Origin of the sequence: Novosphingobium pokkalii (genome assembly GCF_014652855.1) — a bacterium.
GTDB lineage: Bacteria > Pseudomonadota > Alphaproteobacteria > Sphingomonadales > Sphingomonadaceae > Novosphingobium > Novosphingobium pokkalii.
Genome location: NZ_BMZP01000015.1, coordinates 1 through 112252 on the forward strand (window position 1 = coordinate 1; position 112252 = coordinate 112252).

The window sequence follows — 112252 nt, forward strand, 5'->3', positions numbered from 1 at the left end:
AAAGCCAGAGTTATGGCGCCAGCGTGACCTGGATTGCACGGAATTTGAGTCAGACCCCCTTTTGCGCGCCGATAGGGGGTCCCGATTGGACGCCGATTGACAAAATTCTGGCGGCGCAGGTAAATGGCGCGCCGCTCGATCACCACGATGTCATCGGAATACGCTCGCTGCTCTATGCCGCCGGTCTCGACACGGTACTCGGCAGCATGGGCTGGCAAATGTACCGCTTAGCCCGCGAACCGGAACTGCAGGACCAGATCCGCTGCGATCCCAACAACATCCTGCACGCCGTCGACGAACTGTGCCGCGCCTATGGCGAGGTGCGCAACCGGCGTACCGTGATCAAGGACTTCGAGTTCCGGGGCGTTAAGATGACGGCGGGCGACTGGGTAAACCTTCCGACGATGCTGGCCAGCCGCGACGCACGGAAATACCCAAATCCGCACGCGCTGGATTTTGCGCGCAAGGACCGCGGCATGACCTTTGGCGGCGGCATCCATTACTGCCTGGGCATCCATCTCGCCCGAATGGAGATGAAGGTAGTGCTGGAGGAAGTGCTCGCCGCTTTCCCGAACATTCGCATCGCTCCCGGCAGCAGATGACCTACCATACCGTCGGCGTATGGGGTGTGAACTCGCTCCCGATCGTCTGGGGCCCAGAATGATTGCGGGGGCCGCTCCTGCGCCGCGCCGCGTCCCGCACGTTATCGGCGCGCGAGCGGCATGAGCATGCGGCGCAGTTCCGCGACCAGAATGTCCGGGCTGTCCATTCCCGGGAAATGGCCGAGCCCGGCCAAGCTGTAATCGGCGACGTCATAAAGGCGCTCTAGGCAACTGCGCGGGATGGGCGGAAACAGGTCGCGCGGCGGTACCATGAAGGCCGCCGGCACCTTCGCCTTGCCGCGGCGCGGCACCCGCGCGGCATCGAGGAACATGTAGAGCCAGCTCGGCGCGAGCGAGCCGTTGATCCAGTACAGCATCACATTGGCGAGCAACACGTCCATCGCAAAGGGCGGATCCTCGCCGCTGCCGTGCCTCGTCCAGCCCTGGAACTTCTCCACGATCCACGCGGCGAGCCCGATCGGGGAATCGGTCTGCGCATAGGCCAAGGTCTGCGGCTTGGTGCCCTGGATCGCCTGATACCCGGATTCGGAAACCATCGCCGCCTGGAACGCCTGTAGCCATTGCTGCTCCTCGGCGGTCATCGGCGGCCCCGCCGCGAAATCGGGCGTGCCGCCGGAGCCCGTCATCATGATTCCGCTGAGCGCCTCGGGGAATTCATGCGCCAAAGTCGCGGTGACGAGACAGCCCCAGTCACTGCCATAGGCGAGATACCGGTTCACCTTGAAGCCATCGACCATCAACGCCGACCAAAGCGCCGCGATGTCGCGCGGCGTGAGCGGTTTCGCGGGTGCGGGCGAAAGCCCATAGCCGGGCAGGCTGGGCAGGATCACGGTGAACGCATCCTCGATCCTGCCACCATGTCGTTCAGGATGCGCCAGCCGGTCAATGATGTCGATGAACTCCAGGAAGCTCCCCGGCCATCCGGCGGTAAGCACCAGCGGCACGGGATCAGACCCCGACCCTGGCTCGACGAGGACGTGGATGCGCTCGCCCCTTACGGGCACGATGCGTTGCTCGAACGCGTTGATCCGCGCCACCCATTGCGGCCAGTCGAACTGCTCCACCCAATAGTCGCGCAGCCGACGCATATAGTCGAGCGGCGTGCCGGTTTCCCAATCGGCGCCCGCCTGCTGCGCGGGAAATCGCGCCGCCCGCAGCCGCGCCTCGAGATCGGCCAGCATCTCGGGATCTGCGGCAAGACGGTATGGTGTTCCGGGAAGATCGATCATTCCACTGTCCTTAATGGTATCTGCGAATGAACGGCGGCGCACGCCGCGCGCCGCCGGTTCAGCCGCCACTTCAGGGCGCGATGATCCAGCCGCCGTCCACCTTCAGGGTCTGCCCGGTCATCCAGTCGCCGGCAGACGAACACAACAGCAGCAGCGGTCCGACGAGTTCGTCGGGTTCGCCCTGCACGCGCATGGCCACCGTGTTTTCGAGCATCGTGCGGAACGGCGAACCCGGCGGCGTGAGCGACGCGCCCGCATCCGAATTGGTGTTGCCGGGCGCGATCGCGTTGACATTGATCCCCTGCGGGCCGAGCTCGTACGCCAGAGCCGTGGTCAGACCGACCAGCGCAATCTTGCTGATGCCATACAGTGTCTTCGGCGGATAGGCGCCCCCCGAAACCTGATTGACGATCTTGCCGCCGCCCCGTTCAAGCATCATCGGTACGATCGCGTGGACGCAGTTGAGCGCGCCGGTGAGATTCACGTCGAGCGTGCGGTTCCAGTCAGCGATCGCCGTCTTGACCAGCGGCGCGTAGGAAAGCTCGGTCATCAGCGCCGCGTTGTTCACGAGGATATCGACGCCGCCGAATGCCGCCTTCGCCGCGGCCGCCATCGCCGCCACCGAAGCCGTGTCGGTGATGTCGACCTGCACGGCAAGCGCCTTCCCGCCCCGCGCCGTGATCTCGTCCGCGACTCGAGCCGCGCCTTCGCCGTTCAGGTCTGCGACCACCACAGCGGCACCGGCGCCCGCCAGACCCAGGGCATAGGCCCGCCCGATGCTGTTGCCGCGACCGCCGGCACCGGTGACGATCGCCACCTTTCCATCGACGCGATAGGATTGGATGTCGAACGCCATGTTGCTCTCCTGTAAATCGCTTGTCTTACAGACTGTCTCTTTTGCCTCGCGGGACCCGGATTGATCGCTTCCGCGTCAACCAGGGCCCGCGCCGCCACGGCTGTGTAACGCCAGGCCAAAGGCGTCGACAAGCGTTATTTGACACAGTCGTCAATCAAAGCGTATGGCGATGGTCGCTGTCTCCGTTCGTGCGCCCGAGGCTATGGGCGCGGCACTTCGCTTGCGTGCAAGCGCGGCTGCGAACGGCAGAGGCCGCAGTCCAGGCGCGAGGCTGCGCGTTCGAACTTTTGACACAAGAGTCACTTCGGCGACCGAGTTAAATTCGCTAGTCGAGTCACAGCGTGCGAGTCGCCGATCGAGAGGATGACAACATGAAGATCAACGAGGGGATGTCCGCCATCGTCACCGGAGGGGCTTCCGGACTCGGCCGTGCCACCGCCGAGGCGCTGGCTGCCACGGGTATCCGGGTGGCCATTTTCGACATCAGCGAGGAGGCGGGCGAAGCCATCGCCAAGAACATCGGCGGCGTATTCTGCAACGTGAACATCCTCGATGAAGCCAGTGTCGAGGCCGGCTTCGCCAAGGCGCGCGCGGCGCACGGCCAGGAACGCATTCTCGTCCACTGCGCGGTCGTCACGGGCGGCGGCAAGACGCTGAGCTGGGATAAAGCCAACAACTGCTACAAGCGCACACCCACCGAACAGATCGCCCGCTCCGCGGACGGCATCTTCACGGCAACCTATCGCATCGCTTCGCTAGCGGCGCTCGGCATGGCTAATGCGGACCCCATCAGCGAGGATGGCGAGCGCGGCTGCCTGATCTTCACCTCGTCGGCCGCGTCGCAGGACGGGCAGGTCGGTCAGGTTGCCTATGGCGGCGGCAAGGGCGCGGTCAACGCCATGGTTCTCCCGATGGCCCGCGACCTGATGGATGCTGGCATTCGCGTCAACGCGATCCTACCGGGGATCTTCGCCACCCCGCCGATGCTCAAGGTGAAAGAATATAACGAGGCGGTGTTCGACAATCTCGGGAAGTCGGTGCCGTTCCCCCGCCGTCTCGGCCATCCGGAAGAATTTGCCAGTATCGTGCTCGAACTGGTGCGCAACAGCTATTTCAACGGCCAGCTGATCCGCATCGACGGCGGGATCCGGATGCCACCGAAATAGACACGCGACCACCGATATCGGAGGCGGTGCCGGGTTCCGGCGCCAGTGGACTTGGGGAGTCAGTCGTTTCATGCAGATCAACGCCGTTACCTCCTGGGAGGTCGAACGACGCATCGCCGTCGTGACGATCGACAGCCCTCCCGTGAACGCGCTGTCGGCGCCGGTGCGGCAGGGGCTCGCCAAAGCCATCCGGCAGATCCAGGACGATGGCGCCGTCGATGCCGTCGTCGTGCTCTGCAAGGGCCGGACGTTCTTTGCCGGTGCCGACATTACCGAACTAGGCAAGCCGCCGGTGGAACCCAGCCTGCGCGATCTCCAGCTGCTCGTCGAAAGCTCCGCCAAGCCGGTCGTTGCGGCAATCCATGGCACGGCTCTAGGCGGGGGACTTGAACTGGCGATGGTCGCGCATTGGCGCGTCGCCGTGCCCTCGGCCCGGCTCGGCCTGCCCGAGGTCAAGCTCGGCATCCTGCCCGGTGCAGGCGGCACCCAGCGCCTTCCCCGACTGGTCGGGGTTCGCAAGGCGCTGGAAATGATCACCAGCGGCAGCCAGATCGGCGCGGACGAAGCCCATGCCTCCGGGCTGGTCGACACCCTGACTGGCGAAGAAACGCTGCGCGCCGATGCGATCGCCTTCGCCCGCAAGGTGATCGACGAGCGCCTGCCGCTGATCAAGGTTCGCGACCGGCGCGAAAAGCTCGACGCGGCGCGCGGCGACGCCGCGCTCTTCGTGGATTTCCGCAAGGCCAACACCAAAGCCTTTCGCGGCTTCAAGGCGCCCGAGGCCTGCATCCAATGCATCGAGATGGCGGTTTCGACGCTGACGTTCGACGAGGCGCTGCTACGGGAGCGCGCGTTGTTCGACGAACTGGTATCGGATAGCCAGTCGGCGGCCTTGCGCCATGTCTTCTTCGCCGAGCGCGAGGCGGCGAAGCTGCGCGATCTGCCCGCAGGCCTGCCGGCCATGCCGATCGAAAAAGTGGCGATCATCGGCGCCGGAACGATGGGCGGCGGCATCGCGATGAACTTTCTCGACGCCGACCTGCCGGTCACCTTGGTGGACACCAAGGAGGAGGCTCTCGCGCGCGGAGTAGCTGCGATCCGCCGCAACTATGAAGGGGCTGTCAGCAAGGGGAAGCTGGATCAAGCGGCGATGAGCCGGCGGATGGGCCTGCTCATCGCCACGACCGATATCGCCGATATCGGTACCGCCGATCTGGTGATCGAAGCAGTATTCGAACTGATGGAGGTGAAGCAGGAGGTGTTTCGGAAGCTGGACGCCGCGGCCAGGCCCGGCGCCATTCTCGCCTCGAACACCAGCTATCTGGACATCGAGGCGATCGCCAGCGCCACCAGCCGTCCCGATCATGTGCTCGGCCTGCACTTCTTCTCGCCGGCGCACATCATGAAACTGGTGGAGGTGGTGCGCACGCGCCAGACAGCACCAGCGGTGCTCGCCGCCGCAATGGCGGTCGTCAAGCGGATCGGCAAGCTGGGCGTCACCGTCGGCAACGGCTTCGGCTTCGTCGGTAATCGCATGCTCTTCGCGCGCAGCGCCCAGGCGGACCAACTCTTGCTGGAAGGTGCGACGCCCTGGGCGGTGGACGAGGCCCTCTACGCATTCGGCTTCCCGATGGGGCAATATCAGATGCGCGATCTCGCCGGGCTGGACGTGGGCTGGAACCGCGCCACCTCGCAGTCGGCAACCGTTCGTGACATCCTCAACGAAATGGGTCGCCACGGCCAAAAGAGCGGCGGCGGCTATTATGATTATGACGCAAGCCGAAGGCCGACGCCGGCGCCCCTGGTCATGCAGGTGATCGAGGATTTCGCCAAGGCGCAAGGGATCGCCCGCCGGGCCATCGCGGAAGATGAAATCGTCGATCGCATCCTCCTCGCCATGGTCAACGAGGGCGCGCGCATTCTCGACGAGGGCATCGCGCGCACCGCGTCGGACATCGACGTGGTCTGGCTGGCGGGATATGGCTGGCCCCGCTATCGGGGCGGCCCGATGTTCTGGGCGGACCTGCTGGGCGCGGCAGCGGTGCGGGACAAGCTGACGGCGCTGCAGGCCCGCCATGGCGACGCCTTTGCACCTTCGCCGCTGATCGAGCGCATGGTGGCGGAAGGCAGTTCGTTCAAGGATGTCGTGGCCGGGCACGCCCGCATGGCTGCATTCGCGTGACCGATCAAGGGGCGGCCCGACGTGTCCTGGCGACGCCGAGCGGCGGGATCGAGAGCCTGCGGATCGAGCCGTTCGACCTGTCGCCGCCCGGACCCGGCGAAGCCCTTGTGCGCATGCGCGCCGCCAGCCTCAACTATCGCGATCTGCTCGCCCTGCGCGGCAAGCTCCCCGGCATGGCGGATCGGGGGCCCTATGTTCCGCTGTCCTGCGGCTGCGGCGAGGTCGCTGCGGTGGGCCCAGAGGTCACGCGGGTAGCGCCGGGCATGCGCGTCGCGCCGATTTTCGCGCTCGGCTGGATCCGCGGGGGCTTCGAGACGCTGACCAGCGCGCATCTCGGCGGCCCGGTCGACGGCACGGCGGCATCGATGGCGATCTTCCCGGCGGAAAGCTTGGTCGCCATCCCCGCCATGCTCGGCGATCTCGAGGCCGCAACTCTGCCCTGCGCTGGCGCGACCGCATGGAGTGCGTTGACCCTGGCACGCCCGATCCACCCCGGAGACCTCGTAATCCTGCAAGGAACCGGCGGCGTTTCGGTCGCGGCCCTTCAATTCGCCAAGGCGGCCGGAGCGCAAGTGGCAATCACCTCGTCGTCGGATGCCAAGCTGGCGCGCGCGTGGGCGCTCGGCGCGGACATCTGCGTCAACTATCGGCGCGATCCGGATTGGGCGGCAGCGATCCGGCAGCAAGCCGGGCGCGGCGGCGATCTGCTGATCGACGTCGTCGGCACCAGCGAACTAGACCAGGCGGTTGCGGCGCTCAATGCGGACGGCGCTATCGCATCGGTCGGCCTGCTCGGGGGCGAGCCCACGCGGCAGCGCGTCGCAGGCCGCCAGATCGTGCCGATCCTCACCGGCAATCGCGACACCGTCGAAGCGATGCTGCGCGCGATCGAGGTGAACCGCATTCGCCCGGTGGTGGATCGGGTGTTTCCGCTGGAGGATCTGGCGAGGGGCCTTCAGATACTGGAAGGCCATGGCTTCTTCGGCAAGATCGCAATCGCGATCCACTGATGCATTCGCCCGCGCCGCCTAAAGTTGACATAATCGTCAGAAAAGGCTGCAATCGACGCAGACAATCGCCCGGGTGCGGGATCGCTGAAGGCCGCACCGCTGGGGCGATCCGGGAATTTCGAAGGACACTGCAATGGGTTGGGTAAACCAGGACAAGACCGCGATCGTCGGCATTGGCGCGACGGACTATTATGTACGCGGCCAGAGCCAACCCCGTACGGTCTATGAAATGGCCGCCGAAGCCATCCTGAAAGCCTGCGCGGACGCCGGGATATCGATCAAGCAGGTCGATGGCATCGCCTACTATTCCGGCGCGGGCATGGGCTACACGGGCAAGTTCGATTCGGCCACGCTGATGGAAATGCTGGGCATGCCCCACATCTCGTTCACCGCGTCGATCACTTCGGGCGGGGGCGGTTCGGTGGGGGCGGTGGGGCTTGCCACGGCGGCGCTGATGAACGAGGATTGCACCTATTGCGTCACGGTAATGGCGCTCCAGCAACTGCCCCAGGCCAGGCTGGGCACCGTCTTCGGCAAAATGGCGCCGGATCCGGAGAACAGCTTCCTCCAGCCCAGCGGCCTCGTCGGCCCGGGGCACCTGATCGGTGTCCTCGCGCGGCGGCACATGCACCTCTACGGCACCACCCGGGATGCGTTCGGCGAGGTTGCGATCGCCACGCGCGGGCACGCCCTCAATCGCCCTAAGGCGATCCGCCGGAAAGCACTGACCAAGGAAGACTATCTCGCCTCGCCGATGCTGGCGGACCCACTGCGCCGGCTGGATTTCTGCCTCGAAACCGATGGCGCGGTGGCGATCGTCACCACAACTGCCGAGCGCGCGCGCGACTGCCGGCAGAAGCCCGCCTATGTCCACGCCGTCGCCCATGGCGGCCAACGCGAATGGGGGCGCGCCTTCACCTGGTACGGCATGCCCGATCCCTATTTCGCCAGTTCCGGGCACAGCTTCACCGCGAGCCGCATCTGGAGGCAGTCGGGCCTGTCGGCGAAGGATATGGACGTGGCCCTGCTCTACGATCACTTCACGCCGATGGTACTGATGCAGCTGGAAGACTACGGCTTCTGCGAACGCGGCGAGGCGAACGATTATGTACTTTCCGGCAAGCTGCGTTTCGATTCTGCTACCGGCAGGGGCGTGAACGGGGGAACGCCGGTCAACACCCATGGGGGCAACCTGAGCGAAGCCTATATCATCGGCATGACGCACATCACCGAGGCCGTCGAGCAAGTGCGGGGAACGACGGTCAACCAAGTACGCGATTGCGAATTTGCCCTGGTCAGCGGCGGCCCCGCTCCGCTGCCCGTTTCCAGTCTCGTGCTGAGGAGTGCCTGAGATGAGCGATGCACTGCGCTATGGCCCTGCACATCTGCTCCCCGGCGAGCAGATCGCCATCACCACCAACACTGCCACGGAACCCTTTTGGTTGGCTGCCAAGGAGCATCGGCTGACCGCGTGCCAATGCGCGCAGTGCGGGCATTTCCGCATGCCACCGACGCCGGTTTGCCCGGAATGTTCGAGCTTCGAGGTCCAATGGCCGAGCTTGCCGGGAACCGGCGAGATCTTCAGCTTCGCGATCTGCAACCGGAATCCCGCCAATGGCGAGGAATTCACCTATGTGCCGGTGGTGGTCGACCTGGACGGGGCACCGGGCGCGCGGCTGATCGCGAACGTAACCGGCTGCGATGCCGAGGACGTGCACATCGGCATGAAGGTCACGGTCGAGTGGACCCCGATCAACGACGGGTGGGTGCTGCCAAACTTTCGCAAGGCGTGACCCGGATGCTCAGACGATCCGGCCTTCCACCGGGAAAGCCGGATCGGTGTAGCCGGGCGTCGATGCGTGGCCGCGCGGCACCAGCGCATCGATGAACGCTTCGTCCTCGGCGTCGAGTTCGACCGCGAGCGCGGCGACATAGGCCTCCCACTGCGCCAGCGTGCGCGGCCCCGCGACGGCTGCACTCACCAATCGGTTGCGCAGCACCCAGGCGACCGCGAATGCGATCGGCGAGACTCCGCGGGCCGCAGCGCGCTCGGCGATCGCCTGCGCGATCGACAGCGACTCCGTCCGCCATTCCGTCTGGGCCAGCCGCACATCGCCGCGGCCGGCACGCGATTCCGGGTCGGGATCGGCACCCGCGCCGTATTTCCCGGTCAGGACGCCGCGTGCGAGGGGGCTATACGTCACACTGCCGATGCCGAAATGGACGGCTGCCGGGAGTTGCTCGGTTTCGGCGCCACGCGCGACAATATTGTAGAGCGGCTGGCTCGCGATCGGCGGGTCGACGCCCAGATCCGCCGCCATCTTCGCCGCCGCGGCAATGCGCCAGCCCTGGAAGTTCGACACGCCCCAATAGCGTACCTTGCCCTGGCCGATCAGGTCGCCCAGCGCCCGCACGCCCTCTTCCAGCGGCACGCCCGCAAGCGCCCGGTGGAAGTAGACAATGTCGATATAGTCGCTCGCCAGCCGGCGCAGACTATCGTCCACGGCCTGGAAGATGTGCTTGCGCGATTGTCCGAAATCGTTCGGCCCGGGTGCGGCGGTACCGGGGAAGCCGAACTTGGTCGCGACCACGAACGCCGAACGCCGCCCCCCGATGGCGCGCCCTACGACCTCCTCCGAGCGCCCCCCGTTATAGACATTGGCCGTGTCGATGAAGTTGATGCCATGCGCAAACGCGTGATCGATGATGATGCGGGAGCAAGCCTCGTCGGCCTCTCCGCCGAACATCATGGCGCCCAGGCAGAGCGGAGAAACCCGCAACGCGCTGCGACCCAGATAGCGATAGTCCATCTTCGATCTCCTGTTCCCCGCTGCGCCCCCGGCGCCACCTCGCCTCAGCGGATGATCTGCCTGGCCTTGAGCGCCGCGACGTCCTCCGTGGAAAAGCCGAGTTCGCTCAGGATCGCCTCGCCATCCGCACCATAGGCGGGCGCAGCCTTGAGTATACCGATCGGCTGTTCGTCGAATTGCGCGGGCGATGCACCGCCCAGGTAACCGCGCCCGTCGCCGGCGACGATCTCGGTCACGAAGCCGTTGGCGAGCGCCTGATCGTCCGTGATCACCTCGGCCGGCGACTGGACCGGCGCCCATACCCCCTGCAGCGTCGCCAGCTTGTCCTTCCAATAGTCGAAATCATGCTGCGCGAAGAGCATATCGAACGTGGCGATCAATGCCCGCCGGTTCGCGAACCGCGCGGCCGCGTCCTTGAAGCGCTCGTCTCCGAGGAGATCGGGCCGATCGAGATGCCGCACCAGATCTGGCCACCATTGCTCCATCAGCAGGCAGAGCGAAATCCAGCGATCATCCTTGGTCTTGTAGACGTTCATGATCGCGTTGAAGCTGTCCGCCCGCAGCGGGTTAGGCCCGCGCTCGAGGCCCATGCCCGCCGCGACGATCGACTGGGACATCAGATAGATGCCCACCAGATAGAGCGCGTTGTCGACGATTGCGCCCCTGCCGGTGCGTTCCCGCCGGAACAGCGCCGCCGAGATCGCACCTGCCAGCATCGCACCGCCGCCGAGATCGCCGATCGAGCCCGGCTGCATCGGCGGTTCGCCGCCAGGAGCGGTCTGCATATAGGCGGAGCCGGACCTGCACCAGGAGGACGGATAGTCGAACCCGCCATCATTTGCCATGCGCCCCTGCAAGCCATAGCCGGTACCCCGAGCATAGATGATGCGCGGGTTCACCGACATCACCTCGCTTGCCTCGATGCCCAGCTTGGCACGCGCATCCGCCCGCAAATTGGTGATGAAGATGTCGGCACTGGCGATGAGCTTATGCAGGATGGCGCGCCCGTCGGGCTGCGTCAGGTCCAGCGCGAGCGAGCGTTTCCCGCGATTTCCCGCTTCAAAGTACATGTTGAAGCCGTCACGCCCGGAATTGGGAATCGCCAGGGCGCGGCCGGGGTCGCCGCCGCCGGTGCTGCGCTCGACCTTGATCACGTCGGCGCCCCAATCGGCCAGAATCATCGCGGCGGCCGGGACGAAGGTGTGCTCCGCGACTTCCACGACCTTGATGCCTTGCATGACGTCGTACATGTGCCTCTCCTATCTCTCGGGCCGCCCGCGCATCGCGGCGCTGTCAGGCCGTCTCCCGGTATCGCTCCAGCAGGGCCTGCTTGCGCACCTTGCCGCTCGGCAGGCGGGGAATCTCAGCAACGAAATCAACCGATCGGGGGCATTTGTAGTGAGCCAGCCGCGCGCGGCAGTAGGCGATCAGTTCTTCGGCCAGCGCTTGCGACGGCGCCTGCCCCCTCGCAAGCGCCACGACGGCCTTCACCTCCTCGCCGAATTCCGCATTCGGGATCCCGATTACCGCCAGGTCTTCGACAAGCGGATGCAGGGCCAGCAGGCTCTCGACTTCCTGTGGGTAGATATTGACCCCGCCCGAAATGATCATGTTGCTCTTGCGATCGACCAGGAACAGGAAATCGTCCTCGTCGAGATAGCCGATATCGCCAGCGGTGCACCATTGTCCGTCCCGAATGGCTTCGCCGGTCTTGTCGGGCTCCTTGTAATATTCGAAGGGCATCGACATCTGAAAGTAGACCACACCTTTGGTTCCGCGCGGCAGATCTCGGCCATCGTCGTCGAGGATCCGGATCGGCCCTGCCATCGACCGGCCGACCGTCCCGGGACGTTCCAGCCACTCCGAGCTCGAGACGGTCACGAAGCCGCCCTCGCTCGCCCCGTAGAATTCCTCGATCACCGGTCCGAGCCACTCGATCATCCGGCGCTTGACCTCTGGCGGGCAAGGCGCAGCGGCATGGATCGCGGCCTTGAGGCTGGACAGGTCATAGCGCCGGCGCACCGCCTCGGGCAGCTTGAGCATGCGCACGAAATGGGTCGGCACGAACAGGGCATGGGTGACGCGGAACCGCTCGATCGCCGCGAGCACCGCTTCGGCGTCGAAGGAAGATAGAACCACGCTGGTCCCGCCGAGCACCTGCGTTCCCATCGTCCAGGCCAGCGGGGCGGCGTGGTAGAGCGGGCCGGGCGCGAGAAACACCGAGTCCGCACCGACCCCATAAGCGTGCCGCATCAGGAGTTCGCCAGGGCCGGGCGCGCCGACAGGCTGGGTGCCAAGCGGCCGCAATATGCCCTTGGGCGTGCCGGTGGTGCCTGACGAATACATCATCGCCGAGCCCTCGCGGCCTTCGAAACTCGGCAGCCCGGGTACATCGGCGATGGAACGAAACGCACCGAACGGTGCGTCCATCGACAGCATCAACGCCGACCGTGCAGTGGTCTCGGTCGCCGCCCTCGCCAATGCTCCGAGGCCGATGCTGGAAACCACCGCGCGGGCTTCGCTGTTCTCGATGATATAAGCGGTTTCGGCAGGCTGGAGGTGCCAGTTGATCGGCACGTAGCGCAGGCCCGAGCGGCGCGCCGCCCAGGCGGCGACAAAATAATCGAGATCGTTCTTGAGCAGGATCGCGACGCGGTCGCCCTCGGCAAGGTCGTAACGAAGCCTGCCCGCGAGATCGGCCGAGCGCGCGGCGAGATCGACGAAGCTGATCCCTTCCCCACTATCGCCAAGGATGGCGGCGGGCCTGTCCGCCGTCCGCGCCGCGGCAGCGAAAAAGCCTTCGGCGCTCACCTCCTGTCTCCGCACGCAACGACCAGATGGTGCGTCGAGCGACGACCGTCGCCGCCTGCCGCTGCCGACGGCACGGCCGCGGCTTCAGACCAGTGGCGGCTGGTCACACGCGCTCCACCGCCAGCGCGACGCCCATTCCTACCCCGACGCACAACGTGGCGAGCCCGCGTCGACCGCCCATAGCCTCGAGTTGATGGACGAGGGTCATCGCAAGTCGAGCGCCGGACATGCCGAGCGGGTGGCCGAGCGCGATCGCTCCGCCATTCGGGTTCACCTGCGGCGCATCGTCGGGCAGGCCCAGGCCGCGCAGCACCGCCAGCGACTGACTGGCAAAGGCCTCGTTCAGCTCGATGGAATCGAAATCGGCGATGCCGAGCCCGAGGCGCCCCATCAGCTTCTCGCAGGCGGGGATCGGCCCGATGCCCATCACCCGCGGCTCCACCCCGGCCGAGGCCATGCCAAGAATTCGCGCGCGCGGCGTGAGCCCGTAGCGCTTGGCTGCGGCCTCGCTCGCCACGATCAGCGCCACCGCACCGTCGTTGATGCCGGACGAATTCCCCGCCGTGACGGTGCCGTCCGCAAACAGCGGCTTCAGCATGGCCAGGCCTTCGAGGCTCGTATCGGAGCGCGGATGCTCATCCATCGTCACCTCGATCGTCCCGCTGCGCTTGCCGCCGGGGACGGTGACCGGCGTGATCTCTGCCGCCAGGAAGCCGTTTTGCTGGGCCTCTGCGCACCGTTGCTGGCTGCGCAGGGCGAATGCATCCTGGGACGCCCGATCGATGCCGTGCTCCGTCGCCACATTCTCGCCCGTGCGCGGCATTGTCTCCGTGCCGTAGAGCTCATCGAGCGCCGGGTTGATGAACCGCCAGCCCATCGTCGTGTCCTCGAGCTTCTGCTCGCGGCCGAAGGGGCTGGCGCTCTTGCCCATCACAAACGGCGCGCGCGTCATGCTTTCCACCCCACCAGCGATCGAGAGGGCGATCTCGCCGGTGCGAATGGCCCGGGCGGCGGCGCCGACCGCTTCGAGACCCGACGCGCACAGCCGGTTCAGCGTGACGCCCGGCACCTGGCACGGCACGCCGGCAAGCAACAAGCTCATCCGCGCCACGTTGCGATTGTCTTCGCCTGACTGGTTGGCGCAGCCATAGAAGACCTCCTCGATCGCACCGGGATCGATCGCGGGATTGCGCGCCAGGAGCGCCCGGATCGGAACCGCGCCGAGGTCATCCGCCCGAATGCGGCTCAGGATGCCGCCATAGCGCCCGATCGGCGTGCGGATGGCGTCACAGATAAAGGCATCGGTCATTGTGGATTGGCCTGCTGCTGAGGAAGAGGGGTGTGCTGCCATGGCCGCGGCGCGGCTGCGCCGGCCCCCGAGCACACCTATTTCGGGATCTGGTTGAAGGGCACGCCCTTGTCCGGCCGGTGATCCTGCGGCAAGCCGAGGATCCGTTCGGCGATCGTGTTAAGCAGCATCTCGTCTGATCCGCCCGCCTGCCGTCCGGTTGGCGCCGAGATCCAGCTACGGACCCAGTCGTCCAGCCGTCCGCTCGGTTCCCAGGTCACCCCGGCCGCTCCGCGCAAATCCAGCACGAACTCCGACAGGCGCTGGCGCGCGCGGGCGGAGACCAGCTTGTTGACCGCGCCTTCGGGACCGGGCTCCATGCCGAGGCCCAGCATCAACTGATTGCGTGCCTGGATCGCACGCAGGCCGTTCTGGAGCGCGTAATTTCGGGCGATGCGCTCGCGCACGCGCCCGTCCTCCAGCAGCGGCACGCCATCCACATCGGCCGCGGCCGCCTCCCGGACGAACAGGTTGAGCGCCGGCCCGAATCCGGCAGGATCCGAGGCATGGTGGCGCTCGATCACCAACGTTTCCAGTGCGACCTTGAAGCCGCCGCCCACCGGACCGAGCCGCTGCGAATCCGGCACGAGCACGTTGTCGAAGAAGACCTCGTTCACATGGTCGGAGCCGTCGGCCAGCTTGATCGGCCGTACGGTGGTTCCGGGCGCGCGCATGTCCACCCAGAAATAGGTGAGGCCCTGATGCTTGAGGAGCGTGGGATCGTGCCGCGCGACGAGGATGCCGTAATCGCAATATTGGGCGTAGGAGGTCCACAGCTTCTGCCCATCCAGCCGCCAGTCGCCCGTCGCTTGGTCCTGCGTGGCGCGCAACCGCAGGCCCGCGAGGTCCGAACCGCCCGAAGGTTCAGAGAAGAGCTGGCACCAGATTTCCTCGCCGCGTAGCGCCGCCCTCGCGCGTTCGAGCACCCAATCACCGGTGAGGTAGCGCAGGATGATCGGTACCGGCATGCCCAGACTGACGGCGAAATAGTCGGTCGGAAAACCGAACTTCATTTCCTCTTCTTCGAAGGCGAGTTTTTCCAGCGCCCCCAGCCCCTGGCCACCATGCTCGCGGGGCCAGTTGATCCCGGAATAGCCCGCGTCATATTTCAGCGCCATCCAGGCCCGGCCCAGCGCCAGATCCTGTTCCGGGGTCAGCCCGCGCCGGGCCGGGGCGCCATGGGTTGCCGCATGCGCCTCCAACCAGCGACGGGCGGTTTCGCGATATTGCTGGATTGCCGTTTCAGCACGCACGACGCAGCTCCTCGACGAGTTCGTCTTCCCAGAACAGGTTGTTGCCAATCTCGACCGCCAGCGTCCGCGCGCGGCGCTGGTGGAGATGGAGGTCCGCCTCCCAGGTTCCGCCAAGCCCGCCGAACACCTGCATCGCGTCGCGCGAGGCGGTGTCATAGGCTTCCGTCGCGGCAATCCGGGCAGCCGCGGCATAGCGGGCGAAATGCGGGTCATCGACGTTGTGCGCCGCATATTGGGCGTTGCTGCGGGCCAATTCGATCAGCGTGTAGTTTTCCGCAAGACGGTGCTTGATCGACTGGAAGGCCGCAAGTGGCTGGCCGAACGCATAGCGTTCCAGCGCATAGGCGCGCGCCGACGCGAACACCGCTTCCGCCCCGCCGACCTGCTCATGGGCGGTCGCCACCGCAAGGAGGCATAGGATAGTCCGCGCAGCCTGAATACCATCGGCGGCCAGCAGTTGCGCCGGGGTACCGGCAAAGGCCATATCGGCGGCCAGCCGGCTGTTGTCGAAGGTCGGCAGCAGGTGCCGGCGCGTTTCCGCGCCGGAGAGATCGGCAAGCACGAGCGCCGGGCCGTCGCAGGTCGCGGCAAGCACGATCGCGAGGTCTCCGGCGCCGCCGCCGGGCACCGCCGTCTTGGTACCGGTGAGCCTGCCGTCTTCGAACCGCACCGCAGGCGCTTTGGGTAGCGGGGCCCGGCCTTCGGCCAGCGCCACGATGCCCTTCACCTCGCCTGCCGCCAGCGCGGGAAGCCATTTTTCCCGGGCCGCCGCGTCGCCGAAGCGGCCGATCGCCTCGCTGACCGCATAGCCGGTGTTCAGAAACGGGGCGCCGCAGACCACCTTGCCACACGCCTGCGCGACGATTCCCTGTTCGGAAAGGCCGAGGCCCAGGCCCCCGGCAGCCTCGGGAACGGCAATCGCCGGCCAGCCCTGGCTTACGCAAATGTCCCAGAAGCCCGTGTCATAGGCGCCGCTCTGCTCGAGAAGTTGCTTCAGCGCGGGCGCCGAAAACGCATTCTTCAGGATGCGGTCGCATTCCTCGGCGATTTGCCGCTGTGATTCATCATAGATCAGAGCCACTGCCCATCCACTCCTTGCCTGGCTGCACTTGCGGTTTCGCAGCACGCCCGCGGCACTTCGGCATCGCCAAAATTTGACGATGTTGTCAATCTTTTATTCCCGGTCATCTCACGTTCCCCGGAATTGCGGCGCACGACGCTCGCCGAACGCGCTTACCCCTTCCTGATAATCCTCCGACCGCATCAGCAGGGGCTGCATCGCAGCCTCGTTTTCGAGAAAGCTGCAAAAGTCCGTATTCCCGGCCAGTTCATATTGCCGCTTGGCCATCTCCATCGCGAGGCCCGGTCCCTTGGCGAACCCGCGCGCGATGTCGATCGCCCGGTCGAGAACCGGCGTCTCGCGCGCGATCTCGAGGATCAAGTTGAGCGACAACGCTTCCTCGGCGTCGATGAAGCGCCCCGAGTAGGTGATTTCCTTCGCCCGCATCAGGCCGACGTTGCGCGCCAGCAACCACGCCGCCCCGCCGTCCGGTGCGAGCGCGGTCTTGTTGAAAATCTGCGAAAAGCGCGCGGTGTGGCTGGCAAGAACCAGGTCGCACGACAATGCATAGCTCCAGCCGACCCCCATGCACACGCCCGACACCGCCGCGATTGTCGGCTTTTTCAGGGTGTAGATGGCGCGGCTGATGCGGTGCAGGCGCTGCATGCGCTCCAGCGTCGCACGCACGCTGCGGCTGCCGAACTCGCCCACGTCCATGCCCGAGCAAAAGTCCCCCCCGGCGCCGGTGAGCACCACCGCACGAACCGCCTCGTCCTCGCGAAACCCCTCGAACACCTCCCAAAGCTGCTGGCGCATCGCCATGGTGATGGCGTTCTTCTTTTCCGGACGCGCCAGGGTCACCACCGCGACACCCTCGCTGACCTCGACCTCGACGGACATCATCTCTCCTTGGAACGTCGCGGCGGCCTTTCCTCTGCCGTCCTGCGTGTGGGTATCTCGGGTACGGGACCGATCAGGTCGCTACGTCGCTTCCGCTGATCGGCCGTCGGTCGACATCCGCGTCGCGCAACGTGGCAGCGGTTACGCGGCGCCACAGGATGACGTCATGATGCGCAACTCCCTCGACCGGATACGGCCGGATGCGAAGGATCAGCGTGTCGTCGTCGACGAAACGGTACACGCGCTCCTGTACGGCCGCAACCAGGCGGGGATCGATCCCCGTCCACAGATGATGCCGGATCACCTGGCTGGCCTCGTCGACCTCGAAGCGGCCGGCATAGCCGGCAAAGCTCTGATACGCGCGCGTCAGTTCCAGCGCCTGCGCCGGAGGCGGCTGTTGGTCGCGCAACGACGCATGGGCCGCGTCGCGCGGATTGCGGAACGTCGGCAGGCTGCGCGCGCGCGCGACCATTTGCACCTGCATGAAACCGGCTGGATCATAGGTCAGCAGTCCGACAGGGGCGCTACCCAGCGGATATTCGAGGAACGCCCCGTCGCGGAATCGCTCCCAACTGACGAGCGCCCAGCTGCCGCAAAACCGCTCGGTGTCGGTTAAATCTGCCAAGATCGGCTCCCCGATGAAACGTTCCGCCATTACTTGACAAGTATGTCGATTCTTCCGACAGAGGCAAGGGCATTTCGAGGCTGGCCGGCCGGCCCGGACGTTCGGGGGATGCCACCCCCGGTGTCGCGGGCGCGTTACGGCGCGCCGATGCCGGGGAACGGACGTCGCGCCAGTGGCGAACGAGGGTGCTTTCCGGCTCAACGACGGCGAATGAGGTTCGACAGGTGGTGCGAAACGAAATCCAGGTCCCTTCCTTCACCATGCCGAAGGTCAGTGCGCTCCTGCGAAAGCACGAGCAGGCAGGTGCCGCAGCAGCCGCGCCTGCCGCCGAGCGACCCGCGCAGCCAGCTGCCGCCCCGGCCGTTCCCCCGCCTCCACCCTATATCGACTCGAATGCCGAATCGGTGCTCGCCTATCGTGACTGGATCGATACGCATTTCTATCCGCGCATCCTCGCCAAGCAGCGCAAGACGTTCGACGTAACGATCGAACCCCATGATCTCGCCGGCGTGCATGTTGAAGTCATCAAGCCGGCCGGCGGCGTCGCTCCGACGTGGAACGGTCGCGTTCTGGTGAACTTGCACGCCGGCGGCCTCACCTTCGGCGCGCGGATGTGCGGCCAACTCGAATCCGTCCCGGTCGCCGGCATCGCCGGGTGCAAGGTCGTCAGCGTCGACTATCGGCTTGCGCCCGAACACCGGCATCCCGCCGCTGCGGAGGATGTTGCCGCAGTGCTCGGCGCGCTGGCTGACATCTACGGCGCAGAATCGATCGGCCTGTTCGGCTATTCTGCGGGCGCCTTGCTGGCCACCCAAGCACTTTATCGGCTACGACAGGAGGGACGGCCGCTGCCCGGCGCGCTCGCGCTTCTGTTCGGCGCAGCAAGCTATTGGGGTGAAGGCGATTCCGCCCAGTGGGCGCCGGCCATTTCGGGCCGTTCGATGCCTGCTTGGGAAGAGCACCTCTATTTCCTCGGCCTCGATGGCCAGGATCCGTCGGTATTTCCGCTACGCTCCGATGCGGCGCTCGCGGCGTTCCCGCCCTCGCTGCTGATCTCCGGAAGCCGCGACTTCGCGCTCAGTTCGGTGGCGCATACCCATTCGCGGTTGGTGAAGCTCGGCGTGCCCACGCAGTTGCATGTGTGGGAAGGGGTCGGCCACGCCTTCTCGCACGATTTCCGTCTTCCCCAGTCGGTAGAGTTGTTCGCCACCCTGATCGACTTCTTCGACAAGCATCTGGCCGGGCCGAAGCCGGCCTGAGACGCATGGCATATCGGCCGCACCTCCAGAATGGCGGCCGCCCCGAACAGGTGACGCAAGGGAGCGCGCGTACATGGGCAAGTGGCTGAAGGCGGCGGAATGCATCGATTTCAAGGTCGATGGCTCCGTGGCGTATCTCACCCTCAACCGGCCGGACAAGCGAAATGCACTGAACCGGCAGATGCTGATCGAACTCGAAGCCGCGTTGATGGAGGCCGACGACAGAACCGACGTCAACGTCGTGGTGCTGCAGGGCGCTGGCAAGGACTTCTGCGCCGGTTTCGACCTTGTCACCACCTACAACGACGTCAAGACGGACCAGGCGGCGGAGCCGGCCGAGGCACTGCACTACCGCACCCGCTTCGGCACGGTCGACGACGATAGCTGGCATCTGGAAGCGACCCAGCGCCACATGATGACCATCTTCGATCTGCACAAGCCTGTAATCGCCAAGGTACAGGGCAACTGCCTCGCCGGCGGCACCGATCTCGTGTTCTTCTGCGACATGGTAATCGCGGCGGACGATGCGAAGATCGGCTTCCCCGCCGCCCGCGCGAACGGCACCCCGCCCTCGCACATGTGGGTCTATCACCTCGGACCGCAATGGACCAAGCGCATCCTGATGACCGGCGACACGCTGCTCGGCCGCGATGCCGCGCGCGTCGGCCTGGTCCTCGATGCCGTGCCTGCCGCCGATCTCGACACCGAAGTCGAGGCATTGGCGCGCCGCGTGGCGCTGGTCGACCCGGAGATCCTCGCCACGCACAAGCGCGTCGTGAACATGGCGCTGGAACTGCAGGGTGCGCGCAGCTTGCAGCGCTTTGCTGCCGGGCAGGATGCGGTCGCGCATCTCGGAAGGGGCCCGCGCCGCAGCCAGTTCCGGCACGACATGGCCACCGCAGGGCTGAAGCAGGCGCTGCGCAATCGGGACGACCCCTTTGGCGACAGCTTCGCCAAGGCCAAGTGGTGGGATGCCTGAGGATACGCCATGGCTGACATTTTGATCGACGAGGTCCTGCCCGGTGTGCGGCGGCTGACGCTGAACCGGCCCGAGCAACTCAACGCCTTCACCATCGACACCTATGCCGAGCTGATCGAAATCCTGCGTGCGCTGAAGCACGATTCGAAGACGCGCGTGGTGATCCTTACGGGCAGCGGTCGCGCCTTCTGTGCCGGACACGACCTGCGGAGTTCGGGGCTCGCGCAATGGGTCGATGATCCGGACCTAGGGCCGACCTACCGCTCGCGCCACCACATGACCGGCATGGCCTCGATCCCTGTACTGATGCGCCAATTGCCCCAGCCGGTGATCGCCGCGGTCAACGGTGCCGCCGCCGGCATCGGCTTCTCGTTGGCGCTGGCTGCCGACATGTGCATCGCCGGGAGTTCGGCCAAGTTCGTCAACTCGATTCACAATGTCGGCACCGGGCACGAGCTGGGCATGAGCTATCTCCTGCCGCGGGCCGTCGGCACGCAGCGCGCCGCCGAGATCCTGCTTACGGCGCGCCCTATCCTGGCCGAGGAGGCAGAACGGATCGGGCTGGTGCTCCGCTCGGTGCCCGAGGATCAGTTGATGGAAGCGGCGCTGGAGATTGCGAGCAACATTCTCATCAACGTGCCGCTCGGCGTCTGGCTGACGAAGCAGTCGCTGTGGCTGAATCAGGCGGCCGGCAGCCTCGAAGCCGCGATCGAGCTCGAATCGCGCGCCGTTTTCATGGCGCGATCGACCGAGGATGCCGCGGAGAAGCGGCAATCGTTCCTCGAAAAGCGGCCGCCGGTCTTTCGCAACAAGTAACCGACGCCGGCACCCGGCCGGCGCCATGGTCCCCCACATCTCGGATCGGAAACAAACGCTATGTCGACCGAAACCAACCGGATCGCGATCAAGGACGGGCTCTTCGCGGGCCCCCTCGACGATCTTGCCGACGTCCATCTGTGCGGAAGCAAGTGCGCGGCCTGCGGCGAAACGGGACTGGGCAGTCTCGACGCCTGCCCGAACTGCGGATCGGCGGACCTGTCGCCGGTGGCACTCGGCAACCGGGGGACGCTCTACACCTACACGATCGTTCGGCATCGGCCGCCGGGCAATTACCGCGGTCCGGCGGAATTCAAGCCCTTCGGCCTGGGTCTGGTGGAAGTCGACGGAGTCCTCCGGATCATGGCGCCGCTTCTTCCGACGATCGATGATCTCCGCATCGGCATGCCGCTACGCCTGCACCCCTATGTTCTGCGCACCGACGAGAACGGCGCGGAAGTGATCGCCTTCGCCTATGGCGCGATGGGAGAATGAATGTGAGCAACGTCTATATCATCGGCAGCGGCTATCACTCGTTCGGGCGCTTCGACAAATCCTACCAGCAGATCGGATCGGAAGCCGCGGCGGCCGCGCTATCGGATGCCGGAGTCGAGTGGCGCGACATCCAGGCCGCCTATATGGCGCGCATGTACCTGCCGGCGACGTCGGGCGCGCGGATCCTGCGGTGCCTGGGCGCCACCGACATTTCCGTCATCGACATCGAGGCCGCCTGTGCAAGCGGCGGCGCCGCCTTGCTCCAGGGCATGATGGCCATCCGCGCTGGCGACGCCGATCTGGTGCTGGTGGCCGGCACCGAAAAGATGCCGCGCGGCTTCATGGATCCGTCGATGATCTACAGCCCGTGGCAGATCGAGCTCGGCATGTCGATGAACCCTGCCTATTGGTCGATGCGCGCGATGCGCCACATGCACGAATATGGCACCACGCATGAACAGATCGCCATGGTGGCCCACAAGAACCATCTGAACAGCGTCCATAACCCTATGGCGATGTATCAGAAGGAATTCTCGATGGAGCAAATCCTGAATTCCCCGCTGGTATGCGATCCTATCCGGCTACTTGAAATCTGCGCGCCAAACGATGGCGCGGCCGCCGTCATTCTCGCGTCCGAGCGCAAGGTGCGCGAACTGGGCGCCAAGGGCATTCGGGTCGCCGCCGTGGCGCACACCATTTCCCGCTACTCGTCCGATTTTCGGTGCCCGGCCGAGACGATGAGCGCGACGATGGACAATCTGGGACCGTCCGAAGTGACGGCCGCCCGTGCCTATGAAGCCGCGGGCATCGGCGTGGACGAGATCGATTGCTTCGAGGTTCAGGACACCGACGCCTTCTGCGAAATAGAGATCTATGAGGAACTCGGGTTGTGCGGTGTCGGTGAAGGCGGCAGGCTGGTGCAGGACGGGCAGACGCGGATCGGCGGGGCGACGCCGGTCAACATGAGTGGCGGCCTGATCAGCAAGGGCGAGCCGGTCGGCGCATCGCACCTTGGTCAGATCGTCGAACTGGTGGCACAGCTCCGGGGAACCTGCGGACCGCGACAGGTGGAAGGCGCCAAGACCGCGCTTGGCCATGTGCTGGGCGCCGGCGGCAACTGCGCCATCACCATCCTTCAGAAGTAAGCAGAAAACCCGCTCCGGCATATGCCGGAGCGGGCCTTGTGCCCCTCACCAGCGCGCCGATTCAGGCCGTGGACGGCTCGAACTTGGCGAGATAGGCGCGGTAGTTGTCAGGCTCGGGCAGCCTGCGCGGATTGTAGGTCGGCAGCAGCACCTTGAACAACCGCGGCAGCATCGCCTTGTGGACGGCCTTGGCCGCGGCCTTCTCTCGCACGATCGATTCCGCCCGCTCCGCCGCGGTCATCTTCTGTCGATCGCACTCCAGCAGATACTCCGTCACGCGGGTGATCATCCGCTTGAAGTGCGCGATCTGGGCGAAAAAGCCCTTCATGCGCATGAAATAGCCGCCATGAACGGCGTGGAACACGTCGTAGCAGACCGAGCGATGCTCAAATTCTTCGACCAGGTGCCACATCCACATCGAAATGATTTCAGGGTCGCCGGAAGCGGTCAGTTCGCCCAGTTCGTTGTCCAGCCAGATCTTTGCGGTAATCGGTCCCAGGGTTTCGAACCCGTCGCAATAGGCGCAGAGAAAGGCGAGCGACTTGGTCTCGAACAGTCGCGCATATTCCGCCTCCACCCAGGCATCCAGTTCGGCGATGTCATAGCCGTCGCGCGTCAGTATCTGCGCCTGGCGCTGGTGCGTTGCGAAATGGTTCGATTCCTGCCGGATGAAGGTGCGAACGTCGGCCCGCAACGCCGAATGGCGCTCGTCCTTCAAAGTGGTGAGCGCGTGCGCCATCACGCGATTCAGGAATCGCTCGAGATGGGGAATGATGATCGACGACGCGTTCATCCGCTGCGCGAACTCGGGATTGACCGACCAGTGCACCGGCGTGTTGGAAAAATCGAACTTGGGAAGCCTTGCCTTCATCTGACACTCTCCTGTTCTTTCGCCTGCCGCCTCGTCCGCGCTCTTTCCCGGCGTCCAGGCCTCGCCAGCCTCCGGCGCGGGCCCGCGTCAGCCAGCTTCACCGCGATCCTGTCCAGCCAGTGCTGCGGAACGTCGATCCTGAACGGCTCGAGCGTCAACGTCAGGGCCAAGCGGCACGCGCGCGACTGAACGCAGCGCAGCTCGGCTGCCACCGGCGGCCGGAGCCGTGGTAGCAATCAAATTCCTGACAAAAATGTCAAGTGATCGCATCCTCGGTCGATACGGTATCCGTTCGGACGAGGTCATACGGATCTTCCGACGCCTGCCGGATCGGCGGCAGGATGCCCGGCCTCCCCGGAAATCCTGCCTGCCCATCCGGCGCCCCTTGCGGGAACGCGCCTAGGCGGCCTGGTAGACGATCGGAGTTGCCTTCAGGTCGTCGTGGCGGGTAGCGAAATAGCTTTCCGGAACCATGGTAAATTCATCGATGCCATAGTTCAGCAGCATGCTGATCCGCGGCCTGTCGCCACTGTTCATGCCGCTGCCGTGCAGCAGATGCGTGTGGTGAACGGAGCCCCAGCCGGCCGGAAGCACCGAGTCAAGTTCGGTCCATTCCTGGCCTTCAGGCACCTTGATTTCCTCGCGCTGGCGATCGGTGTCGTGTTCGAAAAAGCCGCTCTGGTAAAGCGCGTCCCAGCGATGCGAGCCCGGCACGAACCGCAGCGGCCCGAGTTCGACAGGCACATCGTCGAGCGCGACCCACAGGTTGATACTGCGGCCGTTGATGATCTTTTCGAAATACCGACGATCCTGGTGCCACCCCACGACGGTTTTGGTCGACGACCGCGGATATTTGGCCATGACCATGAAGTTGAAGACCTTGAGGCGCTTGGCGCCGGTCACTTCCGCGGCCCATTCCGCCATGCGCGAGGTCGCCATGATCTCGCGCAGCACGTTGTCCGCGTCCTGCGGCATCTGCGACTCGATATAGGGCGGGTGATTGGCGATGTCGGTGCCGCCGGTGTTGGTCCGCGGTGCGACGCCGGTTTCGTACACCCCTTGCAGGACTTTCCACGCATGCTCACGGGCCGCCGTCACTTCCGACTCGGTAAGCAGCGCACCCGGGGAAACCTGGAAGCCGTCCCGGCCATAGGTGTAACGCTGAGAATTTTGCGTCGCCAGCCGGACGACCTCCTCATGGGATTGCACGACATCAGTGGTCATTGTTGCACCTTTCCTGTGTTCAGGGTCCGCTCAAATCTGCTGGCTAGCTATGGACATTTCTGACAGAAGTGTCAAATATCGTTCCAGCGCCATCAAGTGCGGTTTCGTCGGTGGCCGGCGAAAAATGTAGGAATTCACGAGGGCGCCTCAAGCGGTTGGGTATGCGCCCGATCTCGAGGCGCGAAGCGAGAGGATGGAAGGGAAGTCGTGCAACGAGAAGCCGCAATTCGGCAGCTTTGCCTTGAGCCCCTGGCAGTGCTCGACATACCTGTACGCGAAGCGATCGATATTGCGGCGGCAGCGGGGTTCGGAGCCATGAGCCTCTGGGTAAATTCCCCCACGCCAGCCTTTGTCGCCCCCTGTCTGGTCGAGCGGGAAGCCGCGCTTGCGGTCGCGCGGCGGCTGCGCGATGCCGGCATGCGGGTGTGCAATTTGGAGGTGTTCCGGGTCGGTCCCGACACCGATGTGTCGCGCTACGAAGGCGCGATTGCGCTGGGCGCGGAACTGGGTGCGGCGACAGCGACCGTGATCGCGAAAGACGGCAGCGACGGCACCGCCGAGACGCTGAGCCGGTTTGCGCACCTGGCCGCAGCATATGACATTCGTGTCAATGTCGAGTTCCTGTCCTATCGCGGCCCCCGCACCCTGGAGGAAGCGCTCGATCTCGTCACCCGCACCGGGGATGCCGGGGTCGGGATCCTGATCGACATCCTTCATCTCGTCCGATCGGGCGGCTCGATCGAAGCGGTGGGCGCTCTGGATCCGGCGGTAATCGGCCATGTGCAGCTTTGCGATGGGCCATTGGGCGTTCCCGAAACCTGGCTCGAACACGAAAGCGCATCGGACAGGATGTTGCCGGGCACGGGACAATTCCCGCTCGGTGCATTCGTCGAGGCCTTGCCGAGCGTGGCGTTGGGCCTCGAAATCCCACGCATGTCAGCAACGTTCCGCGGGCTTGCCCCGGCGGCGCGCGTTTCGTCGCTGCTGGGCGCGACGCTTTCGTGTTTTCACCAGAATTATCTCAATTATCCAGTCTGAGGACAGGCGAGTGGCGAAGTTGCTTGGAAATACCGGACTCGCGATCGGCCCCCTTGTCGTCGGCGGCAATGTCTTCGGCTGGACGATCGACGAGAAGCGTAGCTTCGAGGTGCTCGACGCCTTCGTGGCGGGCGGCGCGACGATGATCGATACTGCCGACGTCTATTACGCCTACGCCCCCGGCAATGTCGGCGGCGAGTCGGAAACCATCATCGGACGCTGGATGAAGGCACGCGGGAATCGCCACAAGGTGCAGGTCGCGACGAAGGTGGGCCTGCTCAAGATCAACGGCGAAACGGGGCTGAAGCCCGCGCTGATCGAAACGGCGGTGGAAGCCTCGCTGCGTCGCCTCGATACAGACTATATCGACGTCTATTTCGCCCATTCGGACGACGAGGACGTGCCGCAGGAAGCGGTGGCGCGCACGTTCGATCGGCTGGTGCGATCGGGCAAGGTGCGGCTGCTCGGAGCGTCAAACTTCCGCCAAGACCGGCTTCAGGCTGCACTCGATATCGCCGAGGCGAGCGGGCTGGCAGGCTATTCGGTCTATCAGCCGCAACTGAACCTGATGGCGGCAGGCGCCTTCCCCCCGGGATTGCGGGACGTCTGCGTAGGACGTGGCATGGGCGTGATCACCTTCTTCGCGCTCGCGAGCGGCTTTCTGACGGGCAAATATCGCCAGCTCGAAGACGTGCAGGGCAGCCACCGCCACGCCGCGCTCGGCCGCTATTTCAACCCGCGGGGCGAAGCCGTCCTCGCCGCACTCGACAGCGTCGCAGCACAGACCGGCACAACCCCGGCGCAGATCGCGCTCGCCTGGATTATGGCCACGCCGGGTGTCACCGCGCCGATCGTGAGCGCGACCAGCGTTGCGCAGGTCGAAAGCCTGTTACCGGCCGTCACGTTGCGGTTGGACCCCGCGCAGATGCGCATACTGGATGCAGCGGCGAAGACGCCCGTCTGATTCTCACACCGCCTCGGGCACGGCGCACACCGAATCGAAAGAGTTCACATGGAGGAAGCTATGGACACCTATGACCTGGTCATCCGCGGCGGCACAATCGTCGACGGGACGGGTGCTGCCGCCTATGTAGGGGACATCGCGGTGCGCGGGGGCATGATTGCCGCAATGGGTGCCATCGACGGCACCGCCGAACGCGAGATCGATGCAACCGGCCTCACCGTGACCCCGGGATTCATCGATCTGCACACCCATTATGACGGGCAGGCGATCTGGTCGTCGCGCCTCAATCCCTCGTCCTCGCACGGGGTGACCACCGTGGTGATGGGCAATTGCGGCGTCGGCTTCGCCCCGTGCCGCCCGGAGGACCGCCCGCTGCTGTGCATCACCATGGAAGGCGTGGAAGACATTCCCGGCGTGGTGATGAAGGAAGGGCTGACCTGGGAATGGGAGACCTTCCCGGAATATCTCGACGCCGTGGAAGCGCGCGCGCGCGACATCGACGTCGGTGTGCTCGTACCGCACTCGGCGGTACGCGTCTATGCGATGGGCAAGCGCGGCGCGGACCGCGCGCCCGCCGACGAGAATGACCTCAAGGCGATGCACGACCTGATCAGCGAAGCCGTGCGCGCCGGTGCGCTGGGCTTCGGCTCGACGCGCACGGCGTTCGATCGCCGCGCCGATGGCGAGCATGTGCCGAGCTTCGACGTCGGTTCGGAAGAGCTGGCCAACGCCGCGCGCGCGGTGCGCGACGGCGGCGGCGGCGTTCTCCAGATACTTCCCGATCTCGGAACGTTCGGCTCCTCCGCCGAGAAGTGCTTCTCGCTGATGAAGATCATGAGCGAGGCGTCGGGTCTGCCGGTGACCTACACGATGTCGCAGATCAACGAGCATCCGGACCATTGGCGCAAGCTGCTGCACCTGACGCAGGCGCACAACAAGGCCGGCGGCGGCCTCGTCCATCCACAGTTTTTCCCGCGCCCGGTGGGCATGCTGGCCGGGCTCGAACTGACCAGCAACCCCTTCGTCTATTGCGCATCCTATCAGGCGATCGCCCATTTGCCGCTCGCCGAGCGGGTCGCCGAAATGAGGCGCCCCGAGGTCCGGGCGCGGATCGTCTCCGAACAGCCGGGCAATGCGCTGCTGCCGATGACGGCGATGACGCGCCAGTGGAAGAACATGTACCGGCTGGGCGACCCGCCCTGCTACGAGCCGGATCCCGCCGACAGCGTCGCCGCGATGGCCGAACGCGAGGGCCGCATCCCCGAAGAGATCGCCTACGACCTGCTGCTGGAACAGGATGGCCGTGCGCTGCTGCTGGTCGCGATCGCCAACTACGCGCAGGGCAGCCTCAGCTACCAACTGGAGATGATGCGCGATCCGCATTGCGTGATCGGGCTGGGCGACGGCGGCGCCCATTACGGCCTGATTTGCGACTCCAGCTATCCCACCTACGTCCTCACGCACTGGGCCCGCGACCGGCAGGGCGATCGGCTGACGCTGGAGGAGGCAGTCAAGGCGATGACGTCGACTCCGGCGGGCGTGATGGGGCTCGGCGACCGGGGCATCCTAGCTCCCGGCTACAAGGCGGACATCAACGTCTTCGATCACGCCGGAATGGCCCTCTATGCCCCGCGCATCGTCGACGATCTACCCGCCGGCGGCCGACGCTTGGACCAGGCCGCGAGCGGCTATCGGTGGACGATCGTTTCCGGCGAGATCATCCTGAAGGACGATCAGCCGACCGGCGAATTTCCGGGCCGGCTGGTGCGAGGTCGCCAGCCCGCCCCCGTGGTTCGCGAGATCGCCTGATCGGTCGCGCCCGGCTGGCGACGCTTCTCCGGCCGGGCCCGCGCCTTCCCGGGCGCGCATCCGCCCCGCCGCCAAACATCTGCAACGCGCAAACAAAGGGGGAGCCTTCGTGGTTCGAAGGCGCCCCCTTTCGATGCGTTGCGTGCGACGCGTGGTTATGCCGAGGCGAACATCTGCATGATTTCGCCCGAGGTCACGCGCCGCCGCGCCGTGCCCACCAGGTCCATGCTGTCGGTCTTGAGCCCGCCCAGATTGGCCCGAGGCGACACGTCCACGTCCTTGCCCAGTTCACGCAGGTGGCGAACCGTGCATTGGTCACGCCCGCCCAGCACGGCAAAGGGATCGTAATTATATTCGCGCATCACGTTGAGGTGCGTGACCTTGTCGATCACCTCGGGCGCGAGATGGTTTACCGACGCCCAGAGATATTCCGGGCAGTTCGGCCACAGCGTATCCGAGTGGGGATAATCGACCTCGTAGCAGACCAGATCAGGGTTCATGTAATCGAGATTCTTCAACCCGAACTGATCATCGACGAAGCAGGTGATGATCTGCCGCTTGAAGATGTCGGACGGGCGAAGACCATCGAAGTTGCAGAACGTCCATTCGCGATGATGCTCATAGGTATAATCGGCACGCTCGAGCAGATACGGGATCCAGCCGATGCCACCTTCCGAAAGCGCCATGCGCAGATCTGGGTAGCGGCGCATGAAGTCGGCGAACAGCCAGTCGGCCGCCGCGTTCGAGATCGAGATCGGCATGGTGGTGATCCACGCATCGATCGGCGACTCGCTCGAGGCATGCTCGGCCGCTCCGCCGGTGCCGATATGGCAGTTGATGACCATCTTGTGATCGACACAGGCCTTCCAGAACGGCTCCCAATATTCGTTGTGGATGCTGGGCAGGCCGACGCGCGCCGGATTGTCGGGGAACGTCACGGCATGCACGCCATGCGCCGCCCAGCGCTTCATTTCCGCGAGGATAGCGTCCATGTCCCACAGCGGCAGCATGATCATCGGAATGAAACGGCCGGGGCCTTCGGCGCACCAGTCCAGAACATGCCAGTCGTTCCAGGCGCGTACCGCGCGCAGCGCCTTTTCGCCGTCTCCCTTCTGCGCGGCCTTGATGAACTGGTTGCCAGCAAAGGAGGGAAAGGTCGGGAAGTTGAGCGAACCGCAAATGCCATTGGCATTCATGTCGGCAATGCGCGCCTTGGCGTCGTAGCAGCCCGGCCGCATCTGATTGAATCGGTCCGGCTCCATGCCGTATTCGGAACGCGGACGCCCCACCACGGCGTTCAGGCCGATCGTAGGGAAGATCGTGTCGTTCCAGAACCACACGTCCTTGCCGTTGCGCTCCACCACGCGGGGCGCCTCGTCCTTGTAGATGCCGGTGAAGTGCTTGAAAAACGCATCGGTCGGTTCGACCGCATGATCGTCCACGCTGACGATCACCATATCTTCCATTTTCATGGCCCGCCTCTCCTTGCCGCCAGTCGCCACTGCCGATCTTCAAATTTCTTGACACACCGTCAATAACGCATGCTACGGCGCGATACAAGCTGCGGCAGGCCAATTTTGACGATATTGTCAAATAAGAACAGCCTCGCTAGAATGCGGTCTGCGACAGGCGGAACAGCCGGGCGCAAAGGAAGGAGGATCTCGAAAAACATGGCGACGCTCCTCCTGCTCCCGCGCTGCGCGCCGAGGGTCATGCAGCGCACGACCAGCAATACGCCGTCGCATGTGACCGCCCTTCCCAATGCGTGCTCCGCAGCGGTCACCGGCAGCGCGTGATGTCGGCGCACCCGCCTGCCACGATGCGCCGCGTGATGGCCACGCAACTGGGTCCGCCCGATCATTATGTGCTGGTGGAACAGCCGATCGCTCCCCTCGCCCCTGACGAAGTGCTGCTTCGGATCCGTGCGGTCAGCCTCGGCCATGCCGACATTTTGGTCTCAGCCGGACGCTACCAGGTAACGCCTGCGCTCCCGTTCGTACCCGGCTCGGAAGGCAGTGGCACGGTGGTTGCTGTCGGCACCGCAGTGATGGGCTTCGCGCCGGGTACCTCGGTCACCGTCACGCGCCCCAGCGGGGTGCTCGCCGATCATGTCGTGGCAAAGCCGGACGAGCTCGCCCCCATGCCGGAAGGAATGAGCTTCGCCGAAGCGGCGGCGTACCGGTCGAACTATGCCACCGCCTTGCATGCACTGCAGGACAGGGGCGCGTTGCGGCCCGGCGAGACGCTGCTGGTGCTGGGGTCCGCGGGCGGCGTGGGCATCGCCGCAGTGCAGATCGGCAAGCGGCTCGGCGCCCGCGTCATCGCGGGCGCGTCGACCGAACAAAAGCGCCGCTTCGCCTGCGAACAGGGTGCCGATCTCGCCCTCGACTACAGCATCCCCGATTGGCGCGGCGCCCTGAAGGCGATGACCGGCGGGCGCGGCATCGACTTGGTTTTCGATCCGGTGGGAGGCCCGTTGTTCGAACCGGCCTTCCGCAGCCTCGCCTGGGGAGGGCGACATCTGGTCGTCGGTTTCGTCGGCGGGCCGATCGCGCGCCTGCCGGCCAACCTCGCGCTGCTCAAGGGCGCGGCGCTGGTCGGCGTCGACATCCGCCAATTCGCCCTGAACGAGCCCGAGCGGCATCGTGCCAACCTTGCCTGCATCGACGCCTGGTGCACTGCGGGACTACGCCCGCCCCTGGGCCGGAGCTTCGACTTCACGGAATTCCGCGCAGCGATGGTTGCCGCATCGCACGGCACCTCACTGGGTAAAGTCGTCGTCGAGATCGACGCGATCGAACCGGGAGCGTGACGCCGATGGAAGCCTATCTGCGCGCAGCCTTGCGCTCGGGAGGCGTCCTGTCGCCCGAACCGGGCGAATGCGCGCTCCAGGTCGTCGCCTTTCGGGGTTTCCCCAAGGGCGCCGAGGTGGACACCCCGCTCGTCCGCATTGAGAAAGAGGGAACTGAAGACTGATGGCCATACCTGCCGTCCTCGCCGCCAACCTCCGGGTTCCTGTGGTCGCCGCCCCGATGCTGATCGCGTCCACGACAAAGCTGGCAATCGAAACCTGCCGTGCGGGGGCGATCGGCACCTTCCCGGCACTGAACGCCCGGACGATCGAAGAGTATGACCAATGGCTTTCGACGATGGCGGCGGCACTCGGCCCCGATGACGCAGCCTATGGCGTCAACCTGATCGTCGGCAAGATCAATACCCGGCTGGCCGACGACCTTGCCGTCACCATCCGCCACCGCGTGCCGCTCGTCATCACTTCGTTCGGCGCGGACAGCGAGGTGGTGAAGGCAGTGCACGGCTATGGCGGTCTGGTCTTTCACGATGCTGCGAGCGCGCGGCATGTCGAAATCGCCGCGGAGGCCGGCGTTGACGGCATCATTCTGCTCACCAGCGGCGCGGGCGGGCATACCGGCCTTCTCAACCCGTTCGCCTTCCTGGCCGATGCCCGCAGACGCTTCGATGGCACGCTGCTGCTGGCGGGCGCGCTGTCGACCGGCCGCGACGTGGCGGCGGCGATCGTGGCGGGCGCCGACATGGCCTATATGGGCACCCGCTTTCTCGCCACGCCCGAGGCCAATGTCGATGCCGAGCATCGCACGATGCTGGTCGCAGGCGGAGCGGGAGACGTTACGACCACCGCGGCGATGAGCGGCACGCCCGCCTCGTTCCTCAACGCATCGCTGCGGCAGCACGGCTTCGACCCGAAGACGCTTGATCTGCGCCATCCCAAGGTAACGGTTGCTCCAGACGGATCGCCGATCAAGCCTTGGAAGGAAATCTGGTCCGCCGGCCAGGGCATTGCCGGGATCGACGAAGTTCTGCCGGCCGATCGCCTGGTGGCGCGTCTGGCTGCGGAATACCGGGCGGCGCTGGACGGTGCGTCCGCCAAATGATCGCCGCGGCCGATGACCGCGGCTCTGCCGCTCGGCCCGCGCGGGCCGGAGTGGATTCGTGAAAGGCTTTTGACATGACGACGACGACCGAACTCACCCGGCACGGATCGGTGGCGATCCTGCGCCTCGACCGGCCCAAGGTGCTCAACGCGATCAACGAAGCGATGGTGGGCGAGATCGAAGCAGCGCTCGATCAGGTCGATGGCGATGTGGAAGCGCGCGCGCTGGTGATCGTCGGCACCGGGCGTTCCTTTTGCGTGGGGTCCGATCTCAAGGAAGGCGGCAACGATCCCGCCGGCAGGATCGCGCGGATGCACCAGCTGATGCTGCGGCTGGACGGCTTTCCGAAAGTCACTGTCGCAGCCTATAACGGGCTGGCGCTCGGCGGCGGCCTCGAGCTGGGCATGGCGTGTACCCTGCGCGTCGCGGCGACGGACGCGCGGCTCGGCCTGCCCGAAATCACCCACGCCCTGATGCCGGCCTATGGCGGCACGCAATTGCTGCCCCGGCTGGTCGGCTATGCGCGGGCAGCAGAACTGATGCTCTCCGGCGAGATGATCGATGCCGCCCAGGCCGAACGAATCGGCCTTGTCAACGCCGTTGCCGCGGATGCGCTGGCGGCAGCGGTGGCGCTCGCCGATCGCTGCTCGCGCGGCGGGATCACCGCTTCGGTCGAGATTCGCCGGGCATTGTCCGGCGGCTGGGGCCGTCCACTGGCAGAAGGTCTTGCGTGCGAAGCGCGCGGCGCCGAGCGCGTCGCCGCCAGCGACGAAGCCAGGGCCGGCATCGCTGCCTTCGCATCGAAACATTAGACATTGATCCAATGTGTCCTCCATGGCCTGACGTTACCGCCGTGCGTGGCCGATTCCGAAGGAGCGTGATGTCTTGCCGATTCTGAATGTCCCGAACGCTACCGGTCCCGCCCCCGCCACGTTCGCGCGCGCACCTTGGTCGATCCGGCGCACCACGACGATCGACACCTGCTGGCCGGAAGGAGGGGGCACGACGATGCACATGACCGGCCACGCCCGCGACCTGCTAACCCCCCCGCCAGGAATGGAGCCGCGCATCCTCGCCGAGGATCGCTTCACGGCGCGCCTCACCCCCCAACGCGAGATCATCGCGCTTGCCACCGCTCCGGAACGGCCAGCTGCGACAGCGCTGGCTGGAGCGCGTGCCGGCAGCCAGTTGCGATCGGCCATTGCCGCCACGCTGGGCGACGAGCTTGCCCGCGGCACGCCACTCTATCTGCTGCTCGACGATATCGCCGGTGCTAGCCTGGTAGCGAACTGGGGCGCGATGCAGTGGTTTCCGGATCGTGCGCTGAGCCCCGCCGAGCAGGCACAGATCGATGCGCGGCATGCGAGCATGGAAGGCGTGTGCATGGGCTTCAGCCCGGATTCGCCGGTAATGATCGGCGGCCCCGAAGGGCGGGCGCCGCATCATCACCGCGTCGCACCGCTGGACGCGACGCCAGATGCCCTGGCCTGGCACAGGCTTGCGGCGCAGCAAGGCCCGGCCGCGCGTCGCGCGCGGCGGATCGACGTCCGCTTTGACGAGGACCGGATCCTTGCCGACACGCATTTTCAGGACAGTTGCCCACTGCCAGATGGCGGCCGCCTCGCCGTCCACGAATATCTCCTGCGCGTGACGGTAGACCGAGAGACGCTGGTCATCGTCTCGGCGGTTGCCGATCCCCGGATTTTGCCGTTCAGCTATTGCCCCGCTGCGACGCTCAGTGTTGATCGACTGGTCGGCACCTCGGTTGCAAGCTTGCGGCAAACCGTGCTGGAACTGTTTGCACGCACCCAGGGCTGCACGCACCTCAACGACACCATGCGCTCGCTCGCCGAAGTGCCGCAACTTGCCGCCGCGCTCGAACAGGCCATGCAGGAACCCGCGACCGGTATCAGTGTCTGACCGGGAGACGGCAGCCTATACGAGCGCCGGCTCCGGCGAAACAGCGATGGCGCTTAATAGCTGAGGACGACCGGGACCCCGGTCGCCCTCAACTCATCTTCAACGCAAGGTCAGAACCGGACCGTAGCGGTCATGCCATAGGTGCGCGGTTCGCGGAGGATACCGCGACCGAAGCCGAGCGCAGGCAGCGTGAGGCTGCTGACATAATCTTTAAGGTTGGTAAGATTCTTACCCCAAAGAGTCAGGTCCAGCTTCCCATCCAGCACCGTAAGCGTCGCGTTCGCATTGATGACGACATGTTCCTTGTCGACGTTCGCAAAATTATATCCTGCGACGTCCGCCGCAGAGGTAACGGCGCCATTCTCGCTATCGTGATATACGCCTGAAGAGTCCTGATAAAATCCCTGCGGATAGTTGAACTGCGAGGATTGATATACCAGGTCGGTCTGCAGTGCGAGCTTACCGCTGCCGACATCTCCGTGCCAGCGCGGCGAAAGCGATGCCGTCCAGCGCGGGGTCAGCTGAAACGGCTCGTGGCTCCGATCGAAGTTGTTGAAATCGATGAACGAGGCGTATTTCGGCTTGGTATAAGCGGCCGTCGCGTTTACCTGGAATCCTCCTCCCAGCAGGGCGGTAACTTCCAGTTCTGCACCGTAGATATCTACGGCCCCTGCGTTGGAAGCGACGGTTACGATCGCGTTGTTCTGTGCCACCAAGGTGCTAATCTGCTTGTTCGTCGTATGCGTATAATAGGTAGCCAAGTTGATACGCAGCTTGCGATCGAAGAGTTCGCTCTTGATGCCGCCTTCATAGCTATAAACGATTTCTGGTGCGAACGGCAGCAAGGAGGCGGGCACGGCTGCGATACCGCGCAACGCGAAGCCGCCGCTGCGGAAACCCTTGGCGGTCTTTAAATAGGCAAGAACGTCACGGTTGATCTTGTAGTCGATGGAGGCAGTGTATGCGACGCCGTCGAAGGAACCGCTACGCGCGTTCGGACAGCCCTGTGCCGGGAATCCGCAGAGAAACGAAACGATGGCGGTGCTGTTAGGATCGACCAGATAGGTCCCGTTGCTCGAAACCAGCGAGCGCTTGTCACGCGACCAGCGAAGGCCGCCCGTCACCGATAGCTTGTCGTTCACGTGATAGGTGGATTGGCCATAAACGCCGACACTCTTGGTATCGATCTTGCCGAAATAGTCGGTAATCGCGCCCAGTCCGCCGGTCTGGAGCTTGCTGAGCTCCGGAAGCGTCGAAGACGGCGTGTCATCATTGCCGAACTCGTGGAACAGGAATCCACCAACAGCATAATCCAGCGCGCCGGCGAGGGCCTTGCCGGTTACCGTCAGTTCACCCGACCACTGCTCCATCGCCTGTCTGGCGGCAAAACCATATTTGTCGGCCGCCGCCCCGTACAGAATCCTTACGCTCGATGCGTCAGGATCGCTGTTAATAAGCTGCGAGTCGGTGCTGCGATATCCGCCGATCGCTTTGATTTCGCCAAAAGAGGTGCCGAGCGTGGCCGTTGCGGAGAAGGTCTTTGCGGTCAGGATCGCGCGGGGAATGGAGCTGAGCGAAGTCTGATACTGCGATGTCGCCAGCCCCACATCTTTTGCCAGGATTGCGTTACCACGTGCGAGGCATGCCGCTTGATTGGCCAGGCATCCGGCGGGGCCGAGCGCCTCTAGCCCCGCCTCGAACGACGGAAGACCATTGGGGCTGAAATAGGCAAGGCGACCCATATCCTGTAGCGTGTCGGTGTGATATTTCTCTCCAGACAACAGAAGTCGGAAGTTTTCCGTCGGATGTATCAGAACCTTTCCACGAATCGTATAGTCATTGACATTATTGAGCATCGTTCCCGTGTTTACTTCGCGAGCATAGCCGTCCCGACGGTTGCCGGAATAGGCGATGCGCGCCGCCAAGACATCGGTGACGATCGGAACGTTCAGGATGCCGGTCAGCGACTGCTGATTGAAGCGACCATAGGTGCCCGAAAGCGACCCGGAAAGCCCTTCTAACTCCGGATCCTTGGTATTGATCAGCATCGCGCCGCCGGTGGTGTTGCGGCCAAACAAAGTGCCCTGCGGCCCTTTCAGCGCCTGGAATCCGGCAACGTCGACCAGCGTGGCGGTAAGACCATAAGCACGCGCCCAATAGATGCCATCCACATAGGTACCAACCGAAGGATCGAGCGTGGCCAGCGTATCCTGCTGCACCTGGCCGCGCATCTGGATGATCACGGCAGCGGAACTGGTCTGGGAAGGGGCTATCTGCAAGCTCGGCGTAAGCGTAGCCACATCCGGAAAGGTCTGCGCATTCTGGCGCTTCAACTCATCGCCGCTATAGGCCGTGATCGCGATCGGCACATTCTGGATGTTTTCCGCGACCTTGCGCGCCGTGACCACGATTTCCTCGAGTTGTGCGGGCGAAGCACCGCCTTGGGCCGGCGTGGACTGCTGCGCTTGATGCACCTCCTGCCCCATCGCGGGTGACGCGGCCAAGGCCACGGCGAGCGCACCAAGTGTCGAATATCCCAACGCTTTCTTGCAATGCATATGGCCTCTCCATGTGTGATTATCGTTATATTACGCGCCTGCTTTGCGGCGTCGCTTTCCACTCATTTCGGAGGCAGCCTAAGCGTACTTGACACTATCGTCAATAATGCAACGCTTCGAAGGCCGAATTTGCCGCGCCGTAGCAGATATGCATCAACTTGCCGGTACCTTCACGCGCGTGCAGCAGGCAAACCGACGCGCGCCGGGCAGGGAGCGCAACGTGGCAGGCCGCAGGGGGTCGCTCTTCCACCATTATGCTCGTAATTGATATTATCGTCAATTATTGACAAGAGTGTCGAACTGCGCTGCTCTCATCGCCCCGACGGAGATGAAAATGCTGAATGCCCGTGAATTTCGCGCCGCCATGGCGAAGCTGCCGAGCGGGGTGTGCGTGATCACCACCAACGGCCCGGCCGGCCGCGGCGGCTTCACCGCATCGGCGGTCTGCAGCGTCACCGATTCGCCGCCTACCGTCCTCGTGTGCATGAACCGGCTTAGTGTGCAGCGCGAGACGTTTGCAAACAACGGCGTGCTCTGCGTGAACGTCCTGGCAGGGGATCAGGGCGACGTGTCTTTGGCTTTCTCTCAATCGGCACGGGAAGGCACTGCGAAACGATTCGAAACCGGCCTTTGGACGGAGGTCAACCACGGCCTTCCCGCCTTGCGGGGCGCGCTAGTGAGCCTCGCCTGCCGCGTCACCAATACCGTGGAAGTGGGGAGCCACAATGTGCTCTTTTCCGAAGTCGACGCCGTGATCGATTCGCCAGTAGAAAGCGGTCTAGTGTACTTCAAACGCGCATATTGCCACCCTGCGCCGATCGGATGAGCGCTGTGACGGCGTCTTTCCCCGAACGAACACGGTGACCGGAAAAGGCCCAAAGATCGGGCTGGAGGACTAACCCCGATAACGAGATCGTACGGCATACAATGCGGCGGCCGTTGGTGAGCAGGATGAGGATGGGAACCAAACACCATGAAAATGAACGGTGAGCAGCGGATTGCCGCACCGATCGAAGTCGTTTGGGCTGCACTGAACGACGCTGACGTGCTGCGCGCCTGCATTCCGGGCTGCCAGTCGCTCGAACCGGTGGACGAGGACGCATTCAAAGCCGCCGCTACCATCAAAGTCGGACCGATCAGCGCCCGTTTCGGAGGTATGGTCAAGCTGTTCGATCGCGTTCCTCCACACAGCTACCGCATCAGCGGGGAAGGCAGCGGCGGGGCTGCCGGCGCCGTGAAGGGCGCAGCAGACGTCCATCTGGTCGCAGACGGCGACGCCACCATACTCCAGTACGACGTGTCGGCGGATATCACCGGGCGACTGGCACAATTGGGTGGCAAGCTGATCGACATCACCGCCAAACAACTTGCCGGGACCTTCTTTGCCCGGTTTTCGCAAGAGGTGGTCGAGCGTCAGGCAGAGGCGCCCGCGACAACCGCGGTCCACATGGACGAGATGACGGCACACCGGCCAGAGATCCAGCCGGTGTCGAGCCCGGTAGCGATTCCGCAGGCGGGCACGACCGGCGCCGGCAGCACCTCGACGGGCATCTCCCTGCTATTGCTGCTCGCGGCCGCGATTGGCGGGTTCATCCTCGGCGAAACCGCCGGCGGCTGGGATGCCTCGGGCAATCTGGGAGGCGCAGCGGTGGGCTTGCTGGTGATCGTAGTTGCCGCCGCCGCCTTCCAGTTAGGCCAACGCGCACAGCGGCCGACGACCACCGTCAGCCTCGATGCCGACACGATCGCAAGGCTGGCCCGTGCAATGGAGAGGCAACACAAATGAAAGCGGCACCTTTCGACTATCTCGAGGCCGGTTCCGCCGATGAAGCAGTATGCCTGCTCGGCGAAGCGGGCTCGGACGCCGCCGTCCTGGCAGGGGGGCAGACGCTGATGCCGCTGCTGGCCCTGCGCATGACGTCCCCCACGGTCCTGATCGATATCAACCCGGCGGACGACATGGCCGGGATCACGCACACAGGACATGGCCTGCGCATCGGCGCGCGTACCCGACAGGCCGACGCCCTGCACGACCCGTTTGTGGCTCGCCACCTGCCGATCCTAGGCGAAGCACTAGGCCATGTCGGACATTACCAGACGCGCGCGCGCGGTACCGTCGGCGGCTCGATTGCGCTGGGCGAGCCGGCGGCCGAACAGCCGGCGGTGGCGGTGGCTCTGGGCGCCAGCATCGAACTCCGCTCGACGCGCGGCACCCGACAGGTGCCGGCGCGCGAATTCTACCTGGCCCCCTACGCGACCGCCCGGGCGGAGGACGAGGTGGTGATCGCCATCCACTTTCCGGCATGGCCAGCGGCTAGCCGCGCCGTTTTCCAAGAAGTGGCGCGCCGGCGCGGCGATTTCGCGTTGGTCGGGCTGGTAATGTTGCTGGATGTCCAGGATACAAGGGTGGAGCGCGCGGGGATTGCTTGGTTCGGCATGGGCCCCACCCCCGTTGCCGCCACTACCGCCGAACAGGCGCTAACCGGAGCCACGATTGCCGACATCGACCCGCGCGAGCTGGCGCAACTGGCGTTGGCCCAGGTTGAACCGCCCGAGGACCTCCATGCCTCCGCCCACTACCGGAGGACGGTCGCCGCGCGCATTTTCGAGCGCCGATTTCGCACTCTGACCGAAAAGGTCGCCGCATGAGCCTACATTTCGTCGAGTTCGAACTGAACGGGTGCCAGATCGACGGCATGGTGGAGGCGCGGCGCACCTTGCTCGACTTCCTGCGCTGCGATGTCGGCTGCACCGGTCCCCATGCTGGCTGCGAACACGGCGTCTGTGGAGCCTGCACCGTGCTGGTCGAAGGCCAGGCCGTTCGTTCCTGCCTGATGCTCGCGGTCCAGGCGAACGGCAAGACGGTGGAGACCGTCGAGGGACTGAGCGGAGGGCCGAAGGAACTGCATCCGATTCAGCAGCTGTTCCGCGAGGAGTTCGCGCTGCAATGCGGATTCTGTACACCGGGCTTCCTGATGACGCTGGTGGCGCTCGACCGGTCTGAGCCGCGCCCAAACGCGGCGGAAATGCGCGAAGCGCTGTCAGGCCATCTGTGCCGCTGCACCGGATATCAGGGAGTCTTGCGCGTAATTGACCGGCTTACGGAGGACCGCAAGTGAGCGAACATCCCATTGCCACCGGTGCCCGCTTCGTCGGCAAGAGGATCCAGCGCAAGGAAGACCGCCGGCTGCTGACCGGGCGGGGCACCTATATTGACGACGTGGTCGTGGCGGGGATGCTGCATGCAGCATTCGTTCGCAGCAATGTGGCGCGCGGCCAGATCCTGCGGCTGGATATAGCCCAGGCGCGCGCACTGCCCGGGGTGTTCGCGGTCTACATTGCGGCGGACCTCGACCAGCTGGGCTGCCAGCCCGGCAATCCGGTGTTCGACATGCCGGGCTGCCCTTCGCCCGACAATGGCTTGTTGGCGCGCACGGACGTCCGATTCGTCGGCGATCCGGTGGCGATCGTACTCGCCACGACGCGCGCGATCGCCGAGGACGCGGTAGCCTTGGTCGAGGTTGACTATCGCGCTGAGGCCCCCGTCATCGGCATCGCCGCAGCCCAGACGATGCCCCCGGTCCATCCACATCTGCCCGATAATCTGGTCAACGCCATGGACAGCGGCCGGGACGACGAGATCGACGCCATCTTCGCAAGCGCCGCGCATGTGGTGGAGGATACCATCCGCAATTGCCGGCAGGCGCATATGCCGATGGAGACGCGCGGCCTAGTCGCAGCGCCGGACGGAACCGGGGAATTGACCGTCCACGCAGCCTGCCAGAGTCCGCACCTGTCCGCGCTACACATTGCCACGGCCTTCAACATGAACCAGCATCAGGTGCGCGTCATCGGCAAGGACGTGGGTGGTGGGTTCGGCCTGAAGATGTCGCCGCAACGCGATGACATGGCGGTAATCGCCGCGGCCATCTTGGCGGGACGGCCGGTCAAGTGGATCGAGGATCGGCTCGAAAACCTGATCGCCGGCGGCCAGAGCCGCGAAGACCAGATGTCTGTTCGGCTGGCGTTCGATGCGGATCACCGGCTGCTCGCTGCCGATGTCGAGTACGACTGCGACTTCGGGGCCTATCCCTATGCCACGCAGTCCAGCGCCAGCCTGGTGACGCCGATGTTTCCCGGCCCCTACCGACTGCCTCGCTATCGCTGGAAGGCGAAGGGCTGGTACACGAATACCAGTGGTCTCGTACCATATCGCGGCCCATGGATGCTGGAAATGTTCGCACGGGAGGCCATGTTCGACGTGGCGGCCCGGGAAATGGGTGCGGATTCGATCGAACTCCGCCGCAAGAACATCATCGGTAAGCCCGATCAACCCTTTCAGACCGCGGCCGGGTTCGTCCTGGCCGACATCAGCCCGCGTGAGACGATGGAGCTGGCCGTCTCGGCGATCGACGTGCCTGCCTTCCGCCGCGATCAGGCGCACGCACGCGAACAGGGGCGCTATCTAGGGCTCGGGTTGGCCAACGGTATCGAACCGACGACGGTTTCGTTCGGCTATTTCGCATCGGACATGGCCCATGTGCGAATCGAGGCGAACGGCCGGGTGACGGCGATGACCACCACCTTTTCCCAGGGCCATGGCACGGTGACTTCGCTTGCACAGGTGATCGCGGAGCGACTGGGCGTGCCGTTCGAGGATGTGACCGTGGTCGAAGGCGACAGTTCGCAAATCGGGTTCGGTTCGGGTGCGGGCGGCAGCCGCCAAGCCGTGGCCGGGGGCGGCGCGGCGATCAAGGCGTCTGACCTGCTACGCGAGAAGATTCAGCGGATCGCCGCCCACGCCTACAACGCCAGCCCCGAGGCCGTACGCATCGAAAACGGCGTGATCACCATCGAGGGGGCACCGGAAGTTCGCTCGTCCGTGGCCGAGATTGCGCAGATCGCCTATGTCGCGCCCGACCGGCTGCCGCATGATATGGAAATGGGGCTGGAGAGTCAGTATCGCTACCGCCCACCGCCCATGGTGTTGGCCAATGCCACGCACGCCTGCATCTGCGAGGTCGACGTGGAGACCGGCAAGGTCTCGATTCTGCGCTGGGTGGCCGGAAGCGATTGCGGCGAGTTGATCAATCCGGCGATCGTCGAGGGGCAGATCGCGGGCGGGGTTGTCCAGGGCATCGGCGGGGTGCTGTTTGAGCACCTGCGCTACGACGAGGACGGGCAGCCACTGGCCGTTACGCTGAAGGACTATCTGCTTCCCACGGGGCTCGACGTTCCCCGCATCGAGTACCAGCACATGTGTACCCCTTCGTCGACCCCCGGGGGTTTCAAGGGGGTGGGCGAAGGCGGCGCGATGATTTCGCCGCCGACACTGGTCAATGCCATTGCCGATGCGCTGGCCCCATTCGGCAAGCGTTGGCTGAATATGCCGCTTTCGCCTGACCGCATCGTTTGCGCGCTGGAACAGTAATCGGGCGGGCGTAACGCGCCGGGCCGGAACTGATAGACCGGACTGGCCCTATTTGCCGGCTGGGATAGTAAAGCGGCCGACGGGCCAGGGCCTTTTTCAAAGGGCGCGGCGCGCGAGACCTCGGGCACCGGAGGCGATGCCCTTCTCCTCGCCGCCCGAGACACAGCTTCACCGCCAGAGCTTGCCGCCGGCGGGCGCACGCGGCTTCGAACCCACAGGTGCCTCCCCTCGTAAATCCGGTCGGGAAGACGCAGGTTTCCGGAAAAATGCCCCGTCGCGTGCCCCGGATTTTTTTGCCGGCACCAAGTCACTGTGACACCTAATCTTTTCCCAGTACCTTACGCTACCAGCGGCGCTTCTTGCCCTCGAAACCATCCTTAACCCGATCGATCCATTCGACCACCTCGCGCTGGCTCCAGCGGGCCGCGAAGGGCGATAATTTGTAGGGTGCAGGAAATCGCTGCTGCCGAATGAGGCGGTAGATCATCGTCTTGCCCAGGCACACGCGCCGCTTCACCTCGTCGATCCGCAATAGCCGGTCGACTTCCTCCGGCGGGGTCATTTCGCCCTCTCGCGTGAGCGCAGGTCTTGCAGCGCGCTGCGCCGGGCGCCGAGCGCGCAGGCATTACGCAAGGCAGCGGCGGCCTGTTCGGTGCAATTTTCCGCCGGCCATGCCGTCATCAGCACGCTGTGCTTGTGGACGAAGTCTCCCGGCTCGCCATGCAGGCGGACGATCATGTCGTGCGCATGCGCCACCTCGATGATGGAAGCCACGTCGATCAGTTGGATATAGCCGATGCCGTGGCAATGGATCGGTGCGCCCTGCTCCGGGTCGACATGGCGGGTATCGACCGGCGAGGTCTCGGGAGCAGGCGTGTCGCCAGAGCCAGGGGGCGCGGGCCGTTGATCGCTGGGTGGGAAGCGGGCCTCGATATCGGCAACCAACCGTGCGCCGATCTGTTCGATCACGCTGTTGATGTGGATGCGCATGGGCACATGGTGGATGAAGAAGATCAGCACCGCGATCGAGCAGAGCACCAAAACGAGTGCGATCAGCAGGGCGAGTTGCGGCACGAAGGCGACGGCCGAAGTGCCGCCCTCTCCCGCCGAGCGGATGGTGCGCAGCACGACCAGTGAATAGACGAAAGTGGCGATGAACGTGCCCAGCGTAACCTGGTTGCCGCGATCGGACATGAAGTTGCTGAGCAGGCGCGGCCCATACTGGCCCGATGCATAGACCACTGCCGCGATGGTGACCGAGAACGTCGTGCCCGCCACGCCGATCATCGAACCGCCAATCGCCGACAGCAGGCTGCGCGCACCATCGGGCCGCGCCGCATCGAGCCCGGGCAATCCGGTTGTCCATGCGGTCGAGCCGGCGTGGCTGTCGATCGTGACCGTGGTCAGCGCCAGCAGCAGCGCGGCCAAGGCCATGATCGTTGGCACGAACCAATAGCTTTCGCGCAAGGTGTCTGACAGCCGCAGCAGGCGTGCCTTCATGCTGCCGCTCCTTCATCCCTCGCAGTAATGCGCTGCAGCACGCCCTTGATCGTGCCGCCCTGACCGATCACCGAGAACAGCACGACCAGGTAGGTGGCAGCCAGGATGACCGGGCGCGCAGGGCCTTCGGGCAGCCCCAGCGCCAGGGCAATCGAAATGCCGCCGCGCAGCCCGCCCCAGATCAGGGTGACCGGCGCGACCAATCCATAGCGATGCCCCGGCCGGATCGCGCACAACGGCAGCAGCACGGAAATCGAGCGCGCCGCGAGCGCCAGCGGGATGGCGGCAAGGCCCAGGACAACGAGGCGCAGATCACCCGGAATGGTCACCACTTCCAGACCGATCAGCAGGAACAGGACAGTGTTGAGGATGTCGTCGATGAGGTCCCAGAACTTGTGCAGGTAGTCGCGCGTGGTGTCGCTCATCGCATGAGCAACGCCGGCATTGCCGATGATCAGCCCGGCAACCGCCATGGCCACCGGGCCACTGGCATGCAGCGGCCGGGCGATGGCATAGCCACCCATCACCACGGCGAGGCTGATCAGCACTTCCACCTTGTAATCGTCGATCGAGCGCATGAGCCGGAACGCCATCCAGCCGATCACCAGCCCAAGGACAACGCCGCCTCCCGCTTCGGCGGCAAACAGGCTGGCGGCATGCCCCATGGAAAAGGGCTCACCCGATAGCGCGGAGACCAGCAGGATCGTGAAGATGACGACACCCACGCCATCGTTGAACAGGCTCTCACCCGCAACCGTTGCTTCGAGCGTGGGCGAAACGTTGGCACGCTTGAGCACGCCCATGACCGAGACCGGATCGGTCGGGCTGATCAACGCCCCAAAGACAAAGCACCAGATCGCTGGCAGCTGGAAGCCCACGGCGCGGGCGAGCAAGAGAAACCCGCCCCCGATCAGCACTGTCGACAGCGCAACGCCAATGGTGCTGAGCACGATGATCGGCCAGCGACCGCGCCGCATCTCGTGCCAATCGACATGGAGCGCACCGGCAAACAGCAGGAACGAGAGCATGCCATCCATCAGCGTGGTGTGAAAATCGATGCCGGCGATGAAGCCGACGATATCGCGGGCAAAGGCGGCCCCGGGCACGACCCGCGCAATGCCGACCACGAGCAGCGAGGCGATCGCCCCCATGACCGTCAACCCGATCGAGGCAGGCAATTTGAGGAAGCGGTAGTTGCAATAGCCGAGCCCGGCAGCCAGCACGATGAGGATGGCGGCAGCATCAAATGGCGTCAGCGCGACCCCGGCGATCATTGCCCACCCCCGGTCGACAAGTGGAACCGCTGCCCCCCGCCGCCGGGCGCCGGAACCGCGGTGATGCCCTGGGTTGCCAGTGTCGCGGCAATGGCCAGGGCGCGCCGCTGCGCCAGGCTGGGCCGCGGTGGCGGCGTCCCGGCGGGCAGGCCCGGCACGCCAAGCGCGGGAACGTTCCATCGCCGGGCAGCCCAGGCCGATGCTAGTACGGCATCGCGCGCTGCGGGGTCCAGCGTGTCGGCAGTGCCGGCGAACGCGATCTCGGGCAGTGGCCCTTGCGGCGGGACGATGGCGACGCTCCAGCCATCGGTTTGCGCAGCGGCCCGCGCTTCAAGCACCCGGTAGGTGTCAACGCTGGCCCCCGGCAGCGGCACCGCCGCCGCCGTGGCGCGATGATGGTCACGATCGATCGTCACGTCATCGGCCGAAACCCCGGTGATCAGCGCGATCATGCGCGCGATCGCGGCCAGGCGCTGGGTTTCCAGATCGGGCTGGTCACCCGCTTGCCGCAATTCCTCGCGCTGGGCCTCGATCGCCCCAGCGCCGGGTTCGAGCAGGATCTGATCGATATTGAGGCGAACCGGGCGTCCCAGTTCCTGTTCGATCGCCTTTTGCAGCAACACGGTCTTCTGGGTCTTGCCGCGCGGCGTGATCACCACGGCGCGGATGACGTTGGGCGTGCGATCGAATGCCACGTCAAGCTGCGTCACGCGCGAGGCGCTGCCAAAGCGCTGGTTCAACAGCGAGCGTACGTCAGAAACGATCAGCGCCTCGCGTGCGATGCGGTTGAGCGCCAAGCCAAGCGGCACGGCCATGATCACGAACACCAGCAGCAGCAGGATGGTCTGCGTCCAGGTCTGGCGGCTGGAAAGCTGGTGCCCGAACCCATAATAGCAGGCCATGACGGTGGCCGAGAGCGCGATCGTGATGAAATTGGTGACGAACAGCGCCAGCGCGCCGCCCAGCACCGGCAGGTTCCACGTCGCCACGCCATAGCCCACCACGGCAAGCGGCGGCATCAGCGCCGTGGCAATGGCGACGCCGACAATGGTTTCCCCCCTCCCGCGAATGATGGCAAAGCTGCCGGCAAGCGCGGCAAACAGGGCCACGCCCAGGTCAAACAGATTGGGGCGCGTGCGGGCAACGATTTCGGCGGTGGGAGCCTGGAGGGGCGAGACCGTGACGATCAACGCCGTGAACGCCACCGCGGCAACGGCGCCGACCGCCAGGGCCAGCAGCGATCGCCGCATTTCGGCAAAATCGAACAGCGCCAGGCTGAAGCCGAACCCCAGGATCGGGCTCATCAGCGGCGAAATCAGCATGGCACCGATAACCACGGCGGGCGAAGAGAGCAGCAACCCCAGCATGGCGATGCCCGCTGACATCATCGTCATGAAGGCATAGCGCGGCGACCAGCAGCTTTCCGCGAAAATACGCGCCACGACGGCCTGGTGATCCACTGGCCCCACCACCCGGCGACGCCACCAGCGGTAGAGAGCAAGGCGGCTCAACCTTGCGTTCACGCGCCTGCCTGCGCCCAGCCCCCGCTCTGTCAATGCTTCCATGCGTACTCCGCTGTGTGGCCAAAGGCCTGTGGCCCCGCCCATCCGGCCGGAATGGCTGCCACAACCACGTCAACGCCAAGCCACGATGGTTGATCCGGCGCCATGACACGGCGGCGACAGCACCGGCCCGCATCATCCATTTTGGGCCGGGCGGCAGGGCGCCGGGCGTATCGCGGCAGGCGCGCCGCAGGGACAATGCGAATGCGAAACAAGCGGGAACATCCGGACGCGGCTGTAGGCCCGCTCGCGGCCCGACCAGCGCAAAAGCCTGCCCGCGCCAGCCTTGGCAAACGAGCACCCACCCCTTGTATTGCATCGGTGGGCGCGTGGCGCAATGGCCGGCCGGCGCATGCTGGGTGACGCCTCAGGTCATGGCATCCCGGCGCAGCAGACCATCGCCAGCCCATTGTGCCAGCCAGAGGCCGGCAGTCCTGATACCGTCCGCTTCGCCTTTGGCACGTACCAGCGCACGGCAGACATCGGCAAACTTCATGCCGGCGAACAGGCGTGGCGCCAACGCCTCCTCCAAGGGATCAAGGGTGCGAAAGCAGGCGGTTTCGGCATGTCGCCAGACCAGCACGGTGGCCGCATGCGGGATGCATTGCGCCGGCGGCACCGTGCGCCCGGAAGCCAGCGCCGACCAGATCGCCTGCGCGTTCGTGCGAAGGGTCAGCAATCGCGCCGTGGGCACCCATGTGAGCCGGGCACTATCCCAATCGACAAGCCCAAGCGCCGTACCATCCAGCGCATCGGCATCAGGGCCGACAAAGGCATCGGCCAGCGCCATTTCCAGCATGGCCAACTCGGCCACTTCGGGATCATCGGGCCATTGTGCTGCCAGGCTGTGCGGAAACTGGGCGGCGTAATGATCCAGCGACCAGCTATCGGGCGGGCAATCATCGATGCAGTGGGCCGCGCTGGCCTGGAAGTCTTCATGCCCCAGCCACTGCACCGTCTGCGGAAAGCTTTCGTGCAGGCAAGCCATCAACGCCGCGCGATAATTGTTCTGATAGACCAACAATCCGGCTTGCGCCGCCGGGGTGAAGCGGGCCGCAGCGCGGTCAGAGCCGGTCATCAGCCAATCGCCGAATTCAGCCTGGAGCATGGCCAGCGTCATGCCGCGACCCCGTGCCGGGCCAGGGCCCGCGCCTGGTCGAGTTCGTCCAGCAGCTCGGCCAGCGGGGGGATATTGTCATCACGCTCGATCATCACTGCAACCGGGCCAAGGCGAGCGATGACCTCGGCAAACAGCGTCCAGACGGACGGCGGCACCGGCTGATCATGCGTGTCGATCAAAAAGGTCTCGCCCCGGCTGTGCCCGGCAAGGTGGATCTGCCGCACCCGGTCCAGCGGCAACCCGGCCAGGTAGGCGAGCGGGTCGAAGCCATGATTGATCGCCGAAACGTGGATGTTGTTGAGATCGAGTAGCAAGCCGCAGCCGGTCCTTGCGCAGACCTGTTCGAGGAATTCCCACTCGGTCATGTCGGACTGGGCAAAGGCCAGGTAGCTCGATGGATTTTCGAGCAGCATCGGTCGGCCCAGGCGCTCCTGGGCGTGGGCCAGGTTGGCGCAGACGATATCGAGCGCTTCGGTGGTATACGGCAGCGGCAAGAGATCGTGGGCATTGAACCTGGGTGCGCGCGACCAGCTCAGGTGATCGGACACGAACAGCGGTTCGATTTCGTCCACCAGGCGGCGCAGACGCCCCAGGTAATCCGCATCCAGCCCATGCGCCGATCCGACGGACAGCGAAACGCCGTGCAGCGCGACCGGATAGCGCGCACGCACCTGGTTCAGGATGCGCCGTGGCCGTCCGCCCGGAATCATGAAATTCTCGGAAATCACCTCGACAAAGTCCACCGGCACGGCGGTTTCGAGAAAGTCGGCGTAATGCGGTTTGCGCAGGCCGAGGCCGAAACCGGAAAAGCGGGGGTGAGGCACGATCGCTCTCCTCTTGCCCGGCGCCGCCGCCCGGAGGTGGGGCGGCGACGCGCAGGCCAGGTTTACCGGGGCAGCCTTTACTTGGGTTCGATGAGGCTGCCGCCAGCGGCCTTGCAGGCCTTGACCGACAGGGCCTTGAAGCCCTGGCCCTTGCACTCGTTCTGGCCCTTGCAATCGTGATTGCCCGACTTGCAGTCAGACGTGCCCTTGCAGCTGTTGACGCCGTAACAGTGGACCACGGCGTTGCCGCTCGCCGCCATGGCCGGAGAGGCAACAGCCGCGGCCGACACGGCAACGATGGCGGCGGTGGCAGCAAGGCTCAGGCCCGAATTGAGAGTGTTCATCATGGCGCTCCTGGGAAATGCATATGCCGGAAGTGGCATGGGATATTCGCGGTGGCGCCACGCACGGTTACAGCCGCGAAAAATTACCAGCGCAGCAGGCGCGGCCCAAGGATGGCGCCGGCAAGCGCGGCAAGGCTGATGCCCAGCGTATACCAGGTGAGCACGAAGATCGCCGATACTTCCGGGCAGTGCAGGCAATAGAGCGTTGCGCCCCAGGCGCCGGCCGTCAGCCCCGCCGTCGCCCCCGCAGCCCGCAGCCGCGTTGGCGCCAGGCGCCGAAATGACCAGAGCAGGCCGCCAAAGATCGGCACCGACAGCAGGAATACGATCGACGAGCACACGCTCCAGCTTTGGCCCAACCACATCGCCAACCATTGCGCCTTGGGCACCCGGCTCATTTCAAACAGGCCGATCGCGACGAGCGACAGCACCGGCACCACCATCAACCACAGCCAGCCGGGCCTGCCGCCATCGGGCCGCGCAAGCCGCGCCGTGGCAAGCGCCGCACAGATGCCGAGGGAAACCGTGTAACCCCACTTCATCCAGAACGAATAATGGCGCAGGGCCGTGCCAAGCTGCGGATTGAACCCCAGCAGCCAGGCAATCAACGCGAGGGTCACGACGCCGCCAGCGATAAGCCCGATGACCAGGCGACGCCCGATGGCGTGGCGTGGCACCGGGGTCACTTCGCTGGCCAGAGCATTGATCAGTTCGTCGGTGTTCATCCTAGATTTCGCCTCTGATACGGGCAGCGAGCGCTTTCAGGCCGCGATGCACCGACACTTTCACGTCAGATTCCCCCATCCTTTCCCGCGCTGCCGCCTCGTGCGTGCTCAATCCATCGAGGCGGGTCGCGCGGATCGCTTGCGACTGCTTTGCCGGCAAGGCGTCCAGCAAGCGGTCGATATCGATCCGCGCGCTGCTGGCCGCCTCGAACCCCTCGGTCACCAGAATGTCATCCAGCCCCTCGATCGGGCAGGTCCGGCCGCAGCGACGGAAGTGATCGACCATCTTGTAGCGCGCAATGGCGAACAGCCAGCCACCGAACGCGCGCTCCCGGTCGAACGTGGCGCGCCGCGTGTGGACGGCGATCAGCGTTTCCTGGACGAGATCGTCGATGTCATCGCGGCGATCGCGCATCCGGCGGCGGTAAAACGCTTCGAGCACAGGAACGAGCGCGCGCAGCAACTGCGCCTGGCAGGCCGCATCGCCATCCAGACCGCCAATCATCCACGCTTTCAACTGGGCTTCGTTCGCTTGCATGTGGGCTCCCACGCCATGCTTCGCGCCAGACCCGCCGATGGTTACACCGCAGGCAGCCAATCGACGAAAATAAAATCTGTAACCGACCGTCCACCCGCGCCGAATTGCTCCTCGTCGACCGGGCCGGGATCACCGCCCGCGACGCACCTGCCCGCCGTTCATTCCCGAGGAGCTTCATCATGACCATCACGCAAGCCGCCGCCGCCGTTGCCCTTTCTGTTGCCGCTATTGCCGGTTCGAGTGCACATGCCGCCGACGCCCCCAAAACCGAGAAGTGCTATGGCGTCGCGCTCGCCGGCAAGAACGACTGCAAGGCCGGCGCGGGCACGAGTTGCGCCGGCACCTCGGTCAAGGACTATCAGGGCAACGCCTGGAAAGCGGTGAAGATCGGCACCTGCACCTCGATCAAGACGCCCCACGGCATGGGCTCGCTCACGCCGCGCGGCTGAACCCGCCCTCTCCACCAGCCTGTGCCCGGACGCTGCCATGCGCACCGTCCGGGCCATCTTGCCGTGCTCACCACTGGCCGACCAAGGACAAGCCGATGACTACGCTGATCCTGCTTTACCAGCGCACCACCGATCTTGCCCGGCGGCTCTTGCCGGAATGGCTTTTGCTGCTGGTCGCAAGGCTGGGCGCAGGTGCGATCTTTTTCCTGTCGGGCCGCGCCAAGGTCGAAGGCTGGTTCACTATCACCGACGGCACGTTCGATCTCTTCGCCAGTGACTATGCGCTGCCGCTGGTGCCGCCGCACCTTGCCGCCTATGCCGCGACCATTTCCGAGCATCTGTTCTCGATGCTGCTGTTCCTTGGTCTGTTTACCAGACTGGGCGCGATCGGCCTGCTGGGCATGACGCTGGTGATCGAAGTGTTCGTCTATCCCGATGCCTGGCCCACCCACCTAAGCTGGGCCGGCCTGCTCTTGCCGCTGCTGGCCAAGGGCGGCGGAAGCCTGTCCCTTGATCACATACTGTGGCGCTGGCTGGCTCAGCCCGAGCGGCAAGACAGCAATCTCTCTCAGCCGCGCCAATGATACGCCCTGATAGAGAGGTGGCGCCCGTGGGCCTCTGGCTTGGCGCGAGACAATGTGGGCTCAGCGGGGCGACGGGCCAGAGGAGGGAGCGAACGCCTCAGGCCCGGCAGGGGGAACGAGACTGGCGGCATCTTCCGGCAGGATGATGCCTGCGGTCACTGCGGCGCGGGTGGCGGCGGCAAAGCGGCGGGCATAGCCCGCGTAGGAGCCGTAGAGCTTGCGCATCTGCGCGGGAGAAAAGGCCCGCTTGCTATCGTAGACCGTGCCGCAGCCAGTCTCGAAGTCGGTCCAGTATTCGAATGCCGGCACGGTAATCCACGGCGGCCGCATGCCACCCACGATTGCCTGGGTGCGCGGGTCACGCCGCACGCCATTTGCCGTGCGCACCACGCGGGGATAACGCGGCATCGGCGCACCGGTACGTACCCAGCGGTCCATTGCATCGAGCAGCGCAGAAAACGGCAATTCGGCCGGCTCGTCGTAGATCGCCTGGCAGCGTGGGTCGTCGCCATGGCCGCGCTGGTTGGGCAGCGGCTCCACCTCGCCAGTGCCGAGATCGGCCGCGCGCAGGTGCGGCGTTCCCATCACCTCGACATAGCGCAACATCGGCCGGTCGCTGTCCGGCGGAAGGGCGATGTGCTCGATCGCATCGTGCACAGTCTCGGACTGGCTGTAGACAGTCACGAAGGGAACATCGGCAGGTAACCCGCGCGGGATGCGGCGCGGCGCACCGGCTACCTCGCCATAGGAAAACCGTCCGGTCATGTAGGCATCGATCAATGGCCCACCATCGGGTCGGCGCCACTGCTGATGGCGCCCCTGGTCGAGATAGTCGAACCATACCTGCGCCTGCACCGCCCAACTGTCGACGTAGACACGGCGGACCGCCAACCCCGCCATGGGCCCGTCGGCAGACGGCGTGCGCAGCAGCAGGGCCAATTCGGCGCCGATGCCCTGCGCCTGGGGCAGGAAGGGATCGGGCGCACCACCACGCAGGAACCGCTTCGGATCATAATAGCTGCCGAGCGGCGCATAGCGTGGATAGTCAAAGCGTCGCATGAATTCGAGGTTCACGATGCCGCCGTACTGCGCCTGATCGGAATTGCTCGCCTCCCCTGGCACCGGGGGAAACTTGGGATCGGCAGCCGGGGCATTGATGTCGAGGGTGTAGGCGACGAACGCATAGCCGCGCCGCAAGAGGTAGGCGCGCGTCAGGATCCATCCGGCTGCACGCGCGCCGAACCAACTGAACGGCTCGATCACCACGGTGCCATTGAAACGCGCAGGGTCAGCCGGGCGGCGCACCAGGATGCGCGTGATATAGGGCGCTGCCGCCACGCGCACATGGCCGTCGCCATCGATCGCCGGTGCCTTGCCCACGAGGTAGTATTCCGCTTCTTCATACCCTGCTGCAGCAAGATCGGCATGCTCCGGACCAGGCCGAAGCGCCGAGGACAGTGGCAGGGCGCCGCTGTCGGGCACCGGGATCGCCTCGGGCAAGGTAATCGCCGCCACCTCTGGCGCAGTGGCCGATGTTGCTGTGGGCAGCGGCGCAACCGCGGGGGCGGCCCTTGCCGTGGGAGCAAGGGCCGCGAGCGCGCCGCATGCCAGGCTACATATCAGGACAAATGCCAGGATAGCGCCGCGCATGTCGCCGCCGCGCCGCATCATTTGCCGAACGGCACCCGCAACGTGGCGCCATAGGTCACAGGCGGCCCATAAATCGATGTTACGCCCAAAATGCCAAGGTTGAGCGCATAGGCGCGGTAGGCCTTGTTAAATACGTTGCGGCCCCAGGCAGTGAGCGAGATTCCGGTGTTGGTGTCGCGCCAGGTGAGCGAGGCGTTGGTGATGTTGTAGGAAGGCTGCAGCGAGCCAAGGCCGTTGGTCACCTCGAGGAACTGCTTGTCGTACCACACACCGTCGACCTGCACGGCAAGGTTGCCGCTGCCGATATCATGGTTGTAGCGAAGCAGGTAATTGAAGCTGAAGCGCGGCGCATTGGGCAGCTTGGCATTCTTGATATCGGCCTGCGGGAAATCGCAGCGGAACACCGTGCCCAGGTTCTTGCAATACTGCGAATCCGGCGCACCGGGGAACAGTACCGGGCCGAACTGGGTGCCGGTGCCCGGAATGCTATCGACCGACGAGGTTTCCCACGTGGCGCCGAACACGCCATCAACATGGCGCGAGGGCGACCAGAACGACTCCAGTTCGGCCCCGGTCGCGTGGGCGTTGCTGTTGTAAACGTGGGGTACGCCCCCGGCCAGCGAGAAGGCCTGATAGTCATCGTAGAAGTAGTGATAGACCGTGCCGTTCAGGCGCAGCGTGCGGCCGAGCAGGCTGGTCTTGAAGCCGGCTTCGAGGCTATTGAGCGTCTCGGGACGATGCTGGAAATCTTGCGGGGTGATCGTCGAGGACAGCGACCAGTTGCCGCCCTTGATGCCGCGGTTCCACGAAGCGAACAACAGCGTGTCGGGCGTGGCCTGGTAATTGAGCGAGACGCGGGCAGCCCAGTCACCATAGTTGATGCGGTTGACGCCCGGAACAACGGCCGCCAGATCGCGATCGGTGAACAACACGCGCGGCGCGGGCTGCGGCGCATATGTCGGGTCGATCAGGACCGCAGTATAGTCGATCGCCTTGTTATCCTTGGAATAGCGTCCGCCGATCGTGACCGAAAACTTGTCGGTCAGTTGCAGGTCGCCCTGCGCGAACAGCGACCAGTTCTTGGAGCGCAGCACGTAGAACTGGTCGACCGTCGGGAACGAGAAGCCGCCGTTGGCTTGTTCGGCCAGTGAAATCATCGGCACGCCGGTAACGCCGTGAACGCCGTCGTATTTCATATTGAGGTAATAGCCGCCCGCCTGCCACTTGAGCAGCCCGGTATGGCCAGAGAAACGCAATTCCTGCGAGAACTGGTGAAAGCGCACGCGCGTATCGACGTTGACGACATCGAGCGGCGTGGCATCGCCGTCTTCGGCATAGACCTTGTTCATCGTCAGGTAGTTGGTGATCGCGGTGAGATTGACCCCGCCCAGGTCCCAGTCGAGTTGGCCCTGATAGCTGTTGGTGACGCGGTTGAGGTCACCCTTGCGGTTGCCAAAGTGCTCCCACGGTGAGGCCGGGGCCGAGGTCACGCCGTTGATGACCCCGTTGCGGCTGTCGCTGAGGCCAGCGGCATTGGTGTCGCAATAGCCGTTGGCAAGATAGACGCAGTTTTCGAAGACATAGCCACCGGTGGCGACATGATTGTCTTCGGAATGCTTGTACCACAGGCTGAGCGTAGCTTTGGGGGCCAGATCGACCTGAAGATTGAGGCGCGCCGCCCAGCCGTTCTTCCCGCCAAGATCCTGCCCGCTGCCCTGCAGCACGCCCAGGCCGAGCGCAGTAGCATCGGTGTTGCGTGACTTGATGTAACCATCGGCCTTTTCGACCCGCCCCGCCGCGCGAAAGCGTACGCCCGGCACGATCTGCGCACCGATCGCGCCTTCAAGCGAGCGATCGTTGAACTTGCCATACTCACCCTGGACATAGCCGTTAAGCGAGTCCTGGCTGGCATCCTCGCTGAGGTAGTGGATGAGGCCGCCGGTGGCGTTGCGCCCGAACAGCGTGCCTTGGGGGCCACGCAGCACTTCGACACGCTTGATGTCGAACAGTTGCCCCGCCACCGCGTTCATCGAGGCGATATAGGCGTTGTCCTGGTATACCGCGACCGGAGCCTCGAGGTTGTCGGTGAAATTGTTCTGCGAGATGCCGCGCAGACTGAAGATCGTCAGGTTGGGCGACCAGGCGTTGACACGCAGCGCAGGGATCTGCTGGGTGATCTGGGTGGTGTCGGTAATACCCAGGCGCTTGACCTGTTCGCCGGAAAACGCGCTGACCGAGATCGCCACCTTCTGCACACTTTCGCTGCGCTTGTTGGCGGTGACGAGAATTTCAGAAGCAAGCCCCCCAGCGTCGGCTGGCGCTGCTGGCGCAGCGGCGGGCGCTGCGGCTGGGTCGGTGGCCTGCTGGCCAATGGCCAGTGCCGGCGCGGCGGCCATCGTCGACGCAAGAAGATAGGCCACGCGACGCGCGGCATGGTCACGGCGGATCATGGTACTGCTACTCCCCATAGCGATCCACGCCTCCTGTTAGAGTGCGCGCGCAAATGTTGTTCCTGCTGCGCCTTTGTGTCTCATGGTTTACAGTATATGGCAATAGCCTATTATTGTTGCATTGACGAAACAGTTGACGACAACCCCTTCACACGCGGAAATCCCCATATCGCATGGCAGTGAGCCCCTGCCATGGCCCCAGCCAAACGGGAAGGTTGACCTTGATCGCAGATATGCGACATTGTTGCGCAATCGAGAAAATAACATCGAATCGACAATTATTGTAACTCATAAGTCGAATCAGGCCGGTTCTGGCCCACGACAGCCCCAATGGAGAGAGCGGTCATGAGCGTTACAGTTGCCCCCCATATGGATGCCGCCCGCGAAGCGCATGACCTTGCCGCCATGCTGGTCCAGCGCGCACGCGACATGGTGCCGGTGTTGCGCGAGCGCGAGGCGGCGGCGATTGCGGCCCGCCAAGTTTCAGCCGAAACGATCCGCGATTTCAAGGATGCCGGGTTCTTCAAGGTGCTGCAACCGCGCAACTACGGCGGCTTCGAACTCTCGCCAGCAGTCTATTGCACGATTGCCAAGACACTGGCCGAAGGCTGCATGGGCAGTGCGTGGGTCTATGGCGTGGTGGCCGTGCACAACTGGCAGATGGCGCTGTTCGACCCGCAGGCAGCCGATGACGTCTGGGGCAAGGACCCCTCGGTGCTGATCAGTTCGTCCTATATGCCAACCGGCAAGGCGGTGGCGGTGGCGGGCGGCTATCGCTTCAGCGGTCGCTGGCAGTTCTCCAGCGGATCGCAACACTGCGATTGGGTGATCCTGGGCGCCAACATGGTCGCCCCCGACGGCGACGGCACGCCCGAGCCCTATAACTTCCTGGTGCCGCGCACCGATTATGAGATCGTCGATACCTGGCACACGATGGGCCTGTGCCCCACAGGCAGCAACGACATCGTCATCGAGGATGCGTTCGTGCCCGCGCACCGCGTGATCCGCGAGCGAGACATGTTTGCGATGAACTGCCCGGGCCATGCCGCAAACCCCGGCCCGCTCTATCGCATTCCCTTCGCGCAGGTGTTCAACCGCACCGTCTCGACCACGTCGATCGGTTCGCTGCGCCGCGCGCTCGACATCTTCGTGCGTGCCACGCGCGAGAAACGCGCCACCTATTCGGGCGCGCGCCTGGCCGCCGATACCACCATCCAGGAAGCCGTGGCCGAGGTGAAGCTGATCCTCAACGACCTGGAACTGCGCCTCGCCAGCGACCTGGCCGAGCTTGACGCGCGATCGCTCAGCGGCGACTGGCCGATCGAGCGCCGTGCCGAACTGGGCCACCACACCACCGCTATGGTCAGCCGCTGCGTTACCGCAGTCGACCAGCTCATGCTGTTTTCGGGCGGTAAGGCGATCTATGCCGGCAATCCCATACAGCGCGCGTTCCTCGACATCCATTGCGCCCGCGCGCATGTTGCCAACAATCCCTATCCCTATGCCCGCAACGTTGGCGCGATGGCCTTCGGTTACGACAACGATTGCATGGACCTGTAACCAGGTGGCCCGAGCAGCGGGGGCGCGCGCCACGGCTATGCTGATCTGGCCTGATCGTCACGGTCGCAGCGCCCTGCCCCCGTTGCTGTGACCGTAACCCAACCGTTTCACGCGCGGCCGCGCTGCACTCCTGCCCTATCGTGGCAACAGGCGATCCGCTGCAGGAAGGAAACAAGAGTGATGGACGGGGTGAAACGGGCCGGACGGCTGGGCCAGGGAATACTGTCAGTGGCGGCGCTGGCGCTGCTCGCCTGTGCCTGCAGCGCGAACCACGACGACGACGCTGCAAGCCACACCGCGAACGGGACGGCAAAGGGTGGGGCAACGTCGGCCCCAGCCGCGATGCAGCCGGTGGTTTCGATCAAGGAACTGATGGATTCCACCGTCGATCCGGCCGCCGACGGGGTGTGGGACGCGGTAGGCACGATCACCACGGCCAGTGGCGTCGATCACCACCAGCCGCGCAGCGATGAGGAATGGCAGGGTGTGCGCCGGCACGCGGTGACTCTTGCAGAGGCGATGAACCTCGTCATGCTCGATGGGCGCCATGCCGCGCCTACGGGCACCCGCCCCGGACTGGGCGAGCAGGCCCCCGCGCAAATCGAGGCGGCGATCCGCGCCAACCCGGCGCAATTCGACCAGTTCGCCACGGCGACGCGCGACGTTGCGATCGACATGATCCGGGCGATCGATCGCCACGATGTCGATGCAGTGATGAAGCTGGGCGGCACGCTCGACGATCGGTGCGAGTCCTGCCACGTGACCTACTGGTATCCGAACTCGCCACGCCCCAAGACGTGACATTGCCAAGCGCCTTTGGCCCGTGCGGCCACGGGGAAGCTGGGCGATCGGAAAGGAACGATCGGGACAGAAACGACGCGCACGGACCTTTGCCGTGCGCGTCGCAATGCCTGCGCATGCAGGCTAGGCGCCGCCCAGGCCCTTCAGGGCGTAGAGTCGGTCTTCATCTCTAGACTGCCATCGGCCCCCACCACCGTGCGATCGCCATCACAGACATATTCGTCGATGCGGTAGCTCGCCGGTTCGCGCTTGTAGAGGAACGTGAAGCGATAGGGCGCGGTGAGGTACTGTGGGTCGGTGATGGTCACATCGTCGGCAAGGATGCCATCGGGCCGCAGGTGCAAGCGCTCCTCCACATGCATCGCGGGGGAATGCGGAATGTCCTCATAGCGGACATCCTCACGCACGCCTGCGGTTTCCACCACGAGCACACCGCCTTCCCAGCGTCCGACCGACCGGCCGAAATAGCCGGGGTTGATAGTCTCCACCGGCGGCAACGGCTCGTCCAGGTAGATACGCCGCACCTGCGACATGAACTCGGCCAGTACGGTCACCTGCCGCAATGCCGGGTTCTGCAGGATCTGCAGCGCGTAATGCGCGCCCATGATCCCAGGCACGCCTTCGGGCAGGCACTGCGAACTGGGCGTAGGCAAAGGTTTGCCGGCAGCATCTGCAGCGGCGCGGCGCTGTTCCATCGCCTGCCACTGCGCGAGGTATGGTGCGCGCAGTGGTGGTGGCACGACCTGCAGTTCGGCCGGGTCAGGCTGGCCCGAAAACGTGTCGGGATAGGGCGGATAACGGTTCCACACCCCCGAAATGTCGGGCTCTTGCGCGGGCGTAGACGCAATTGCCGGGGCGGCGACGAGCGCCCCGGCAATTGCGAGTGTGGCGATGATCCGCTGCTGTGCCACAGCCAAGGCCCTCACTGCCGTGCCGTCAGCGTCAGGCCGATGGTGCGCGGGCGGAAGCTGCCGGCGCGGTACCAGGTCGATATCGGCGAATCGTGGTAAAGCCCCAGCACCGGCTGGCTGTCGGTCACGTTGTTGACGAACACGCTAAGGTCGATATCGGCCTTGCCCGCCTTGAACCGGCCACCGGCGCGCAGGTCGAGCTGCGAGGTAGCGGGCGGACGCGGCAGTGCGGGATCGACCAGCGGTGAGTTCGTGTCGATCGGCGTGCTGTTATGGCTGTTGTAGGAATAGTCGGCACGGGCATAGCCATCGACCGATCCGACCGGCTCGACCAGCTCGGCATTGAGCTGCAACGACCACGGGGCCACCGCGAAGGGCTCACCGGCGCGGCGGATCGTGGTGCCGCCAGGACCAGGGATCGCCGTGGTATAGCGTGCATTGGTATAGGCCACCGAGGCACCCAGTGTCAGGGCCGGGATAGGCTTGGCCGCCAGCGACAGGTCGAAGCCATCGATCTTGGCCTTGCCCAGGTTGAGTGCGGCATAGATCGAGCATGTCGGCAGCGCGAACAGCGTCTGCACGTTATTCCAGTCGATGTGATAGGCCGAGGCATCGACCGCCAGCTTGCCGCCGAACAGCCGGTTCTTCGCCCCCGCTTCGTAGCTCCAGATCGAGTCGGGCTTGAGCGTCTGCGAGGCCAGTGGATCAAAGCCGATCGCTGCGGCGTCGGCAGCGCAGGTCAACCCGACCGGCGGCGATATCCCTGGTCCGCGCACGCCCTTGGCCGCACTGACATAGAACAGGTTGTTACGATCGGCCTGGAACGATACCCCCGCGCGCGGCGTGAACGTGCGGCTGGTCACGCCGAGGCTGTCGGTGTGTCCGGCGGTGGTATAGAGCGGGCCGGCAGTGAAGCCCTCGAACTTGTAGTTGGCGATGGTGTAGCGCCCACCCAGCGTGAGCTTGACCCGCGGCACGATCTCGTAGTCGGCCTGGGCATAGATCGCTGCCTGGCGATCGCGGTGCGTGTTGCGCTGGAACACACTGTAGCGGCCCTGATAGAGATCGACGCCATAAGCATCTGCGAGCGAAGCATATTCCGGATCACCAGCCTGGCGGCGGCCATAGTTGACCACGTCGAGGAGCTGCGGATCGCTGCCGGCATATTGGTCGCGCACGAACGAGCGCTGGTAGAAAGCGCCGATGATCCAGTTGAACCGCGCGTTGGCATTGTCGTTCTGCAGGCGCAATTCCTGGGTAAAAGCAGTCTGCTTGGTGTCGCTGGCGGTCCCCGGCGCATAGTTGGCGAATTCGGCGGGAATGGTACCAACGATATTGCCGAACAGCGAAAGGCTGAGCGTGGCATCATCGCTCTGCGTGCGAGTGGTACGGTGGAAGTATGACGTGTCCGACACCAGCGTCGCTCCACCCAGCGACAGCTCGACCTTGAGCGCGGGCAGGTAGAAGCGGTCGACATGGCCTTCGGGCTTGGTATTGAGGCTCAGCCGTTGGTCGCCATGCGCGAGGTCGGACTGCGCAACCTCGAAGCGCGACCCGTCGGCGATGTCCTGGTACTGGTAGAAGATCGAGGGCGTGATCGTCAGCGTCTCGGTCGGTTTGGCCCCCACCGCCAGCCGTGCCGAAACCGTGTTCGAGCTGTTGATGTCTTTCTGCGTCACCTGCTTGGTGGTGCGATCGAGGCGATCGATGTAGCCGCCGTCGTGACGCATCCAGCCGCTGGCGCGGAAGCCGATCTTGTCGGTGATGATCGGCGCGCCCACCGCGACACCGCCTTCGTAGCTTTCCGCGCCGTTCTTGGTCGTGGCCACTTCGGCACGGTCATACATCGAGATGGTATCATAGCTGGGCTTGGGCATGATGAAGCGCAGCGCGCCGCCCACCGAACCGCTGCCGAACAACGTGCCCTGCGGCCCGCGCAGCACTTCCACGCGCTCAAGGTCGAAGACCTGCGGGTAGGGATTGCTTAGCGAGGGGCTAACGCCGACGCGGGTCTGTACCGGGGTATCGTCGATATAGACGCCGGTGGTGGGAATGCCCGACGAGGAATCAACCCCGCGGATCGCAATCGTGGTCTGGCCGGTGCCATAGAGCACCGCCGTCTGGCCGAACGAGACGCCCGGAGTGATCTGCGCGATATCGGCAATCGAACGTACGCCCTGCGCGTCGAGTTCGGCGCTGGTCTTGGCTACCACGCTGGCGGGCACATGGCTCAATGACTGTGCCTTGCGCGTGGCGGTGACGATGATTTCGCCCACTTGCCCGCTGCTCGGCGCATCGGTGGACGGCACCACAGCGCCCGGCGGCGTGGCGGCATCACCCACCTGCTGTGCCAGCGCCGCCAGTGGGGTGGCGATTGTCGAAGACGCAAGAAGGAGGGCCGCGCGACGCGCGGCAACGGAACGATCTGTCATGATAATGCTACTCCCCGATAGCGGAACGCGCCTCCTTGTTGGAGTATCGCGAATGATGCTGTTATGAGTGGCCGAAAGTGTTACCCAGTTTACAGTGAATGGCAATACGCTTGTTTTGTTGATTATAAGCAACAATTAGGTGTCAGGTGATCCGGCTAATTAGTGACAGCTATGGGCTTTTTTTGCAGTTTCCGGCCAAACACCAAAACCCAGGTAGCGCAACCACATCCATCACATTGTTTCATAATTAATACAAATATCGATTTTTATGATATTTTGTTTTGTTATGATCACCAGTTTGCCTAGCATTCGGAACCGCGCGGACGATTGATTCGTGCGGCCGGCCGCTTGGCCTCGCCAGACTCAGGGGGCCCCCGCCTTGCGGCACGAGGTTGGGCGCAGCATAGACTTTGTTTTAACCTTAAAGTAAATCAAAATTTGGCGCTTCCATCGCGACGCGGGTAAAGCCACAGCGATATTGCGTCGGTCGCCGCGGATGCACCCGGCCATGAGGAAGAGACCGGACCGTGGAGAACCCCGCAGATCCCCCGCCCGAAGCCAATTACATGGCCGACCGTGCTGCAGCACGCCTTGCCGAAGAGATCGCCCGCCTGCGCGCGGTTCTCTCCGCCAGCCGCTCGGCCGTGCAATTGCGCCTGTTCGATTACCTTGCCGCGCGTTCGGGCGATGCCCGCGCGCCCAAGGAGATCGAGATTGCGCATGCCGTGTTCGGCGGCGACGAATCGCCCGATACCGCTGCTGACTCCGGCGTGCGCGTCTATGTTCACCGCCTGCGCAAGCGCCTTGAAGACCATTATCGTGGGCAGCCCGGCGCGCGACTGGTCATTCCCAAGGGAGAATACCGCCTCGTGCTTGCCGAGGCCGAGACGACGCAGGCCAGCGCGGGCTTCACCGCACCAGACCTGGCCGAGGCAGCATCGCCGCGTGTGCCCACCATCACCCCGCAGCCGGGGCGGTTTCGAAGGTTGCCGCGCGGCGCCGTTCCCGCCCTTCTGGGGCTGGCGTTATTGAGCCTGGCTATTGCGACCGGTTTGGCGTTGTACGCTTGGCCAACGTCGCAGGTGGCAGGCGGTACGCCCGACGATGAACGGCTGCGCAACACGGCCCTGTGGCGCAACCTTGGCGCAAGCGTCCCCGTGCTGGTCGTGGCCGGCGACGCCTATGCCGCCGCCGAAACCGGCGACCAGCGCAACGTGCGGCGCATGATCCTCGACCCGCGCATCGCCTCGCGCGAGGAACTGGGTCAGCACATCCGCAGCCATCCCGACCAGTTCTACCGGCTCTATGACTTCGATCTGCATTTCACGCCGGTGCCGACCGCACTCGCCGCCTGGAACGTGGAGGCAACGCTCCCCCGCGAAGCCGCTGGAACGCGCCGAAGTGCCTCGATAGTGCCTGCCTCCGCAATGACGCCAGCGCTGCAGCAGGGCGCCGACATCGTCTATGTTGGCCACCTTGCCGACATGGGCATACTCGCTGCGCCACTCGCGGCCGCCAGCAGCCTGCGTTTCGACCGGCCCGGCGCGATCGTCGATCCCGCTACCGCGCGTATCTGGCAAGCCGCGCCGCCAGCGCCCGACAGCACCCCGCGCGTGCGCGATGCCGTGGCTACCGACTATGGCTATCTTGCCAGCCTGCCTGCTCCCGGCGGGCGGGCTCTGTTGGTGGTTGCCGGGTTGGGCGATGTTGCCACGGCCCAGCTGGCCGGGCTGGTCGCCAGCGCGCAGGCGCTTGGCCAGATCGCGGTGCACACCGGCAATCGCCCCCATTTCGAGGCTGTCTTTGCCATCGACACCCGTGACGGTATCGCCGTATCGCGCCGCCTGCTGCTGGCGCGCGCACTGCGCTGAGCAAGCAGGCCACACGCACCTAGCTCGGTTTGGTGCGCACGATCCACTTGGCGGCTTGGCATTTATGCTTTAGGCCTAAAGCAAGAGGAGACCTGATGCCGACCCCTGCCCCGGGCAACGAACCGCCCCCTGTTGCCGCCACCGACGAACCTACCGACGCCGACAGCCCTGCGGCCCGCGCCCCATTGCCCGGCGCCGGGTCTGCCACGCTGCGCATGTGGGTACGCCTGCTGGCCTGCGCCAAGATTGGCGAGAAGCAGCTGCGCCGAAAGTTCGATGAACAGTTCGATACCACCCTCCCCCGCTTCGACGTGCTGGCCGCACTCGATCGCGTGCCCGATGGCCTGAGCATGAGCGCGCTGTCGCGTGCGCTGCTGGTTTCCAACGGCAACGTTACCGCGATCGTGCGCCAGTTGCAGGCCCATGGCCTGGTCGCATCGCGCACCGACCCGCTCGATGCGCGTTCCGCGATCGTCTCGCTCACGCCCGCCGGGCAGCGCCAGTTCGATATCCTCGCGACGGCGCACCACGCCTGGATTGCCGCGATGCTGCGCGATGTACCGCCCGAGCGGGTGGATCAACTGGTACGTAGCCTTGGCGAATTGCGCGCCATCCTGGAAGAGCAGACATGATCCGTTTCACCACCACTGCCCTCGTCCGCTTCGCACATGTCGACGCCGCAGGGATCGTTTTTTATCCGCGCTATTTCGAGATGCTCAACGGCGCGGTGGAAGACTGGTGTGCCCAGCAGCTCGGGGCCGATTTTCGTGCGCTGCACGACATGCGCGGGATCGGCGTGCCCACGGTCGATCTCGAGGCTGAATTCCGCAGCCCCAGCCGGCTCGGCGACATGCTCGATATCATGCTGGTTCCGCTCCATGTCGGACGCAGCAGTTGCCGGCTAGAGCTGACGTTCTCGTGCGACGGCGAAACCCGCCTCGTAGCCCGCGTTACGCTGGTCTGCACCGATCTTGCCGCGATGCGCAGCACGCCTTGGCCTGACGACATCCGCGCGCGCATGACCGGCACCGCCCCGGTCGCCGCCTGATCAAACCGCGCCCCGCTTTGCACAGGCGGGGCGCGGTCGACCGTAACAAAGTCAGGCTGCTACCACCGGGTGGCGCAATGTGCCGATCCCTTCGACGCAGGCAACGATCGTGTCGCCCGGCCAGACCCATTCCTGTGGATCGCGGCCCGCACCCACGCCTGCGGGCGTGCCGGTGGCAATGATATCACCTGGCTCGAGCGTGATGCCCTGGCTGATGTCGGCCACCAGTTCGTCTACCTTGAACAGCATGTAGGCCGTGTTGCTTCGCTGCTTTTCCACACCGTTGACGGTCAGCCACAGGTCGAGCGTCTGCGGATCAGGAATCTCGTCGGCGGTAACGACAACCGGGCCCATCGGGCAGTAGGTGTCCTGCCCCTTGGAATAGATCCACTGCCCCGCGCGGCGGCAATCACGCGCGCTCATGTCGATGCACACGGTATAGCCGAATACGTGGGCCAGCGCGTCCTCGCGCCGCACGCGGCGGGCGGTGGTGCCGATGATTGCGGCCAGTTCCACTTCCCAGTCGAGCTGCCGGGTGATCGCCGCGTCGTGGCGGATCGGCTCGTCCGGCCCGATCACGCTCGTCGGCGGCTTGGAAAAGATCACGGGCTGGCGTGGCAGGTCGGCGGAGGTATCGAGCGAGCGCGCGCTTTCGGCGACGTGCTCGGTATAGTTGAGGCCGATGCCGAACACGTTCTTGCGCGGGCGAGGGATGGGGGCAAGCAGACGCACATTGGCCAGCGGCAGCGCGGTTCCCAGCGGGAACTGCTCCCCCTGCTCGGCAATCAGCGCCGTAATCGTGGCGATCGCGCCGGGACCGAGGTCGATCAGATCGAGCATGCGCGAGGGCAATTCCACCCCGCGCGCCGCGCCAAAGCGGGCAAGGTCGAGCACCAGTGTCGTCCCCGCGCCCACCAGAGCGCCGAGGCGCGCTTCGGCTTCCGCCGTAGCGCGGTAGGTAACCAGTCGCATTGCAATTCCTTCCAGGGTTCGGTTCGTATCAGGCGATGAGAGGTTGGTGACCGCCGTTGTCGCCGAAGGCCTCTTCGCGATAGAGGCCCAGAGCGCGCATCACCGGCAGGTCGTGGAACGCGAAGAGGCAGGCATCCTCGCGATCAGAGGCGTTGGCATGTTCGTGGTACATCCAGGCGGGCACGACGAAGATGTCACGCTCCTTCCAGTCGAACCGCCGGCCATTGATGATCGACCAGCCGCTGCCCTTGCAGCATTGGTAGACGAAGCTGCCCGTCTGGCGATGTGCGCGTGTGCGCTCGCCAGGACGCAGCATCTGGATATGCGCGCCAATGGTCATCATTACCGGGCCGCCGGTGTCGGGATTGACGTATTCCATCAACACCCCGTCGAAAGGCGAACCGTCGGTCACTGCGGCGTAGCGCTGCAACGCGTCATAGGTGGGGGCCCATTCGTACTTGAGCAGCGGCGAATAGCGCTTGGTCCAGCTTGATCCCCAGGGCCGGAGGCCGGGATTGCCCCAGGTGTGGACCGAAGCATCGACCGGGTAGCGCATCGCCTGGGACAGGTCGGGGTGCACTTCATAGAAGTTTGCTTCGAGTGCGTTCATCAGCGGGATGTCGAGCCCGTCCTGCCAGATGCACACGCTGCCATCTTCGGCCACGCCGTGCTCGTGCCATGTGCCGTTGGGGGTGAGCACGAAATCGTTCGCACCCAGCGTCATCTTCTGCCCGTCGACGTTGGTGAACGCCCCGTTGCCTTCCATGATGAAGCGCAGCGCCGAGGCGCTGTGTCGGTGCGACGACGCGCATTCGCCGGGCTTCATGACCTGCAGCCCTGAGTAGAGCCAGCCGACCGCCGCCACCACATCCTGTCGGCCGGGATTTTCCAGATAGATCACCCGCCGCCCTGCCTGCTCGGGGGTAACGAGATCAAGCGCACGCAGCACGTCGGCGCGCAGATCATCATAGCGCCACAGCATCGGCTGCGAGGTTGAGGCCGGCTCCCACGGCTCGATCTTGTTGGCCACTGTCCACAGCGCACCCGTGCCCAGCGTCGCGAGCCGGCGATAGTAGGCCACCAGTTCGGGTGTGTCTGCCACGTTGGCGCGGCCGATCCGATCCTCGCGATAGCTGTCGTAAGTCGTGGTGGTCACCGCACTCTCCATCGCGTCAACGAGGCCCAGGCCGCGCTCACGAATTTATTATAGGCTTAAAATATCTTGCTTCGGCGGCGCTGGCAAGCCATCAGTTGCAGCGCAATGCCAGCTGCCGAGGAGCCCTGCATGATAAAGCCGTTTCGCGCCGCCGTAGTCCAGGCGGCCGCCGTTCCCGACGATTCGCTGGCCTCCGCCGAACGCGCGGCCACGCGCGTGCGGCAGGCGGCCGCCCAGGGTGCGCGGCTGGTCGTCTTTCCCGAGGCATTCATCGGCGGCTATCCCAAGGGGGCCACTTTCGGCGCGCCCGTGGGTCTGCGTCGACCCGAGGGACGCGAGGATTACCGCCGATATCACGCCAACGCGATTGCGCTCGATGGCCCCGAGGTCGCGCTTCTTGCCGAGGCAGTGCGTGAGACCGGGGCTTTCGTCGTGATCGGCGTGATCGAGCGCGACGGCGGCACGGTCTATTGCACCGCGCTGTTCCTCGACGGTGAACGCGGGGTGGTGGGCAAGCACCGCAAGCTCATGCCGACGGGCGCCGAACGCCTGATCTGGGGCTTTGGCGATGGCTCGACACTGCCGGTGATCGACACTCCGCTCGGCCGGATCGGCGCCGTCATCTGTTGGGAAAACTACATGCCAATGCTGCGCATGGCGATGTACGGCCAGGGCGTGACGCTTTACTGCGCCCCCACGGCAGATGACCGCGATACCTGGCCCGCCTCGATGCAGCACATCGCGCTGGAGGGCCGGGCCTATGTGTTCTCGGCCTGCCAGCACATTACGCGCGGTGCTTACCCGGCCGATTTCGACTGTGCGCTGGGCGACGATCCCGAAACCGTGCTGTTGCGCGGCGGCTCGATGATCGTCTCGCCGCTGGGCCGGGTGCTCGCCGGGCCCGACTATACGCCCGACACCATCCTCTATGCCGACATCGATCCCGATGAAGTGACCCGCGGCAAGTTCGACTTCGACGTGGCCGGGCATTACGCCCGCCCCGATGTGTTCTCGTTGCATGTCGATGCAACCGCACGGCAGCCGGTCCGTTTCGACACCGCGCGCCGCGACGGGCGAGCCGCTTCAGCCACTGCGCGGGGGGCGTGACCACGATGCAGTTCGATTTCGCCAACCTCGACGCGGCCTCCCGCTACAAGCTGATGGCCGCTGCGATTACCCCGCGCCCGATCGCCTGGCTCACCACGCAGTCGCAGCACGGTGTGCGCAACGCCGCCCCCTACAGTTTCTTCAACATGATGGGCGCGGCACCGCCTCTCGTCGCGGTCGGCCTGATGCGCCGCCCAGATGGCACGCACAAGGACAGCGCACACAACATCCTTACAACGCGCGAATTCGTCGTGAATCTGGTCGCCGAACATGACGCCGCAGCAATGAACTTCACCTGCATCGACGCCCCGCCCGACTTTGACGAGTTGGCCGCGGCAGGTGTTGCCATCGCCCCCAGCATCGCGATTGCCCCACCGCGGATCGCCAGTGCACCGGTGTCGATGGAATGCCGGCTGTTCCAGGCGATCGAGGCCGGCGAGTCCACCATCGTGCTCGGTGAAGTGGTGCGCTTTCACGTCCGTGACGACCTCATCGATCCCGCGCGACTCCATGTCGATACCCTGGCGATGAACCTCATCGCGCGCATGCACGGCGGCGGCTGGTATGCCCGGTCGACCGATCTGTTGCAGCTCGAACGCCCGACCTGGGCGGAATGGCATGGAGCGCTGCGCGCGGATGGCTGAGCCGGGATTGGTCAGAGCGGCGCATCCCACGCCGCGACGGGCGTGATCGCCAGGTCCGTGATGCGATCATCCGCGGTTGTCGCCAGCGTTACATCGACGATCCCGCCGGCGTAACGCGCGCGATAGCGCCAGGCCGGGCCGCCGCAGGTGCTGGTGCGCGCGAAGGGTTCCACCGCCTCGATCCGGCCAAGCGGCGCTAATACCCCGGCATATTGCCCCACCATCTCCTTGAGATCGAGCGCGGCATAGTGGGCGAAAGCAGCCGGCTCCACGCGGTTTTCGGCAACGGCGCCCAGCACTTTGCGCACCCGCGCAGTCATCGCCGCCACCGGCGCAGTCGCCCGGTCGGGCAGCGGCTCTGCCTTTGGCCGGGCCAGCGCCGGCACGGTCAGCGCCGCGATCTGGCGTGCCAGCGTCTCGGCGTCGGCGCCCTCACCGTTGGCGAGTACCGCCACGGTCAGACCTTGCGCACCATAGCGGATGGCAAATGTCTGGAAACCTTGCCAGCTGCCGCCATGCCACCAGGTGCGCCCATCGACATACCAGCCCAGGCCATAGCCACAGGTTGCGCCATTGGGCAGGCGTGCCGCCTCGCCCATCTGTGCCCACGACCGCGGCGACAGCACGGCACCCCGACTCATCGCCCCGGCCCAGGCGGCATAGTCCAACGCCGAAAGGTAAAGCGAACCATCGGCGGTGGAATTGGCTGCGGCAGATATCCATTCGGCGTTGCGCAGGTGCCCGTCGCGGCGCTCGTAGCCGGCGGCACGGCCAGGGATGATCGCCAGTTCGTCGATTCCGCGCGCCCGCGTCATGCCTGCAGGCGCAAAGACTTCTTGCGCAAGGTAGTCGGCATAGGGCCGCCCAGTGATGCGCCGGATCGCCTGACCCAGCACCACGTAATCGACGTAGCCGAACCGCCAACGCGTGCCGGCGGCGAAGTTGAGATCTTCGTGCGCGATGATGTCGAGCATCTGCGCATCGGTATATTCGACGCGGAAATCACCGTTGGGCGTCGCCGGCAACCCGGAGGTGTGGGACAGCATCTGCCGCACGGTAACAGGCTGCCAGCGCGCGGGCAGTTCGGGCAGAATTGCACGGATCGATCGGTCGAGGTCGAGCCGACCCTGTTCGGCCAGACGCAGCACACCGGCGGCTGTGAACTGCATGCCCAGCGCCCCGGTCTTGAACAGCGTGTCGGCATGCACCGGCACGCTGTGTTCAAGGTTGGCAAAACCGAACCCCTCGACGCGCAGCGGCACTCCGTCCTTGACGATGGCAATAGCGATGCCGGGCACGTCGGCACGCGCGCGTTCGGCCTCCACCGCGCGCGCCACCGGGTCGGCGACCGCCAAAGCGGGCGCAACCGTCTCCGCGCGGCTCGGCCAGGCGATCGCCAACGCCGCAACCACCGCGACCAGGACAAGCAGGGCCGGGATGGTGGAAGAGGGCGTTTTCAAACGAACGGGCCTTTGCCCGCGAAACAGGGTCTGGTTCATGCTGTCCACGATGCCCGCGGGACACGGCGGCCCCAATGGCGCAACCGGCCCCGAACGCGGCGAATGCGGCCGCGCCCCGTGTCACGGCCATGCCGCATCGCTTCAACGTGCCGGGGCCGTCGCCGCTGCGATCGGGTGATACTCGGGCGCGGGGGCGGCATTGTCCCAGATTCCCTGCGATCGGGTGGGCCGATCCACCGCCAGGCTCGCGCCCAGGTTGGCACTGCCCAGCGTGCGCACCTGGAACAAGGCCTCAAAGCCGCCGCCACAGCCGATCCGTCCCCGTCGCAGGCCGCGCAGCCGCCCCGTGTCGGTGGCAAGCTCGGCCATCTCGCGCAGGCCCGGATCGCGCAGCGCAGCGATCACCAGCACGGTATTGCCTGCCGGGCCGGGCAGACAGGCTAGGTAGCCATAGTCGCGCCGCGCTATGCGTTCGTCGCGCAGTTCCATTCCATCGCTGTGATAGGCCTTGCCGCCCTTCACATCGACCAGACTGTCAAGCCCGGTATCGAGACGAAAGCCCGAGGCTTGCGCCAGCGGATCGCGCAGCAGCGAGCCGATGCCGCTCAACTGGCCGACATAGACCACGTCGGAGACCTTGAGCACGTCGGGCGTCAGTTGCGAGGCGGCGATCAGGCGGATCGGGCGCTGGGCGAAGGCCGGGTCGCGCAACAAAGCCGCACGGATCGTGGCTACTGCTGTCATCGTTGCGCTGGTGACATAGTGCTGGTCGCCGTCTGTCACGGCGCCAGCAGTCTCGGGGTTGAGGATCTGGAAAATGATCAGATCCTCGCGCGTGGGTACCGCGCGATCCCATACCAACCGCGCCGGCATGCCCGGTGCGGGGGTTTCGGCAAAGAAGTAATAGTCTCCCATGACCACGGTGATCGGTCGCGACGCCCCGGCCAACGCCGACCACGGTGCCGCGCCGTCGAGCCTGTCACCTGCTCCGCGCTGCCAGCGCACCGCCAGCACGCTGCCCAGCACGACGGCGACCACGGCCAGGAAGGCTACCACGGCGATCACCCCGGCGCGCGCCGGACCTGTGCCGGGCGGTGCAGCCGGCGGCTGCGCGGTGATCCCGTCTTCATGCTGCGCAGGCGTGGCCGCATCGACCAGAACCAGGCGATAGGTGCCCACCGGCAGGTGCAGCCTGGGGCCGGGCTCGTGGGCGAACTCGGTCTCGATCAGACGACGCAGACGGTGCACGTAGACGCGCACGTTGGCGTCGGGGCGATGCGCCGCGCTGCGTCCATCGGCAAATACCTCGGCGGCGATCTGCGCCTCGGACGGGGCGGCGGCATCGCCAGCCCGCGCCGCCAGATGGTCGAACAGCGCGAGCAACTTGTCCGATCGGCTGCGTTCCAGTGCATCGCGCATCCGCGCCACCGCCACGTCGAAGGCTGTATCGCTACCGTCACCGGCGGCATCGTCGTGCTTGCTGGCGGGCGGCGCCGTGGGCGAATCGCTTGGGCTGTCTGGGGGAGGAATCGCTGGCACGGGCCTCTCAACAAAAATGCAACAATCATCGCCTGAATACGCACGTTGTTGCGATTTGGAAATGACTTCGCGCGAATTGTGCGCCCCACAGCGTGCCGTTCATGCCTGCGCGCCAGCCCCAGAATGCAGTGCTTGTAACGGTTTCACAACAGTAATCCCTTCGCGCGAGCCGTCACCGTGCGCCAGCGTTGCATCACGGGTCGCACGGTTGCCGACCGGGCGGACAAGGGCTGAACCAGCCAACAGCACACCGCCGCCGGCCACCCCGCCCAGCGCACAGACGCCACACAAGAGGAGCTTACCCATGATCTGGATCAGCAAGACGACCGCCGCTCTCGCCGGCATCGTCACCCTGGCCCTCGCCAGCCCGGCCCTTGCCCACCATTCCTTCGCGATGTTTGACCAGACCCGGATCGATACCAAGCGCGGCGCCACCGTCGCCGAGTTCCGCTTTACCAACCCGCATTCGTTCGTGGTCGTCAATGTCAACGAGGGCGGCACCGTCACCCGCTATGCACTCGAATGCAGCAGCGTGAACATGATGAGCAAGGTTGGCTGGAAGTTCAACACGCTCAAGACCGGCGACAAGGTGGACATCGCCTTCTACCCGCTCCGCAATGGCAAGCCCGGCGGCATGCTCAAGACGATCAAGGTCGCTGACGGGCGCACGCTGAGCGGCTGGTAAGGCCGGCGCCACGTCCGGGACGACTACCGCGCCCACACCAAAAATTGCCAACGACGCGGCGCACGTGATGCGCCGCGCGGGGAGATCACGATGCACCTGCGCCCCTCCATACTGCTGGCCGCCTGCGCCGCCGCGCTGATCGCCGGCACCGCCACTGCTGCGCCAGCCCATGCAAGCCGCCCTGCGCCGGCAAAACCTGTTGCCGCCACGGCCCAGCCCGACATCAGCGGCGTGTGGGAGCTCTATCCCGACCCCTTTGCCGGCGACGAGAACACGTTCCGCGAATTGTCGGTGCCCGGCGATGGGCCGAAACTGCGCGAACCCTATGCCAGCCAGTGGAAGGCCCAGCGCGCCAAGCGCGATGCCGCGCTCAAGGCCGGCAAGCCACTGGTCGATCCGAGCACGCAGTGCCTGCCCGAAGGCATGCCGGCGATCATGGGTGCGATCTTTCCGCTGGAAATCCTGCAGACGCCGGGCCGGGTCACCGTCCTCGCTGAATTTCTCACGCAGACCCGGCGTATCTACCTCGGCCGCCAGCAGCCCGCGCTCGATGACATCAACCCCTCGTTCTACGGCCTTGCCACCGGCCGCTGGGAGGGTGACACGCTTGTCGTGACAACCCGCGGGGTCAAGGAGGACGTGCGCTTCTTCGAGATCCCGCATAGCGCCGAGATGACGATCACCGAGCGCATCCGTCGTACGGGCCCCGACCTCATGGAGGACCAGATCACCATCGACGATCCCAAGATGCTGATCGAGCCCTATCGCTTCACCTATGGCTACAAGCGCAATCCCACCTACGAGATGCAGGAATACTTCTGCGACCGCGAGGACCCGCTGTTCAAGGTGACGAGCGACGGCACGGTCGAGATGAAGGACACCGACGAGATCAAGTAGGCCGTCGCGGGTCTGCATCGCCGGGCCGGTCGCGTGCGGCTGGCCCGGATTTCCATGGCGGAGGAGCCCCCAACCATGCGCGATCGGCGCACGTTCCTGCAAGGATCGCTGGCAAGCCTGGCCGCCGGCATGGGCGGCCTGCCCGCGTCGGCCTGTGCAAACCCGGCGCACGGCCGGATAGTCGGGGCGGTGCGGCGCGAGGACACGATCGTGCGCCTCGGTGGCCTGGGCGACGGCTACAAGATGACGCTGCGCCCTGACGGCACGCAACTCGTCGTCGTGAATGATGGGCCGGGCTGGAACAACCCGCCCACCACCTTCTACAATACCCGGCTGTGGACCGTTACGGGCACACCGCCTGCGCCGCACTTTGCCATGCTGCCGGGCTATCCCGATCTCGATCGCGACGCCCGGCCCGACGCGCCGCGCTATTATGGCCACGGCGTGATCCAGGTCGGGCAGCGAATCTACCAGTTCGTCGCCACACACGATGCCGCCCAGGATCGCCCACAGCGCTGGCGCGGGGCCAAGCTGATCCTATCGGACGACGGCGGCACGACCTGGCGGAACCGCGACGGCACCACCCCCGTGGTGTGGGAGGACTGGGCCGGGCAGCGACGCGGCCCCTTCACCTTTTTCGATGAGCCGGATGGCGCACTGTCGCTGCTGACCTTCCTCCAGCAGATGCGCGGGCAACGCGCCGCGCCCGGTGGGTGGCTGATGCTCTACGGGCTGGATGGCAACACCGATGGACGGATGAACCAGCTGCTGCTGCTGCGCGTGCCGGTCGATAGCGTGGCCGATCGCGCGGCTTACCGCTTCTTTGCGGGCCACGATGCCATGGGCCAGCCGATCTGGTCAGCCGACATCGCCGCGCGCCGCGCGGTGCATCGCTTCCCGCGCGGCTGGGTCAACCATGCCAACCTCTTCCCCGGTGACCTCGTGGTCGAAAGCTGGCTGCCCAGCGTGGTCTACAATGCCCCACTCGGGATCTACATGATGGCGAGCGCGGGCATCGGCGTGGGCAGCGACGGCACAGAATTTGGCAAGCCCAGCTATTTCGGGCTGTGGGTGTCCCCCTCACCTTGGGGACCGTGGCGCCAGATCCACGAGGAGACAGCGTGGTACCCGGGTGGCGACAGGCACGCGCGCGCCTATGCCCCGCAGATCGCGCCGGGCTGGATCGCACCGGACGGGCGCTCGTTCTGGCTGGCCTGGTCAGACCTTCGCGGCATCCGCGCTTTTGGGCGTGACGAAGCGCTGCTCGACGCCGCCCTTGCCAAGGCCGCTACGCCTGCCGATCGCGCCACGACCGAGACCCGCTTCCTGCAACGCTACATGCCCGGCTTCTCGTTCAATGCCCAACGCGTCGATCTGCGTCTCGCCCCAGCCTGACGGCAGCGCCTGTGCGCAGCACGCCGATTGACCTGCTCAACAATTAGATGTATGCGCATGCATATATAGGAGAGCAGGCATGGCCGAACGTTCGTTTGCACGTGAAGTAGAGCATCTGCGGCTGGGTGCGGGCGAGGAATTCCGGGGGGAAGCGATCCTTGCGATCACCAAGGGCCTGCTCCAGGCGGGCGTCGCCTATGTTGGCGGCTATCAGGGCTCGCCAATCTCCCACCTCATGGATGTCCTCGCCGATGCGCAGGACATCCTTGGCGAGCTTGGCGTCAACTTCCAAAGCTCGGCCAACGAGTCCACCGCTGCGGCCATGCTCTCGGCCTCGGTGATGTACCCCTTGCGCGGCGCGGTCGCCTGGAAATCAACGGTCGGCACCAACGTCGCGTCCGACGCGCTCGCCAACCTGGCTTCGGGCGGCGTCACTGGCGGGGCCATGGTCATCATCGGCGAAGACTATGGCGAAGGTTCCTCGATCATGCAGGAACGCACCCATGCTTTCGCGATGAAATCGCAAATGTGGCTGCTCGACCCGCGTCCCGACCATGCCTGCATCGTCGACCTGATCGAGAAAGGGTTCCAGCTTTCCGAGGCGTCGAACACCCCCGTCATGCTCGAGGTACGGGTGCGAACCTGCCACATGCACGGCGCCTTCGTGTGCAAGGACAACGTCGCTCCCGCTTTCACGCTTGAGGATGCGCTCGCCCAACCCAAGCGCGATCTCGACCGGATCGTGCTGCCTCCGGCGGCCTATGCCCACGAACACGAGAAGATTGCGCAGCGCCTGCCCGCCGCGATCGCGTTTGTGCGCGACAATCGCCTCAACGAGTGGTTCGGCCCTGAGGAAGATTCAGACGGGCCGCCCCCGGTGGGGATCGTGCTGCAAGGCGGCATGTACAACAACGTGATCCGCGCACTGCAGTACCTCGGGCTGTCCGATGCCTATGGCAACACGCGCGTGCCACTCTACGTACTCAACGTCACCTATCCGCTGGTAGACAGCGAAGTGGTTGCCTTTGCCAAGGGCAAGCAGGCGATCCTGATGGTCGAGGAAGGCCAGCCCGACTATCTCGAGCAGGCGATCAACACCATCGCCAACCGCCAAGGCCTGACCACCCGCGTGCGCGGCAAGGACGTGCTGCCGATGGCAGGGGACTATTCGTTGCAGGCGATTCTTGCCGGCATTGACGCGTTCCTTGCCACCGAGGCACCGCGCCTGCTGGGCAATCGCCCGCCGTTGCCCACTGCACGCCCGGTGCTCGATCTGCCGGTCGTAAAGCGCCTGCGGGAGACAGTGCCCGCGCGGCCGCCAGGATTGTGCACTGGCTGCCCTGAGCGACCCATCTTCGCCGCGATGAAGCTGGTCGATCAGGAACGGGGCGCGCACCATGTCTCGGCCGACATCGGCTGCCACCTGTTCTCGATTCTGCCGCCATTCAACATCGGCAACACCACGATGGGGTTCGGCCTCGGCGGCGCCTCGGCCGCAGCGTTCGGACGCAAGACCACGGGCAAGCGTTCGATCGCGGTGATGGGAGACGGCGGCTTCTGGCACAACGGCCTGACCAGCGGGATCGGCAACGCGGTTTTCAACAAACATGACGGCGTGTTCCTGATCGTCGACAACTTCTATTCGTCGGCCACCGGGGGGCAGGACATCCTCTCGTCGCGCGCCAGCAACGCCAGCCGCAAGACCAACAACCCGATTGCCAAGGCAGTCGCCGGCATTGGCGCCACCTGGATACGCGAGGTCGATCGCACCTACGACGTCGGCCGGATGAAGGCGGTACTCACCGAGGCCCTGACAACGCCGGAGGAAGGCCCCAAGGTCATCATCGCCAGTTCCGAATGCATGCTCAACAAGCAGCGCCGGGTGAAGCCGCAGGTGGCCAAGGCGATCAAGAACGGCGCGCGCGTGGTCAAGGAGCGGTTCGGCGTCGATGAAGACGTCTGCACCGGCGACCACGCCTGCATACGCCTGTCTGGCTGCCCATCGCTGTCGGTCAAGCAGCTGGACGATCCGCTGCGCGATGATCCAGTGGTCACGATCGACAACACGTGCGTGGGCTGCGGCAACTGCGGCGAAGTGTCAGAAGCGGCAGTGCTGTGCCCCTCGTTCTATCGCGCCGACGTGATCCATAACCCCACCTGGTGGGACCGCGCCCGCGCGCGCGTTGCCATGGGCCTCATCACCTACCTCCAGGCGCGTCGCGACCGTGCGCGCCCCCTTGCCGGAGCCGCATGATGCCGACCGAGATTCTGCGCCTGCCGCTTGCCCCCGCCGGCGAGGCCACCGAACGCCCCATCGCCATCGCAATCGTCGCCATGGGCGGCCAGGGCGGTGGCGTGCTGACTGGCTGGATCGTCGCGCTGGCCGAGGCGGCCGGCTGGGTTGCGCAATCCACGTCGGTGCCGGGCGTAGCCCAGCGCACCGGCGCCACGATCTATTACGTCGAGATGATGCCGACGCGCGATGGTCGCAAGCCGGTGCTGGCGCAGATGCCCACGCCCGGCGATGTCGACGTGGTGCTGGCATCGGAATTCATGGAGGCAGGCCGCTCCATCCTGCGCGGCATCGTCACGCCCGGCCGCACCACGCTGATCGCCTCGGACCACCGCGCGCTCTCGATCGGGGAGAAGAGCGCGCCGGGCGAGGGCATCGCCGACAGCGGCGTGGTCCACGAGGCAATCGGTGCCACCGCGCGTGCGCGCATCGTCTTCGACATGAACGCCCTCGCCGTCGCCAACGGCAGCGTCATTTCCTCCGCGCTGTTCGGCGCGCTGGCGGGCAGCGGCGTACTGCCTTTCGCGCGCGAGGCCTATCACGCGGTGATTGCCGCCGATGGCAAAGGCGTCGCCGCCTCGATCCGGACGTTCGATGCAGCGTTTGCCCGCGCCGCCGGGGAAGAGGCGCCGCCCCCCCCATCCGCAGCCGCCAGCCCCGAACCCGCGCTCTTTGATGCGCACTGCGGCCCGCTTGCGTCACGCCTGATCGAGCGGCTGCCTCCCGGCGTTCACGCGATGGCGCGCGCCGGCCTTGCCAAGGTGGTGGACTTCCAGGACCCTGCCTATGGACGCGAATATTGCGGGCTGCTCGAGCAGCTCCACACGGTGGATCTTGCTGCCGGGGGAGCTGGGCGCGACCATGTCTTCACCCGCGAGGCAGCCAAATACCTCGCCCAGGCCATGGCCTATGATGACATCGTCCGCGTCGCCGATCTCAAGACCCGGAGCGGCCGCCACGCCCGCATCGCCGCCGAAGTGAACGCCGCGCCGGGCACGCTGCTCCAGACCACAGAATACATGCACCCACGGCTGGAGGAGGTCGCCGGCATCCTCCCTGCCCCCTTGGCCGACTGGTTGATGCACCGCCCGCGGCTGTTCCGCGCGATCGACCGGCGCATCAGCAAGGGCCGGCGCGTGCGCACCTATTCGGTCGGGTGGTTCCTTGCGCTCTATGCGGTCGCCGGCCTCAGACGGCTGCGGCGCGGCTCGCTGCGACACCGCGAGGAAGTGGCGCACCGCGACGCCTGGCTGGCTCTCGCCACGCGGCTGGTGGCAACCGACTATGCATTGGGCGTCGAAGTGCTGCGCTGTCGCCGCCTGGTGAAAGGCTATTCCGACACTCACGCGCGGGGACTGTCCAAGTTTGACCGCGTGATCGCCACGATCGAGACGCTGGCCGGGCGCAATGATGCCGCCGACTGGGCCAGCCGCCTGCGCGAGACCGCGGTGCGCGATGGCGAGGACAAGGATCTCGACGGGCTGATCCGCACGATCGGGTCGTTCGCGGGAGCTGCCGGGGCGGCATGAGCCGGCTTGCCTGCGCTGCCCGGGTCGCGATAAGGACCGGCGACCATGACTAAAACGCCCGCCCATTCCACCCCCGCACGATCTGTCGCGCTCGGCAGGATCTTGGGGCCGCTGGCATGAGCCTGCCCACCCGCCCCGAAGACCTTGAAGCCAACCTTGGCTATGCCATCAACCGTCTCGCCAACCTGGGGCAGGCCGCGCAGGCACGGCGCCTCGCCGCCAGCGGGCTCAGCCTTGTGCTGGTGCGCACGCTCTCGGTGCTGCACATCGAGGACGGGCTCACCATCAACGAAATCGCCGCGCGCACCTTTGCCGACCAGTCAACCGCCAGCCGCACCATAGAGGCGATGGTCGCGGCGGGCCTGGTCGAGCGGCGCACCCCGCCGGGCGACCAGCGCCGGCGGGAGATCGTGCTTACCCCCGCCGGTCGCGCCGCACTCGTGGCGGCTTGGCCGCGCATGGAAGAGCACACGGCAGCACTGGCCCGAAACATCCCTCCTGACGACCTCGAAACCTGTCGCCGCGTGCTCGCCGCGATGACTGCCAACCTGCGCCGCGAAGGCTGAGCGGCCAGCAACTGCCCAGCGTTATCGCTACTCGTCCTGATCCCGGCGCAGGAACCGACCTGGTGAAACACCCGTCCACTCCTTGAACGCACGCGAGAAAGCGGCGGTGTCGGCATAGCCAAGCTGTTCGGCCGCGACCGTCAACGAAATGCCCGACTTTCCCAGCATCGTCTGCGCGCGGGCCTGCCGGGCCTGTTGCAAGAGGTCGCGGAACGAGGTGCCCTCCTCGGCGAGGCGACGGCGCAGCGAGCGTTCGGACAGCTTCATCTCTGCGGCCACCGACGCACAATCGACGTGGGTTCGGCCCAGCCAGCGCCCGATGATGTCCCGCGTCAATTCGACGAAACTTTCCGCCGGGGTCGCCTCGGGGCCCATCAAGGCCAGCAAGTGCCATTCCAGGATGGTGCGCAGCTTGCGGTCTTCGGCCGGCACGGCGCTCGGCAGCGGGCGATCAAGGTCTTCGTTGCGCAGCACCAGCGCATTGGTCACCTGGTTGCCGCTTACCGGTGCACGGAAGGCCTGCGCCAACGCGGCCTCGCGTCCCATCACTGCGTGCTCCAGATGCACGGCCACGGGCGTCCAACGCGCGTGGGTGAGTTGGCGGATGAGCGTCACGTAGCTTGCCAGGGCAAACTCGGCATCCTGCACACGCGGCCAGATCGCCGAGTCCTCGATGCGGTAACTATAGGTGGTGGTCTCGGCGTCGCGGCGGCTGTCGAACAGCGTGCGCGTCTGCAGGCGCGACTGGAACAGCACGAGATAATCCAGCGCGCCGCGCAAGGAGCCACCAGCGCGCAGCAGCGCGTAAAACGGGCCAAGGTCGGCGAGCCCAAAGGCCGCGCCCATCGCCAGCCCCAGCGCAGGGCGATCAAAGCGCGCTGCCGCTGCCTCGAGCAGGGCGACATAGCGGTGCAGCGGCACGGTTTCGTAGGGCGTCTCAAGCTGGGCACGGAACATGCCGTGTTCGCGCAGCAGCGGGTCGATGCGCTTGCCCACGTCCTCCAACGCGGCGAACAGCGCCGTCAGGAACAGCAGGCGGATCGTGGCCTGCCCGGCGCGGCCCGGAATGTCGGGTGGAAGGCCGGCAGCGGCATGTTCGGCCCCAGGGGCGAACGGGGGAAGATCGGAGTCTGCCATCACGGGGAGCAAGTGTGTGGCCGATTCTGCAATGCGTCAATCCCCGCCTGCAATTGTCGCAAGGCGCGCGCTCGACCAGACCGGCAGCATCCTGGTGCTGTGCGCCGGGACCCAAGCAAACGATGGGAAACCTGCGTGCCTGACCTGTTCACCGACACTCTCACCGAGGCGGCCGCCCCATCCGCCACGCCAGCTCTGCCGCGTCTCGATTTCCTCTATCTGTCCGAACCCGACATGATCCGCGCCGGGGTGACCGACATGCCCGCCTGCGTCGATGCGATGGAGGAGATGTTCCACCTCCTGCACCATGGCGACTATCGCATGGCCGGTGGCAACAACAACCAGCACGGCGCCGTGATCGTGTTCCCCGAGAATTCGCCCTTCCCCGCGATGCCCAAGCCCACCACCGACCGCCGCTTCATGGCGATGCCGGCCTATCTCGGCGGCCGCTTCGGCACGGCGGGGATGAAGTGGTATGGCTCCAACGTCGCCAACCGCGACAAGGGCCTGCCGCGCTCGATCCTCACTTTCGTGCTCAACGATGCCGACACCGGCGCCCCGCTGGCCTACATGTCGGCCAACCTGCTTTCGGCCTACCGCACCGGTGCGATCCCCGGCGTCGGCGCGCGCCACCTCGCCCGGCCGGATTCGCGCGTGCTCGGCATCGTCGGGCCCGGCGTGATGGCACGGACCTCGCTCGAGGCGTTCATGGCCACCTGCCCGGCGATCGACACAGTCAAGATCAAGGGCCGCGGCGAGGCGAACCTGCAGGCGTTTTGCACCTGGGCCGAGGGCCGCTTCCCGCAGCTTTCGGTGCGCGTGGTCGCCACCGAAGAGGAGGTGGTCCGCGAATCCGACATCGCGACGTTCTGCGCCTCGGTGCCGACCGGCGATCCAAGCCGCTATCCCACAGTGCGGCGCGAATGGGTGAGCCCGGGCACGTTCCTGTCGATGCCCGCGCCCTGCAGCATCGATACCGCGATGGAAGGGGAAGATATCCGCAAGGTGCTCGATTTCACCGGGCTTTACGAGGCCTATCGCGAGGAACTGCCGCGCCCGATGCACCCCATTATTCCGGCGGTGGGCGTGCGCTGGTTCGACCTCGTCGACGAAGGCCGGATCGCGGCCGCTTCGCTCGAAGATCTCAGCGCGATCGTGGCCGGCGCAGCGCCCGGCCGGCGCGATGCCGACGAGATCATCATGCTCTCCATCGGCGGCATGGCGGTGGAGGACGTAGCCTGGGGCACGCACGTCTATCGCCGCGCGCTGGCGCAGGGGATCGGTACGCGCCTTACCCTTTGGGACGAGCCCGTCCTGCGCTGAGGCGAGATGGCCCCGAAAACCACCGCTGCCTGCAATCTTCCTCCTGCGAAAGACATTTCATGCCCGACGTCGTCAAGGTGAAAACCGGTAACAAGTTCGAGGAGCACGGGAGCTATTCCCGCCTCGTGGCCGTGGGCGATCTCATCTTTGTGTCCAACACTGCAGGGCGCAACCCGCAGACCAAGGAGATCCCCACGAACCTGGCGGACCAGACCAACCAGGTGCTCGACAACATCGCCGCCGCGCTCGCTGCCGTCGATGCCTGTCTCGAGGACGTGGTCGCCGCGCGGGTCTTCGTGCAGTATCCCAAGGACGTACTTGCCGTGATGACCGCCTATGGCGCGCGCATGCGCGGCATCAACCCCACGCTGACGATGACCTGCCCGCCGCTTGGCGCGGCCGAATACAAGGTGGAGATCGAGGTCACCGCCTGGCGCGGCGCGTCGAAGGGCGCGGTGCGCGAACTGCAGATCAGTCTCTGAGCGGACCGGTAGCGATGGGCCCCGCAATAACCCCCGTGACGACCTCGGAACGCTTTCCCGGCAGCACATCGGTCGTGGTGATCGGCGGCGGTATCGTCGGCCTGTCCACCGCACTGACACTGGCCGAGCGCGGCGTGCCGGTGGTGGTGCTGGAGAAGGGCCGCATCGCCGGCGAGCAATCGTCGCGCAACCTTGGCTGGGTGCGCAAGGTCATGCGCGCGGTGCCCGATCTGCCGATGGCCATCGCCGCCGAGCGGATGTGGCAGCAGATGCCCGCGCGCGTCGGCGAGGATTGCGGCTTTCGTCAGGCCGGGATCACCTATGTCGCGCGGACCGATGCGGAACTGGCCGCCTACGAGGCCTGGCTCGATACCGTGCGCGGCGAGGGGCTGGACAGCCGGATGCTGACCGGGGCCGAAGTCGCGCAGGCAATTCCCGGCAGCACGGGGCGTTGGGCCGGCGGCATCGCCACCCCATCCGACGCCCGCGCCGAGCCCACGCTTGCTTCCAGCGCCATTGCCCGTGCAGCCTTGGCACACGGCGCGGTGATCGTGGAAAACTGCGCCGTGCGCACGTTGGAGACCAGTGCCGGCGCGGTGCGCGGCGTGGTGACCGAGCGTGGCGCGATTGCCTGCGACCATGTGGTGCTGGCGGGCGGCGTGTGGTCGCGCCGTTTTCTAGCCAATCATGGCGTGCGCTTGCTGGCCTTGCCGCTGGTGGCGTCGGTGTTGCGCACCGCGCCGATGGACGGACCCACCGACAGCGCGGTGGGCGCCGCCGACTTCTCGTTCCGCAAGCGGCTCGATGGGGGCTATACCATCACCCAGCGCGGCGCGCTGTTCGCACCACTGATGCTCGACCATCTGCTGATCGGCATGAAGTACCTGCCCACGCTTGTCGCGCAGTGGAAAAACCTGCGCGTATCATTCGGGCGAGACTTCTTCGCCGATCTCGCCCTGCCCCGCCGCTGGCACGCCGACGCTGTCTCGCCGTTCGAACGGCTGCGCACGATCGATCCGCCGGTCAACCAGGCGCTCAACGACGAAGCCATGCGCAACCTGGTCGCGGCGTGGCCAGTCTTTGCCAACGCACATGTGGCACAATCCTGGGGCGGGATGATCGACGTGACGCCGGACTCTCTGCCGGTGATCGGCAATGTCGCGCGACTGCCCGGCCTGACACTGGCCACCGGCTTTTCAGGGCACGGCTTCGGCACCGGCCCAGCGGCGGGCCACCTCGCCGCAGACCTCGCCATGGGCGAGACGCCGTTCCTCGATCCCACCCCCTACCGTCTCGAGCGATTCTGATGGCCAGCCCGCAACCCCGAACGCCGCACAGGACAATGCCGTGAGCAAAGAGACCGTCTTTTCGCGCTTTTCCGCCGCGGCGACGCGCTGGTTCGACAAGCCCTTCCTCAACGTCCTGCCCGAGACCGCGCAGATCTATGGCATCGCGGCTGGCGAGATCACCTATGCAACGATGCTCGATCGCGTGCTGCGCCGCCAGGTCGTTCTGGCCGCCGCCGGCTTCGGCAAGGGCACGCGCGTAGGGCTGCTGCTCGACAACCGGCCCGACTTTATCGAGCTGTTCCTCGCGGCCAACAGCCTTGGCGCATCGATCGTGCCGATCAACCCCGACCTGCGCCAGGCCGAACTCGAATATCTGATCGCACACTCGGGCATGAGCGCCGCGTTCGTTGTCCCCGGCCGCCACGCCGATGTTGCACGCGCCGCGCTGGCGGTGGGAAGCGCGATGGTCCCCGTCACCCCCGACGCGCCGGTCCGTCCCTTGCTGCCACTGGCGCAGCTGCCGGCCGATCCCGATTCCGCGCGCGAGGCGGCGCTGCTCTATACCTCTGGCACGACCGGGCAACCCAAGGGCTGCGTGCTGCCCAACAGCTACTTCCTGCATTCGGGCGACTGGTATCGGGACACTGGCGGCCTGATCGCGCTGCACGCCGGCGCAGAGCGGATGCTTACACCGCTGCCGATGTTCCACATGAACGCATTGGCCGTCTCGCTGATGGCCATGATCACGCTGGGCGGCTGCCTCACCGTGCTCGACCGCTTCCATCCCTCGACCTGGTGGGATTCGGTGCGGCGCAGCCGCGCTACCTGCCTCCACTACCTGGGCGTGATGCCGGCCATGCTGATGAAGGCATCCGATAGCCCGGCCGACCGCGAGCATAGTGTGCGCTTCGGCTTCGGTGCCGGAGCCCCGGCGGCCCTGCACGGCGCGTTCGAGCAGCGCTTCGGCTTCCCCCTGATCGAGGCCTGGGCGATGACCGAAACAGGTAGCGGCGGCGTGATCAGCGCGCACCGCGAGCCGCGCAAGGTGGGGACCGCGTGCTTCGGCCGGCCCGATTCCGGCGTCGAGATCCGCATCGTCGACGACGCCGGCGACGATGTCGCTATCGACGTACCAGGCGAACTGCTGGTGCGCCGCGCCGGGCCCGATCCCACCTATGGGTTCTTCCGCGAATACCTCGCCAACCCTGCAGCCACTGCGGAGGCCTGGGCTGGGGGATGGTTTCACACCGGCGATATCGTCGCGCGCGACGCCGATGGCGACCTGCATTTCGTCGATCGCAAGAAGAACGTAATCCGCCGCTCGGGAGAGAACATCGCGGCGGTGGAAGTCGAGACGATCCTTGCGCGCCATCCCCACGTGCGCCAGGTGGCGGTGGCCGCCACACCCGACCCGGTGCGCGGCGACGAGGTGGCCGCGCTGATCGTGCTCGATGCCCCTGCCCGCTCCGGGACAGACAAGACCGAGCAACTGCCAACCGAGCACCTTGCACGCGATATCGCTACCTGGGCACTGGGTCAGATGGCCTACTACAAGGTGCCGGGCTGGATCTCCTTCGTCACGACACTCCCACGTACGCCGACGGAAAAGATCCTGCGTGCCGCCCTCAAGGAGGAAGTGGGCGCGCGCATGGCACGTGGCGCGTTCTTCGATACCCGCGCGCTCAAGAGGCGGCAGGGATGAGCAGCGCCGCCAAACGCCCGCGCATGGCCTACGATGGCGTGGTGATGGCCGCGCCCATCACCGTGCCCTATCAACGCTTCTCGAGCGAGCCGGCTCACGGCTGGGCCGGCGCGGCGCTGCGCGCACTGGCGCGGGAAACCGGGCTCGGCCCGCGCGATCTCGACGGTTTCAGTTTTTCGAGTTTCTCGGCCAGCCCCGATAGCGCAGTCGGCCTCGTCCAGCATCTCGGCCTCATGCCACGCTGGCTCGACCATGTGCCTACCGGCGGGGCGAGCGGAGTCATGGCACTGCGCCGCGCCGCGCGCGCGGTGCAGTGCGGCGATGCGGCCATCGTCGCATGCGTCGCGGCCGATACCAACCAGATCGACAGCTTCCGCCACACCCTCGCCACGTTCTCGCGCTTTTCGCAGGACGCTGTCTACCCCTATGGCTTTGGCGGCCCGAACGCGACTTTCGCGCTGATCACGCAGGCCTACATGCACGAACATGGCGTTACGCGCGCCGATTTCGGCCGCATCTGCGTCACGCAGCGCGCCAATGCCGGCTCGAACCCACTGGCATTGCAACGCAGCCCGCTCGACCTCGATACCTACCTCGCCGCGCGCCCGATCGCCGATCCGGTGCACCTGTTCGACTGCGTGATGCCCTGCGCAGGCGCGGAAGCCTTCGTTGTCACCACCCCGGAGATCGCCGCCGCGCGCGGCTGGCCGGCAGCGCGGATCATGGCCACGATCGAGCGCCACAATGCCTATCCCGACGATCCGGTGCAGCGGCGCGGCGGCTGGGCGATGGATGCCGACGAGTTGTGGGCGATGGCAGGCATCGGCCCCGCGGATATCGACTGCCTGCAGGCTTATGACGACTATCCGGTGATCGTGGCGATGCAGTTGGCGGACCTTGGCTTCTGCCCGCCAGACGCGATTGCCCGCTTCCTGCGTGACACGCACTTCGGCATCGATGGCACGCTGCCACTCAACACCAACGGCGGGCAACTTTCCGCAGGGCAGGCCGGCGCTGCGGGCGGGTACCAGAACCTGACCGAGGGCCTGCGCCAGATCCTGCACTGCCCGCTCGGCGCGCAGGTGCCGGGCGCGCGGCGCGCGGCAATATCCGGCTTCGGGCTGGTCAACTATGATCGCGGCGTGTGCACCGCCGCTGCCGTGCTGGAGGCGCTATGACGACGCCGCGCCATCGGCTGCCGCCGCCCGCACCGCGCGATCCGCTGGCGCGGCCGCAATTGCATCCCGTACCGCCCGGCGCGCGCAGTCGCGCGATGCAGGCGATGGCCGCGCGTGCCACGCAGGGTCGCTTCGTGCTTCAGGCCTGCACCGTATGCGATACAGCAACCTATCCCCCACGCGACGCCTGCCCACGGTGTTGGGGCACGCTGGCCTGGCACGATCAGCCGACCGGCGGGCGTGTGCTTGCCAACACGGTGATCCGCGTCTCGACCGATCCCTATTTCCGCGATCGCCTACCGTGGCACATGGGCTCGATCCAGCTCGATGCCGGCCCTGTCGTGCTGGCGCACCTTGCGCGAGGGCTGGAGCCCGGCGCGCGCGTCGCGATGCGGCTGATGCTCGACCGTGGCGGCAATGCAGCGCTGTTCGCCCTTCCCAGCGATGCCGCCCAAGTGCCACACCCGGAACAAGGAGCCACCAGCATGTCCGCCGATCCCCAGGGGCGCACTTTCGTGGTGCCGGTAGCAGGGGCAACTGTCCTCGTCAGCGATGCCCGCCAGCCGGTTGGCGGCGCGCTGGTCGGCGCACTGGCCGCTGCGGGCGCGCGCCTGGTGGTTGCCGGCCTGCCCGGCCCCGCGCCGGTGCGTGATGCACACGATCCCGTCCTGGGCCTGCCCGGCGTCCAGCCGCTTCCACTCGATGTGACCGATCCTGTCTCGGTGGCCGAGACGGTAAGCCGGATCGGCGGCCCGCTCGACATCGTCATCAACACCGCGCGTCATGTGCGCGCCGGGGGGGTGAGCCGCGACGGCAATCTCCTGGCCCAGCACCGCGCGCTCGAGGTTTCGGCCATGGGGCTCGCGCGCCTGGCGCAAGCAACGGCGCCAATCCTTGCCGGCCGGCCCAACGGCGCGTTTCTCGATGTGTTGTCGGTCACGGCGCTGGCGGGCGATGCCGGCCATGCTGGTTTCGCCGCGGCCGAGGCTGCGCGCCTCTCGCTGCTGCAAAGCTTTCGCCACGAGATGCGCAGCACCGGTGTGCGCGTCCTGGAAGTGTTCACCGGGCCGACCGACGATGCCGACTACCAAGCGCTGCCTCCACCCAAAGTGGCGCCAGCACGCCTTGCCGCCGCCGTGCTCGATGCGCTCGCGCAGGGGCGCGAACAAACCTGCGTAGGCGAGGTGGCGCGCGAGGCAATGCGCCGCTGGCTCGATGATCCGGCCCTTTTTGTCAGGGAGACCCAACCATGACGCCGCTGCTTACCGATCTTGTCGCACAGCTCGCCACCGGGGCAATCCGCGTGGTCGATCTGGCCAATACCCTGTCGTCCGATTTCCCGGTGATCGTACTGCCATCCGAGTTTGGGCAATGCGAGCCGTTCCGGATGGAGACGGTCTCCCGCTACGATGCCGATGGGCCGGCCTGGTACTGGAACCGGATCACCATGAACGAGCACACCGGCACGCATTTCGATGCACCGGCGCACTGGATCACCGGGCGCGACGTGCCACACGGCACGGTCGACGCAGTAGCGCCGCGCGATTTCATCCATCCCGCCGTGGTGATCGATATCAGCGCCGAGGCCGCGGAAAACGCCGACTTCGTGGTGACGCGTGCCTTTCTCGAGGATTGGGAGGCCCGACATGGCGCCATCCCAAAGCGACATTGGATCCTGCTGCGCAGCGACTGGTCCAGGCGTGTGGGCACCCTTGCCTATCTCAACCTGCAGGACGATGGCGCGCATTCGCCCGGCCCCGATGCCGATGCGATGCGCTTCCTCGTCCACGCGCGCGACTGCGTGGGCCTGGGTGTGGAGACGGTCGGCACCGATGCCGGACAGGCCAGCCACTTTGCCGAACCGCTACCTGCCCATTCAATCCTCCACGGCAATGGCCGTTTCGGGCTACAGTGCCTGACCAACCTCGACCAGTTGCCGACATTCGGCAGCGTGATCGTGGCCGCCCCGCTCAAGATCAAGGGCGGCTCGGGCAGCCCGCTGCGCGTCATCGCACTGATGCAGGAGGCATGAGCGGGGGGCGAACCCGCCCGCTGCCTTCAATAGTCGAAGTCGAGCTCGGGGCGTGACCAGGCCCAGCCGGTGATGCGCCAGCCAGCGGCTTCCTTTCGCAGCGCCACGGTGAAAGTGGCGTCGATCTCGGCACCTTGCTGGCCGCCGAGGGTATACCGGAAGTCGGCCGGGACGACGACGTAGGCGCGATCACCCGTCACGTCGACACGGCGGGGCTTGCGCAGCGTGTTGACGCCCTTGGTCAGCCCGATGGCGGCGTTGTGCGCGGTGAGCGCAGCCAGCCAGTGGGCACAGGTATCGGCGCCATGCCACTCATACGGTGCGAACTCGTCAACGATAGCGGATTCACGCGCGCAGCTGGCGATGACGCCGGCGTTGTCGCCTCGGTTGAGACTGTCGACATAGTGGTGCACGGTCTGCATCACGGCGGCGACGACCGCGGGATCTGGCGCGGCGTCAGTGGCCGGCCCGGGTGCTGCAGCGGTGATGTCCGCTGCCTGCGCGGGCACGGCGGCAGGCACGAGCGCGAGTGCGGCGATTGCGGCAAGCGCCACAGCCCTGGCTGATTTCCGGCGCGTGAGCATTGGCGTCATGGTCGTCATCGGCGGGGCTCCCCTGATCATGGTCGTGATCGGCACAAGCTTGCCCAATGCCGCCTTGCTGGCAAGCAGGCAGGCCCCGTGCGCCGGGGGTCTGGCCGAAAATACAAGGTATCCCGACGCAAGTGCAATACCGTGTGGTCGCAAACCTGCCAGTGTTGCATCATCGGTGCTGGCGATGCACCCCGCCCCCCACAATCGAGCGTTCATGCACAGATCCGACCAAGACGCCCCCGCCGAGCCCGGCCTGTTCTCCGGCATGTTGGGGACCGGGGACATCATCTTCATGATCCTCGCCTGCGCCGCGCCGATGGGTGTGCTGGCCGGAATTATCCCCCTCGCCTTCGCCTTCGGCAACGGCGCGGGGATGCCCGGCGCGCAACTCGCGATGTGCGCGGTCATGCTGCTGTTCGCGGTAGGGTATGTGCGGATCATCCCGCATGTGCGCAATGCCGGCGCATTCTATGCCTATATTGCCGCCAGCCTCAACAAGGAGGCTGGAATCGCGGCCGCCTACACGGCAGTGGTTGCCTATACCTGCGCCGCCGCCTCGGTGCTGGGAGCGATGAGCTATTTCGCTGCCGATCTGTTCGCCACGCTGACCGGCATCGCCCCCTCGTGGGTGCTATGGGCGGCAGCGAGCATCGCAGCGATCGCCTGGCTGGGGTATCACAGGATCACGATGGCGGCCAAGGTGTTGACCGCGGCGCTGCTGCTCGAAGTGGGGCTCATCGCGGTGATCGACGCGCTGATCCTGTGGCAACGCGGTTGGGCCGGGCTCGATTTCAGCAGTTTTGCCCCCGCGACGATCTTTGCGCCGGGCCTCGGCATCGCGGTCATCTATGCCATCAACGGCTGCATCGGTTTTGAAGCGACGGCGATATATCAGGAAGAAGCGCGCAACCGCGCCGTGACCATCCCGCGCGCTACCTATGGCGCGGTGCTGGTACTCGGCACCTTCTACGTGCTGTCGTCGTGGTGCCTGGTGCTGGCGGTCGGCCCGGCCCACATCAAGGCAGTGGCAGCCGCCGATCCCGGCCACCTTGTTTCGGGCATCGCGTTTCGCACGCTCGGCCAGTTCGGGCGTGACGCGCTCAACCTCTTAACGATCACCAGCCTGTTCGCCGCCGCACTGGGCTTCTTCAACAACATCGCGCGCTATTTCTTCGCTCTCTCGCGCGATGGGCTGATCCCCGCCGGGCTCGGCCGCGTCCATCCGCGCCACGGATCACCCTACATGGCCTGCCTTGCGCTCGCCGGGATACTCGCGCTGGTGATCGCGCTATTCGCCTTGGCCGGGCTCGACCCGCTGCTCTCGCTGGCCACCAGCCTGTCGTCGATGGGCGCGGTGGGGCTCGAGATCCTGCTCACCGCCACCTCGCTGGCAATACCGCTGTTCTTCGCGCGGCGCGGCGAATATTCGGTGGGCAAGACCCTGGCGCCGCTGCTCAGCGGGGTGATCATCGCGGTGGCGACGTGGCTGTCGCTGGCCAACTACGCCACGCTCACTGGCACCACACTGCCGGTGATCAACCGCCTGCCGCTGCTGTTCATTGCCATCGCCGCCGCCGGCCTGGCCCATGGCACCTACCTCCGGCGCTGCCGCCCGGCGACATATGCCCGCGTCGGGTCCACGCACGTCGAAGGCCCGGTCGGCGAATAACCCTTGCCCCTCTTTCCCATGCGGAGCCACCGATGAGCGCACCCACCTTCCCAACTCTTCCGACCGGTCGATTGCTGATCGACGGGGCGCTGGTCGAGCCGCTCGGCACGGCCGCCCCCTTCGATGCGATCGACCCGGCCACCGGGCGGGTGATCATGCAGGTACCGGCCTGCGACATCGCCGATGTGGACCGTGCGGTCGGCGCCGCGCATCGCTGCTTCCAGAGCACAGCCTGGCAGTCGATGCGCCCGCTCGACCGCGGTCGCCTGCTCGAGCGGCTGGCCCTGCTGGTCGAGCGCGAGCGCGACGATCTCGCCGCGCTCGAATCACTCGATAGCGGCAAGCTGCTCGCGGTGACGCAGGCAATCGACCTGCAGTTCACCATCGACGGACTGCGCTATTTCGCCGGTTGGGCCTCCAAGATCGCCGGGGAGACCGTCTCGCATTCGCCGTTGGTCGAGGAGGCAGCGCTCTACCGCGCGTTCACCCAGCGCCGCCCCGTTGGCGTCGTCGCGGGCATCACGCCGTGGAACTTCCCGATCGGCCAAGCAATCCAGAAGATCGCGCCGGCCATCGCCTTCGGCTGCACGATCGTGCTCAAGCCATCGGAAGAAACCTCGCTCACCGCGCTGCGGCTGGGCGAACTGATCCTCGAGGCTGGCTTTCCCGCCGGGGCGGTGAACATCGTCACCGGCACCGGCGCCGCTGTCGGCGTGCCGCTGGTGGCGCATCCGCTGGTGCGCAAGATCGCGTTCACGGGCTCCAACGCCACCGGGCAAGCGATCCTGACCGAAGCGGCACGCACGATGAAGCGCGTCACGCTCGAACTGGGGGGCAAGTCTCCCACGATCGTGCTGGCCGATGCCGATCTCGACAAGGCCATCCCCGGCGCGGCAGCGGCAATTTTCGCCAATTCCGGGCAGATCTGCACCGCTGGCTCGCGCCTGCTGGTCGAGGCGCCGGTCCATGACGCGGTGATCGAGGGGGTGTGCCGCATCGCACGCGACTTGCGCCTGGGCTCGCCATTTGCTGCTGACACCCAGATGGGCCCGCTGATTTCCGCCCGCCAACGTGATCGCGTGGCAGCGCTTGTCGAAGCGGGGCTTGCCGAAGGCGCACATCCACTGGAGGGCGCTTGCGCGGCCAGCGGTCCGGGCTGGTTCTATCGGCCGACCGTGCTTGCCGGGGTCGAGGCCGGGATGAGCGTGATGCGCGAGGAAATCTTCGGGCCGGTGGTGTGCGCGGTGAAAATCACCGACCGCGCCGACATCGTCCGCATTGCCAACGACACGCCCTATGGCCTGGCCGCCAGCGTGTGGACACAGGACATCGATACGGCCCATCTGCTGGCCGAACGGATCGATGCAGGAACGGTGTGGATCAACACGCACAACGTTCTCGACCTGGCGATGCCGTTCGGCGGCAGCAAGCTGTCGGGCGTGGGCCGCGAGTTCGGCAGCGAGGCGCTGCAGGCGTTCACCGAACCGCGCGCGATATGCCTGCGGCTGGATCGGACCAGGGCGGGATTCTGAAATCGCCCACCCGCAACCCTGCCACCCGAAGGGCAGGCTGGGTTGCGGGCAGCGCTTACCAGCCGCTCAGCACCTTGCCGTCTGGCAGCTTGACGGTCTTGAGCATGCCTCCTGGCTTGCCGTTGCGCAGCGGGTAGAACACGATGTCGACCTTGTCGCCCGCCTTGAGCGTCGAAAAGCTCCAGCCAGCATGGGTCATCAGGTTGGGGCTGCTGCACTCAAGTGCATAAGTCGTCCCCCCCGCCTGCGCGACGACGAAGGCGTGGGGGTTGGTCCAGGTAAACCTGCTCACCATGACACCGCGCAATTCAACCTGCTTGGTCTGGTCGAACATTGCGAACGAATGGTGGGCCATGGCCGGGCCGGCCGATGCCAGCGTTATCATAGCGGCTGAGGCGACAAGGATGATGGCACGACGAGTTAGGGACACGGGCAGGCGCTCCTGGGAGTGGGGTTTTTAGAACAGCACGTCGAGGGTGAAGCCGATCCAGCGGCCGAGGAAGATCACCAGCGTCCACAGCACCAGCGAGAGCACACCGGCGGCGCGCGCGGCAAAGGGTGGCGCGGCGGTTTCGTCCCACTGCGCGATCGTGCGCTGGGTGGTAGCGTGGAAGATTGCCATGTTGATGCCCGCCGCCAAGATTGCCAGCAGTTTGAGCCGGAACTCGGTATTGGCGGCATAGGCCACCGCGTTGGAAGCGAAGAGCAGGCTACCGGTGATGATCGCGACGACGAAGGCGCCCCATGTGAAAGGCAGCAGCTCGGTGATCAGGCGATTGGCGCTGCGCCGGTGCGAAGCATAGCCGACGAGCCGCAGGTCAACGATCAGGATCGTGCCGAAGACAAGGGTAATTGCCAACACGTGCAGTGATTCGAGCACGGGGAAGGCGTTGGCGTTCTCGCGAATGGCGTTCGAGAGTGGCAGGTCGTAGATGCTTTGCAGCGTGGTTTGCAGAGTCATGGGTTGGGCTCCCCCGGGTTTTTCTGGTTAGCGTGACGGTTGCGGGGCGCCGTTCAGGTGTAAGCGATGAAGCGGCCGCAGAAGATGACCGCGATCCACACCACCAGCAGCAGCCAGGCCACCGTCTTGGCCGCAGGCCGCGCCTCGTCGCGCAGCAGTGGGCGGCGCAGCAGCAGCGTGGCAAGGAACGCCAGCAGCACCAGCGCCATCTTGGCCCAGAACACCGTGTTGCCCAGGGTACGCGCCGGCTCGGCGACGATCAGCAGCATGCCACTGGCCAACAGCACGACCAGCGCCGACCATATCCACGGCAGATAGCGCCGCACCACGCGCGCGGGGCTCTCGTCCGTGGCGAGCACACCGGCGAGGCGCAGTTCCGAGACCAGTGCCGAGCCCACGACCACCGCAATCGCCAGGATATGCAGGCTCTGCACGGTGGGGATGATCCACGTCGTCTCCCGGAACGTGGTCGAGATCGGCGTGGCATAGAGCCAATCGCCGAAGGTTTGGATGGACATGGCGCAAGGTCTCCCCTCGATGCGTGGACGGTCAGGTTTGCTTGTTCGCCTGCTCTAGCCGTCGCGCCGGGCGCCGGGACGTTCGAAACCGTTGCAATACCGGAACAGCGCGCGCGCAACGGCGTCACAGGGTGGCCATGAGCGTCACGCGCAGCGAACGCGGTTCCAGCGGATGGGCGCTGATGCCGGCCACTCCGGCAGTAGGCTCGCCGGGCAGCCGGCTGACGTAGTAATAGTCGGCCGCATCGTCGCGGCTGCCGAACAGGTTGTAGATATCGGCCCGCAGGTTGACGCGCTGCGTCAACTGATAGCCCGCCGAGAGGTTTACCTCGCCATAGCCGGGCGAACGCTGGCTGTTGTCGTCGGTCAGCGGATGCGGGCCGAGCCGCCGCCACGTAAGGGCGCCCGACCAGCGCCCGAGATTGTCGATCAGTACGCCAGCAGCACCGATGAAGCCGGGAGCGTCTTCGATAAAGCGGGTGGCGGGATCACCATCGCGATAGCGCGCATGGCTGAACGCCAGGTTGGAATTGAGTTCGAGCCAGGGCAGCGGGCGGTACTGGGCGCTAAGCTCCAGGCCGCGGCGCCGGCTGGGCCGCCCCGCCTCGGTCTGCCCGGCATCGGCCGAATAGGTCAGCTCTGAAGCGAAATCGATCTGGAACACGGTGGCCGCAAGCGTCAGCTGGTGCACGAGATTGCTGCGCACGCCCGCCTCCACGCTGGTCGCGCCGACCAGTAGCGGTGGCCGCACGAGGCTGGTGCTGCCATCGTCCGCGGTGACGAGGCCGGCACGGCCGTCGTTGGAATGAAACCCGCGCCCGGCCGAGACGTAGAACTCGGTCCGCGCCCAAGGGCCAAGGATTATGCTGCCTTTGGGCTGCCACAGCGCGGCATGCTCATGCCCACGCACAGCGCGCACCAGGTCTTGGTCGACAACCTGGAAACGATCGACGCGCAGGCCGAGCACGCTGCGCAGCCAGGGACGCCACTGCGCCTTGTGTTCGGCATAAGCGCCAAAGCTCGCCTCCGTGACCTGGTCGTCGCGGTCGGTGCTCAGCAATACCCGACGGCGGGTGTGCGCCAGATCGACGCGAATCGCATCAAAGCGTCCGTCGATCCCGATGGTCAGCGTCTGCTCGATCCCACCGGTCGCAAAGCGGTGCGCCAGCGCAAGGCGGCCGCCCGCGATCCAGCGTCGATCGTTCTGCGCATGCTGATCGCCGTTGACCGGATCATCAAGGTAGTGGGTGAAGTTGCTCCACAACGTCAGGCGCTGGCGCACGCCATAGACCTCGGCAGTGAGTTGGTCGGCGCTGGACAAGGGCCGGGCGTAGTGCAGCGACAGCGACAGGCGCTGCGATATCCCCCCATCGCTGGGATCAAGCGAGCCGAAGCGTCCGATCAATCCCTGCTCCACCGCGCGCAGCGGCTGGTCGGTGGTGGCGTTCCAGCGCCCCGAATAGGCCATCGCCGTTGCTGACCAGCCATCCTCGGCAGTGCCATGCGACAAACGCATAACCCCGTTGAAGCGGCGCAAGTTATCGGGGTTGTCCCACGGGCCATCGAGATGGAAGTATTCCCCCGCAGCTAGCAGCGTGGTGCCCCCGCGCAGTGCCACAGATCCGCCCGCGAACACGCGGCGATCGCCTACAGTGCCGGCAGAAAGCGAGAGCATGGGCCGCAAGCTGTCGACCAGGCTCAGCCGCGCCGATCCCACCGCGGCAAAGTCCCCGACAGCGGCGAAGTAAGGGCCCTTGGTAAAGGCGATCCCGCCAAACAGTTCGGGCATGAGGAAGTTGAGATCGGTGTAGCCTTGGCCATGCGCATGGGTGCGCTGGTTAACCGGCATGCCATCGACAAAGGTGGCAAAGTCGGTGCCATGGTCAAGGTTGAACCCACGCAGGAGGTACTGGTTGGCCTTGCCCTCGCCGCTGTGCGAGGTCACCGACAAGCCGGGGATCGCCTCCAGGTACTGCCCGACACGATAGGCCGGCCGCCGCTCGATTTCCTGGCGGGTGATCACGCCCTCGCTCGATGTGGTGGCGGTGCCAAGCATGTCCTGGGTCGAGGCGGCGACCACGATTTGCGGCGGTCCATCGGGCGACGGGGCGGCAGGTTCGGCGGTTTCGGCGGCGCGGGCCGCGCCGGCGGCAAACGCCAGTGCGCTAATGGCGACAAGCATGATCGATGTGCGGCGCATGGCGCTTCCTCCCTCGTCTGTTCTCGACAAGGGAGGAAGCGCAGCGGCCCGGCCCGCACAAGTTACGCGACGGTTGGCGCAGCGCCCCGCAACGGCTGCACGCAACGGTTACCCACGATGCCGTTACACGGAAGGCCAAAGCCCAGCCTATTGCGCGGCGGCGGCGGCAACCTCGGCATCAAATTCGGCGATGGCTTCGCGCGCGATACGGGTGGAATCGATGCCGGCCGGCACGCCGCAATAGACTGCCACCTGCAGCAGGGCCTCGCGAATCTCCTCGCGCGTCAGACCGTTGCGCAGTGCCGCCTTGACGTGGAGCCGCAGCTCGTGCGGGCGGTTGAGCGCGCTGATCATGCCGAGATTGAGCAGGCTGCGCTCGCGCCGGGTAAGCCCCGGGCGCGACCAAGTCTCACCCCAGCACCAGCGCGTCGACAACTCCTGCATCGGGCGCGAGAAATCGTCCGCGCCGGCCATGGCCTGCTCAACATAGGCCGCGCCAAGCACATCTTTCCGGAGCGCCAGACCACGTACGAAAGCCGGGTCGTCGGTTCCATCAGCCGAAGAGGCGGAATAGTTCTGGCTCATGTCACAAGCCACCGACGAGGCAGTACTTGATGGACATGTAATCGGCCAAGCCATGGCTCGATCCTTCTCGGCCGAAGCCCGATTCCTTGACCCCGCCGAACGGCGCGACCTCGCTCGAGATCAGCCCGTCGTTCACCCCGACCATGCCGTATTCGAGCCCCTCCATCATGCGCCACTGGCGCGCGACATCGGCGGTATAGACATAGGCAGCAAGGCCGAACGGGGTATCGTTGGCGATGCGCAGCGCTTCGGCCTCGTCGGTAAAGCGGATGACCGGCGCCACCGGGCCGAAGATTTCCTCGTGCGCAATGGCCATGGCCGGGGTCACCCCCGCCAGCACGACCGGACGATGGAAGGCACCGTGCCGGGGCCCATCGCGCCCGTGGCTGACCTCGCGCGCGCCCTCGCCCACTGCGGCTTCGACCAGCCCGGCTACGCGGGTGACCGCCTTGCCATCGATCAACGAGCCCATCGCCCCTCCCTCGGTGCGCCCATCGGCCACGCGCAACGCGTCTACCCGCGCCGTCAGGGCCGCGACGAAAGAATCGTAGACGCCGTCCTGCACGAGGAAGCGGTTGGCACAGACACAGGTCTGCCCGGCATTGCGGAAGCGCGAGGCTATGGCACCATCGACAGCGCGCGCGATGTCGGCATCGTCGAACACCACGAAGGGCGCGTTGCCGCCGAGTTCGAGGCTGAGCCGCTTCACCTGTGCGGCAGCCTTGGCCATGATGACCTTGCCCACCTCGGTTGAGCCGGTGAAGCTGATCTTGCGCACCAGCGGATGGCTGCAGAACAGATCTCCCGCCTCTGACGAGCGCACCGCCGGGGTCACGCGAAACAGATCGCGCGGCACCCCGGCGCGGTGGGCCAGCGCCTCCAGCGCGAGCGCGGACAGCGGCGTCGCCTCGGCCGGCTTGACCACGATCGAGCAGCCTGCTGCCAGGGCCGGCGCGACCTTGCGGGTGATCATCGCCAGCGGGAAGTTCCAAGGGGTGATCGCCGCGCAGGTTCCCACCGGCTGGCGCAGCGTCAGCACGCGCTTGCCCGGTGCAAAACTGGGGATCACCTCGCCATAGGCGCGACGCGCCTCTTCGGAGAACCATTCGATGTAACCTGCGCCATAGCGCACCTCTCCCCGCGACTCCTCAAGCGGCTTGCCGCTTTCCAGCGTCATCAACAGCGCCAGCGCCTCCGCGTTCTCGACCATGGCGTTAAACCAGGCGCGCAGCACGTCGCTGCGTTCCTTGGCAGTGCGCGCAGCCCACGCATGGCGCGCGCCGTCAGCGGCCTCGATGATCGCGGTGAGCGCGGCCACGTCATAGCGGCGCACCGTGGCGATGATGCTGCCATCGGCAGGATTGGTCACGGCCAGGCCCGCCGCATCGAAGGCGTCGGGATGCAGCAGGTGGTGGACAGGGTTGGTCATGGCAGGATCTTTCGTTGAATGGGCGATCACACCATCCGTGCGAGCACGTCGGTATCGCCGCCGCGATCGTGCAGCCGGTGCTTGAGCGCGCCAGCCACGTGAAGCACCACGAGCGCGGCGAGCGTATAGGCACTCCACCCGTGCAGCGTGTCGAACAGCGCAAAGGCCTTGTCGTTCTTGGGCAACAGCTCGGGCACCTGGCCCATCCCGAAGAAAGGCACGCCGTCGCTCTGGGTAAAGCTGGCCGACATCGCATAGCCCAGCAGCGGGGTCAGCAGCGTCAGCACCATGATCGCACGGTGGACTACGTGGGAAAGCACGCGCTCCCAGGGCCTGAGGCCCACCGGCGGGTGTGGCAGATGGCGGCGATACTGGTAGCGCAGCCCGAGGTGGACCAGCGCGAGCAGCCAGACCAGAACACCAAATTGCTTGTGATTGGGGTAGAACACCGCGAACTTGGCCGTCGCTTCGTCGGGCAGGCCCGTCATGAACCAGCCAGACCAGATCATGCCGATGATCAATATGGCGCGTAGCCAGTGTAGCAGGCGCATCGAAAGCGGATAGCGGGTAGGCGCCCCGCCGGTTTCATCAGGCATCGCCCTCTCCTTGTCCGCACGCACCCTCACAGGAAGATACCGCGCGAATAGCCCCCGTCGATGGTCAGCGATTGACCGGTAATGGTCGGCCGTGCGGCAGCAGCCAGCGTCGCCACCATCGCGCCGACATCGTCGGGGGTCAGGATCGTGCGGGTGGGTATCTCGGCAACGAAGCGCGCCTCGATCGCCGCGGGCGTGGTGTTTTCGGCGTGGGCCATTTCGGCAAACAGTTCGGCCAGGTGCGGGGTGCGCACGATGCCGGGGTGCACCGCGTTGACAGTGATACCGGCCGGGCCAAGCTGGTCGGACAACACTTTGGTCAGGTGTGAGACCGCCGCGTTGCGCAACCCGCTCAACGTGTCGCTCGACCGGCCGGTCAACCCGCCGATATTGACGATATGGCCGCGCCCCTGCCGCTTCATGGCTGGCACGACGGCCTGGGCATAGCGGAGATAGCCGCCCACCTTGACGTCAAGATCGGCAATCAGTGCCGCCACATCGACGGTCTCGATCGCCCCACTGATCGGGGTGGAACTGGCGGCGGCGTTGACCAGCACGTCGATCCGACCATGCCGCGCAAGGACGGCGGCAACGAGGCTTTCGATGGATGCCGGATCGCGTGCGTCCGATGCCAGTGCGAGGCAATCACCGCCGATCGTTTCGGCGGCAGCAGCAAGCCGCCCCGCATCGCGCGCCGTAATGACCACGGCAATCCCGGCACCCCGCAGCCCACGCACGATCCCAGGTGCCATGCCGCCGCTGCCGCCGGTGACGATCGCCACCGGCGGCGTGGAACCCACCGCCGCAGTGCTCATGGCAACTCAGCCTGGATCAGCATCGGGCCATCGAGCGCGAGGCCCCGCGCCAGTGCCTCGGCCAGCTCCCCACAGGTGGTGACGCGCACCGCCTCCACGCCATAGCCACGCGCCAGGCAAACCCAATCGACCCTTGGCTTGTCGAGAAGCGTGAGCGCCTCGATCATGGCATCGCCGAGCGGCGCGTTGGCGCGCACCAGCTCGGTCTGGAGAATGGCGTAACGGTGGTTGGCAGCGAGGATCACCGTCACCGGCAGGTTCTCGCGCGCCATCGTCCACAGGGCCTGGAGCGTGTATTGCGCGCTACCGTCAGACTGAAGCGAAACCACGCGCGCCTCTGGCGCGGCGAGCGCCGCACCCACCGCACAGGGCAGCCCCTGGCCGATCGCGCCGCCCGTGTTGGTCATCACCCGATGACGGCGCGCGCGATGCGCGTTGCGCAACCAGGGCCCACCCAAGGTAGAGCCCTCGAGCGAGATGATCGCATGGTCGGGCAACTGCACCAGCAGTTCCTCGACCACGCCAGCCGGCGTCAGCGCGGCAGCGGGATCATTGGCACTGGCAGTGGCCGGGGTGAACGGCTGGGCGCCATCCGGCCCCGTTACACCCAGCGCAGCACCCAAGCGCAGCAGCGCATCGATGGCATCATGCTCTGGCCCGGCCAGGCGCACCAGACTGGCCTCTGCAACCAGCTGGCTGGGCCAGCCTTCGTAACCGAAGTAGCTGATCGGCATGCGCGCGCCGGCCAGCACGACGCGGGCCGTGCCCATCTGCGCGATCACGTCGTCGGGGAAATAGGCCTGCCGCTCGACGGCAGGCAGATCACCGCCCAGATCCACGATGCCCGGATAGGGTTCCATCAGCAGCCGGCCGCCAAGCCGCGCAGCGAGTGCGGCCCCGGCGCGCACACCCACCTCGGTCAGGGCATTGCCGCCCAGCAGGACGATGACACCCTGATCACCCTCCAGTGCGGCAGCGGCGGCGGCAACCGCAGCGTCGTCCACGCGCGCGCCTTGCCAGGTGGCAGGCGTAGCACCACCGGACGCCGCATCTTGCGTTTCCTCGCGCGCGTCGATCACGTCGGTCGGCACGATCAGCGTCGCCGCGCCGCCCTCGGCCGCCCGCGTCGCGGCAAATGCGGTGGCAACATCTCGCGCAATGGCAGCGGGCTCGGCCATGCGGATCACTTTGCGCGAAACCGGCGATGCTAAGGATTCGATATCCGAGGTCAGCGGCGCATCATAGGGCAAGTGCCAGGTGGCATGGTCGCCGATGATGTTGACGATGCGCGAGCCAGCCCGGCGGGCGTTGTGCAAATTGGCGATGCCATTGGCAAAGCCAGGGCCAAGATGCAGCAATGTCAGCGGGACCTGCCCTGACACGCGCGCATAGCCGTCCGCCGCGCCGGTACAGACGCCCTCGAACAGGCTGAGCACCGGGCGGATGCCGCCATGGCGGGCCAGCGCGGTGACCATGGTCATCTCGGTGGTGCCGGGATTGGCAAAGCAGATACGCGCGCCCCCGGCGTGAAGCGCGTCGAACATCGTGTCCGCACCCGTGCGAACTAACGCATTGTCGGAGGGTGCAGGTGCGGCAGGCGTCTCATTGGCCATCATCGGGGTCCTCGTGCGCGCGCACCGTGACGCCGGCGAGGAAACCCTCGACCAGGCGGCGGAACGCCTCGGGGGCATCATCGTGGACATAGTGCGAGGCACCATCCACGCTGGCATGGGCCAGATGCGGGTTCTGCGCTTCGAGCCGGCGCACCGCCTCGAGGCTGCAGAAGTCTGAACGGCCGCCGCGGATCACCAGCGTCGGCACGCGGATCGCGGCGATGACGGGCCAAAGGTCGAGCACGCGGGCCGGATCGGGCGCGACGCGCGTCGCGGCGATGCCTTCCGCATCGTAGCGCCAGCGCACCCCGCCCGCAGGGTCAGCCGTCATGCTTTCCCACAACCGCTCCTCGATCGCTGCGCCGCTCACGTTGGGCCGCAGGCGGCGCCAATAGGTCCGCGCCTCGGCCCAGTCGGCAAAGCGCACGGGCAGCGCCTTCATCTCGGCGACGATGCGTTCGAACCCAGCACCACCGACCGACGAGCCGGCAGTGATGTCTTCTACCACCAGAGCGTGGAGGCGCCCGGGATGGCGTGCGGCATAGGCATAGGCAGTGGTGCCGCCCATCGAATGCCCGACCAGCACGAAGCGGTCGAGCCCCGCATCGGCGACGACCGCCTCCAGATCGGCGAGGTAGGCGTCGGTGTAGTAGTTGCTGCCCTCGTCCCAGCCACTCTCGCCGCGTCCGCGCGCGTCGAACGCGATCAGCCGGTACCGGTCGGCCAGCGCCGCGGCGAGCGGGCGCCAGGTGCCCGAATAGCCGCGCAGCCCGTGCATCAGCACGATCGCAGGGGCCTGCGCATCGCCCCATTCGCGCACGCACAGCGACATGCCACCGCGCACAACGCGCCGGATGCGCTCGCCAGGCAAGAGCGCCACCGGCGCCGGCGGCGCATCGTCCAGGATGAGGTCCGCCGCCATGGTCAGGTCAGTCCGTTGCCTTCGGCGTCTTCGGCGCGAAGCCCGCCGAGCCGCGCATTGAGGCGGCCGCGCGTGGCAAAGACCCAGCATACGATCACTTCGTCACGGTTGGGCGCATCGTCGAACGAGACGCTCATCGTGTCGTAGTGCGATCGCACATAAAGGGCATCCTTGTGGCCGAACGGCACATCAAGAATGGTGCCGGGCACCCCGCGCTTGCCGGTAGAGGGCACCCACGAGGCCCCGCCGCCCAGCGCATCGCGGATCGGGTTCGCGGCAGGATTGGTGAGCAGCGCGTTGCCGTGCTCGTATTCGCCATCGATCCCCACCAGAATCGCCTTGCCATAGCTTTCGATCGGCGCCCCACCCGTCAGCGCATTGATGCGCCGCCCGAATTCCACGCCGAGCACCGGCGAGGCCTCGATCCACGCCGAGAGATCCTCGACATAGTTGCCGGCATAGGGGTTCTTGATGCACGCGCCGATCATGTACTTGATCAGCGGCGCGCCGTCGGCGGCGGCGCCGGTCTCGCCGGCAAGGATTTCCTCGACCTGGGTGAACCACTTGCGAATGTGGAAAGCGCCAAAGTTGGCGGCGTATCTGGTCATGACAACTCCCCTGGTTTTTTGTGTCTGCGGGCATCGCCCGGTTCAGGTCTGGGCCGGCGCGGTCACAGGGTGATCGGGTTCGCCTGGCCTTCGTTGCGGTTTAGCTCGGCCTGCGATGCGCCGCCCTCGAGCGGGACATTCTGGCAAAACACCTCGAGCATGTGGCCATCGGGATCGTAGAAATAGATGCCCACCGAAACGCCATGATCGAGGATTTCGGCGATCTCGACGCCGCGCTCGCGGAAGAAGGCGTAGTTGGCGCGCAGGTCTTCCATGTTGCACCCGGCCATGGCCAGGCCGATGTGCTCGAACTCGCGGCCCTTGGCCTCCTTGCCGTTGGCGGTATCGGCTGCCGCCGGGAACAGGGCGATATCGTGGTCGCTCAGGCCAAAGCTGAGGAACACCCCACCCTTGTACGGCCCATCGCCGGCGCGCGCGGTGATCTTCATGTTGAGGATTTCGGCATACCAGCGGGCAGAGGCCTCGGGATCCTTAACGAACAGGACGATATGCGCGATCCGCGCGACGTTAATGGGTGACATGCGGCAACCCCAGGTCTGAGGGAACGGACGGCAGCCAGGCGAGGCCGGTAATCTCGTTGAACTCGCGCCATTCCTTGGCCCAGGTGCGGCCGCCGTCAACGCTGCGATAGAGATAGCCGAACTTGCTCGCGGCGAGTTGGAAATCGGGATCGCTGGGATGCGAGCCGAACGCCCACAGGCACGAGTTCGACGGATGGTCGAGCGCGGCCCTGGTCCAGGTTTCGCCGGCATCGTCAGACAGCAGGATCGCCGCCGTCGTGCCCGGGGTGCCGTCGCCGATGCCCACGGCCAGTTGACGGTTGCTGCCGGGGCGGCGCAACAGCACGCGCGAATACCGCAGGCCCCAGGTCTCCTTGGCCGGCTGACGCGTCCAGGTCTGGCCGCCGTCGGTCGAGCGGTAGAGCGCGATGACGGTCAGTGCGAGGTGGACGGTGCTGCCGTCGTCCTGCGGCAGGACCATGATGTCGTGCAGGTCGGAATTGCCACCGAAATCGGACCACGTGGTGTCGATGCGCGTCCAGCTGTCGCCGCCGTCGCGGCTGCGATAGAGGCCGCCTTCCTCGATCCCCGCCCAGACGTCGTCGGCATCGCGCGGATCGACTGCCAGCGCCAACATGCGTGGGCGGTTAACCCCGGCGCAGAACTCGGGCATTTCCAGGCTGGTGCGCTCCCAGGTCTGCCCGCCATCGCGCGAGCGGAAGAAGATCGCCAATGACGGGGCGCCGGTGCCGGCATACATCACCAGCGGATCGCTGTCGCTGACCACCAGCTTCCACACCGCAAGCCCGTTGAGCGCGCAGTCGATGCGGCGCCAGTGCACGCCGCAGTCGGCGCTGTAGAACAGTCCCTTTTCCGCTCCGGCGAAAACGCCGTCGGGATTGCGCGGGTCCACCACGAGGCAGCGCACGCGATCGTCGTATTCCAGATCCTGGCCAATGTTGATGCGATACCACGACTTGCCGTTGTCGTGGCTGCGCATGACGGCCTGGCCGTCGGTGCTCACGATGAGAGTCTTGCCCATGGTCGGTTCCCTGATTGAAGACGTTAAGTTGACGCAGCGTGCTGGTGGAGCGAGGCTCTGCTCAGCTGAGGTTGACCCACACGCTCTTGGTCTCGCTGTAGAGTTCCATGGCCTGGCGCCCGTGCTCGCGGCCCCAGCCCGACTGCTTGAAGCCGCCGAACGGGGTGGCGTTGTCGACCATGTTGAAGCAGTTGACCCAGACCGTGCCGGCCTTGACGGCTGCGGCAAGGCGATGCCCCTGGCGGATGTCGTTGGTCCAGATGCCTGCCGAAAGGCCGAAGTCGGAATCGTTGGCCTGTGCCACCAGGTCGTCGGCATCGCTCCATGACAGCGCGCTCAGCACCGGGCCGAAGATCTCCTCGCGCACCACGCGCATGTCGCGCCCGGCGCCGCGCAGGATCGTCGGTTCGAAGAAGAAGCCTTCGCCGTGGGCGGCAGGCCGACCGCCGCCGATCATCACCTCGGCGCCCTCCGCCTGGCCGATCTCGACATAGGAGGCCACGCGGTCCCACTGCTCCTGCGAGACCAGCGGCCCGAAGTTGACGCCAGCATCAAGGCCGTTGCCGATCGTCAGCTTGGCTGCCTCGGCAGCGATGCGGTCGAGCAGTTCGTCGTGGATCGCGGCGTGGGCATAGAGGCGCGAGCCGGCAGTGCAAGTCTGGCCCTGGTTGAAGAAGATGCCCGCCGCGATCGAAGCTGCGGCAACGCCGAGATCGGCATCGGGCAAAACGATCTGCGGCGACTTGCCACCCAGTTCCAGGCTCACCTTCTTGAGGTTGCCGGTGGCACCGCGCACGATCGCCTTGCCCACCTCGGTCGATCCGGTGAAGGCCACCTTGGCGACCCCGGGGTGCGCGACCAGTGCCGCACCCGCTTCGCCAAAGCCGGTGATGACGTTGAACACGCCTGCGGGAATACCGGCTTCGAGCGCCAGCTCGGCCAGGCGCAGTGCGGTCAGTGGCGTCTGTTCGGCCGGCTTGAGGATGACGGTGCAGCCCGCTGCCAGCGCGGGCGCCACCTTCCATGCCGCCATCGACATCGGATAGTTCCACGGCACGATCAGACCGCACACGCCGACCGGCTCGCGCGTGGTGTAATTGAGGATGCGCGCACCGCTGCGCGGCGAAACCGGCAGCGTCTCGCCGCCGAACTTGGTGGTCCAACCCGCAAAGTAGCGGAAGGTCTTGATCGACCCTTCGATCTCGACCCAGCGCGTGAGCGAGGCGGGCTTGCCGTTATCGATGCACTCCAGCACTGCCAGTTCATCGGCCTCGCGCTCGATCAGGTCGGCCAGGCGATAGAGCAACTGCCCGCGATCGTAGGCGCTCATCGCCGCCCACGCGGGATTGACCAGCGCGCGGCGCGCGGCGGCCACGGCGACATCGACGTCGGCCGCCCCGCCCTCGGCGACCTGGCAGATCGTGCGGCCCGTCGCCGGGTTCTCGGTGGCAAAAGTCTTGCCAGACAGCGCAGGAACCGCGCGTCCGTCGATGATGAGGCCGCGCGGCGCCGGCGCGAGGGCAGCGGCCAGGCGGTCGGCCGTCTGGCGTGCGGTTTCGGCGATGGGGGCGGTGGACTGGCTCGACATGATACTCCCCTCGGTCTCGCCTGTGGCGGCGATCGTGTGATGCAGCAGACCCGCGGCGGCGTGGTGACCGCACCGGGCGAATCTGGCTTGGACGTGAGCTAACCCAACTTCATTGCGTAAACAATACTAGATTTTCAAAGTTTGTTGTTGCATATGTGCGACAATGAAGCGGCGGCGGCAAAACGAGTCCGATCGCCCGGGGAGAACTCCATGCCGATTGGCGACCTTTCGCTGGCGCAGGCCCTGCTTGCCGCGCGCCGCTCCACCACCCCAGCCGCAGTGCCGGCCGATGACGTGCCAGTGGCGCAGGCTTATGCGACGCAGCGCGCCGTCCATGTCGCGCTTACGCTGCCGGTGATGGTGTGGAAGCTGGGGTTGACCAGCGAGGGTGCCCGCATGGCCCATGGCGCGCACGAACCGGCGGTGGGCCGGCTGCCCGCCAGCGACATCTTCTGCAACCATGGCACCATCGATTTTTGCGGCGACGAGATGTTTGCCGAGGCCGAACTGGTATTCGAGCTGGGCGAAGACCTGCCGCCGCGCGCGCAGGCCTATACGCGCGCCGAGGTTGCCGCCGCGCTCAAGGGCGTATGGGCCGGCATCGAGATCGTGCGCACGCGCTTCGAGCACAGCGACCTGCCACTCGGCCTGCTCATCGCAGACAACGTCATGGGCTATGGCCTGGTATTGGGCGACCGGCTCGCGACGGGCTGGGAAGCGCGCTTTGCCGCCATGCCGGTGACGCTCACGCTCGATGCGGATGCACCGGTGGCGGGATCGACCGACCGCGTCATGGGCGATCCGCTCGATGCGCTGGTTTGGCTCGCCAACTGGCTCTGTGTCCATGGCGAGGGCGGGCTGCGCGCCGAGCAACTCGTGGCGGCCGGTAGCTGTACCGGGGTCACGGAAATCCATCGCGGCGACACGATCGTCGCCGCCTTCGACCAAGCCGGGATCGCCAGGGTGGTCTTGTCCGCCTGATCCCATCATCATGCATTTCACGAGGAGATCTAACATGAACCTGGAACTGGGCCTTGCGGGCAAGGTCGCCGTCATCACCGGGGGCGGCGTGGGCATCGGCAAGGAAACCGCGCGCAAGCTGGCGCTGGCTGGCGCCAAAGTGGTGATCGCGGCGCGCACTGCCGCCAAGCTCGAAGCGGCCGCGGCCGAACTGCGCGAAGCGACCGGCGGCGAGATCATTGCCGTACCCACCGACACCACGTCGTGGGAATCGGTCCAGGCACTCGTCGCGACCGCCGTGGCGCGCTTTGGTGACGTGCACATCCTCGTCAACTGCGCCGCCGCACCAGGCGGTCTGGTGCGCAACGCGATCGAGCTGGCGGACGAGGACGCGCTCATGCTTGACCTCAACACCAAATTGTTCGGCTACTTTCGCGCTGCCAAGGCCTGCGTGCCGCATATGCGCAAGGCCGGGTGGGGCCGCATCGTCAATGTCGGCGGTCTCACCGCGCGCTGCACAGAGGCGCTGTCGGGCATGCGCAACACTGCGCTGGTCCACTTCACCAAGACGCTTTCGGACGAAGTGGGACGCGACGGCATCACCGTCAACATCATTCACCCCGGCGTCACCCGCACCGAACACATCGAGGAATGGTTTGCCGAAATGGCAGCCGAGGAAGGCACCACGTTCGATGCCATCGTCGAGCGCGAGGCCGCCGGCCCCGCCGCGGTCAAGCGCATGCTCGAAGTGGCCGAAGTGGCCGACCCGATCGTGTTCTTGTGCTCGCAGTTGGGCAGCGGCATCACTGGCGAGTCGATCGCGGTCGACGGCGGCCTTTCGCGCGCGGTGTTCCTCTGATGCAGCGACGGTAAAGGATGCCGGGGTGCGGCCTGCTGCCGCGCCCCGGCTCTCCCGTTTCTGCTACCCAAACAGAGCGACGCGGCCGGGCCGCCGATTGCTCAGCAGGCCGAACGCTCGTCAGGGCGGTCGTTCGTCAGGCCGATGGCTCGTCAGGCAGGACGCCGCCGCCGCTCGGCGCGAATGGTCAGCACGGTGACGGCGATGCTCGCCGCCAGGATCGCGCTATTGGCATAGATCATCGGTGCGAACGAGCCGCTGGCCAGCGTGGTGGCGGCGGCTGCAGGGCCAAGGCCGGTGCCGAATGTCTGGATGGAGCCCATTGCGCATACCACCCGCCCGCGCAGGCACGCCTCGGCACAGATGCCCGAAAGCAACGGTTGCGCAAAGTTCCAGCAGAACTGCAGCAGCACGACTGCTACCACGAAGCCGGTCGCCGCGACCCGCCCGTCAAACATCAGGAAGCTGACGATGCCTGCCGCGCCGCTCAGCAGCAACGGCCACACCCGGCCCCACCGGCGCGGCAGCATGCCGGCGAGCGCAGCCCCGGCAACGCCCGCCATCGTGCCGATCGAGAGGCCGGTGGCGATGACCCCAGGCGCAATGGCGTGGGCCATGCCGATCCGCTCGGAATAGCTCCACATCGCCCCCAGCGCGAAGAAGAACAGGAACACGCCGAGCAGAGCACCGCTTGCCAGCCGCATGTCGAGCCGGCCAGCCCCGGCGAAGATGTCGGTTTCATCGACGCTGCCTTCTGGGAACCAGCGTACGCCCAGCGCCACTGGCACCACGACCAGCGCATTGGCGAGGAACAACGTGGCGGGCGAGACTGCCGCCTGCAGAGCGGGCAGGCTGTAGAGCAGCGCCGAGCTGCACAGCGCGCCCACCACGAGATAGATCGAGAATGCGCGGTCAGGATTGGCGGCACGGCCAAGCGCGGCAAAGGCAAAGCCCACTGCGATCCCCTCACCCGCTCCCGCCACCACCCGCGCCGCGGCCATCGCGACAAAGCCCGTGGCGAGCGCGGTCAGGATATTGCCGGCGATCACCAGCGCCAGGCCGATACTCACCGCAAGACGCCAGGGCACCCGCGCCAAAAGGAACGTGCTGAGGCCGATGGTCACGCCCATCGCGTTGATGTCAAACGCGGCGAGATAGCCGAGCTGGTCGTTGTCGAACCCGGTCTTTTGCGCGATTACCGCCAGAAAGCCGGGCGTCACGAAAATCACGAAGGCGCCGATCAGCCCGACCAGCACCGCGCTGACCTGTCCCGCCGGGGTCAGCCGGCGCGCGCCACGTTCGGCCTGCGCCATGCCCTCGATTGCGGTCTTGAATTCCATCTGCCCCTCCCTGGACGACGTGGAACCGCGCGGCGGGGACGGTGCACCAAGCTGTGCGCCGTCCCCGCCCCGGGTTGGCCTGTGGGGTCAGCCGGGCAACACATCCTCCACCGCGGCGCCGAAGCGATCGACGATGGCATCGGCATCGGCGCGGGTGATCACCAACGGCGGGGCAAAGACCAGCGTATCGCCCAGCGCACGGGTGATCAGCCCGCGATTGGCTGCGGCCTTGAGCACCTGGCGACCGGTGCGGTTGGCCATGGGCAGCGCTTCCTTGGTGCCGCGATCATGCACCAGTTCGATGCCCAGCATCAATCCCTTGCCGCGAATGTCGCCGACATGGGGGTGCTGGCCAAGCCGGTCGCGCATCGCCTGGAGCATGTAGGGCCCCACATCGGCTACGTTATCCACCACCTTGAGGTCATCGATCAGCTTGAGCGCGGCAAGCGCCGCGGCGGCGCCGACCGGGTGTGCCGAATAGGTGTAGCCGTGGCCAAACAGCCCGGCCTTGCCTGCCTCGCTCTCGATCACGTCCCAGACCTTGGGCGAGATGTAGCACACCGACATCGGGAAGTAGCCCGAGGTCACGCCCTTTGCCGAGGTGATGAGGTCGGGCTCGTAGCCATAGGTCTGGCTGCCCCAGTAGGTGCCGAGACGGCCGAAGCCAGAGACCACCTCATCGGCGACGAGCAGGATGTCATGCTTCTTGAGGATGGGGCAGATCGCCTCGAAATAGCCTTCTGGCGGCGGGATCAGCCCGCCAGCCCCCATCACCGCCTCGGCAAAGAACGCCGCGATGGTGTCGGCGCCTTCGCGCTCGATCAGATCCTCGAGTTCCTGGGCAAGCTGCTGCGAGAACGCCCGCTCGGTCATGCCCTCGGGTGCCTTGCGATAGTAATAGGGCGCGCTGACGTGAAGGATCGGGCCTTTTGGCAGGTCGAACAGCGTGTGCATGCCCGGCAGCCCGGTCAGGCTGGCCGTGGCCACGCCCGAACCATGGTAGGCGTTCCAGCGGGCGATGATCTTCTTCTTCTCGGGCTTGCCTCGCAGGTTGTTATAATACCACACGAGCTTGAGCTGGGTTTCGTTGGCATCGCTGCCCGATGCGCCGAAGAACACGCGAGACATCGGCACCGGCGCACGCTGCAGCAGGGCCTCGGCGCATTCGGCGACAACGTCGCTGCTCATGCCGTTGAACGTGTGGAAGAACGACAGGCGCTCGCTCTGCCGGGCGATCGCCTCGGTAATCTCACGGCGCCCATAACCGAGGTTGACGCACCACAGGCCGGCCATCCCGTCGATATATTCGCGCCCGTCAACATCGCGCACGTGAATGCCCGAACCGCTTTCCATGACCGTGGGCCCTTCGGCCATAAGATCGGTGATCGCGGTGAATGGGTGGAATTGGCTGCGCTGGTCGCGCAGGGCCGCTTGGGAAAGCTGGCTGACCATCGAATTTCTCCCTTGTCTGCGTCATGCGCGGTCCGCGCCGCGAATCAAGCGCTCATGTGGCGTAGCACGTCCTCGCCGAAAGGATTCATAAACGCAACAGTAATACTTAATTTGCGTCATCTTTTTCGTTTGGACAACAATTCCGCGCAGCGGGTGCAGACAGGCCGCGCCAGGATCGCTATGCTGGGCCAACACGCCCGTGACGGTGATGGGACGCATTGACACGGGCAGGCGTGTGGCAGAGGGAGCAGGCATGGACGACAGACCCGATCTTGGAAACGTGATGGCGATGATGTCGTTCGCCGCGGTGGTCAGCACCGGGGGCTTTTCCAGCGCCGCTACGATGCTGGGGTATTCCAAGGCCGCGGTCAGCCGCCAGATCGCCAAGCTCGAACAGAGCATCGGCGTGCGCCTGCTGGACCGCACGACGCGCTCGGTAACGTTGACGCCGGCGGGCCGCGAAATGTACGCGCGCTGTGCCCGCATTGTCGAGGAGGTCAACGACGCCAACCAGGTGATGACCGGGATGCTCTCCAAGCCGCGCGGCGAGCTCAAGGTCAACGCTCCGGTGGTATCCTCGCTGTTCGATCTCACCACGATCCTGCCGCGCTTCCTCCAGACCTATCCTGACGTGCGCCTGTTCGTGAACCTGTCGGACAGCAAGGTTGACTTGCTCAAGGGCCGCTTCGACGTGGTGTTCTGGATGGGCGATACGTTCGATTCCAGCCTGGAATCGGTGCAGTTGCGCAGCTATCCGATGGCACTGGTCGCAGCGCGCTCCTACCTCGACCGCGCCGGGCGCCCCTCGGCCGCCAACGACCTCAAGGTGCACACCTGCATCGTCGAAACGCACATCTCCAAGGTTGGCGAGTGGCGCCTGTCGGAAGATACCACGGTTGCCGTCAATCGCGGGCCGCTCACCAGCAACTCGGTGCGCATGGCGCGCGAGGCCACGCTCGAGGGCCTGGGCATCAGCTACCTGCCGCGCTTCCTTGTTGAGGACGACATCGCCGCCCGTCGCCTCGAAGTCCTGCTGCCCGACCTCGTGAACGAGCGGATTCCACTGCATGTGGTATTCCCGCGCGGCAACTACGCGCTGTCAAAGGTGCGCGCCTTTGTCGATTTCGTGCGCGCCGAGATGGCCGATCAGGAAGACGGCGCCGCTGCGCCGATGCTGGGGTTGGCCACCGCGATCTAATCACCGGACGTATCGGCATGGACTTCAGGGGCTAACTCAAATTCCGTGCAAATTTGACGTTCCCGCGCTGCGTCGGGCCCACTCCACCGGGGTTCAGCAAGGAGTGAACGTCGATGGCCTCGAAAGCATGGGATAGTAGCCTGCAGGGACCAGGTCTGATCTTGGAAAGCCGAACTGTGATTGACGGGATTGTCGAGACGTTGGGCCACTTGGTGGCGGAGGGGGCGAACTGCCCGGACTACACGACGCACTAAAACTCGCTCCGGCAGTGCCGGGCTCAGTGCATAGAACATAGTGCGCTACATGGCCACCGAGGGCGACGCTGGCTCAGTTAAGACTGTTCTGATTAACGCGGTAATCCAAAAGGCTGTGCCGGCGCTGATCACCGCACGCGCGGCTCTCAACCGCTTCCACGCGATGAAGCGCTCGAAAGACAAGGCACGGCTCGATCCATGGATCGCCATAGCGACCGAGACCAAGCTTGCGGCATTCGCTGCCGGCGTCGAGGCCGACAGTGATGCCGTTGCTGCCGCGATCTCAACACCGTGGTCGAACGGCCAGGTCGAGGGCAAGGTCAACCGCTTGAAAGCAATCAAGCGACAGCCGTATGGGCGCGCCAAAATAGATCTGCTCAAGCCCGGGGTGATGGCACCCCCATGATCCGAAGTGCACGAAATTCGAGGCAGACCCAATTTTGCACGCCGTTCCACAATTGTTAACCCACAAGGCGTTGGGCTGAGCAACGCGAAACGGGCGGTTGACCTTGTCGAGCGGACACGGTGCCTTGGGATTGTTGACAGTCGTGATCTTCTTCTTGCTACTATAAGCGCCTGCCAGACCCATGGTGCGCATCAGTCGTTCCACCGTGCTTTTGGCAATCGCAACGCCTTCGCGCCGCAATTGGTACCAAACCTTGCGCGAGCCATAGATACGGCAATTGACTTCATGAGCGCGCTTGATCTGCCCGCGCATCTCCTCGTCGCTGCGCATACGCGCTGGGCGCCTATCGGGATCTCCATCAGGGTCAGAGATCTGCTGACGCTGTAAGCGGGATGGGAACTCACCTATCCGGTGCGGTCGCACAGAAGCCCGATTCCGCGGCTACGACGACGCGATCTTGTCGGGCGAATCACCCTTAAAGTCGGGCTGCTTTCAGGCAGTATCGGACGTCGCAAGACGCGAACCTGCTCAGCAAAAAAGTCCGAGGGTATCGAGGAGGGTATCGCTCCCCAGAGTGGGTGGAAAAGCGGCGGATTTCTGCGCTTTTAGAGCCCAATTTCGAGTCCTCTCCTGGCACCACTTTCTCTCCCGGACATGTCCGGGAACGTCCAGCAAGAAGCTGGTTTCAAAGCATAAATTCGTCGAAAATCGCTGGTAACCGTCCGGGTTGATCCAGTGGCTTTCACCCGAAGATACACAAAATGTGTCTCTTCTCGTGTCTGCTGGATGAGCCCGGAAAATCCGGGAACACGACGATGCTCACTCAACTCCAAATCCACGCAGCGAAACCGAAGTCGAAGCCGTACACCCTTGCCGATGGGCAGGGACTCGCCCTCGCCGTCCAACCTTCTGGGGCCAAACTCTGGCGTTTTCGCTACCGATATGGCGCCATAAACAAAACGCTGCATATCGGCCCCTGGCCGACCATCTCTCTTGCCGACGCGCGCGAAAAATGCCGCGAGGCGCGGAAGTCTATTGCCGCTGGGCTCGACCCGGTGCTCGAGAAGAAGCGCGCCAAGGTGAAGGCGCAGTTCGCGCTAGCGGTGAGCTTCAAGGAAGTCGCATTCGAATGGATTGCAAAATGCGAGCGCGAAGGCCGCGCAGAAGCTACTCTGGATAAAATTCGATGGCTGCTGCGGATGGCGTTTTGAGGTGGCCCCGCCTTCCTGGACAGATTTGCGGCGAAGTTAAGCTCAAGCCGATGTCGTC

At 65.7% G+C, this 112252-nt stretch carries 104 protein-coding genes and 1 pseudogene; 53 read left to right on the forward strand and 52 right to left on the reverse strand.

The window, feature by feature from the left end; translation table 11 throughout:
• Positions 1–602 (forward strand): cytochrome P450 (locus IE191_RS14780; protein WP_229815423.1); only part of this gene is annotated, 602 nt, incomplete at its 5' end.
• 101 nt (positions 603–703) lie between these two features.
• Here IE191_RS14780 and IE191_RS14785 read toward each other — a convergent pair.
• Complete coding sequence (locus IE191_RS14785; protein ID WP_191325158.1) at positions 704–1852, reverse strand: epoxide hydrolase family protein; 1149 nt, start codon at positions 1850–1852, stop codon at positions 704–706.
• Positions 1853–1922: 70 nt separating this feature from the next.
• On the reverse strand, positions 1923–2708 hold the full coding sequence (locus tag IE191_RS14790) for an SDR family oxidoreductase (RefSeq protein ID WP_191325159.1): 786 nt from the start codon (positions 2706–2708) through the stop codon (positions 1923–1925).
• A gap of 371 nt (positions 2709–3079) precedes the next feature.
• On the opposite strand from IE191_RS14790, the gene IE191_RS14795 reads away from it, so the two are divergent.
• The 5 genes from IE191_RS14795 (at position 3080) to IE191_RS14815 (ending at position 8859) form a co-directional block, all read left to right on the forward strand.
• On the forward strand, positions 3080–3874 hold the full coding sequence (locus tag IE191_RS14795; protein ID WP_191325160.1) for an SDR family oxidoreductase: 795 nt from the start codon (positions 3080–3082) through the stop codon (positions 3872–3874).
• A 70-nt stretch (positions 3875–3944) separates the two neighbouring features.
• Entirely contained in the window at positions 3945–6056 is a 2112-nt protein-coding gene (locus IE191_RS14800) for a 3-hydroxyacyl-CoA dehydrogenase NAD-binding domain-containing protein (RefSeq protein WP_191325161.1), read from the forward strand.
• Positions 6053–7066: a zinc-dependent alcohol dehydrogenase family protein gene (locus tag IE191_RS14805; RefSeq protein WP_229815425.1), complete on the forward strand. Its 1014-nt coding sequence runs from the start codon at positions 6053–6055 to the stop codon at positions 7064–7066. Before IE191_RS14800 ends, IE191_RS14805 begins: the two co-directional genes overlap by 4 nt.
• 229 nt (positions 7067–7295) lie before the next feature.
• Complete coding sequence (locus IE191_RS14810) at positions 7296–8417, forward strand: thiolase C-terminal domain-containing protein (protein WP_229815426.1); 1122 nt, start codon at positions 7296–7298, stop codon at positions 8415–8417.
• A 1-nt stretch (position 8418) separates the two neighbouring features.
• The gene (locus IE191_RS14815; RefSeq protein WP_191325163.1) at positions 8419–8859 is read left to right on the forward strand and encodes a Zn-ribbon domain-containing OB-fold protein; all 441 of its coding nucleotides are present in this window, start codon (positions 8419–8421) and stop codon (positions 8857–8859) included.
• A gap of 9 nt (positions 8860–8868) precedes the next feature.
• On the opposite strand, the gene IE191_RS14820 is transcribed toward IE191_RS14815, so the two are convergent.
• The 8 genes from IE191_RS14820 to IE191_RS14855 form a co-directional block, all read right to left on the reverse strand.
• Positions 8869–9876 (reverse strand): aldo/keto reductase, encoded by a 1008-nt coding sequence (locus tag IE191_RS14820; protein ID WP_191325164.1) that lies wholly within the window; start codon positions 9874–9876, stop codon positions 8869–8871.
• Between the two features lie 44 nt (positions 9877–9920).
• Positions 9921–11126, reverse strand: a complete 1206-nt coding sequence (locus IE191_RS14825) for a CaiB/BaiF CoA transferase family protein (protein WP_191325165.1) — start codon at positions 11124–11126, stop codon at positions 9921–9923.
• Positions 11127–11169: 43 nt separating this feature from the next.
• On the reverse strand, positions 11170–12687 hold the full coding sequence (locus IE191_RS14830; RefSeq protein WP_191325166.1) for an AMP-binding protein: 1518 nt from the start codon (positions 12685–12687) through the stop codon (positions 11170–11172).
• A 103-nt stretch (positions 12688–12790) separates the two neighbouring features.
• On the reverse strand, positions 12791–13996 hold the full coding sequence (pcaF, locus tag IE191_RS14835; RefSeq protein ID WP_191325167.1) for a 3-oxoadipyl-CoA thiolase: 1206 nt from the start codon (positions 13994–13996) through the stop codon (positions 12791–12793).
• 77 nt (positions 13997–14073) lie between these two features.
• Complete coding sequence (locus IE191_RS14840; RefSeq protein ID WP_191325168.1) at positions 14074–15288, reverse strand: acyl-CoA dehydrogenase family protein; 1215 nt, start codon at positions 15286–15288, stop codon at positions 14074–14076.
• Positions 15278–16369, reverse strand: a complete 1092-nt coding sequence (locus tag IE191_RS14845; RefSeq protein ID WP_191325169.1) for an acyl-CoA dehydrogenase family protein — start codon at positions 16367–16369, stop codon at positions 15278–15280. Before IE191_RS14845 ends, IE191_RS14840 begins: the two co-directional genes overlap by 11 nt.
• Before the next feature lie 108 nt (positions 16370–16477).
• Complete coding sequence (locus IE191_RS14850) at positions 16478–17248, reverse strand: enoyl-CoA hydratase/isomerase family protein (RefSeq protein ID WP_191325170.1); 771 nt, start codon at positions 17246–17248, stop codon at positions 16478–16480.
• Positions 17249–17321: 73 nt separating this feature from the next.
• Positions 17322–17903: a lipocalin-like domain-containing protein gene (locus tag IE191_RS14855; RefSeq protein ID WP_191325171.1), complete on the reverse strand. Its 582-nt coding sequence runs from the start codon at positions 17901–17903 to the stop codon at positions 17322–17324.
• 194 nt (positions 17904–18097) lie between these two features.
• Between IE191_RS14855 and IE191_RS14860 the strand changes: the two genes are divergently transcribed.
• The 5 genes from IE191_RS14860 to IE191_RS14880 all read left to right on the forward strand — a co-directional run bounded on the left by IE191_RS14860 (position 18098) and on the right by IE191_RS14880 (position 22567).
• Positions 18098–19132, forward strand: a complete 1035-nt coding sequence (locus tag IE191_RS14860) for an alpha/beta hydrolase (protein WP_191325172.1) — start codon at positions 18098–18100, stop codon at positions 19130–19132.
• A gap of 73 nt (positions 19133–19205) precedes the next feature.
• Positions 19206–20111, forward strand: a complete 906-nt coding sequence (locus tag IE191_RS14865; RefSeq protein WP_191325173.1) for a crotonase/enoyl-CoA hydratase family protein — start codon at positions 19206–19208, stop codon at positions 20109–20111.
• A gap of 9 nt (positions 20112–20120) precedes the next feature.
• On the forward strand, positions 20121–20927 hold the full coding sequence (locus IE191_RS14870; protein ID WP_191325174.1) for an enoyl-CoA hydratase/isomerase family protein: 807 nt from the start codon (positions 20121–20123) through the stop codon (positions 20925–20927).
• 60 nt (positions 20928–20987) lie between these two features.
• Positions 20988–21422, forward strand: a complete 435-nt coding sequence (locus tag IE191_RS14875; protein ID WP_191325175.1) for a Zn-ribbon domain-containing OB-fold protein — start codon at positions 20988–20990, stop codon at positions 21420–21422.
• Positions 21419–22567 carry a thiolase family protein gene (locus IE191_RS14880; RefSeq protein WP_229815428.1) on the forward strand — a complete coding sequence of 383 codons (1149 nt, stop codon included), beginning with the start codon at positions 21419–21421 and terminating at the stop codon, positions 22565–22567. Before IE191_RS14875 ends, IE191_RS14880 begins: the two co-directional genes overlap by 4 nt.
• Positions 22568–22628: 61 nt before the next feature.
• Here the strand turns inward: IE191_RS14880 and IE191_RS14885 are convergent, their stop codons facing one another.
• Together IE191_RS14885 and IE191_RS14890 are read right to left on the reverse strand one after the other, a co-directional pair.
• A complete protein-coding gene (locus IE191_RS14885) occupies positions 22629–23438 on the reverse strand; it encodes a metal-dependent hydrolase (RefSeq protein WP_191325177.1) in 810 nt (269 codons plus the stop codon).
• A 399-nt stretch (positions 23439–23837) separates the two neighbouring features.
• Positions 23838–24662 carry a phytanoyl-CoA dioxygenase family protein gene (locus IE191_RS14890; RefSeq protein WP_191325178.1) on the reverse strand — a complete coding sequence of 275 codons (825 nt, stop codon included), beginning with the start codon at positions 24660–24662 and terminating at the stop codon, positions 23838–23840.
• Positions 24663–24869: 207 nt separating this feature from the next.
• Between IE191_RS14890 and IE191_RS21075 the strand changes: the two genes are divergently transcribed.
• Genes IE191_RS21075 through IE191_RS14900 form a run of 3 tightly spaced genes read left to right on the forward strand, consistent with a single transcriptional unit; the run spans position 24870 to position 28473 of the window.
• Positions 24870–25700 (forward strand): sugar phosphate isomerase/epimerase family protein, encoded by an 831-nt coding sequence (locus IE191_RS21075; protein WP_229815429.1) that lies wholly within the window; start codon positions 24870–24872, stop codon positions 25698–25700.
• A 10-nt stretch (positions 25701–25710) separates the two neighbouring features.
• Positions 25711–26664: an aldo/keto reductase gene (locus IE191_RS14895; protein WP_229815430.1), complete on the forward strand. Its 954-nt coding sequence runs from the start codon at positions 25711–25713 to the stop codon at positions 26662–26664.
• Positions 26665–26724: 60 nt separating this feature from the next.
• Positions 26725–28473: an N-acyl-D-amino-acid deacylase family protein gene (locus tag IE191_RS14900; RefSeq protein WP_191325180.1), complete on the forward strand. Its 1749-nt coding sequence runs from the start codon at positions 26725–26727 to the stop codon at positions 28471–28473.
• Between the two features lie 155 nt (positions 28474–28628).
• On the opposite strand, the gene IE191_RS14905 is transcribed toward IE191_RS14900, so the two are convergent.
• Entirely contained in the window at positions 28629–29945 is a 1317-nt protein-coding gene (locus IE191_RS14905) for an amidohydrolase family protein (RefSeq protein WP_191325181.1), read from the reverse strand.
• Between the two features lie 59 nt (positions 29946–30004).
• Entirely contained in the window at positions 30005–30145 is a 141-nt protein-coding gene (locus IE191_RS14910; RefSeq protein WP_191325182.1) for a hypothetical protein, read from the reverse strand.
• Between the two features lie 159 nt (positions 30146–30304).
• Between IE191_RS14910 and IE191_RS14915 the strand changes: the two genes are divergently transcribed.
• The 5 genes from IE191_RS14915 (at position 30305) to IE191_RS14935 (ending at position 34304) form a co-directional block, all read left to right on the forward strand.
• The gene (locus IE191_RS14915; protein ID WP_229815431.1) at positions 30305–31285 is read left to right on the forward strand and encodes an NADPH:quinone oxidoreductase family protein; all 981 of its coding nucleotides are present in this window, start codon (positions 30305–30307) and stop codon (positions 31283–31285) included.
• 5 nt (positions 31286–31290) lie between these two features.
• Complete coding sequence (locus IE191_RS14920) at positions 31291–31449, forward strand: hypothetical protein (RefSeq protein ID WP_191325183.1); 159 nt, start codon at positions 31291–31293, stop codon at positions 31447–31449.
• Positions 31449–32384 (forward strand): NAD(P)H-dependent flavin oxidoreductase, encoded by a 936-nt coding sequence (locus IE191_RS14925; RefSeq protein WP_191325184.1) that lies wholly within the window; start codon positions 31449–31451, stop codon positions 32382–32384. The genes IE191_RS14920 and IE191_RS14925 overlap by 1 nt, the downstream gene beginning before the upstream one ends.
• 74 nt (positions 32385–32458) lie before the next feature.
• Positions 32459–33196 (forward strand): enoyl-CoA hydratase/isomerase family protein, encoded by a 738-nt coding sequence (locus tag IE191_RS14930; RefSeq protein WP_191325185.1) that lies wholly within the window; start codon positions 32459–32461, stop codon positions 33194–33196.
• A 196-nt stretch (positions 33197–33392) separates the two neighbouring features.
• Positions 33393–34304, forward strand: a complete 912-nt coding sequence (locus IE191_RS14935; protein ID WP_191325186.1) for a DUF2889 domain-containing protein — start codon at positions 33393–33395, stop codon at positions 34302–34304.
• Positions 34305–34414: 110 nt separating this feature from the next.
• Here IE191_RS14935 and IE191_RS14940 read toward each other — a convergent pair whose 3' ends face one another.
• Complete coding sequence (locus IE191_RS14940) at positions 34415–36862, reverse strand: TonB-dependent receptor (protein WP_191325187.1); 2448 nt, start codon at positions 36860–36862, stop codon at positions 34415–34417.
• Positions 36863–37196: 334 nt separating this feature from the next.
• On the opposite strand from IE191_RS14940, the gene IE191_RS14945 reads away from it, so the two are divergent.
• The 5 genes from IE191_RS14945 to IE191_RS14965 all read left to right on the forward strand — a co-directional run bounded on the left by IE191_RS14945 (position 37197) and on the right by IE191_RS14965 (position 42293).
• A complete protein-coding gene (locus tag IE191_RS14945; RefSeq protein WP_191325188.1) occupies positions 37197–37688 on the forward strand; it encodes a flavin reductase in 492 nt (163 codons plus the stop codon).
• A gap of 147 nt (positions 37689–37835) precedes the next feature.
• Positions 37836–38648, forward strand: a complete 813-nt coding sequence (locus IE191_RS14950; protein ID WP_191325189.1) for an SRPBCC family protein — start codon at positions 37836–37838, stop codon at positions 38646–38648.
• Positions 38645–39511, forward strand: a complete 867-nt coding sequence (locus tag IE191_RS14955; protein ID WP_191325190.1) for an FAD binding domain-containing protein — start codon at positions 38645–38647, stop codon at positions 39509–39511. The genes IE191_RS14950 and IE191_RS14955 overlap by 4 nt, the downstream gene beginning before the upstream one ends.
• The gene (locus IE191_RS14960; RefSeq protein ID WP_191325191.1) at positions 39508–39981 is read left to right on the forward strand and encodes a (2Fe-2S)-binding protein; all 474 of its coding nucleotides are present in this window, start codon (positions 39508–39510) and stop codon (positions 39979–39981) included. Before IE191_RS14955 ends, IE191_RS14960 begins: the two co-directional genes overlap by 4 nt.
• Positions 39978–42293, forward strand: a complete 2316-nt coding sequence (locus tag IE191_RS14965) for a xanthine dehydrogenase family protein molybdopterin-binding subunit (protein ID WP_191325192.1) — start codon at positions 39978–39980, stop codon at positions 42291–42293. The genes IE191_RS14960 and IE191_RS14965 overlap by 4 nt, the downstream gene beginning before the upstream one ends.
• A 343-nt stretch (positions 42294–42636) precedes the next feature.
• Here the strand turns inward: IE191_RS14965 and IE191_RS14970 are convergent, their stop codons facing one another.
• From IE191_RS14970 to IE191_RS15010, 9 genes are all read right to left on the reverse strand, one after another.
• Positions 42637–42855 carry a helix-turn-helix transcriptional regulator gene (locus tag IE191_RS14970; protein ID WP_191325193.1) on the reverse strand — a complete coding sequence of 73 codons (219 nt, stop codon included), beginning with the start codon at positions 42853–42855 and terminating at the stop codon, positions 42637–42639.
• Positions 42852–43793 (reverse strand): DUF2254 domain-containing protein, encoded by a 942-nt coding sequence (locus tag IE191_RS14975; RefSeq protein ID WP_191325194.1) that lies wholly within the window; start codon positions 43791–43793, stop codon positions 42852–42854. Before IE191_RS14975 ends, IE191_RS14970 begins: the two co-directional genes overlap by 4 nt.
• Positions 43790–45067, reverse strand: coding sequence for a cation:proton antiporter (locus IE191_RS14980; RefSeq protein ID WP_191325195.1), 1278 nt, complete (start codon positions 45065–45067; stop codon positions 43790–43792). Before IE191_RS14980 ends, IE191_RS14975 begins: the two co-directional genes overlap by 4 nt.
• A complete protein-coding gene (locus tag IE191_RS14985; protein WP_191325196.1) occupies positions 45064–46632 on the reverse strand; it encodes a DUF389 domain-containing protein in 1569 nt (522 codons plus the stop codon). The genes IE191_RS14980 and IE191_RS14985 overlap by 4 nt, the downstream gene beginning before the upstream one ends.
• Before the next feature lie 364 nt (positions 46633–46996).
• A complete protein-coding gene (locus IE191_RS14990; RefSeq protein ID WP_191325197.1) occupies positions 46997–47749 on the reverse strand; it encodes an HvfC/BufC N-terminal domain-containing protein in 753 nt (250 codons plus the stop codon).
• Complete coding sequence (gene bufB / locus IE191_RS14995) at positions 47746–48573, reverse strand: MNIO family bufferin maturase (RefSeq protein ID WP_191325198.1); 828 nt, start codon at positions 48571–48573, stop codon at positions 47746–47748. The genes IE191_RS14990 and bufB overlap by 4 nt, the downstream gene beginning before the upstream one ends.
• A gap of 77 nt (positions 48574–48650) precedes the next feature.
• The gene (gene bufA2, locus IE191_RS15000; protein WP_191325199.1) at positions 48651–48917 is read right to left on the reverse strand and encodes a BufA2 family periplasmic bufferin-type metallophore; all 267 of its coding nucleotides are present in this window, start codon (positions 48915–48917) and stop codon (positions 48651–48653) included.
• A gap of 83 nt (positions 48918–49000) precedes the next feature.
• Complete coding sequence (locus IE191_RS15005) at positions 49001–49642, reverse strand: DUF1109 domain-containing protein (protein ID WP_191325200.1); 642 nt, start codon at positions 49640–49642, stop codon at positions 49001–49003.
• 1 nt (position 49643) lies between these two features.
• Positions 49644–50180: a sigma-70 family RNA polymerase sigma factor gene (locus tag IE191_RS15010; RefSeq protein WP_191325201.1), complete on the reverse strand. Its 537-nt coding sequence runs from the start codon at positions 50178–50180 to the stop codon at positions 49644–49646.
• A 179-nt stretch (positions 50181–50359) separates the two neighbouring features.
• On the opposite strand from IE191_RS15010, the gene IE191_RS15015 reads away from it, so the two are divergent.
• Positions 50360–50629 carry a BufA1 family periplasmic bufferin-type metallophore gene (locus IE191_RS15015; RefSeq protein ID WP_191325202.1) on the forward strand — a complete coding sequence of 90 codons (270 nt, stop codon included), beginning with the start codon at positions 50360–50362 and terminating at the stop codon, positions 50627–50629.
• A 95-nt stretch (positions 50630–50724) separates the two neighbouring features.
• On the forward strand, positions 50725–51213 hold the full coding sequence (locus tag IE191_RS15020) for a DoxX family protein (protein WP_191325203.1): 489 nt from the start codon (positions 50725–50727) through the stop codon (positions 51211–51213).
• A 60-nt stretch (positions 51214–51273) separates the two neighbouring features.
• Here IE191_RS15020 and IE191_RS15025 read toward each other — a convergent pair whose 3' ends face one another.
• Both IE191_RS15025 and IE191_RS15030 read right to left on the reverse strand, forming a co-directional pair.
• A complete protein-coding gene (locus IE191_RS15025) occupies positions 51274–52884 on the reverse strand; it encodes an alpha/beta hydrolase domain-containing protein (RefSeq protein ID WP_229815432.1) in 1611 nt (536 codons plus the stop codon).
• Entirely contained in the window at positions 52881–55313 is a 2433-nt protein-coding gene (locus tag IE191_RS15030; protein WP_229815433.1) for a TonB-dependent receptor, read from the reverse strand. Before IE191_RS15030 ends, IE191_RS15025 begins: the two co-directional genes overlap by 4 nt.
• 345 nt (positions 55314–55658) lie before the next feature.
• On the opposite strand from IE191_RS15030, the gene IE191_RS15035 reads away from it, so the two are divergent.
• On the forward strand, positions 55659–56873 hold the full coding sequence (locus IE191_RS15035) for an acyl-CoA dehydrogenase family protein (RefSeq protein ID WP_229815434.1): 1215 nt from the start codon (positions 55659–55661) through the stop codon (positions 56871–56873).
• Positions 56874–57053: 180 nt separating this feature from the next.
• Positions 57054–57674, forward strand: a complete 621-nt coding sequence (locus tag IE191_RS15040; RefSeq protein ID WP_191325205.1) for a cytochrome c — start codon at positions 57054–57056, stop codon at positions 57672–57674.
• Positions 57675–57817: 143 nt separating this feature from the next.
• Here the strand turns inward: IE191_RS15040 and IE191_RS15045 are convergent, their stop codons facing one another.
• Positions 57818–58591 (reverse strand): hypothetical protein, encoded by a 774-nt coding sequence (locus IE191_RS15045; protein WP_191325206.1) that lies wholly within the window; start codon positions 58589–58591, stop codon positions 57818–57820.
• Positions 58592–58596: 5 nt separating this feature from the next.
• Positions 58597–61017 carry a TonB-dependent receptor gene (locus IE191_RS15050; protein WP_191325207.1) on the reverse strand — a complete coding sequence of 807 codons (2421 nt, stop codon included), beginning with the start codon at positions 61015–61017 and terminating at the stop codon, positions 58597–58599.
• Positions 61018–61544: 527 nt separating this feature from the next.
• Between IE191_RS15050 and IE191_RS15055 the strand changes: the two genes are divergently transcribed.
• The 3 genes from IE191_RS15055 to IE191_RS15065 all read left to right on the forward strand — a co-directional run bounded on the left by IE191_RS15055 (position 61545) and on the right by IE191_RS15065 (position 63936).
• Positions 61545–62888 carry a helix-turn-helix domain-containing protein gene (locus IE191_RS15055; protein ID WP_191325208.1) on the forward strand — a complete coding sequence of 448 codons (1344 nt, stop codon included), beginning with the start codon at positions 61545–61547 and terminating at the stop codon, positions 62886–62888.
• A 95-nt stretch (positions 62889–62983) separates the two neighbouring features.
• A complete protein-coding gene (locus IE191_RS15060) occupies positions 62984–63520 on the forward strand; it encodes a MarR family winged helix-turn-helix transcriptional regulator (RefSeq protein ID WP_229815436.1) in 537 nt (178 codons plus the stop codon).
• Entirely contained in the window at positions 63517–63936 is a 420-nt protein-coding gene (locus tag IE191_RS15065; RefSeq protein WP_191325209.1) for an acyl-CoA thioesterase, read from the forward strand. Before IE191_RS15060 ends, IE191_RS15065 begins: the two co-directional genes overlap by 4 nt.
• A gap of 51 nt (positions 63937–63987) precedes the next feature.
• On the opposite strand, the gene IE191_RS15070 is transcribed toward IE191_RS15065, so the two are convergent.
• Together IE191_RS15070 and IE191_RS15075 are read right to left on the reverse strand one after the other, a co-directional pair.
• Positions 63988–64908, reverse strand: coding sequence for a fumarylacetoacetate hydrolase family protein (locus IE191_RS15070; RefSeq protein WP_191325210.1), 921 nt, complete (start codon positions 64906–64908; stop codon positions 63988–63990).
• 28 nt (positions 64909–64936) lie between these two features.
• Entirely contained in the window at positions 64937–66064 is a 1128-nt protein-coding gene (locus IE191_RS15075) for a cupin domain-containing protein (RefSeq protein ID WP_229815438.1), read from the reverse strand.
• A gap of 129 nt (positions 66065–66193) precedes the next feature.
• Between IE191_RS15075 and IE191_RS15080 the strand changes: the two genes are divergently transcribed.
• Both IE191_RS15080 and IE191_RS15085 read left to right on the forward strand, forming a co-directional pair.
• Entirely contained in the window at positions 66194–67171 is a 978-nt protein-coding gene (locus IE191_RS15080; RefSeq protein WP_191325212.1) for a carbon-nitrogen hydrolase family protein, read from the forward strand.
• 5 nt (positions 67172–67176) lie between these two features.
• Positions 67177–67815 carry a flavin reductase family protein gene (locus IE191_RS15085; RefSeq protein ID WP_191325213.1) on the forward strand — a complete coding sequence of 213 codons (639 nt, stop codon included), beginning with the start codon at positions 67177–67179 and terminating at the stop codon, positions 67813–67815.
• Positions 67816–67826: 11 nt separating this feature from the next.
• On the opposite strand, the gene IE191_RS15090 is transcribed toward IE191_RS15085, so the two are convergent.
• The 3 genes from IE191_RS15090 to IE191_RS15100 all read right to left on the reverse strand — a co-directional run bounded on the left by IE191_RS15090 (position 67827) and on the right by IE191_RS15100 (position 71135).
• Positions 67827–69275, reverse strand: a complete 1449-nt coding sequence (locus tag IE191_RS15090) for a serine hydrolase domain-containing protein (RefSeq protein ID WP_229815440.1) — start codon at positions 69273–69275, stop codon at positions 67827–67829.
• Positions 69276–69416: 141 nt separating this feature from the next.
• Positions 69417–70814, reverse strand: coding sequence for a hypothetical protein (locus tag IE191_RS15095; protein WP_191325214.1), 1398 nt, complete (start codon positions 70812–70814; stop codon positions 69417–69419).
• Between the two features lie 99 nt (positions 70815–70913).
• On the reverse strand, positions 70914–71135 hold the full coding sequence (locus IE191_RS15100) for a hypothetical protein (protein WP_191325215.1): 222 nt from the start codon (positions 71133–71135) through the stop codon (positions 70914–70916).
• Between IE191_RS15100 and IE191_RS15105 the strand changes: the two genes are divergently transcribed.
• The 6 genes from IE191_RS15105 to IE191_RS15130 all read left to right on the forward strand — a co-directional run bounded on the left by IE191_RS15105 (position 71119) and on the right by IE191_RS15130 (position 78179).
• Positions 71119–71499: a DUF6152 family protein gene (locus IE191_RS15105; RefSeq protein ID WP_191325216.1), complete on the forward strand. Its 381-nt coding sequence runs from the start codon at positions 71119–71121 to the stop codon at positions 71497–71499. The genes IE191_RS15100 and IE191_RS15105 overlap by 17 nt on opposite strands.
• 90 nt (positions 71500–71589) lie before the next feature.
• Entirely contained in the window at positions 71590–72396 is an 807-nt protein-coding gene (locus IE191_RS15110; protein ID WP_229815442.1) for a hypothetical protein, read from the forward strand.
• Between the two features lie 75 nt (positions 72397–72471).
• A complete protein-coding gene (locus IE191_RS15115; RefSeq protein ID WP_229815444.1) occupies positions 72472–73791 on the forward strand; it encodes a glycoside hydrolase family 183 protein in 1320 nt (439 codons plus the stop codon).
• A gap of 79 nt (positions 73792–73870) precedes the next feature.
• The gene (locus IE191_RS15120; protein WP_191325217.1) at positions 73871–76045 is read left to right on the forward strand and encodes a thiamine pyrophosphate-dependent enzyme; all 2175 of its coding nucleotides are present in this window, start codon (positions 73871–73873) and stop codon (positions 76043–76045) included.
• Positions 76045–77613: an indolepyruvate oxidoreductase subunit beta family protein gene (locus tag IE191_RS15125; RefSeq protein WP_191325218.1), complete on the forward strand. Its 1569-nt coding sequence runs from the start codon at positions 76045–76047 to the stop codon at positions 77611–77613. The genes IE191_RS15120 and IE191_RS15125 overlap by 1 nt, the downstream gene beginning before the upstream one ends.
• A gap of 116 nt (positions 77614–77729) precedes the next feature.
• Positions 77730–78179 carry a MarR family winged helix-turn-helix transcriptional regulator gene (locus IE191_RS15130; protein WP_191325219.1) on the forward strand — a complete coding sequence of 150 codons (450 nt, stop codon included), beginning with the start codon at positions 77730–77732 and terminating at the stop codon, positions 78177–78179.
• Positions 78180–78206: 27 nt separating this feature from the next.
• On the opposite strand, the gene IE191_RS15135 is transcribed toward IE191_RS15130, so the two are convergent.
• Positions 78207–79316 (reverse strand): AraC family transcriptional regulator, encoded by a 1110-nt coding sequence (locus tag IE191_RS15135; protein WP_191325220.1) that lies wholly within the window; start codon positions 79314–79316, stop codon positions 78207–78209.
• 135 nt (positions 79317–79451) lie between these two features.
• Here IE191_RS15135 and IE191_RS15140 point away from each other — a divergent pair, with 135 nt between their 5' ends.
• Genes IE191_RS15140 through IE191_RS15170 form a run of 7 tightly spaced genes read left to right on the forward strand, consistent with a single transcriptional unit; the run spans position 79452 to position 87322 of the window.
• On the forward strand, positions 79452–80639 hold the full coding sequence (locus tag IE191_RS15140; protein WP_229815447.1) for an ornithine cyclodeaminase family protein: 1188 nt from the start codon (positions 79452–79454) through the stop codon (positions 80637–80639).
• Positions 80640–80698: 59 nt separating this feature from the next.
• Entirely contained in the window at positions 80699–81121 is a 423-nt protein-coding gene (locus IE191_RS15145) for a Rid family hydrolase (protein WP_191325222.1), read from the forward strand.
• Positions 81122–81156: 35 nt separating this feature from the next.
• Positions 81157–82428 (forward strand): NAD(P)/FAD-dependent oxidoreductase, encoded by a 1272-nt coding sequence (locus IE191_RS15150; RefSeq protein ID WP_229815448.1) that lies wholly within the window; start codon positions 81157–81159, stop codon positions 82426–82428.
• A gap of 40 nt (positions 82429–82468) precedes the next feature.
• Positions 82469–84112 (forward strand): AMP-binding protein, encoded by a 1644-nt coding sequence (locus IE191_RS15155; RefSeq protein WP_191325224.1) that lies wholly within the window; start codon positions 82469–82471, stop codon positions 84110–84112.
• Complete coding sequence (locus IE191_RS15160; protein ID WP_191325225.1) at positions 84109–85290, forward strand: thiolase family protein; 1182 nt, start codon at positions 84109–84111, stop codon at positions 85288–85290. The genes IE191_RS15155 and IE191_RS15160 overlap by 4 nt, the downstream gene beginning before the upstream one ends.
• Positions 85287–86543 (forward strand): SDR family NAD(P)-dependent oxidoreductase, encoded by a 1257-nt coding sequence (locus IE191_RS15165; RefSeq protein ID WP_191325226.1) that lies wholly within the window; start codon positions 85287–85289, stop codon positions 86541–86543. Before IE191_RS15160 ends, IE191_RS15165 begins: the two co-directional genes overlap by 4 nt.
• The gene (locus tag IE191_RS15170; RefSeq protein WP_191325227.1) at positions 86540–87322 is read left to right on the forward strand and encodes a cyclase family protein; all 783 of its coding nucleotides are present in this window, start codon (positions 86540–86542) and stop codon (positions 87320–87322) included. Before IE191_RS15165 ends, IE191_RS15170 begins: the two co-directional genes overlap by 4 nt.
• Before the next feature lie 26 nt (positions 87323–87348).
• Here IE191_RS15170 and IE191_RS15175 read toward each other — a convergent pair whose 3' ends face one another.
• Positions 87349–87924 (reverse strand): Cif family virulence factor, encoded by a 576-nt coding sequence (locus IE191_RS15175; RefSeq protein ID WP_191325228.1) that lies wholly within the window; start codon positions 87922–87924, stop codon positions 87349–87351.
• A 205-nt stretch (positions 87925–88129) separates the two neighbouring features.
• Between IE191_RS15175 and IE191_RS15180 the strand changes: the two genes are divergently transcribed.
• On the forward strand, positions 88130–89584 hold the full coding sequence (locus IE191_RS15180; protein WP_191325229.1) for an APC family permease: 1455 nt from the start codon (positions 88130–88132) through the stop codon (positions 89582–89584).
• A 32-nt stretch (positions 89585–89616) separates the two neighbouring features.
• The gene (locus IE191_RS15185) at positions 89617–91116 is read left to right on the forward strand and encodes an aldehyde dehydrogenase family protein (protein WP_191325230.1); all 1500 of its coding nucleotides are present in this window, start codon (positions 89617–89619) and stop codon (positions 91114–91116) included.
• 55 nt (positions 91117–91171) lie between these two features.
• On the opposite strand, the gene IE191_RS15190 is transcribed toward IE191_RS15185, so the two are convergent.
• From IE191_RS15190 to IE191_RS15255, 14 genes are all read right to left on the reverse strand, one after another.
• The gene (locus IE191_RS15190; protein ID WP_268249442.1) at positions 91172–91501 is read right to left on the reverse strand and encodes a DUF6152 family protein; all 330 of its coding nucleotides are present in this window, start codon (positions 91499–91501) and stop codon (positions 91172–91174) included.
• 72 nt (positions 91502–91573) lie between these two features.
• Complete coding sequence (locus tag IE191_RS15195) at positions 91574–92077, reverse strand: DUF6644 family protein (protein ID WP_191325232.1); 504 nt, start codon at positions 92075–92077, stop codon at positions 91574–91576.
• A gap of 53 nt (positions 92078–92130) precedes the next feature.
• A complete protein-coding gene (locus tag IE191_RS15200; RefSeq protein ID WP_191325233.1) occupies positions 92131–92595 on the reverse strand; it encodes a DUF6644 family protein in 465 nt (154 codons plus the stop codon).
• A 124-nt stretch (positions 92596–92719) separates the two neighbouring features.
• On the reverse strand, positions 92720–94795 hold the full coding sequence (locus tag IE191_RS15205; protein WP_191325234.1) for a TonB-dependent receptor: 2076 nt from the start codon (positions 94793–94795) through the stop codon (positions 92720–92722).
• Positions 94796–94942: 147 nt separating this feature from the next.
• Positions 94943–95380: a carboxymuconolactone decarboxylase family protein gene (locus IE191_RS15210; protein WP_191325235.1), complete on the reverse strand. Its 438-nt coding sequence runs from the start codon at positions 95378–95380 to the stop codon at positions 94943–94945.
• A 1-nt stretch (position 95381) separates the two neighbouring features.
• On the reverse strand, positions 95382–96809 hold the full coding sequence (locus IE191_RS15215) for an NAD-dependent succinate-semialdehyde dehydrogenase (protein ID WP_191325236.1): 1428 nt from the start codon (positions 96807–96809) through the stop codon (positions 95382–95384).
• A 26-nt stretch (positions 96810–96835) separates the two neighbouring features.
• Positions 96836–97405: a cytochrome b gene (locus tag IE191_RS15220; RefSeq protein WP_191325237.1), complete on the reverse strand. Its 570-nt coding sequence runs from the start codon at positions 97403–97405 to the stop codon at positions 96836–96838.
• 26 nt (positions 97406–97431) lie between these two features.
• Positions 97432–98220, reverse strand: a complete 789-nt coding sequence (locus IE191_RS15225; protein ID WP_191325238.1) for an SDR family NAD(P)-dependent oxidoreductase — start codon at positions 98218–98220, stop codon at positions 97432–97434.
• Positions 98217–99836 carry an acetolactate synthase large subunit gene (locus IE191_RS15230; protein ID WP_308432918.1) on the reverse strand — a complete coding sequence of 540 codons (1620 nt, stop codon included), beginning with the start codon at positions 99834–99836 and terminating at the stop codon, positions 98217–98219. Before IE191_RS15230 ends, IE191_RS15225 begins: the two co-directional genes overlap by 4 nt.
• Positions 99823–100755 carry an alpha/beta fold hydrolase gene (locus tag IE191_RS15235; RefSeq protein WP_191325240.1) on the reverse strand — a complete coding sequence of 311 codons (933 nt, stop codon included), beginning with the start codon at positions 100753–100755 and terminating at the stop codon, positions 99823–99825. The genes IE191_RS15230 and IE191_RS15235 overlap by 14 nt, the downstream gene beginning before the upstream one ends.
• 2 nt (positions 100756–100757) lie before the next feature.
• Positions 100758–101363, reverse strand: coding sequence for an amino acid synthesis family protein (locus IE191_RS15240; RefSeq protein ID WP_022678528.1), 606 nt, complete (start codon positions 101361–101363; stop codon positions 100758–100760).
• Positions 101364–101425: 62 nt separating this feature from the next.
• Positions 101426–101905, reverse strand: a complete 480-nt coding sequence (locus tag IE191_RS15245; RefSeq protein WP_191325241.1) for a VOC family protein — start codon at positions 101903–101905, stop codon at positions 101426–101428.
• Positions 101892–102926, reverse strand: a complete 1035-nt coding sequence (locus IE191_RS15250) for a WD40/YVTN/BNR-like repeat-containing protein (protein WP_191325242.1) — start codon at positions 102924–102926, stop codon at positions 101892–101894. The genes IE191_RS15245 and IE191_RS15250 overlap by 14 nt, the downstream gene beginning before the upstream one ends.
• Before the next feature lie 61 nt (positions 102927–102987).
• Positions 102988–104514, reverse strand: coding sequence for an aldehyde dehydrogenase family protein (locus tag IE191_RS15255; RefSeq protein ID WP_191325243.1), 1527 nt, complete (start codon positions 104512–104514; stop codon positions 102988–102990).
• A 210-nt stretch (positions 104515–104724) separates the two neighbouring features.
• Here IE191_RS15255 and IE191_RS15260 point away from each other — a divergent pair, with 210 nt between their 5' ends.
• Positions 104725–105495, forward strand: coding sequence for a 2-keto-4-pentenoate hydratase (locus tag IE191_RS15260; protein WP_229815452.1), 771 nt, complete (start codon positions 104725–104727; stop codon positions 105493–105495).
• Between the two features lie 34 nt (positions 105496–105529).
• Positions 105530–106333, forward strand: coding sequence for an SDR family NAD(P)-dependent oxidoreductase (locus tag IE191_RS15265; protein WP_191325244.1), 804 nt, complete (start codon positions 105530–105532; stop codon positions 106331–106333).
• Positions 106334–106485: 152 nt separating this feature from the next.
• Here IE191_RS15265 and IE191_RS15270 read toward each other — a convergent pair whose 3' ends face one another.
• Positions 106486–107673, reverse strand: coding sequence for an MFS transporter (locus IE191_RS15270; RefSeq protein ID WP_191325245.1), 1188 nt, complete (start codon positions 107671–107673; stop codon positions 106486–106488).
• Positions 107674–107760: 87 nt separating this feature from the next.
• A complete protein-coding gene (locus IE191_RS15275; RefSeq protein WP_191325246.1) occupies positions 107761–109125 on the reverse strand; it encodes an aminotransferase in 1365 nt (454 codons plus the stop codon).
• A 253-nt stretch (positions 109126–109378) separates the two neighbouring features.
• Between IE191_RS15275 and IE191_RS15280 the strand changes: the two genes are divergently transcribed.
• Together IE191_RS15280 and IE191_RS21080 are read left to right on the forward strand one after the other, a co-directional pair.
• Positions 109379–110323, forward strand: coding sequence for a LysR family transcriptional regulator (locus tag IE191_RS15280; RefSeq protein ID WP_229815454.1), 945 nt, complete (start codon positions 109379–109381; stop codon positions 110321–110323).
• Between the two features lie 303 nt (positions 110324–110626).
• Positions 110627–110983: a transposase gene (locus tag IE191_RS21080; RefSeq protein WP_229815456.1), complete on the forward strand. Its 357-nt coding sequence runs from the start codon at positions 110627–110629 to the stop codon at positions 110981–110983.
• A gap of 57 nt (positions 110984–111040) precedes the next feature.
• Here the strand turns inward: IE191_RS21080 and IE191_RS21085 are convergent.
• Positions 111041–111337: pseudogene (locus IE191_RS21085) on the reverse strand (IS3 family transposase); the annotation flags it as partial.
• A gap of 461 nt (positions 111338–111798) precedes the next feature.
• Here IE191_RS21085 and IE191_RS15290 point away from each other — a divergent pair.
• A complete protein-coding gene (locus IE191_RS15290; RefSeq protein WP_191325248.1) occupies positions 111799–112194 on the forward strand; it encodes an Arm DNA-binding domain-containing protein in 396 nt (131 codons plus the stop codon).
• Positions 112195–112252: the final 58 nt, after the last annotated feature.

Coding starts and splice junctions, on each gene's coding strand:
- IE191_RS15275 (WP_191325246.1), bottom strand. CDS start 109,125: ATGGTCAGCCAGCTTTCCCAAGCGGCCCTGCGCGACCAGCGCAGCCAA.
- IE191_RS15050 (WP_191325207.1), bottom strand. CDS start 61,017: ATGACAGATCGTTCCGTTGCCGCGCGTCGCGCGGCCCTCCTTCTTGCG.
- IE191_RS15110 (WP_229815442.1), top strand. CDS start 71,590: ATGCACCTGCGCCCCTCCATACTGCTGGCCGCCTGCGCCGCCGCGCTG.
- IE191_RS15190 (WP_268249442.1), bottom strand. CDS start 91,501: ATGATAACGCTGGCATCGGCCGGCCCGGCCATGGCCCACCATTCGTTC.
- IE191_RS15175 (WP_191325228.1), bottom strand. CDS start 87,924: ATGACGACCATGACGCCAATGCTCACGCGCCGGAAATCAGCCAGGGCT.
- IE191_RS14985 (WP_191325196.1), bottom strand. CDS start 46,632: ATGGAAGCATTGACAGAGCGGGGGCTGGGCGCAGGCAGGCGCGTGAAC.
- IE191_RS14785 (WP_191325158.1), bottom strand. CDS start 1,852: ATGATCGATCTTCCCGGAACACCATACCGTCTTGCCGCAGATCCCGAG.
- IE191_RS15125 (WP_191325218.1), top strand. CDS start 76,045: ATGCCGACCGAGATTCTGCGCCTGCCGCTTGCCCCCGCCGGCGAGGCC.
- IE191_RS15170 (WP_191325227.1), top strand. CDS start 86,540: ATGACGCCGCTGCTTACCGATCTTGTCGCACAGCTCGCCACCGGGGCA.
- IE191_RS14815 (WP_191325163.1), top strand. CDS start 8,419: ATGAGCGATGCACTGCGCTATGGCCCTGCACATCTGCTCCCCGGCGAG.
- IE191_RS15250 (WP_191325242.1), bottom strand. CDS start 102,926: ATGGGCAAGACTCTCATCGTGAGCACCGACGGCCAGGCCGTCATGCGC.
- IE191_RS14990 (WP_191325197.1), bottom strand. CDS start 47,749: ATGACGCTGGCCATGCTCCAGGCTGAATTCGGCGATTGGCTGATGACC.
- IE191_RS15205 (WP_191325234.1), bottom strand. CDS start 94,795: ATGCGCCGCACATCGATCATGCTTGTCGCCATTAGCGCACTGGCGTTT.
- IE191_RS14955 (WP_191325190.1), top strand. CDS start 38,645: ATGAAAGCGGCACCTTTCGACTATCTCGAGGCCGGTTCCGCCGATGAA.
- pcaF (WP_191325167.1), bottom strand. CDS start 13,996: ATGACCGATGCCTTTATCTGTGACGCCATCCGCACGCCGATCGGGCGC.
- IE191_RS15215 (WP_191325236.1), bottom strand. CDS start 96,809: ATGACCAACCCTGTCCACCACCTGCTGCATCCCGACGCCTTCGATGCG.
- IE191_RS14870 (WP_191325174.1), top strand. CDS start 20,121: ATGGCTGACATTTTGATCGACGAGGTCCTGCCCGGTGTGCGGCGGCTG.
- IE191_RS15010 (WP_191325201.1), bottom strand. CDS start 50,180: ATGCAAGCGAACGAAGCCCAGTTGAAAGCGTGGATGATTGGCGGTCTG.
- IE191_RS15165 (WP_191325226.1), top strand. CDS start 85,287: ATGACGACGCCGCGCCATCGGCTGCCGCCGCCCGCACCGCGCGATCCG.
- IE191_RS15025 (WP_229815432.1), bottom strand. CDS start 52,884: ATGATGCGGCGCGGCGGCGACATGCGCGGCGCTATCCTGGCATTTGTC.
- IE191_RS15265 (WP_191325244.1), top strand. CDS start 105,530: ATGAACCTGGAACTGGGCCTTGCGGGCAAGGTCGCCGTCATCACCGGG.
- IE191_RS14950 (WP_191325189.1), top strand. CDS start 37,836: ATGAAAATGAACGGTGAGCAGCGGATTGCCGCACCGATCGAAGTCGTT.
- IE191_RS15230 (WP_308432918.1), bottom strand. CDS start 99,836: ATGATGGCCAATGAGACGCCTGCCGCACCTGCACCCTCCGACAATGCG.
- IE191_RS15005 (WP_191325200.1), bottom strand. CDS start 49,642: ATGAACACCGACGAACTGATCAATGCTCTGGCCAGCGAAGTGACCCCG.
- IE191_RS14825 (WP_191325165.1), bottom strand. CDS start 11,126: ATGTACGACGTCATGCAAGGCATCAAGGTCGTGGAAGTCGCGGAGCAC.
- IE191_RS15245 (WP_191325241.1), bottom strand. CDS start 101,905: ATGTCACCCATTAACGTCGCGCGGATCGCGCATATCGTCCTGTTCGTT.
- IE191_RS14975 (WP_191325194.1), bottom strand. CDS start 43,793: ATGAAGGCACGCCTGCTGCGGCTGTCAGACACCTTGCGCGAAAGCTAT.
- IE191_RS15160 (WP_191325225.1), top strand. CDS start 84,109: ATGAGCAGCGCCGCCAAACGCCCGCGCATGGCCTACGATGGCGTGGTG.
- IE191_RS15080 (WP_191325212.1), top strand. CDS start 66,194: ATGATAAAGCCGTTTCGCGCCGCCGTAGTCCAGGCGGCCGCCGTTCCC.
- IE191_RS15280 (WP_229815454.1), top strand. CDS start 109,379: ATGGACGACAGACCCGATCTTGGAAACGTGATGGCGATGATGTCGTTC.
- IE191_RS14960 (WP_191325191.1), top strand. CDS start 39,508: ATGAGCCTACATTTCGTCGAGTTCGAACTGAACGGGTGCCAGATCGAC.
- IE191_RS14790 (WP_191325159.1), bottom strand. CDS start 2,708: ATGGCGTTCGACATCCAATCCTATCGCGTCGATGGAAAGGTGGCGATC.
- IE191_RS15115 (WP_229815444.1), top strand. CDS start 72,472: ATGCGCGATCGGCGCACGTTCCTGCAAGGATCGCTGGCAAGCCTGGCC.
- IE191_RS14800 (WP_191325161.1), top strand. CDS start 3,945: ATGCAGATCAACGCCGTTACCTCCTGGGAGGTCGAACGACGCATCGCC.
- IE191_RS15225 (WP_191325238.1), bottom strand. CDS start 98,220: ATGAGCACTGCGGCGGTGGGTTCCACGCCGCCGGTGGCGATCGTCACC.
- IE191_RS14910 (WP_191325182.1), bottom strand. CDS start 30,145: ATGTTTTTCGAGATCCTCCTTCCTTTGCGCCCGGCTGTTCCGCCTGTC.
- IE191_RS15040 (WP_191325205.1), top strand. CDS start 57,054: ATGGACGGGGTGAAACGGGCCGGACGGCTGGGCCAGGGAATACTGTCA.
- IE191_RS15060 (WP_229815436.1), top strand. CDS start 62,984: ATGCCGACCCCTGCCCCGGGCAACGAACCGCCCCCTGTTGCCGCCACC.
- IE191_RS15210 (WP_191325235.1), bottom strand. CDS start 95,380: ATGAGCCAGAACTATTCCGCCTCTTCGGCTGATGGAACCGACGACCCG.
- IE191_RS15020 (WP_191325203.1), top strand. CDS start 50,725: ATGACTACGCTGATCCTGCTTTACCAGCGCACCACCGATCTTGCCCGG.
- IE191_RS14920 (WP_191325183.1), top strand. CDS start 31,291: ATGGAAGCCTATCTGCGCGCAGCCTTGCGCTCGGGAGGCGTCCTGTCG.
- IE191_RS15070 (WP_191325210.1), bottom strand. CDS start 64,908: ATGCGACTGGTTACCTACCGCGCTACGGCGGAAGCCGAAGCGCGCCTC.
- IE191_RS15130 (WP_191325219.1), top strand. CDS start 77,730: ATGAGCCTGCCCACCCGCCCCGAAGACCTTGAAGCCAACCTTGGCTAT.
- IE191_RS15195 (WP_191325232.1), bottom strand. CDS start 92,077: ATGACTCTGCAAACCACGCTGCAAAGCATCTACGACCTGCCACTCTCG.
- IE191_RS15065 (WP_191325209.1), top strand. CDS start 63,517: ATGATCCGTTTCACCACCACTGCCCTCGTCCGCTTCGCACATGTCGAC.
- IE191_RS14925 (WP_191325184.1), top strand. CDS start 31,449: ATGGCCATACCTGCCGTCCTCGCCGCCAACCTCCGGGTTCCTGTGGTC.
- IE191_RS15135 (WP_191325220.1), bottom strand. CDS start 79,316: ATGGCAGACTCCGATCTTCCCCCGTTCGCCCCTGGGGCCGAACATGCC.
- IE191_RS14900 (WP_191325180.1), top strand. CDS start 26,725: ATGGACACCTATGACCTGGTCATCCGCGGCGGCACAATCGTCGACGGG.
- IE191_RS15290 (WP_191325248.1), top strand. CDS start 111,799: ATGCTCACTCAACTCCAAATCCACGCAGCGAAACCGAAGTCGAAGCCG.
- IE191_RS15255 (WP_191325243.1), bottom strand. CDS start 104,514: ATGTCGAGCCAGTCCACCGCCCCCATCGCCGAAACCGCACGCCAGACG.
- IE191_RS14890 (WP_191325178.1), bottom strand. CDS start 24,662: ATGACCACTGATGTCGTGCAATCCCATGAGGAGGTCGTCCGGCTGGCG.
- bufA2 (WP_191325199.1), bottom strand. CDS start 48,917: ATGAACACTCTCAATTCGGGCCTGAGCCTTGCTGCCACCGCCGCCATC.
- IE191_RS15200 (WP_191325233.1), bottom strand. CDS start 92,595: ATGTCCATCCAAACCTTCGGCGATTGGCTCTATGCCACGCCGATCTCG.
- IE191_RS14935 (WP_191325186.1), top strand. CDS start 33,393: ATGCACATGACCGGCCACGCCCGCGACCTGCTAACCCCCCCGCCAGGA.
- IE191_RS15180 (WP_191325229.1), top strand. CDS start 88,130: ATGCACAGATCCGACCAAGACGCCCCCGCCGAGCCCGGCCTGTTCTCC.
- IE191_RS14810 (WP_229815426.1), top strand. CDS start 7,296: ATGGCCGCCGAAGCCATCCTGAAAGCCTGCGCGGACGCCGGGATATCG.
- IE191_RS15085 (WP_191325213.1), top strand. CDS start 67,177: ATGCAGTTCGATTTCGCCAACCTCGACGCGGCCTCCCGCTACAAGCTG.
- IE191_RS15145 (WP_191325222.1), top strand. CDS start 80,699: ATGCCCGACGTCGTCAAGGTGAAAACCGGTAACAAGTTCGAGGAGCAC.
- IE191_RS14855 (WP_191325171.1), bottom strand. CDS start 17,903: ATGGCGGAACGTTTCATCGGGGAGCCGATCTTGGCAGATTTAACCGAC.
- IE191_RS15185 (WP_191325230.1), top strand. CDS start 89,617: ATGAGCGCACCCACCTTCCCAACTCTTCCGACCGGTCGATTGCTGATC.
- IE191_RS14875 (WP_191325175.1), top strand. CDS start 20,988: ATGTCGACCGAAACCAACCGGATCGCGATCAAGGACGGGCTCTTCGCG.
- IE191_RS14885 (WP_191325177.1), bottom strand. CDS start 23,438: ATGAAGGCAAGGCTTCCCAAGTTCGATTTTTCCAACACGCCGGTGCAC.
- IE191_RS14915 (WP_229815431.1), top strand. CDS start 30,305: ATGGCCACGCAACTGGGTCCGCCCGATCATTATGTGCTGGTGGAACAG.
- IE191_RS15035 (WP_229815434.1), top strand. CDS start 55,659: ATGAGCGTTACAGTTGCCCCCCATATGGATGCCGCCCGCGAAGCGCAT.
- IE191_RS14850 (WP_191325170.1), bottom strand. CDS start 17,248: ATGTCCGTCGAGGTCGAGGTCAGCGAGGGTGTCGCGGTGGTGACCCTG.
- IE191_RS14865 (WP_191325173.1), top strand. CDS start 19,206: ATGGGCAAGTGGCTGAAGGCGGCGGAATGCATCGATTTCAAGGTCGAT.
- IE191_RS15030 (WP_229815433.1), bottom strand. CDS start 55,313: ATGATCCGCCGTGACCATGCCGCGCGTCGCGTGGCCTATCTTCTTGCG.
- IE191_RS15015 (WP_191325202.1), top strand. CDS start 50,360: ATGACCATCACGCAAGCCGCCGCCGCCGTTGCCCTTTCTGTTGCCGCT.
- IE191_RS15220 (WP_191325237.1), bottom strand. CDS start 97,405: ATGCCTGATGAAACCGGCGGGGCGCCTACCCGCTATCCGCTTTCGATG.
- IE191_RS15105 (WP_191325216.1), top strand. CDS start 71,119: ATGATCTGGATCAGCAAGACGACCGCCGCTCTCGCCGGCATCGTCACC.
- IE191_RS14820 (WP_191325164.1), bottom strand. CDS start 9,876: ATGGACTATCGCTATCTGGGTCGCAGCGCGTTGCGGGTTTCTCCGCTC.
- IE191_RS14930 (WP_191325185.1), top strand. CDS start 32,459: ATGACGACGACGACCGAACTCACCCGGCACGGATCGGTGGCGATCCTG.
- IE191_RS14880 (WP_229815428.1), top strand. CDS start 21,419: ATGAATGTGAGCAACGTCTATATCATCGGCAGCGGCTATCACTCGTTC.
- IE191_RS15120 (WP_191325217.1), top strand. CDS start 73,871: ATGGCCGAACGTTCGTTTGCACGTGAAGTAGAGCATCTGCGGCTGGGT.
- IE191_RS14905 (WP_191325181.1), bottom strand. CDS start 29,945: ATGAAAATGGAAGATATGGTGATCGTCAGCGTGGACGATCATGCGGTC.
- IE191_RS14795 (WP_191325160.1), top strand. CDS start 3,080: ATGAAGATCAACGAGGGGATGTCCGCCATCGTCACCGGAGGGGCTTCC.
- IE191_RS14945 (WP_191325188.1), top strand. CDS start 37,197: ATGCTGAATGCCCGTGAATTTCGCGCCGCCATGGCGAAGCTGCCGAGC.
- IE191_RS14980 (WP_191325195.1), bottom strand. CDS start 45,067: ATGATCGCCGGGGTCGCGCTGACGCCATTTGATGCTGCCGCCATCCTC.
- IE191_RS15270 (WP_191325245.1), bottom strand. CDS start 107,673: ATGGAATTCAAGACCGCAATCGAGGGCATGGCGCAGGCCGAACGTGGC.
- IE191_RS14940 (WP_191325187.1), bottom strand. CDS start 36,862: ATGCATTGCAAGAAAGCGTTGGGATATTCGACACTTGGTGCGCTCGCC.
- IE191_RS15260 (WP_229815452.1), top strand. CDS start 104,725: ATGCCGATTGGCGACCTTTCGCTGGCGCAGGCCCTGCTTGCCGCGCGC.
- IE191_RS15240 (WP_022678528.1), bottom strand. CDS start 101,363: ATGACCAGATACGCCGCCAACTTTGGCGCTTTCCACATTCGCAAGTGG.
- IE191_RS14970 (WP_191325193.1), bottom strand. CDS start 42,855: ATGACCCCGCCGGAGGAAGTCGACCGGCTATTGCGGATCGACGAGGTG.
- IE191_RS21080 (WP_229815456.1), top strand. CDS start 110,627: ATGGCCACCGAGGGCGACGCTGGCTCAGTTAAGACTGTTCTGATTAAC.
- IE191_RS15235 (WP_191325240.1), bottom strand. CDS start 100,755: ATGGCGGCGGACCTCATCCTGGACGATGCGCCGCCGGCGCCGGTGGCG.